Annotated in this window: 109 protein-coding genes, 2 tRNA genes and 2 pseudogenes (2 of these 113 cut by a window edge); 39 read left to right on the forward strand and 74 right to left on the reverse strand. The window is 58.9% G+C overall.

Translation table 11 applies throughout. The features are described from left to right. Positions 1-192, forward strand: partial view of a cysteine hydrolase family protein gene (locus HQ945_RS00800; protein ID WP_174207553.1) — the final stretch only. Its footprint begins 444 nt before the window's first position; the window shows 192 of its 636 coding nt (coding positions 445-636); the start codon falls outside the window, past its left edge; the stop codon is at positions 190-192. 209 nt (positions 193-401) lie between these two features. Then, positions 402-1,955, forward strand: a complete 1,554-nt coding sequence (locus tag HQ945_RS00805; RefSeq protein ID WP_174207858.1) for an aldehyde dehydrogenase (NADP(+)) — start codon at positions 402-404, stop codon at positions 1,953-1,955. Positions 1,956-1,999: 44 nt separating this feature from the next. Here HQ945_RS00805 and HQ945_RS00810 read toward each other — a convergent pair whose 3' ends face one another. Genes HQ945_RS00810 through HQ945_RS00825 form a run of 4 tightly spaced genes read right to left on the reverse strand, consistent with a single transcriptional unit; the run spans position 2,000 to position 5,841 of the window. Beyond that, positions 2,000-2,593, reverse strand: coding sequence for an NADPH-dependent FMN reductase (locus tag HQ945_RS00810; RefSeq protein ID WP_174207554.1), 594 nt, complete (start codon positions 2,591-2,593; stop codon positions 2,000-2,002). 53 nt (positions 2,594-2,646) lie between these two features. Next, the gene (locus HQ945_RS00815) at positions 2,647-3,675 is read right to left on the reverse strand and encodes a D-cysteine desulfhydrase family protein (protein WP_174207555.1); all 1,029 of its coding nucleotides are present in this window, start codon (positions 3,673-3,675) and stop codon (positions 2,647-2,649) included. A gap of 35 nt (positions 3,676-3,710) precedes the next feature. After that, positions 3,711-4,520, reverse strand: coding sequence for an SDR family NAD(P)-dependent oxidoreductase (locus tag HQ945_RS00820; protein ID WP_153667413.1), 810 nt, complete (start codon positions 4,518-4,520; stop codon positions 3,711-3,713). Between the two features lie 37 nt (positions 4,521-4,557). Continuing rightward, entirely contained in the window at positions 4,558-5,841 is a 1,284-nt protein-coding gene (locus tag HQ945_RS00825; RefSeq protein WP_174207556.1) for an epoxide hydrolase family protein, read from the reverse strand. A 213-nt stretch (positions 5,842-6,054) separates the two neighbouring features. Here HQ945_RS00825 and HQ945_RS00830 point away from each other — a divergent pair. Then, positions 6,055-6,722, forward strand: a pseudogene (locus HQ945_RS00830) (VOC family protein). A 271-nt stretch (positions 6,723-6,993) separates the two neighbouring features. Here the strand turns inward: HQ945_RS00830 and HQ945_RS00835 are convergent. Beyond that, positions 6,994-7,926 carry a LysR family transcriptional regulator gene (locus tag HQ945_RS00835; RefSeq protein WP_153667411.1) on the reverse strand — a complete coding sequence of 311 codons (933 nt, stop codon included), beginning with the start codon at positions 7,924-7,926 and terminating at the stop codon, positions 6,994-6,996. Between the two features lie 164 nt (positions 7,927-8,090). On the opposite strand from HQ945_RS00835, the gene HQ945_RS00840 reads away from it, so the two are divergent. The 5 genes and pseudogenes from HQ945_RS00840 (at position 8,091) to HQ945_RS00860 (ending at position 14,927) form a co-directional block, all read left to right on the forward strand. Next, a complete protein-coding gene (locus HQ945_RS00840) occupies positions 8,091-9,374 on the forward strand; it encodes an epoxide hydrolase family protein (RefSeq protein ID WP_174207557.1) in 1,284 nt (427 codons plus the stop codon). 257 nt (positions 9,375-9,631) lie between these two features. Continuing rightward, positions 9,632-10,027 (forward strand): response regulator transcription factor, encoded by a 396-nt coding sequence (locus HQ945_RS00845; RefSeq protein WP_153667409.1) that lies wholly within the window; start codon positions 9,632-9,634, stop codon positions 10,025-10,027. Between the two features lie 2 nt (positions 10,028-10,029). After that, positions 10,030-13,101, forward strand: coding sequence for a PAS domain-containing sensor histidine kinase (locus HQ945_RS00850; protein WP_246272443.1), 3,072 nt, complete (start codon positions 10,030-10,032; stop codon positions 13,099-13,101). A 494-nt stretch (positions 13,102-13,595) separates the two neighbouring features. Further along, positions 13,596-13,934: pseudogene (locus tag HQ945_RS22675) on the forward strand (cupin domain-containing protein); the annotation flags it as partial. A gap of 285 nt (positions 13,935-14,219) precedes the next feature. Then, the gene (locus HQ945_RS00860) at positions 14,220-14,927 is read left to right on the forward strand and encodes a haloacid dehalogenase type II (protein ID WP_174207558.1); all 708 of its coding nucleotides are present in this window, start codon (positions 14,220-14,222) and stop codon (positions 14,925-14,927) included. Between the two features lie 75 nt (positions 14,928-15,002). Here the strand turns inward: HQ945_RS00860 and HQ945_RS00865 are convergent, their stop codons facing one another. The 6 genes from HQ945_RS00865 to HQ945_RS00890 all read right to left on the reverse strand — a co-directional run bounded on the left by HQ945_RS00865 (position 15,003) and on the right by HQ945_RS00890 (position 21,605). Then, positions 15,003-15,395: an ester cyclase gene (locus HQ945_RS00865; RefSeq protein WP_174207559.1), complete on the reverse strand. Its 393-nt coding sequence runs from the start codon at positions 15,393-15,395 to the stop codon at positions 15,003-15,005. Between the two features lie 148 nt (positions 15,396-15,543). Then, positions 15,544-17,148, reverse strand: coding sequence for an MFS transporter (locus HQ945_RS00870; protein WP_174207560.1), 1,605 nt, complete (start codon positions 17,146-17,148; stop codon positions 15,544-15,546). Further along, positions 17,145-18,440 carry an HlyD family secretion protein gene (locus HQ945_RS00875; RefSeq protein WP_246272447.1) on the reverse strand — a complete coding sequence of 432 codons (1,296 nt, stop codon included), beginning with the start codon at positions 18,438-18,440 and terminating at the stop codon, positions 17,145-17,147. Before HQ945_RS00875 ends, HQ945_RS00870 begins: the two co-directional genes overlap by 4 nt. Before the next feature lie 101 nt (positions 18,441-18,541). Beyond that, entirely contained in the window at positions 18,542-19,429 is an 888-nt protein-coding gene (locus HQ945_RS00880; RefSeq protein WP_174207561.1) for an N-acyl homoserine lactonase family protein, read from the reverse strand. Positions 19,430-20,024: 595 nt separating this feature from the next. Beyond that, positions 20,025-20,339, reverse strand: coding sequence for a hypothetical protein (locus HQ945_RS00885; RefSeq protein WP_174207562.1), 315 nt, complete (start codon positions 20,337-20,339; stop codon positions 20,025-20,027). A 369-nt stretch (positions 20,340-20,708) separates the two neighbouring features. Beyond that, the gene (locus HQ945_RS00890) at positions 20,709-21,605 is read right to left on the reverse strand and encodes a LysR family transcriptional regulator (protein ID WP_174207563.1); all 897 of its coding nucleotides are present in this window, start codon (positions 21,603-21,605) and stop codon (positions 20,709-20,711) included. 225 nt (positions 21,606-21,830) lie between these two features. Here HQ945_RS00890 and HQ945_RS00895 point away from each other — a divergent pair, with 225 nt between their 5' ends. The 5 genes from HQ945_RS00895 (at position 21,831) to HQ945_RS00915 (ending at position 25,212) form a co-directional block, all read left to right on the forward strand. Then, positions 21,831-22,565 carry an SDR family NAD(P)-dependent oxidoreductase gene (locus HQ945_RS00895; RefSeq protein WP_174207564.1) on the forward strand — a complete coding sequence of 245 codons (735 nt, stop codon included), beginning with the start codon at positions 21,831-21,833 and terminating at the stop codon, positions 22,563-22,565. Between the two features lie 50 nt (positions 22,566-22,615). Beyond that, positions 22,616-23,368 carry an SDR family NAD(P)-dependent oxidoreductase gene (locus HQ945_RS00900; protein ID WP_174207565.1) on the forward strand — a complete coding sequence of 251 codons (753 nt, stop codon included), beginning with the start codon at positions 22,616-22,618 and terminating at the stop codon, positions 23,366-23,368. Between the two features lie 31 nt (positions 23,369-23,399). Next, on the forward strand, positions 23,400-24,002 hold the full coding sequence (locus tag HQ945_RS00905; protein ID WP_174207566.1) for an NADPH-dependent F420 reductase: 603 nt from the start codon (positions 23,400-23,402) through the stop codon (positions 24,000-24,002). A gap of 62 nt (positions 24,003-24,064) precedes the next feature. After that, complete coding sequence (locus tag HQ945_RS00910; RefSeq protein WP_174207567.1) at positions 24,065-24,478, forward strand: nuclear transport factor 2 family protein; 414 nt, start codon at positions 24,065-24,067, stop codon at positions 24,476-24,478. 101 nt (positions 24,479-24,579) lie between these two features. Continuing rightward, positions 24,580-25,212 carry a class I SAM-dependent methyltransferase gene (locus HQ945_RS00915; RefSeq protein WP_174207568.1) on the forward strand — a complete coding sequence of 211 codons (633 nt, stop codon included), beginning with the start codon at positions 24,580-24,582 and terminating at the stop codon, positions 25,210-25,212. Between the two features lie 207 nt (positions 25,213-25,419). On the opposite strand, the gene HQ945_RS00920 is transcribed toward HQ945_RS00915, so the two are convergent. Together HQ945_RS00920 and HQ945_RS00925 are read right to left on the reverse strand one after the other, a co-directional pair. Continuing rightward, on the reverse strand, positions 25,420-26,052 hold the full coding sequence (locus tag HQ945_RS00920; protein WP_174207569.1) for a tyrosine-type recombinase/integrase: 633 nt from the start codon (positions 26,050-26,052) through the stop codon (positions 25,420-25,422). 166 nt (positions 26,053-26,218) lie between these two features. Beyond that, positions 26,219-27,112: a LysR family transcriptional regulator gene (locus HQ945_RS00925; protein ID WP_174207570.1), complete on the reverse strand. Its 894-nt coding sequence runs from the start codon at positions 27,110-27,112 to the stop codon at positions 26,219-26,221. 163 nt (positions 27,113-27,275) lie between these two features. Here HQ945_RS00925 and HQ945_RS00930 point away from each other — a divergent pair, with 163 nt between their 5' ends. The 4 genes from HQ945_RS00930 to HQ945_RS00945 all read left to right on the forward strand — a co-directional run bounded on the left by HQ945_RS00930 (position 27,276) and on the right by HQ945_RS00945 (position 31,219). Further along, positions 27,276-28,331, forward strand: a complete 1,056-nt coding sequence (locus tag HQ945_RS00930; RefSeq protein WP_174207571.1) for an alpha/beta hydrolase — start codon at positions 27,276-27,278, stop codon at positions 28,329-28,331. 78 nt (positions 28,332-28,409) lie between these two features. Further along, positions 28,410-29,639: an MFS transporter gene (locus HQ945_RS00935; protein WP_174207572.1), complete on the forward strand. Its 1,230-nt coding sequence runs from the start codon at positions 28,410-28,412 to the stop codon at positions 29,637-29,639. Positions 29,640-29,674: 35 nt separating this feature from the next. Further along, the gene (locus tag HQ945_RS00940) at positions 29,675-30,175 is read left to right on the forward strand and encodes a cyclophilin-like fold protein (protein WP_174207861.1); all 501 of its coding nucleotides are present in this window, start codon (positions 29,675-29,677) and stop codon (positions 30,173-30,175) included. 504 nt (positions 30,176-30,679) lie between these two features. Continuing rightward, the gene (locus HQ945_RS00945; RefSeq protein ID WP_174207573.1) at positions 30,680-31,219 is read left to right on the forward strand and encodes a phage terminase small subunit P27 family; all 540 of its coding nucleotides are present in this window, start codon (positions 30,680-30,682) and stop codon (positions 31,217-31,219) included. A 156-nt stretch (positions 31,220-31,375) separates the two neighbouring features. Here HQ945_RS00945 and HQ945_RS00950 read toward each other — a convergent pair whose 3' ends face one another. From HQ945_RS00950 to HQ945_RS00985, 8 genes are all read right to left on the reverse strand, one after another. Continuing rightward, positions 31,376-31,867 (reverse strand): DNA N-6-adenine-methyltransferase, encoded by a 492-nt coding sequence (locus tag HQ945_RS00950; protein ID WP_174207574.1) that lies wholly within the window; start codon positions 31,865-31,867, stop codon positions 31,376-31,378. 247 nt (positions 31,868-32,114) lie between these two features. Then, entirely contained in the window at positions 32,115-32,312 is a 198-nt protein-coding gene (locus HQ945_RS00955) for a hypothetical protein (protein ID WP_174207575.1), read from the reverse strand. A gap of 61 nt (positions 32,313-32,373) precedes the next feature. Next, positions 32,374-33,039, reverse strand: coding sequence for a hypothetical protein (locus HQ945_RS00960; protein WP_174207576.1), 666 nt, complete (start codon positions 33,037-33,039; stop codon positions 32,374-32,376). Continuing rightward, positions 33,036-33,275, reverse strand: coding sequence for a hypothetical protein (locus HQ945_RS00965; protein WP_174207577.1), 240 nt, complete (start codon positions 33,273-33,275; stop codon positions 33,036-33,038). Before HQ945_RS00965 ends, HQ945_RS00960 begins: the two co-directional genes overlap by 4 nt. Continuing rightward, a complete protein-coding gene (locus tag HQ945_RS00970; protein ID WP_174207578.1) occupies positions 33,272-34,018 on the reverse strand; it encodes a hypothetical protein in 747 nt (248 codons plus the stop codon). The genes HQ945_RS00965 and HQ945_RS00970 overlap by 4 nt, the downstream gene beginning before the upstream one ends. Continuing rightward, positions 34,015-34,404 (reverse strand): hypothetical protein, encoded by a 390-nt coding sequence (locus tag HQ945_RS00975; protein ID WP_174207579.1) that lies wholly within the window; start codon positions 34,402-34,404, stop codon positions 34,015-34,017. Before HQ945_RS00975 ends, HQ945_RS00970 begins: the two co-directional genes overlap by 4 nt. Positions 34,405-34,567: 163 nt before the next feature. Next, the gene (locus HQ945_RS00980) at positions 34,568-34,798 is read right to left on the reverse strand and encodes a hypothetical protein (RefSeq protein WP_174207580.1); all 231 of its coding nucleotides are present in this window, start codon (positions 34,796-34,798) and stop codon (positions 34,568-34,570) included. A gap of 171 nt (positions 34,799-34,969) precedes the next feature. After that, the gene (locus HQ945_RS00985) at positions 34,970-36,130 is read right to left on the reverse strand and encodes a tyrosine-type recombinase/integrase (protein ID WP_174207581.1); all 1,161 of its coding nucleotides are present in this window, start codon (positions 36,128-36,130) and stop codon (positions 34,970-34,972) included. Positions 36,131-36,283: 153 nt separating this feature from the next. Between HQ945_RS00985 and HQ945_RS00990 the strand changes: the two genes are divergently transcribed. The 4 genes from HQ945_RS00990 to dprA are packed head-to-tail and all read left to right on the forward strand — an operon-like array spanning position 36,284 to position 40,298. After that, a complete protein-coding gene (locus HQ945_RS00990; protein ID WP_027232506.1) occupies positions 36,284-37,249 on the forward strand; it encodes an aspartate carbamoyltransferase catalytic subunit in 966 nt (321 codons plus the stop codon). Then, positions 37,246-38,532 (forward strand): dihydroorotase, encoded by a 1,287-nt coding sequence (locus HQ945_RS00995; RefSeq protein WP_113280085.1) that lies wholly within the window; start codon positions 37,246-37,248, stop codon positions 38,530-38,532. Before HQ945_RS00990 ends, HQ945_RS00995 begins: the two co-directional genes overlap by 4 nt. A gap of 21 nt (positions 38,533-38,553) precedes the next feature. Next, positions 38,554-39,168: a glycerol-3-phosphate 1-O-acyltransferase PlsY gene (gene plsY / locus HQ945_RS01000; RefSeq protein WP_174207582.1), complete on the forward strand. Its 615-nt coding sequence runs from the start codon at positions 38,554-38,556 to the stop codon at positions 39,166-39,168. Next, a complete protein-coding gene (dprA, locus tag HQ945_RS01005) occupies positions 39,165-40,298 on the forward strand; it encodes a DNA-processing protein DprA (RefSeq protein ID WP_113280087.1) in 1,134 nt (377 codons plus the stop codon). The genes plsY and dprA overlap by 4 nt, the downstream gene beginning before the upstream one ends. On the opposite strand, the gene HQ945_RS01010 is transcribed toward dprA, so the two are convergent. Further along, positions 40,266-40,466 carry a hypothetical protein gene (locus HQ945_RS01010; protein ID WP_081815942.1) on the reverse strand — a complete coding sequence of 67 codons (201 nt, stop codon included), beginning with the start codon at positions 40,464-40,466 and terminating at the stop codon, positions 40,266-40,268. The genes dprA and HQ945_RS01010 overlap by 33 nt on opposite strands. A 323-nt stretch (positions 40,467-40,789) precedes the next feature. Between HQ945_RS01010 and topA the strand changes: the two genes are divergently transcribed. Genes topA through HQ945_RS01035 form a run of 5 tightly spaced genes read left to right on the forward strand, consistent with a single transcriptional unit; the run spans position 40,790 to position 48,106 of the window. Continuing rightward, entirely contained in the window at positions 40,790-43,414 is a 2,625-nt protein-coding gene (gene topA / locus HQ945_RS01015; protein ID WP_113280088.1) for a type I DNA topoisomerase, read from the forward strand. A 9-nt stretch (positions 43,415-43,423) separates the two neighbouring features. Next, on the forward strand, positions 43,424-45,748 hold the full coding sequence (gene rnr / locus HQ945_RS01020; RefSeq protein WP_113280089.1) for a ribonuclease R: 2,325 nt from the start codon (positions 43,424-43,426) through the stop codon (positions 45,746-45,748). Further along, positions 45,745-46,179, forward strand: coding sequence for a DUF983 domain-containing protein (locus HQ945_RS01025; protein ID WP_113280090.1), 435 nt, complete (start codon positions 45,745-45,747; stop codon positions 46,177-46,179). The genes rnr and HQ945_RS01025 overlap by 4 nt, the downstream gene beginning before the upstream one ends. A 4-nt stretch (positions 46,180-46,183) precedes the next feature. Then, the gene (locus HQ945_RS01030) at positions 46,184-46,927 is read left to right on the forward strand and encodes an NUDIX hydrolase (protein WP_091949294.1); all 744 of its coding nucleotides are present in this window, start codon (positions 46,184-46,186) and stop codon (positions 46,925-46,927) included. Positions 46,928-46,930: 3 nt separating this feature from the next. Further along, a complete protein-coding gene (locus HQ945_RS01035) occupies positions 46,931-48,106 on the forward strand; it encodes an MFS transporter (protein WP_091949291.1) in 1,176 nt (391 codons plus the stop codon). Between the two features lie 30 nt (positions 48,107-48,136). Here the strand turns inward: HQ945_RS01035 and HQ945_RS01040 are convergent, their stop codons facing one another. Beyond that, positions 48,137-48,919 carry a DUF899 domain-containing protein gene (locus HQ945_RS01040; RefSeq protein WP_207719697.1) on the reverse strand — a complete coding sequence of 261 codons (783 nt, stop codon included), beginning with the start codon at positions 48,917-48,919 and terminating at the stop codon, positions 48,137-48,139. Between the two features lie 154 nt (positions 48,920-49,073). After that, positions 49,074-49,481, reverse strand: coding sequence for a lysozyme inhibitor LprI family protein (locus HQ945_RS01045; RefSeq protein WP_113280091.1), 408 nt, complete (start codon positions 49,479-49,481; stop codon positions 49,074-49,076). Between the two features lie 376 nt (positions 49,482-49,857). Between HQ945_RS01045 and rpmG the strand changes: the two genes are divergently transcribed. Continuing rightward, the gene (rpmG, locus tag HQ945_RS01050) at positions 49,858-50,025 is read left to right on the forward strand and encodes a 50S ribosomal protein L33 (RefSeq protein ID WP_008122896.1); all 168 of its coding nucleotides are present in this window, start codon (positions 49,858-49,860) and stop codon (positions 50,023-50,025) included. Between the two features lie 85 nt (positions 50,026-50,110). Here rpmG and HQ945_RS01055 read toward each other — a convergent pair whose 3' ends face one another. Both HQ945_RS01055 and HQ945_RS01060 read right to left on the reverse strand, forming a co-directional pair. Beyond that, the gene (locus HQ945_RS01055; RefSeq protein WP_027232494.1) at positions 50,111-51,487 is read right to left on the reverse strand and encodes a PleD family two-component system response regulator; all 1,377 of its coding nucleotides are present in this window, start codon (positions 51,485-51,487) and stop codon (positions 50,111-50,113) included. Between the two features lie 23 nt (positions 51,488-51,510). Beyond that, positions 51,511-51,882, reverse strand: a complete 372-nt coding sequence (locus HQ945_RS01060; RefSeq protein ID WP_008122893.1) for a response regulator — start codon at positions 51,880-51,882, stop codon at positions 51,511-51,513. Positions 51,883-52,152: 270 nt separating this feature from the next. Here HQ945_RS01060 and HQ945_RS01065 point away from each other — a divergent pair, with 270 nt between their 5' ends. Further along, positions 52,153-52,440, forward strand: a complete 288-nt coding sequence (locus tag HQ945_RS01065; RefSeq protein WP_113280202.1) for a DUF3572 domain-containing protein — start codon at positions 52,153-52,155, stop codon at positions 52,438-52,440. Positions 52,441-52,523: 83 nt separating this feature from the next. Continuing rightward, positions 52,524-53,840 (forward strand): DNA polymerase IV, encoded by a 1,317-nt coding sequence (locus HQ945_RS01070; RefSeq protein ID WP_113280093.1) that lies wholly within the window; start codon positions 52,524-52,526, stop codon positions 53,838-53,840. A 6-nt stretch (positions 53,841-53,846) separates the two neighbouring features. Here HQ945_RS01070 and dnaE read toward each other — a convergent pair whose 3' ends face one another. The 4 genes from dnaE to proS all read right to left on the reverse strand — a co-directional run bounded on the left by dnaE (position 53,847) and on the right by proS (position 61,085). After that, a complete protein-coding gene (gene dnaE, locus HQ945_RS01075) occupies positions 53,847-57,341 on the reverse strand; it encodes a DNA polymerase III subunit alpha (protein WP_113280094.1) in 3,495 nt (1,164 codons plus the stop codon). A 455-nt stretch (positions 57,342-57,796) separates the two neighbouring features. Next, a complete protein-coding gene (locus HQ945_RS01080) occupies positions 57,797-58,480 on the reverse strand; it encodes an ABC transporter ATP-binding protein (protein WP_027232490.1) in 684 nt (227 codons plus the stop codon). Continuing rightward, positions 58,481-59,761, reverse strand: a complete 1,281-nt coding sequence (locus tag HQ945_RS01085) for a lipoprotein-releasing ABC transporter permease subunit (RefSeq protein WP_091922558.1) — start codon at positions 59,759-59,761, stop codon at positions 58,481-58,483. It abuts the gene before it with no gap. Then, positions 59,754-61,085, reverse strand: a complete 1,332-nt coding sequence (gene proS, locus HQ945_RS01090; protein ID WP_174207583.1) for a proline--tRNA ligase — start codon at positions 61,083-61,085, stop codon at positions 59,754-59,756. Before proS ends, HQ945_RS01085 begins: the two co-directional genes overlap by 8 nt. An 821-nt stretch (positions 61,086-61,906) precedes the next feature. Here proS and HQ945_RS01095 point away from each other — a divergent pair. Both HQ945_RS01095 and HQ945_RS01100 read left to right on the forward strand, forming a co-directional pair. Continuing rightward, entirely contained in the window at positions 61,907-62,044 is a 138-nt protein-coding gene (locus tag HQ945_RS01095; RefSeq protein ID WP_172982594.1) for a hypothetical protein, read from the forward strand. Between the two features lie 59 nt (positions 62,045-62,103). Then, entirely contained in the window at positions 62,104-62,250 is a 147-nt protein-coding gene (locus HQ945_RS01100; RefSeq protein WP_027232486.1) for a hypothetical protein, read from the forward strand. Positions 62,251-62,268: 18 nt separating this feature from the next. Here the strand turns inward: HQ945_RS01100 and HQ945_RS01105 are convergent, their stop codons facing one another. The 21 genes from HQ945_RS01105 to HQ945_RS01205 form a co-directional block, all read right to left on the reverse strand. After that, positions 62,269-62,538: a DUF1467 family protein gene (locus HQ945_RS01105; protein WP_091922555.1), complete on the reverse strand. Its 270-nt coding sequence runs from the start codon at positions 62,536-62,538 to the stop codon at positions 62,269-62,271. Beyond that, positions 62,538-62,942: a methylmalonyl-CoA epimerase gene (gene mce, locus HQ945_RS01110; protein ID WP_174207584.1), complete on the reverse strand. Its 405-nt coding sequence runs from the start codon at positions 62,940-62,942 to the stop codon at positions 62,538-62,540. Before mce ends, HQ945_RS01105 begins: the two co-directional genes overlap by 1 nt. 10 nt (positions 62,943-62,952) lie before the next feature. Further along, positions 62,953-64,626, reverse strand: a complete 1,674-nt coding sequence (locus HQ945_RS01115) for a ribonuclease J (protein ID WP_113280097.1) — start codon at positions 64,624-64,626, stop codon at positions 62,953-62,955. Between the two features lie 22 nt (positions 64,627-64,648). After that, on the reverse strand, positions 64,649-65,488 hold the full coding sequence (locus tag HQ945_RS01120; RefSeq protein WP_027232482.1) for a biotin--[acetyl-CoA-carboxylase] ligase: 840 nt from the start codon (positions 65,486-65,488) through the stop codon (positions 64,649-64,651). A 5-nt stretch (positions 65,489-65,493) separates the two neighbouring features. Continuing rightward, complete coding sequence (gene nuoN / locus HQ945_RS01125) at positions 65,494-66,918, reverse strand: NADH-quinone oxidoreductase subunit NuoN (RefSeq protein WP_036814804.1); 1,425 nt, start codon at positions 66,916-66,918, stop codon at positions 65,494-65,496. A gap of 20 nt (positions 66,919-66,938) precedes the next feature. Further along, positions 66,939-68,444, reverse strand: a complete 1,506-nt coding sequence (locus HQ945_RS01130; RefSeq protein WP_027232480.1) for an NADH-quinone oxidoreductase subunit M — start codon at positions 68,442-68,444, stop codon at positions 66,939-66,941. Next, a complete protein-coding gene (gene nuoL / locus HQ945_RS01135; RefSeq protein WP_174207585.1) occupies positions 68,444-70,438 on the reverse strand; it encodes an NADH-quinone oxidoreductase subunit L in 1,995 nt (664 codons plus the stop codon). The genes HQ945_RS01130 and nuoL overlap by 1 nt, the downstream gene beginning before the upstream one ends. Before the next feature lie 7 nt (positions 70,439-70,445). Further along, positions 70,446-70,754, reverse strand: a complete 309-nt coding sequence (gene nuoK / locus HQ945_RS01140; protein ID WP_027232478.1) for an NADH-quinone oxidoreductase subunit NuoK — start codon at positions 70,752-70,754, stop codon at positions 70,446-70,448. Between the two features lie 13 nt (positions 70,755-70,767). After that, on the reverse strand, positions 70,768-71,388 hold the full coding sequence (locus HQ945_RS01145; protein ID WP_027232477.1) for an NADH-quinone oxidoreductase subunit J: 621 nt from the start codon (positions 71,386-71,388) through the stop codon (positions 70,768-70,770). A gap of 181 nt (positions 71,389-71,569) precedes the next feature. Then, positions 71,570-72,061: an NADH-quinone oxidoreductase subunit NuoI gene (nuoI, locus tag HQ945_RS01150; protein WP_027232476.1), complete on the reverse strand. Its 492-nt coding sequence runs from the start codon at positions 72,059-72,061 to the stop codon at positions 71,570-71,572. A gap of 11 nt (positions 72,062-72,072) precedes the next feature. Next, complete coding sequence (gene nuoH, locus HQ945_RS01155; RefSeq protein ID WP_027232475.1) at positions 72,073-73,119, reverse strand: NADH-quinone oxidoreductase subunit NuoH; 1,047 nt, start codon at positions 73,117-73,119, stop codon at positions 72,073-72,075. Between the two features lie 17 nt (positions 73,120-73,136). Beyond that, entirely contained in the window at positions 73,137-75,218 is a 2,082-nt protein-coding gene (nuoG, locus tag HQ945_RS01160; RefSeq protein WP_113280204.1) for an NADH-quinone oxidoreductase subunit NuoG, read from the reverse strand. 108 nt (positions 75,219-75,326) lie between these two features. After that, a complete protein-coding gene (locus HQ945_RS01165) occupies positions 75,327-75,896 on the reverse strand; it encodes a 5' DNA nuclease (protein ID WP_174207586.1) in 570 nt (189 codons plus the stop codon). 12 nt (positions 75,897-75,908) lie between these two features. Continuing rightward, on the reverse strand, positions 75,909-77,210 hold the full coding sequence (gene nuoF / locus HQ945_RS01170) for an NADH-quinone oxidoreductase subunit NuoF (protein WP_113280102.1): 1,302 nt from the start codon (positions 77,208-77,210) through the stop codon (positions 75,909-75,911). A gap of 63 nt (positions 77,211-77,273) precedes the next feature. Next, entirely contained in the window at positions 77,274-78,449 is a 1,176-nt protein-coding gene (gene nuoE, locus HQ945_RS01175; protein WP_174207587.1) for an NADH-quinone oxidoreductase subunit NuoE, read from the reverse strand. After that, positions 78,449-79,639: an NADH-quinone oxidoreductase subunit D gene (locus HQ945_RS01180; RefSeq protein WP_027232471.1), complete on the reverse strand. Its 1,191-nt coding sequence runs from the start codon at positions 79,637-79,639 to the stop codon at positions 78,449-78,451. Before HQ945_RS01180 ends, nuoE begins: the two co-directional genes overlap by 1 nt. Positions 79,640-79,681: 42 nt before the next feature. Next, complete coding sequence (locus tag HQ945_RS01185) at positions 79,682-80,290, reverse strand: NADH-quinone oxidoreductase subunit C (protein ID WP_091922539.1); 609 nt, start codon at positions 80,288-80,290, stop codon at positions 79,682-79,684. A 9-nt stretch (positions 80,291-80,299) separates the two neighbouring features. Continuing rightward, positions 80,300-80,881, reverse strand: coding sequence for a NuoB/complex I 20 kDa subunit family protein (locus HQ945_RS01190; protein WP_027232469.1), 582 nt, complete (start codon positions 80,879-80,881; stop codon positions 80,300-80,302). Next, positions 80,872-81,237, reverse strand: coding sequence for an NADH-quinone oxidoreductase subunit A (locus tag HQ945_RS01195; RefSeq protein WP_091922538.1), 366 nt, complete (start codon positions 81,235-81,237; stop codon positions 80,872-80,874). Before HQ945_RS01195 ends, HQ945_RS01190 begins: the two co-directional genes overlap by 10 nt. 442 nt (positions 81,238-81,679) lie before the next feature. Next, complete coding sequence (locus HQ945_RS01200; RefSeq protein ID WP_174207588.1) at positions 81,680-82,891, reverse strand: MFS transporter; 1,212 nt, start codon at positions 82,889-82,891, stop codon at positions 81,680-81,682. A gap of 161 nt (positions 82,892-83,052) precedes the next feature. Next, a complete protein-coding gene (locus HQ945_RS01205; protein ID WP_162737125.1) occupies positions 83,053-83,379 on the reverse strand; it encodes a DUF982 domain-containing protein in 327 nt (108 codons plus the stop codon). 778 nt (positions 83,380-84,157) lie between these two features. Here HQ945_RS01205 and HQ945_RS01210 point away from each other — a divergent pair. Further along, positions 84,158-84,487: a hypothetical protein gene (locus tag HQ945_RS01210; RefSeq protein ID WP_027232466.1), complete on the forward strand. Its 330-nt coding sequence runs from the start codon at positions 84,158-84,160 to the stop codon at positions 84,485-84,487. A gap of 17 nt (positions 84,488-84,504) precedes the next feature. On the opposite strand, the gene HQ945_RS01215 is transcribed toward HQ945_RS01210, so the two are convergent. The 5 genes from HQ945_RS01215 to HQ945_RS01235 all read right to left on the reverse strand — a co-directional run bounded on the left by HQ945_RS01215 (position 84,505) and on the right by HQ945_RS01235 (position 90,154). Further along, complete coding sequence (locus HQ945_RS01215; protein WP_091922532.1) at positions 84,505-85,491, reverse strand: ABC transporter permease; 987 nt, start codon at positions 85,489-85,491, stop codon at positions 84,505-84,507. Next, positions 85,488-86,468 (reverse strand): ABC transporter permease, encoded by a 981-nt coding sequence (locus HQ945_RS01220; RefSeq protein WP_113280106.1) that lies wholly within the window; start codon positions 86,466-86,468, stop codon positions 85,488-85,490. Before HQ945_RS01220 ends, HQ945_RS01215 begins: the two co-directional genes overlap by 4 nt. Further along, entirely contained in the window at positions 86,465-87,964 is a 1,500-nt protein-coding gene (locus tag HQ945_RS01225; RefSeq protein ID WP_174207863.1) for a sugar ABC transporter ATP-binding protein, read from the reverse strand. The genes HQ945_RS01220 and HQ945_RS01225 overlap by 4 nt, the downstream gene beginning before the upstream one ends. An 85-nt stretch (positions 87,965-88,049) precedes the next feature. Next, positions 88,050-89,174, reverse strand: a complete 1,125-nt coding sequence (locus HQ945_RS01230; protein WP_425500623.1) for a sugar ABC transporter substrate-binding protein — start codon at positions 89,172-89,174, stop codon at positions 88,050-88,052. Positions 89,175-89,221: 47 nt separating this feature from the next. Continuing rightward, positions 89,222-90,154, reverse strand: a complete 933-nt coding sequence (locus HQ945_RS01235) for an SMP-30/gluconolactonase/LRE family protein (RefSeq protein WP_113280107.1) — start codon at positions 90,152-90,154, stop codon at positions 89,222-89,224. A 380-nt stretch (positions 90,155-90,534) separates the two neighbouring features. Between HQ945_RS01235 and HQ945_RS01240 the strand changes: the two genes are divergently transcribed. Beyond that, a complete protein-coding gene (locus tag HQ945_RS01240; protein WP_162737126.1) occupies positions 90,535-90,738 on the forward strand; it encodes a hypothetical protein in 204 nt (67 codons plus the stop codon). Between the two features lie 146 nt (positions 90,739-90,884). Beyond that, positions 90,885-91,658, forward strand: a complete 774-nt coding sequence (locus HQ945_RS01245) for a LuxR C-terminal-related transcriptional regulator (RefSeq protein WP_175584941.1) — start codon at positions 90,885-90,887, stop codon at positions 91,656-91,658. A 20-nt stretch (positions 91,659-91,678) separates the two neighbouring features. Here HQ945_RS01245 and HQ945_RS01250 read toward each other — a convergent pair whose 3' ends face one another. The 6 genes from HQ945_RS01250 to HQ945_RS01275 all read right to left on the reverse strand — a co-directional run bounded on the left by HQ945_RS01250 (position 91,679) and on the right by HQ945_RS01275 (position 97,747). Continuing rightward, complete coding sequence (locus tag HQ945_RS01250) at positions 91,679-91,957, reverse strand: transposase (RefSeq protein WP_027232459.1); 279 nt, start codon at positions 91,955-91,957, stop codon at positions 91,679-91,681. A 95-nt stretch (positions 91,958-92,052) separates the two neighbouring features. Continuing rightward, positions 92,053-93,492, reverse strand: coding sequence for an HlyD family type I secretion periplasmic adaptor subunit (locus tag HQ945_RS01255; protein WP_174207590.1), 1,440 nt, complete (start codon positions 93,490-93,492; stop codon positions 92,053-92,055). A gap of 4 nt (positions 93,493-93,496) precedes the next feature. Further along, on the reverse strand, positions 93,497-95,218 hold the full coding sequence (locus HQ945_RS01260) for a type I secretion system permease/ATPase (RefSeq protein ID WP_091922524.1): 1,722 nt from the start codon (positions 95,216-95,218) through the stop codon (positions 93,497-93,499). A 103-nt stretch (positions 95,219-95,321) separates the two neighbouring features. Beyond that, the gene (locus HQ945_RS01265) at positions 95,322-95,903 is read right to left on the reverse strand and encodes a hypothetical protein (RefSeq protein ID WP_027232456.1); all 582 of its coding nucleotides are present in this window, start codon (positions 95,901-95,903) and stop codon (positions 95,322-95,324) included. Positions 95,904-96,192: 289 nt separating this feature from the next. Next, positions 96,193-97,227: a hypothetical protein gene (locus HQ945_RS01270; RefSeq protein WP_244532871.1), complete on the reverse strand. Its 1,035-nt coding sequence runs from the start codon at positions 97,225-97,227 to the stop codon at positions 96,193-96,195. 443 nt (positions 97,228-97,670) lie between these two features. Further along, positions 97,671-97,747, reverse strand: a tRNA-Asp gene (locus HQ945_RS01275). Positions 97,748-97,935: 188 nt separating this feature from the next. Between HQ945_RS01275 and HQ945_RS01280 the strand changes: the two genes are divergently transcribed. Then, positions 97,936-98,011 (forward strand) — tRNA-Val (locus HQ945_RS01280). Between the two features lie 157 nt (positions 98,012-98,168). Next, positions 98,169-98,771, forward strand: a complete 603-nt coding sequence (locus HQ945_RS01285) for a HupE/UreJ family protein (protein ID WP_174207591.1) — start codon at positions 98,169-98,171, stop codon at positions 98,769-98,771. 63 nt (positions 98,772-98,834) lie between these two features. On the opposite strand, the gene lon is transcribed toward HQ945_RS01285, so the two are convergent. The 4 genes from lon to HQ945_RS01305 all read right to left on the reverse strand — a co-directional run bounded on the left by lon (position 98,835) and on the right by HQ945_RS01305 (position 105,041). Beyond that, on the reverse strand, positions 98,835-101,255 hold the full coding sequence (lon, locus tag HQ945_RS01290; protein WP_027232450.1) for an endopeptidase La: 2,421 nt from the start codon (positions 101,253-101,255) through the stop codon (positions 98,835-98,837). A 439-nt stretch (positions 101,256-101,694) separates the two neighbouring features. Then, complete coding sequence (gene clpX / locus HQ945_RS01295) at positions 101,695-102,969, reverse strand: ATP-dependent Clp protease ATP-binding subunit ClpX (RefSeq protein ID WP_027232449.1); 1,275 nt, start codon at positions 102,967-102,969, stop codon at positions 101,695-101,697. A 208-nt stretch (positions 102,970-103,177) separates the two neighbouring features. Next, positions 103,178-103,807: an ATP-dependent Clp endopeptidase proteolytic subunit ClpP gene (gene clpP / locus HQ945_RS01300; protein WP_027232448.1), complete on the reverse strand. Its 630-nt coding sequence runs from the start codon at positions 103,805-103,807 to the stop codon at positions 103,178-103,180. A 130-nt stretch (positions 103,808-103,937) separates the two neighbouring features. Next, positions 103,938-105,041, reverse strand: coding sequence for an NAD(P)/FAD-dependent oxidoreductase (locus tag HQ945_RS01305; RefSeq protein ID WP_174207592.1), 1,104 nt, complete (start codon positions 105,039-105,041; stop codon positions 103,938-103,940). Between the two features lie 88 nt (positions 105,042-105,129). On the opposite strand from HQ945_RS01305, the gene HQ945_RS01310 reads away from it, so the two are divergent. Continuing rightward, complete coding sequence (locus tag HQ945_RS01310) at positions 105,130-106,374, forward strand: cytochrome P450 (protein ID WP_246272450.1); 1,245 nt, start codon at positions 105,130-105,132, stop codon at positions 106,372-106,374. Here the strand turns inward: HQ945_RS01310 and HQ945_RS01315 are convergent, their stop codons facing one another. The 5 genes from HQ945_RS01315 to HQ945_RS01335 form a co-directional block, all read right to left on the reverse strand. After that, positions 106,375-106,719, reverse strand: coding sequence for a cupin domain-containing protein (locus HQ945_RS01315; protein WP_174207593.1), 345 nt, complete (start codon positions 106,717-106,719; stop codon positions 106,375-106,377). Then, the gene (locus HQ945_RS01320) at positions 106,719-108,005 is read right to left on the reverse strand and encodes an O-acetylhomoserine aminocarboxypropyltransferase (RefSeq protein ID WP_174207594.1); all 1,287 of its coding nucleotides are present in this window, start codon (positions 108,003-108,005) and stop codon (positions 106,719-106,721) included. Before HQ945_RS01320 ends, HQ945_RS01315 begins: the two co-directional genes overlap by 1 nt. A 152-nt stretch (positions 108,006-108,157) precedes the next feature. Further along, positions 108,158-108,595 carry a CoA-binding protein gene (locus tag HQ945_RS01325; RefSeq protein ID WP_174207595.1) on the reverse strand — a complete coding sequence of 146 codons (438 nt, stop codon included), beginning with the start codon at positions 108,593-108,595 and terminating at the stop codon, positions 108,158-108,160. A 6-nt stretch (positions 108,596-108,601) separates the two neighbouring features. Further along, the gene (locus HQ945_RS01330; RefSeq protein WP_174207596.1) at positions 108,602-109,417 is read right to left on the reverse strand and encodes an enoyl-CoA hydratase; all 816 of its coding nucleotides are present in this window, start codon (positions 109,415-109,417) and stop codon (positions 108,602-108,604) included. A 15-nt stretch (positions 109,418-109,432) separates the two neighbouring features. Then, positions 109,433-109,981, reverse strand: coding sequence for a hypothetical protein (locus HQ945_RS01335; protein WP_174207597.1), 549 nt, complete (start codon positions 109,979-109,981; stop codon positions 109,433-109,435). Positions 109,982-110,034: 53 nt separating this feature from the next. Here HQ945_RS01335 and HQ945_RS01340 point away from each other — a divergent pair, with 53 nt between their 5' ends. Further along, positions 110,035-110,490 carry a PaaI family thioesterase gene (locus HQ945_RS01340; protein ID WP_113280178.1) on the forward strand — a complete coding sequence of 152 codons (456 nt, stop codon included), beginning with the start codon at positions 110,035-110,037 and terminating at the stop codon, positions 110,488-110,490. A gap of 15 nt (positions 110,491-110,505) precedes the next feature. Here the strand turns inward: HQ945_RS01340 and HQ945_RS01345 are convergent, their stop codons facing one another. From HQ945_RS01345 to HQ945_RS01355, 3 genes are read right to left on the reverse strand one after another with little or no spacing between them, the layout of a single operon-like run. Further along, on the reverse strand, positions 110,506-111,141 hold the full coding sequence (locus HQ945_RS01345) for an Isoquinoline 1-oxidoreductase subunit (protein WP_113280179.1): 636 nt from the start codon (positions 111,139-111,141) through the stop codon (positions 110,506-110,508). A gap of 11 nt (positions 111,142-111,152) precedes the next feature. Beyond that, positions 111,153-113,309 (reverse strand): xanthine dehydrogenase family protein molybdopterin-binding subunit, encoded by a 2,157-nt coding sequence (locus tag HQ945_RS01350; protein ID WP_113280180.1) that lies wholly within the window; start codon positions 113,307-113,309, stop codon positions 111,153-111,155. Between the two features lie 3 nt (positions 113,310-113,312). After that, entirely contained in the window at positions 113,313-113,771 is a 459-nt protein-coding gene (locus tag HQ945_RS01355) for a (2Fe-2S)-binding protein (RefSeq protein WP_027232437.1), read from the reverse strand. Positions 113,772-114,037: 266 nt separating this feature from the next. Between HQ945_RS01355 and HQ945_RS01360 the strand changes: the two genes are divergently transcribed. Then, positions 114,038-114,132 carry the 5' end (the start) of a DUF930 domain-containing protein gene (locus tag HQ945_RS01360; RefSeq protein WP_113280181.1) on the forward strand. It continues 841 nt past the right edge of the window, so only the first 95 of its 936 coding nucleotides appear in the window; it begins with the start codon at positions 114,038-114,040; its stop codon lies off the right edge, out of view.

Genomic DNA, 114,132 nt, shown 5'->3' on the forward strand with positions numbered 1-114,132 from the left:
ACATGCATCGAAGCCACCGTCCGGTACGCTGCCGAGCTCGGATACGACGTCACCGTTGTGAATGACGCGGTCGCCGACTACTCGTCGGAAATGATGCATGCGGCGCTGGAAGTCAATCTCCCCAGCTATGCCAGTGCCATCGTCGATACGAAGGAGACCGTGGCTGCGATCGCCCTCACACAGGCTGTGTGAATCTGCCATCTTATGGGTCACTTGCATCCGGCGGGCCCAAAGCTCGCCGGATGTAGCTCAATTTGAAAAGTAATACTATTTGCATGCCGAGGGTTGGCATGCCTCGCGTGGACGCCTATTTGAGGTCGAAAGCCAAGGCCAACGGTTCGCGTCGAGCCTCCCATATGAATGATGGACGGAACCGACTCCTAGTTTCGAAAGGATCCATGATGACACTCTCAGGCGACCTCCTTATCGGCGGCGCGAACGTCCGCGGGTCGGCCGCGACATTCGCCGCCGTCAATCCCGCCAACGGCAGCCCCATGCAACCGAGTTTCGCGGGCGCGACCAGGGAGCAGATTGACCAAGCCGCGTCTTTGGCTTGGGACGCCTTCCCGGTCTACAAGGAAACTTCGCTCGAGGATCGAGCCCGCTTTCTGGAAGCCATTGCGGAAGGAATTCTGGCCCTTGGCGACGAACTAGTCCTGCGAGCGATCGAGGAGACTGGGCTGCCGCGCGGCCGCATCGAAGGAGAGCGTGCCCGAACGGTAGGACAGCTCAGGCTCTTCGCTAAGGAAGTCCGCGACGGAGCTTTCCAGGAACTGCGTTTCGATCCCGCAGACGCCGACCGCAAGCCGGTGGCGAAGCCCGATCTTCGGCTCCGCAACATCGCTCTCGGACCAGTCGCGGTGTTTGGGGCATCGAACTTCCCCCTAGCGTTTTCTGTCGCTGGTGGCGACACTGCCTCGGCCCTCGCCGCCGGCTGTCCGGTGATCGTCAAGGCGCACTCCGCCCATCCAGGAACCTCCGCACTCGTTGGCAAGGCCGTCGTCGGGGCCGTCGCGATATCCGGCCTTCCAAGGGGCACTTTTGCGCTCTTGTTCGACGTAGGTTTCGAAGTCGGCCAGACGCTGGTCGCCGACCATCGTATCCGCGCCGTCGGCTTCACCGGCTCGCGCCGTGGCGGGACCGCGCTCATGAAGATCGCATCGGAGCGGAAGCAGCCAATACCCGTCTACGCTGAAATGAGCAGCATCAACCCCGTCATCCTCTATCCAAACGCACTGCTGGGGCGGGGCGCGGAGATCGGGAAATCGTTTGCGGCCTCGCTAACCCTCGGGGCCGGTCAATTCTGCACGAATCCTGGACTGATCATCGCCATCGAGGGTGCTGGCCTCGACGCCTTCATCGAGAGCGCGGCCGCAACGTTAGCGGAAGCGCCGGCTCAGAACATGCTGACGGGCGGCATCTGCGAGGCGTATCGAAAAGGCGTGGCAAGGCTGTTGGCCGCATCATCGGTCTCGCTGATCTCTTCGGGGAAGAATGGAACGGCACATCAGGCCTCTGCCGCGCTTTTCCAGACGACGGCTGCTGCCTTTCTCGCCAATCCAGAGCTCCAGGAAGAAGTCTTCGGCGCGGCGGGGCTGATCGTTCGCTGCCACGACGACAGCGAATTGCGTAGGGTCGTCGAATCTTTAGAAGGTCAGTTGACCATCGCGCTACACGTTGATGCCGAGGACGTCGCCGCCGCCTCGCAGATGATCCCGCAGTTGGAGCTTCTCGCCGGCCGGCTCCTCGTCAACGGCTTCGGCACGGGCGTCGAGGTCTCGCCGGCGATGGTCCATGGCGGACCTTATCCGGCGACGTCGGACGGAAGATCGACCTCGGTAGGCACATTGGCGATCTATCGTTTCCTGCGCCCGGTCTCCTACCAGGACTTTCCGGTCGGCCTGCTTCCAACCCCACTCAAGGATGTTCAGGCCGCCGCTCGCGTGCAGAAATAGAACTGCAGCGGGGGCCTCACGCCCCCGCTCCGCGTCTACAAGGGTTAGACCTCGGAAGCCTTCGCAGCCATCGTGGCCTTCGCCCACCAGACCAGCTCGTCAAGCGCAGTCTTCGCCGATGGCAGGAGGTTGGCTTCGATCTCTTCGATAGGCTTGTTGCCGCCCATCGAGAAGACGGTGAAGAAATCGCTGCCGCCGATATGAACGGCCGCATGCGTGGAAACCATCTGCAGCTCGACGCCAATTCCGCGCAGATGCTCAAGTGCGCGCGACCCACCCGCGCTGCCATAGGCGATCGCGGTGAATGGCTTGCGCGCCCATTCCACGTATGACTGGTCGAGAGCGTTCTTCAGTACGCCGGTGATCGAGCGATTGTATTCCGCGACGACGAAGATGTACCCGTCGTAGCGGGCGACGGTCTGCTGCCAACGAACGGCTTCAGCACTCTGGCTGGGTGCGTAGGCGTTCGACGCCACCTCGTCGAAGAACGGCAGGGGATGGTCACGCAGATCGACGATTTCGACGTCGATGTCTTCGCGGGCCTGAGCCTGCTTCAGCATCCACTGCGCGGGCTTGTCGGCGAATCGCGTCGGCCTTGTAGAGCCGATGATAATGGCGATTTTTGGTTTCGTAGGCATGGCATTCCTCATTTTATATCGGGTTGATGATGATGACCCTCGTGGAGAGAGGATCAGGTGCTGCTCAGGGCGTCTGCATAGGCATAAAGCCCAGGAGAACCTCCCGTCATGACGAACAGGACGTTCGCTCCTGGCGCGATGACTTCGTTTTCGATATCGGACAGCAGGCCGGCAAAGGCTTTCCCTCCATAGACGGGGTCCAGAAGCAGGCCTTCAGTGCGGCCGACGAGCCTAATCGCTTCAATCATTTCGGGCGTCGGCATGCCGTAGCCGCCGCCGAGCTGCGCTCCGTCTATCGCCAGCTTCTCCGCTCGAATTCGGTCTTTCTTCCCGAGGAGGTCGAAGACCGCGTTGACCTTCTCTAGCGTCGCGGCGACGCATTTCTCCGCTGGCAAGAGAACGGTGTATGCTCTGATCCTGGACGGATTTTTCCCGTCGAGGGCATCACCCACGGCCAGACCGGCGTGCATGCCGCCGCTACCGTTCGGGATGACGACGTGGTCGAACGCGATGCCCATCTCAGTCGATTGCGCTGCGATTTCGAATGCGCAGTCGACGTAGCCCAGAGCTCCGACCGGCGTCGAACCGCCAAGCGTGCCGACGAAAGCCTTCCCTCCGGCCGCGGCGATTTCCGACGCACGGCCCGCGGCGAACGCGCCCGCATCGTCGCCCGTGCCGAGGACGTGGACGCGGGCGCCTAAGACCCGGTCCAACAAGACGTTGCCGTTGGCCTGGTAGATCTCGGTCCCGCGGGGCACCATTTGAGCCAGGACGACCTCGCATGCAAGTCCGGTTCTAGCGCAGGCGGCCGCGGCCAAACGGGCGAAGTTCGACTGAACTCCCCCTGTTACGACGAGGGTATCGCAGCCTTCCGACCGTGCCTGGCCGATCAGGAATTCGAGCTTGCGGAGCTTGTTGCCCCCGCCCCCGAGTTCCATGAGATCGTCTCTCTTCACCCAGATCGAGACGCCTCGTCGGTTCTCGCCAAGCACTTGCTCCAGACGAGCCAGCCGCTGGATCGGCGTCGCTCCGTTCATCAGGCGCACGCGCGGAAACCGGTTCAAAAGATCCCTGTCGGACATCTCTGCCTCTCATCTTGAGTGTTGGAGCACGGGTGTCAGGACGCCAGCGCCGGCGTCCGGTAGCGAGGAGCGGGAACGTTGCGCGAAAGATTGGGCATCAGTTTCTGACGGGCCGCCTCATACGCGTTCCAGTCTTCTATGTTGGGTACCGAAGGAAGCGTGATCAGTTCGCCCATGTCGAGACCGGCGAGTGCAGCATCCACCGCATCTTCGGCCTTCATGACGATCTGGTCGGGCAGGCGGTCGAGCGAGCTGCCCGACGCCTCCCAGAAAGGCGTCTCCACCGCGCCGGGAAGTACGGCCTGGATTCGGATGTTCTTTTCTGCCAGCTCTTTTTGCAGAGAGAACGTCAGAGCGATGACGAACGCCTTCGTCGCGCCGTAGACGCCGTTGAGGATTTCAGGAGCGACGCCCAATGCCGAGGCCATGTTCACGATCGTGCCGTGCTCGCGTGCGACGAAGGACGGCGCGACGGCATAGACGAGACGAGTCAGAGCCGTCACGTTGATCGCGATCATTTTTTCCATCGCTTCGACGTCGGACATGAGCAACGGTTCGACCGCGCCGACCCCGGCATTGTTGATGAGCATGGTGATCGACGGGTCGCTCCGAAGGATCCCTTCGACCTTCAGAAGGTCGTCGCGCTGGCCGAGATCCGCCCGAACGATCTTTACGTTCCGACCGGTCGAACTTGCGATGTCCTTGCTGATCCGGGCGAGCGCATCCTGGCTGCGCGCCACCAGTATCAGGTCGTAGCCGCGGCGGGCGAGCCTGTCGGCGTAGAGCGCTCCGATACCCGACGATCCTCCGGTGATCAGCGCAGTGCCTTTTGGAAAGTTTGTCATTGTGGTTCTCCTTGGTTGAGGTGATTTCGGTATAGCGTCAGCGCAGCGTTCTGAACGCCGTACGCAGCTCCGATGAGAAAAGGTCTGGTTGCTCCCAGGCGGCGAAGTGACCGCCCTTGTCGACTTTGTTGTAGTAGATGAGGTTGTGGTACGCCTTCTCGGCCCAGCTCTTCGGCGCCTGGTAGATCTCGCCGGGGAACACGGTGATCGCGGCCGGAATCTTGATGTCGACGGCGTTGAAGTTGTTGGCGTTGTTTTCCCAGTAGAGCCGCGCGCTTGACGTGGCGGTCCCTGTGAACCAGTAGAGCGAGATGTCGTCGAGCATCTCGTCCTTGGTCAGCGAGTTCTCCGGATCGCCGCCGCTATAGGTCCAGTCGGCGAACTTGTCGTAGTACCAGGCGGCGAGACCGACCGGTGAGTCGGTCAACGCATAGCCCAGCGTCTGCGGCCGCGTGACCATCATGAAAGCGTAGCCGGCGCCCTTCGTGTACAGCGCGTTCATCTGCTCGTAGGCGGCCTTCTCGTCTTCGGAAAGCCCGGCCGGCGCGGGTTCGCCATCGGCAAGCGCCTTCGCAATGTCGGGCGGAACAGTCGCCGGCATGTTGGTGTGGATGCCGAGAAGTCCGTCCGGTGCCTGGGCCGCCATCTTGTCGGATACGACAGCGCCCCAGTCTCCGCCCTGCGACACATAACGGTCGTAGCCGAGCCGCTTCATCAGCACGTCCCAAGCACGCCCGATGCGGTCCGGCCCCCATCCGGTTTCGCTTGGGACCTCCGAGAAGCCGTAGCCCGGCATGGACGGTATGACGACGTGGAAGGCGTCCTCCGCGGCGCCGCCGTGCGCGGTCGGATCGGTGAGCGGCCCGATCGTCTTGACGAGTTCGAGCACCGATCCGGGCCAGCCGTGCGTCATGATCAGCGGCAGCGCGTCCGCGTGCTTGGACTTGACGTGAATGAAGTGAATGTCGAGGCCGTCGACTTTCGTCATGAACTGCGCGTGGGCGTTCAACTTCTTCTCGCCGCGTCTCCAGTCGTACTCCTTGCCCCAGTATTCCACGAGCGGCTTCAGTTTTTGAAGCTGGACGCCCTGAGAGCGGTCGGGAACCGTCTCCTTGCCGGGCCAACGTGTCGCACGGACACGGCGGCGCAGCTCATCGACCTCCCGCTGCGGGATTGCGCACTTGAAGGGGCGGATAGCATCGCCCTCCGCTGCTGCCCTGACAGCCTTGGGAAGAATGCTAAAGGCCGCGGTCGTGGCCGTGACGGCAAGCAGTTCGCGCCGTGTCGGCGACAGTGCGCTTGCCGTTTCTACTCCTAACATAACGTCCTCCGTTAAAACTGAGTTGTTGGATTGCGTCTTAGGGATCGTCCGGCAGGGCTGCCGAAGATATTGTTCGAAGGTATCGGCGATACCAAGGGATCGGTTAGCGACGTGTCCGACCCATCGACACCTTCGAACAATGGACATCGGGGACGGCGACGGCGCATCGTCCCGATCGCGGTGAAGGTGACCGCGATTAACAGGGAGATCGAGATGGCTATCCAGGCACCCACCCCAACCAATTCAGCGCGGACAGATCAGATCGACATGAAGCTCGAAGTCGTCGTCATTCCCGTGTCCGACGTCGATCGCGCCAAGTCCTTCTACACCGGCCTTGGTTGGAGGCTCGACGCCGACGTGTCGGCAAGGACGGCTTTCGTGTTGTGCAGGTGACCCCACCGGGCTCGCCTTGCTCCGTGATCTTCGGATCGAATGTGACGGCCGCCTCACCCGGTTCCACTCAAGGCCTCCACTTGGTCGTCAGCGACATCGAGATGGCACACGCCGCTCTCGCCTCCCGCGGCGCCGAGATAAGCGGCGTCTTTCACGACCCCGGCGGCGTCTTCCATCACAAGGGCGCCGACCAACGGCTGCCCGGACCACATCCCTCCCGGTCGAGCTACGCTTCTTTCGCTTCCTTCTCCGACCTGGACGGAAACGGCTGGCTGCTGCAGGAGGTCACCGCGAGACTTCCCGGTCGCGTCGATGCCAAGGGCGCTGCGTTCACATCCGCAGGCGACCTCGCAGAGGCGCTGCGAAGGGTTGCTTCCGCCCATGGCGAGCATCAGAAGCGCGACGGCGGCAAACACGACGATACTTGGCCGGACTGGTACGCCGACTATCTGGTCAAGGAGCAGGCTGGCCAAACCCTACCGACGTGACCGCTTCAATCTTTCACTTCACGGCTTTCCGACCGCCCTCCGGGTCTGAAAGCCTGCGCCCCAGGCGATCCTCCCCGCCTGAGCGTCGCGCAAGAACGCCGGTCCTTTTCGGGCCGGCGTTCCCGCTGCTGCCGGCGACACTCGTCCGTCCGCCTCGGATAACGAGCACCAAGCCGATACCGAGCTCATCACCGTGACTGAAAGTTAGCCGGGGACGACGCCAAGGAGAACTGTCGTTTACCTGCAGACAGCCAACCGCGTTTCGGCACAATTATTCGAGGCTGCCGGATTCCGTGGCGATGCGTCCAAGTTCTGAACGTAGACGCGGGACTGCGAAGTCGATGAACGCTCGAACTTTCGGAACCGCTGCGCGCCCTTGAGGGGTCAGGATGTGGACAGGCAGCGCAGGTGGCTCCGCCTGAGGAAGAACGACTCTGAGGCGACCGTCTCGGACATATTCCGCGACATGATAGGAATAGAGCCGGGTCACGCCCATTCCTTCGGCGGCGGACGCTGCGGCTGCTCGGACGCTGTTGACGAGATAGCGCGGGGTGAAGTGGACGGTTCTTGGGACGGAAGTGTCTTTGGCCGGCGCAAAGCTCCAGGATTCGAGGCCGAAGTTCGAGAAGGCTATCAGGTCGTGGCGGGAGAGATCCGACGGCTCGTTGATTGCGGCTCGGCTGTCGAGATATCGCGGCGCCGCGACCACGACGCGGCGGACATCTCCGCCGATGCGTGTGGACATGTGGGTCGAGTCGGCGAGATTGCCGATCCTTAGGGCGACGTCCACTCCCTCGTCGACCAGGTTCACGAAGCGGTCCAGCATCAAAAACCGAACAGAGACGTTGGCGTTCTCACGAAGGAAGCTGTCGAGAATCGGCCGGAGCACCTCTTCGCCCAGGATGGGCGGCGCCGAAATTGTCAGCGTTCCTCTGGGAGAGGATCGCTCCGAGCCGGCGATCATGTCCGCCTCCTCGAGATCGACAAGCACCCTGCGGCACGCTTCGACATATCTCCGGCCTGCTTCACTGAGCTTGAGGCTCCGGGTCGTGCGATGGAGCAATTCGACGCCCACGTGCTGCTCCAGTAAAGAGAGAGCCCGGCTGATTGCTGTCGGGGACCGCTTCAGCTTGCGCGCAGCGCCGGCGAGGCTCCCCTCCTCCACGGCCGTCACGAAGACTTTCATTGCGTCGATGCGATCCATGATTCCTCACCTAACTGCTGGCCGTAGGATACCGTCACAGCATTCGCCGGCAGGCAATATCCCTGATATGATTCCAAGGTATTGGCGATACCTTGGTGCAATAGATGGCGCGCTTCGGGAATGACAGGTTCGGCCCATCAGTTTTCCAATCAGAGGATCGCGCAATGCATACCCAGTCAGTTACTCGTAGAACGCTTCTCGCGACTGCAGCCGTCGCCGGAGCAATGACCCTGCTTCCCGTTGCGGCTGCTATCGCCGGCAGCGACGAGAAGCAGATACGTCGATTCAAGTACAAGGCAAAGCAAGCCGATCTCGACGATCTTCGCCGTCGGATTAAGGCGACGCGCTTCCCCGAGCGGGAGGTCGTCGACGACAACTCGCAGGGCGTCCAGTCGGCCACGATCGAGAAGTTGGCATCCTACTGGGCGACGGACTACGACTGGAGGAAGGTAGAGGCGAAGCTGAACGCCCTTCCCCAATTCACGACCGAAATCGACGGGGTCGAGATTCATTTCATCCATGTGAAGTCTAAGCACGAAGGCGCCTTGCCGATCATCGTGACGCATGGGTGGCCTGGCTCGATCATCGAACAGATGAAGATCATCGAGCCGTTGACCAATCCCGCTGCAGCAGGCGGCTCGGCGTCCGACGCGTTCGACGTGGTCGTCCCCTCCATTCCCGGCTATGGTTTCTCCGGAAAACCGACCGAGAAGGGCTGGGACCCAATCCGCGTCGCCCGCGCGTGGATCGAACTGATGGAGCGTCTTGGCTATAGCAAGTACGTCGCGCAAGGCGGCGACTGGGGCGACGCCGTCACCGAGCAGATGGCGCTGATTGCGCCGCCCGGACTTCTTGGCATCCACGTCAACATGCCCGCGACCATCCCTGAAAACATAGCGACAGCGTTGCAGCCGGGCGGTAAGAAGCCGGATGGCTTGTCCGCCGACGAATCCAACGCTTTCGACCAGCTCGCGGACTTCTACGCGCATGGTCTTGGCTACGCGATCGAGATGGCGAACCGCCCGCAGACGCTCGTGGGGATCGCGGATTCTCCCGTGGGTCTGGCGGCCTGGATGATCGACCACGACATCCGGAGCTACGACCTCATCGCGCGCGTATTCGACGGCGAGACCGAAGGATTGAGCCGCGAGGACATCCTCGACAACGTGACCCTCTACTGGCTGACGAACACCGCCATCTCGTCGGCTCGTCTGTATTGGGAAAACAAGCTGGCCTTCTTCCAGCCGAAGAACGTCAAGATTCCTGTTGCCGTCAGCGTCTTTCCCGACGAAATCTACGCGGCCCCACGAAGCTGGACAGAGAAGGCCTATCCCAATCTCATACACTTCAACAAGCTGGCCAAAGGCGGCCACTTCGCGGCGTGGGAGCAGACAAAGGTATTCTGCGAGGAACTGCGCGCCGGGTTTCGGACGCTCCGGACGTCGTGAGCGTTGATGAAAGCTAGATTCAATGCTTGAATGATTTCGGCCTTCGGGTCGCGATCAGGAACTTTCCACGGCGCCACGCCTTATCGTTCAACGGTGGCGTTTCATGGATTCGAGCGGAGAATGTCTTCAATGGGCCTTGCCCTTACCCGGGAGTTCGGTGTGCCGAAGAATTTGGCGACGGAGTCTCGCCTCCTCTTTCGGATGGTCTGGCTAGACTCCCGGTCCGAGGATGCATCGACCTTGCAAGCAGTATCTCGATGATGCCTGGAGAGTCTCTGGTGTCGGTCGTTGACGACGATGAATCTGTCCGGGAAGCTCTCCCGGACCTGATAAAGCTATTCGGGTTCGACGTTCGGGCGTTCTCCTCAGCGACGGAATTTCTCGAATCGAAAACAGTGGCTGATACAGGTTGCCTGGTGCTCGACGTCGCAATGCCGGGAATGTCGGGGCCCGATCTGCAGGAGGAACTCGTCAGGACCGGGGTATCAATTCCGATCATCTTCATCACAGCGCATAAGGACGAGAACGAGCGCCTCACACTTATCAAAAGCGGCGCCGTCGCGTGCCTGTTCAAACCCTTCAGTGCGGCGGTCCTCAGGGAGACGCTCGATCAGGTGTTTAAGAGCGGAAAGTCACCAGACGCTACCTCTTAGACATGGTGGAACTTGGTCCACCCGACACTTTAGGATACTGTTCCGCCAGTTTTTTAGTCCCTAAAATCAGCAGTCAGGCAAATCGCACGAGGAAGCGGATGCAACCAGATCTCGGTCGGATTCTCGATTCGTTACCGGGAATGGTATTTACCGCCGTGCCCGACGGATGCATCGATTACATGAACGAGAGCCTGGCCGCGCTAACGGGAATATCAACGCCCTGCACTTGGCCTGTAGCGGAAGCCGGCAACGAAAGCCGCAGTCAGATCGAGAATTGGCGTCAAGGTCTGGCGATGGGCAGTCCCTTTGAGATCGTTATCTCGGTTCTGGATGCCGCCGCAGTCCCTCGCGATCTAGTCGTCCGGTGTAATCCGATAATCGACGACGGACGGGTTGCGAAATGGTGCGGGATCGCGGTCGAGGCCCCCCCACCGCGCGAAACAGAATTCCAGCGGATTGTCGACAGCATCCCTGTCCCAGTCGCTGTCACTACGCCGTCTGGCGACGTCAGGTCTCTCAATCAGCCGGCCCTCGACTATTTCGGTATGTCCCTGGAAGCCCTCAAGGAATGGAAGGCGACCGAGGTCGTGCATCCTGATGACCTGAATCGCACGATCGACGATCAGATCGCCGCGCACGTCAACGGCACTTTCTACAATGTCGAAAGCCGCCACCTTCGGGCAGACGGCATCTATCGTTGGCACAACGTCCTAGGGATGCCCCTGCGCGACGCGGACGGAGAAATCCTCTGCTGGTTCCACCTGCTGGTCGACATCGATGACCGCAAGAGGGCCGAGATCGAACTGGCTGCTCAGCAACGCGAGGCCCGGCTGATCCCCGAAAGCATTCCGGCCGGCGTATCAGTCCTTTCGCCGGACGGCGGGATCGAAGCGGCGAACGGCCATCTTCTTCGATACTACGGGCGCACGCTTGACGAGATACGAATGTGGCCATGCCCTGACCTGGTCCATCCGGGCGACGTGCATCGCGTAGCCGACGTTCTAGGCAGCGCGATCGCTAACGGGTTGCCCTTCGACATCGAGCTTCGCCTCCGCGGCGCGGAGGGCAGATATCGGTGGTTTCAGGTAAACGGCCATCCGCTTAAGGACGATGACGGCGCCGTAATTCGATGGTATGTGCTGCATGTCGACGTGGACGATCGAAAGCGTGCCGAACAGGCGTTGAAAGACACCGAATATGATCTTCGCAAGATCATCAACGCATTGCCAGCCGCAGTGTGGACGACGCTTCCGGACGGCTACTGCGACTTTCTTAACGATCGATGGCTCGACTATGCAGGCTACACTGCGGAGGAGGCAGAGGGGTGGGGATGGGGCTCGGTGCTTCATCCCGACGATAAGGACGAGCTGGTGCGCGGCTGGAGCACATGCCTAAGCACCGGGCTCCCGATCGATCTCGAAGCGCGCATGCAAAGGTTTGACGGCGAATACCGGTGGTTCCTGTTTCGCGCCAACATCCTCCGTGACAGCGATGGAAGGATCGTTAAATGGCTTGGAACAAACGTCGATATCGAGGATCGCAAGCGCGCCGAACAGGCGCTTGCCGAAAGGGAGCGTGAGTCTCGTCTGATCGTCGACGGCATAGCAGGCATGATCGCGATATTCTCGCCTGCGGGCGAGTTGATGGGAGGCAATCAGCAGCTCCTCGACTATTTCCAGCTCCCGTTAGAAGAGGTGAAGCATTGGGACACCAACGGCATCACGCACCCTGAAGACCTTCAGCTCTGCATCGACACGTTCATGGGGTCGATCGTGTCGGGGGAGCCTTACGACTACGAGACCAGGTTTCGCCGGCATGACGGTGTATGGCGCTGGTTCCAACTTCGCGGTCTCCCACTCCGAGACGAAGAAGGTAGGATCCAGCGGTGGTACGGGCTGCTGACCGACGTCGACGACCGCAAGCGGGCCGAAGAAAAACTGCGTCAGAGCGAGGCGTTCCTTGCGGACGCCCAGCGTCTCAGTCGCACCGGAAGCTTCTCGATGATACTCGGCACCGAACGGATTACTTGGTCCGCCGAAACCTACCGTATCTTCGACGTCGATCCCGCGGCCCCGGAAGTGACATTCTCCACAGTGCTGTCTCGTGTTCATCCCGATAGCGTCCAGATGGTAAAGCATGTGATCGAGCAGGCCCGCAACGGCTGGGGCGACTTCGACTATGAGATTGTTCTGTCGATGCCGGACCAGTCTTCGAAAAATGTGCGTGTCCTTGCACACAGCGAGCGGAACAAGGATGGGGAGCAGGAGCTGACAGGCGCAATTCAAGACATCACGGATAGTCGAAAAGCGGAAGAGGCGCTCAACGAAGCGCGGTCGGAGCTTTCGTACGTGACGCGGGCGACCAGTCTTGGTGTCCTGACAGCGTCAATTGCACACGAACTCAACCAGCCGTTAGCCGGAATTGTGACGAACGCCAGCACTTGCCTCCTCGCGCTGGGTGCGGAACCGCCGAATATCGACGTTGCGAACGACACGGCACGTCGGATGATCCGCGATGCCAACCGTTCGGCCGACGTCATCGTTCGGCTGCGCGCGCTGTTCAGTAGGAAACCTCCCGTTATTGAACCGGTTGATATGAATGAGGTCGCGATGGAAGCCATCGCTCTGGCCACGAGCGACCTGCAACGGGCGCGCCTCGCGGTTACGACGCATCTGAACGGAGAGTTACCGCCCGTTGCCGGCGCGCGCGTTCAGCTCCAGCAGGTCATCATGAACCTCCTCCGAAATGCGATTGATGCGATGTCCGAGGCGGGCGGACGTACTCGGCGCATCCTTATCCGGACAGAGCTTAGCGCAGGCGGCGACGTTCAGCTCTCCGTTGAGGACGCGGGCGTTGGGCTGCCGGCCGACGATATGGACCGGATATTCGACTCCTTCTATACTACAAAGCAGGATGGTATGGGGATCGGACTTTCCGTAAGCCGATCGATCGTCGAGAACCACAATGGACGGCTGTGGGCCCGCGCAAACGAGGAACAAGGAGTAACAGTATCCTTCACGCTGCCGCCATATGTGTCGGCGGCCACGGCGCAGAATGAGACGTTACACCTTTAGGCGTTGCCGCCATCCAATCGCTTTTTTGACCACAGCCGCTGCACGTTCCTAATGGTCGACCCACCTCGCCCAGTTTATCAGCCGGTCCTTCGGGAAGGTGCCGCTCTAGCAGATGCGTCCGCTGCCTACTTCGCGGCGCTCCTTCGGATGTTCGCCAAAGCAGGTACGTGACTGACATCCATCGCATCAACGCGAGGGACTACGGCCTTGCGCAGGACTGGTCTTGCAACACGATCGTCGGTTTTTGCAAGGACATGGGGGCGCCTTCTGGTGCCGCCGAAGTTTCCTGGCCTGGCGACGAGCATGGGCGACGTCCTGCAGGAGTTGATGCCTAAGAACGGCTGGAGCAGGGCGAAAGATCGGGTAAGCAAGATGCGCGAACGCTCGAAGTTCGACCGGTTCGGGAAACCTATCGGCGTCGGGGCGCTTTCGGACACGTTCCGCGGTTATCAAAGCAGCCCCAAGAAGGGCGAAGCTCGCCGCGCAATCAGCCGCCAGACAACGCCAAAGTTACGGTTGTCTTCGATCAAAAGCTTCCGAATGTGCCCGGCAATAGCATACGCGGCGTATTGGTTGAATATGGTCCAGGTGGCTCCAACCCGTCGCACACTCATACCAAGAGCGCCTTTATCTATGCTACGGTCATCGAGGGGCGCATCAAAACCCAGATCAACGACGGCAAGGTAAAGGTCTACAATACCGGTGAAAACTGATTGAAGTCCCGCGCGATCACCACCGCGTCAGCGCTAACGCGGGCGAGAAGGAATCAGCGAAGATTCTCGCGGTTTTGTGTCGACACCGATGAAACCCAGTTGACAAAACCTGACAAATAACGCGGTTGCCGCCGGTATCATATGAATTGCCCTTACGAAGCTTTCGCGGTGACCGCGAAAGCTGACAGCTAGATCAGGGGAAATTACCCTTCCCCCAACCGGCTTTCTGGCGTCGCCCCCGATTTCTGGCTCGACTGACGGAACGTTTTGATGTTGCAAAACCGGGACCGCATTCCGTGATCCAGTCCGCATTGCCGCTGCGCCGAATGACGCGATAGGTTGGCTATGACTTAAGTCTCGTGTCTTAATGCCTTCTTGTCTTTTAGTTCACAACGGGTTTGCTCGATGTCCAAGCTACGTTCTTTCTTAAAGCCCAAAGCGGAAGTCGTTACCTTCGATTGTTATGGCACGCTCGTGCAATGGTTTGAGGTCCTCCAGCAAGAGATTGAAGTGGCGCTTGCGAAGCAGCGCGCCAGTAAGGCAAGCGCGTCGTCGATCCTCGACAGCTTCTCTGCCCAGGGACGGCGTCTGACGGCGGAGCGGCCGTACCGGCTCTATAAGGACATCCTCCGCATCGGCTTCGCGGCCGCCTTTGCCGAGCATGGTCTAACGCCCAGCGAGGACGAGATCGAACGCATCGCGTCTTCGCCAATGAGTATGGGACCGCACCCGGAAGTGCCGGACGTCCTGCGGCGGCTGCGCGAGCGCTACAAGCTGGCGATCTTCACGAACTCCGACGACGATCTCATCGCTCCCACCGTTGCGCGCATCGGAGTGCCCTTCGACTACGTCATCACCGCCGAACAGGCGCAGGCCTACAAGCCATCGCGACAACTCTTCGAGTATGCCTATCATAGGATGGACGTCACACCCGACCAAACCGTGCACGTCGCGATGGGTATGTATTGGGACATGAAAGCGCGTCACGAACTGGGCTTACGGGGTATCTGGGTGAATCGCCGGGGAGAAACCGGCAATCCAGACTGGCTGCCTTATGCGGAAGTGTCGGACTTAAACGGAGCCGCCGATTTGCTCCTGGCCCATCAAGACTGATTTGCAGGTGTCTTCTCCGCGCGACGGCGGACCATCGTCCTAACGGGTCCGGCGCTCGTTCGCTGATACCTCGCACTAGGATCGGGAGAGCTGGGCCTCGACCGCGGCTTTGTCGAGCACTGACCATACTCTGGCAATCTTACCGCCTTCATACTCATAGAAGACGTTTTCGCAAAACTTCACGCGTTTCCCGTTGACGAGAAGGCCAAGGAACTCGCCGCTTGGGCTGATGTCAAATTCGAGACGGCTCGCCACCGTTTTCCGATCGGACACCAGAATGCTTACCTTGAAATGCAGGTCGGGGATTTCACGGAATTCCCGTTCCCGGGCCTGGCGATATGCCACAAAACCGACCCTCTCTCCATTATAGGAAACCTCGGTGCCGACATATTTTCCAAGATTGTCCCAGTCCTGGGAGTTGAGACAGTCGATGTAACCTTGGTACAAATCGGCCAGAGCGGTCGCCATTTGTATTCTCCTTTCTCTCAAGTCATTTGCTTGTGCAAGTTGATGACAGCGTCAGCGAAAGCGCTTGGCCGTTCCTGCGGCACGTTGTGACCCGCGTCGACGACGCGGTGTTCGTGAAAGCCCGCGAAGGAAACTGCTCCGTTAATTATCAAAACGGCGCAGGTTTCCCCTTTTGCATCATTGCCACAAGGAAAACGCAGGCGAGCGCGCCCAAGGCCGCAACAGAGAAGCCGTCAATAAATGACAGCACGGCGGCTTGACGCGCCACAGCGGTCGCGAGCAAGCTCGTGGCCTGTGCAGTCGCAGCTGCTGGATCGCTTGTGTGCAGTCCTGACGCACTCCGAAAAGCCGCTATCCTGTCGAGTGTCAATCCGGCGATCCCGTCGATGTGCAGGCCTATGAGGTTCGAATGAAGTTGTTCGCGTAGGCGAACATAGGTCTGCATGAATGCAGTGCCAATTTCTCCGCCAAACAAGCGGCTGATCTGGATGAGGGCGCCGATCGTGAGCGCCTCGGCAGGGTTGATCGATCTCACGATCAATACCACCAAGGCCGTCAGTGCAAAGGATTGACCTAAGGCCTGTAGAATCTGCGAGGGAAGGAAATCGCTTGTTGCCCATTGACTTGTCAGGTTCGTAGCCATCATACAGGCTACGCCAACCACCGCGGCCCCAATCGCAAGGACCCATCTCCCATCGACACGTCTGAGCAGCGCGCCTAAGGGAATCACAATGAGAAGTTGCGGAAGCGCAATCCAGAGTAGCACTGAGCCCACCTGAAGCTCGCGAAAATTCTGTACTGTCTGAAGGTAGGTGGGAATAATGTACGCTGTCGATAGAATAATGAACCGAAAGCCCGCGAGCAGGAGCAGCAGCAAGACCAGATTCTCGCGGAAAATCAGTCGGATGTTTATGAAAGGGTGGTCCGTAACAAGTTCGCGAACAATGAACGCGACAGTGAGCAAGGAACCGGACGCCAGCAAGGCGCTGATCATTCCGTTGTTGATCCAATCCAGTCGATTGCCCTGATCCAGACCCGCGTACAACAAACTGAACCCGATGGCGGCATAGGCCACACCTGGCCAGTCGAACCGGCGCAGAAGGTCAGTTTTGATTTCCTCCCGAGGGACGCCATGCCAAACACACACCGCCATAACCGGCAGCATCACGCAGTACTGCCAGGATATCCATGCCCACGACCAATTGTCGGAATACCAGCCCTCCAGAGATGCTGCTACATTAAGGGATAACTCGATATTCATCGCATAGATGGCGATCCCGTAGATGACCATGGTTACGGGCAGGCTCCGCACTATGAAACTGATCGTGAGCGGAATGAACGTTCCTGATCCTACGCCTGCCAGAAACTGCATGGTCAGGAATGCGGCAAGGTTGGGAGAGAATGGAGCCAGAAGGCTCGCGACGAAAAACAGGATGATCCCGAGAAGCAGAATTCGGCGAACACCGAATACCGCGCCGAGATATGGCGATGTGACACCGATCAGCATCTGGCCGACTGCGAAACTGGTGGTGATCCAAGCCCCTTCGTCATAGCCTGCGCCAAGCGCCCCGCGCAGATCCGCAAGGCCAAAACTTGTCACACGGCTGCCCAACGTGGCCATGACCGCACCCAACATTACGCCGACGAGACCGATATACGGGCGGTACGAAACGATCGAAAGTCGGGGATGCTGTTCCGAAACCGGATGGAGGGCAATTCCCGCCGAGCTGAAGGGCCCCGCTTGGAGACTCATGGCTGTGGCGAGGCTTTGGCTGAACTGAGGCGTGGCTCAGTAGCGGACCTCGTGTCGATTGTCGCTTGTACCGACATTCCCGGCCGTACAAGCTCGCCAAGGGCCGGGTTGGCATCGAGCACAATCTTTACCGGCACCCGCTGCACAACTTTCGTAAAGTTGCCCGTCGCGTTGTCAGGCGGCAGAAGTGCGAAGATCGAACCTGTACCTGGTGACCAACTGTCCACATGGCCGGTCAGCACGACACCGGGAAAGGCATCGACCGTTACTTTGGCGAGTTGACCCATCCTGATATTCGTCAGTTGGGTCTCTTTGTAGTTCGCGGTGACCCATAAATTCGGCATGGGAACAATGGCGATGACCTGTGTCCCGACATTGACAAATTGACCGGGCCTAACCTGACGTTGACCGACAAGGCCTTCGGCCGGCGCAAGAACGCGTGTGTAACGAAGATTGTTCTCGGCGAGACCGACCTGCGCCTCCGAAGCCTTCACCTGAGCGGCAAGCAATCGCTCCTGTCCGTCGAGTCCGGCGAGCAATGCGTTCTGCTGATCGAGCTCTGCCTTACTCAATTCGAGCTGTGCATTGGCGCGCTTTTCGGTTGCGTCCGCTTGTTCAACCAATTGTTCGGTGCTTGCAATCCGCGTATCGAGAAGCCTGCGCTGGCGAGTCAGCTCGAGCGACGACCGTATAAGGTCTGCGTTCGCAGCCGCGATCGTCGCCTCGGCCTGTCTCACGAGGGCGCGTTGCACATCGCGCTGATGGGCCAGATTGGCAAGTGAAGCGCGCGCCGAAGCGAGGTTCGCTTCAGCAAAGGCAAGCTGTGCGCGATAATCGGAAGGTTCAATTTCGACGATGAGGTCGCCCTTGTGAACGGCTTGATAATCTCCCACCGCGACAGTAGCCACATAGCCGGAGACCTTTGCAGAAAGCGGCGTGACGTCTCCTGCAACGAAGGCGTCCTGTGTTACCTGGAAACGGGCGTTGCCAATCCATTTATTCCAATTGGCGGCAACGAGCCATGCCAGCAAGGCGACCACGAATACGAAAAGAACACGTAGCAAGGGAAAAAGCCATCGTGTGCGCTTGGTGCTCGCGGTGTCTCCCGTCGCTGTTGACGATCCACTCTCCAATTTGATTCCCCAATGAGTTCGTTTGATCGCCGCGATAGACTGGGAACGAGTGCGTGCATTGACGGTTATATCGTGGCTTTGATCTGCTTGCCAACTAACGGTTCTGCTGTCTTTCCAAGACGCTGTGGGCGGATGCGAACGGCGCATATGGCGCGACATTCGCCTTCTCGATCCCGGTAAGCGAAGTGACAAGAGACGCCATCAACCGAGACAGTTCCCAGTAAAACGCCCTATTGCGGTGGCTAACACGAAACTCCAGTTCAGTCATAATAGTCAGGCAGCAGCTTCAAGCTATCCGCCTGCTGCTTGTCGTGGTTTATGAACATGGTCGCGTCATACTGTTTTATCAGCGCCCGCACACGGTCCATTGATGCAATCGACTGTGCTTTGTCGACGTTCAACGCGGGAACGATGTCATGCTCGAAGTTGCTCTCGAGATGCACGACGTCTCCCGACAGGATGACATATCCGGTTTGGGCCAGATGAACCATGAGCGACTGGCTCCCCGGCGTGTGCCCAGGTGTCGATAGCAATCTGACGCTTCCATCGTGAAAAAAGTCAACATCCCCGCTCACGAGTTCCAGGCGGCCGGGGTCCCCGAGTAATTTCTTAGCAAGTTTCACAAGCGTGTTCAGGTTTGGATCTGACGGCGGAGGCGAGTTGATCCAATCGTATTCGGCTTTCTGCATCACAACTGTCGCATCCGGAAATAACCCGACGTTTCCGATGTGATCGCCATGCGTATGGGAAACGAGGACGTAGTTGATATCAGCAGGTTTCAGACCGATTTGCGCGAGCTGAGAGGAGATCGTTCTGTCGAGATGATAGACGATGAGGCTAGGAAGCGTAGACCAGCCCTTCGGATCGCCAATTGTCCCTTCCGGAACACCGGTGTCCCACATCAGATATTCCGTTCCATGCTGTATGAGGTAACACGTCGATGAGAATTCGATCGATTTTCCTTTGTTCTCGCCCGGCGTCCAGACGGACTCGTCATTTGCTAAGGAGTGGCCGCAATCCACCCTGTATAGCCGATCGATTGTCTTAGAAAACGCGCCAGCCGCGGACGCAACTTCTCCATCGAAGGTGAGCGAGGCGAGCGCTAGGCCGACCATGGTCGAGGACAGCGAATAAGTTTTCGTTTTCATTTTAATTGCTCCTATCAAGAAATTCCTGTTCGGGACGCGACCACGGAAAATATAGCTGTGTACTGTGTCCTGCCGAGATTGCACTTAGGTATCGCCGTTGGACGACCGCGAATGACCGGTCGCGTATGCCTTGTAGCTACAGAGGCTGCGTTGGTGCCAGGGAGCCCGATCGGGCGCTTCGCCTGAGGGATCGTCAAGGAGTGGGGTCCGACACTTCCCCGGAGAGGGATGCCGGCACGGGACCCCTGCCGAAGAGCGCCACGCTCCCCGACGCGATATGAATCACTCTGGATGTCAGAGGTCCCCACTAGCTAGTGAGTAGGGGCTCCCACCCGATTCACGAGTATTGGCAGTAGACAATGAACCGCATGAGGAATGGCGTGCCAACTGCCTGACCTGCCGAAATACACACAGTACGAAGGCAGATCGGGTGCAGACCCAGCGGCACTATGGTTAGCAGTCAATCCCAAACTCCACGCTCGTGCACAATTGGGCGTTTGCATCGTTTGCCTTTGCGAAATCGCTTGGTGCTCTGGAGGAACTGAAACAGGCGATGGCGCGCGCGGGGGCGCAGCTCCTCCTACGGGACCCTATTTCAGTCGCCCGCGCAGTCGGGCGCTGCCCCGGTGAACTCGATGAACCCAGCGGCAGCGATCCGATCGCCGACGAAACCAAGTGCGCTTTCTACGGCGCATTTGGTCAACGCCTTGTATTGTTTGGGCAGATGCCGGACACGAAAAGATAAAGTTTGCTGGCACGATTGCTCGCAGGATGCCTGCGCCATGGCCCCCAGGGCGTCGATGCCGCGATCTTTGCCCTCGCAATGAATTCGCCGGAAGAAGCGATCTTTAATCTCGCTGACGCGAAGGCCTATCGAGTGCGTTTGCGCCAAGATCGAAAGCTCAGGCAAAGCCTTTTCCCCGCGTTTGTGGCGGCGACGAGGAATAAAATCGGCGACGATCTCTAGTTGTGGGCGCACCGGTCCGACCAATTTTGAACGCAGACGCCCATCCGCTTTCGGCCTTGGACGGACATCATCGACCGTTTAGCGGACTGGAAGCTTCAGGAATTCGCCAAGGCGGTTCGAACGACCGAAATGGAGGCGCGAAGCGGTCAGTCGCACCAGAATTGTCAAACGCCAGCTTCGAAGCCGGGAGCGGACCGTCCACTATGCGTTTCGATTTCACGGAGAGCGGCCACTCCGCGGCCTGTCCCCCTTGGGAATGCCAATCTCCAACAGCAATTTCCCTAGCCCATTTTTGGCGTTTGGCATGGGACGTTAGCCACGCGATATGGACCGCCCGGCGAGGAGCGGAGCGTACGCGGCGAGTCGGTGGGATATGAACTCTGTGAAAAGCCGCACGCGCTTCGTCTTGCGTGTCTCCCCCTGCGTGAGAAGCCAGATCGTCGCAGGTGATTTCAGATCGATGCCCGGAACTCTCGCCAGCAAGTGATCGGCATCTCCGACGAAACAGGGCAGTTTGGTCATGCCGATCCCTTGCCTTGCCGCAGCGATCTGCGCGTCGGCGTCCGGCGTCCTGAACGGAACCCCTGTGGCGCGAAACTCCCCTTGGTCGACCCAGTTCGGAACAGCCTGACCGCCGATGACGATGGGCCGGATTGGATCCGGCGCACCCGCACGCCAAGCGGCCAGTCTATCGCGGGACATATAAACACCCGCGAGCAGATCCGGACCTTTCAGGCCATGAAGATTGAGCGGCAGGGTCTTGCGATCGGAGACCATCCGGATTGCCACATCCGCCTCCCGATTGGTCAGATTCGCGACCTCGCCGGTCGATACGATCTCCATCTCGATGTCCGGATGCAGACGCGCAAAATCTGCGATATCCGGCATGAGCAGGTGTGTCGCAAGGAACGGGGGCAGCGTCACCCGTAGAAGCCCGCGTACGCTCTGATCGCGTCCGAAGACGCGCGTCTCCAGTTGGTGCGACGAGGCTTCCATCTGGTTCGCGAACTCGAGAACCTCCTCGCCCGCGGCCGTCAGGCGGTAGCCCGAAGGCAGCTTTTCGAACATCTGCGCCCCGAGGTGCTCCTCGAGCTGCGCAATGCGTCGCAGCACGGTCGAGTGGTTGACTCCCAGGCTCTTGGCGGCAGCCCGCACTGAGCCGCCACGTGCGGCGGCAAGAAAGTAGCGAACGTCATCCCAGTCGATCATGGTCCATTCCCGCGCCGCATGGGGCGGCTTCCAAAGACCAGTCTACCCTACTGGGCCGGATTGCGCATGACCGTCGCTGCGTTCGATCACGTAAGTGGATCGTTTTCGCACCACGGATGCGCGCGATTGCGCACTCACCGCCTGGCGCCGCCGACCCCATATCGAGGCTGTCGGAGGATGTCTCCGCAATCGATGACCCGAGACGCGACACAAGGAATGCATGACATGACCAGATTGAATGGAAAGACAGCCGTGATCACGGGCGGCGCCACCGGTATCGGCCTCGCCGCTGCAAGGCGCTTCATCGAGGAGGGTGCCTTCGTCTTCATCTACGGCCGTCGGCAGCAAGCACTCGATGCGGCTGTGGCCGAGCTTGGACCTAACGCCCGCGCGGTGAAGGGCTCGGTCTCGGATGAGGCCGATCTTGATCGGCTCTACGCGGCGGTGAAAGCAGAGCGCGGAAGCCTCGACATCGTTTTCGCCAATGCCGGGGCCGGAAGTCCGCTTCCTCTCGGCCAGATCACCGCCAAGCACATCGACGACACTTTCGACACCAACGTGAAGGGCACGATCTTCACGGTCCAGAAGGCGCTACCACTGATGGGCCCGGGCGGTTCGATCATCCTGACGGGATCAAGCGCCGGGACCACCGGTGCCCCGGCATTCACTGCCTACAGCGCCAGCAAGGCAGCCGTGCGCAATCTCGCACGGACCTGGGCGGAGGATCTGAAGGGTACCGGTATCCGGGTCAACGTGTTGTCGCCCGGCGCGACGGCGACCGAACTCGCGAAGGAAGCGCTCGGAGAGGAGGGCCAAAAGGCCTACGGCGCGATGACCCCGCTCCGGCGCATGGCCGCTCCGGCGGAGATCGCGGCCGCCGCCGCCTTCCTCGCGTCGGACGACAGCAGCTTCATGACCGCCAGCGAAGTCGCCGTCGACGGCGGCCTGGCTCAACTCTGACCCCGGCGCGGCTCCGTGCCTAACTCACACACAACGTAGGACAAAAAATTATGAAAGCACTCGAAGGTAAAATCGCAGTCATCACGGGCGGAAGCAGCGGGATCGGCTTGGCCACAGCCAAGCGTTTCGTGGAAGAAGGTGCGCAGGTCGTGATCATTGGGCGACGCGAGAAAGCCTTACAAGAGGCCGCGGCGCTTATCGGGAAAAACGTGACAACAGTCGTGGGTGACGTCTCGCGCTTGGAAGATCTGGACCGGCTCTACGCCACCGTGAAGGAGAAACATGGTCACATCGACATTCTCTTCGCAAACGCGGGCGCAGGTACAGTCGCGCCGCTCGCGGCAGCTACTGAGGCCCATTTTGACCAAACCTTCGATGTGAACGTGAAGGGCCTGTTCTTTACGGTGCAGAAGGCCCTTCCCATCTTCAAAGACGGCGGATCGATCATTCTGAACTCTTCGGTCTCGAACGTGATGGGGCTGCCAGCGTTTAGCGCCTACGCAGCAAGCAAGGCGGCTGTTCGCAGCTTCTCGCGGTCTTGGACCCAAGAGCTGAAGGACCGCGATATCCGCGTCAATACGATGAGCCCCGGCGCGATCGAGACTCCCGCCTTGGCGACAACGACCGGCCTCACCGCTGAGCAAGCCGAGGAGGCGGTCGCCCAGTTTGCTGCACAGATCCCAATGGGTCGCAGGGGCAAGCCAGAGGAAATCGCGGCTGCGCTCATGTTCCTCGCTTCCGATGAAAGCTCCTACATCACCGGTATAGATCTCGCCGTCGATGGTGGTTGGGCGCAGGTCTGACCCAACCTTAACACAGGATCGGAGAAGCATTATGAGCTACTCAATCATCGGCTTCGGCAATATCGGCCAAGCTCTGGCCAAGGCCTTTTCCCGCAAGGGCATCGAAGTATCTGTTGCAACCACGCGGGATCCGGAAAGCTTTGCGGCTGAAGCGGCCGCGATCGGGCCGAAGGTCATTGCTAAAACCCTAGCGGAAGCCGTCAAGGCGGACATCATCTTCTTGGCGGTCCGTTTCGAGTCGCATCCAGATGTCGCAAAGGCGCTCGCCACCTGGCAGGGGAAGACCATCGTCGATGTGACCAATGCCTACGGTGTGCCCCCTGAGCAACTGGGAGGACAGCCGTCTTCCCAGGCCGTCGCGCAGGCTTTTTCTGGCGCAAGGCTGGTCAAGGGCTTCAACCATCTGCTCGCTGCCACCCTTGGCCAAGATCCGGCCGTGCAGGGCAGCAGGAGAGTCGTGTTCCTGGCGAGCGACGATGACGACGCTGCGGCGGAGATTGGTACGCTCGCGGAAAATCTGGGCTTCGCGCCGATCAAGCTTGGCGGGCTGTCGGAAGGCGGGCTGCTGGTCCAGGCCCGCGGAAAGAGCTGGGGTCATCTGATCTTCAAGGATCTGGTCAAGTTCGACGGATAAAACGAGGCCATGTACGGATCGGATCGAGCGCGATCCGATCACAGCGAAATGGAGATATTCCCATGAGTATTGAAAAAAACATCCAGACCGTGAAGGACTTCTTCGCCGCGATAGGCCGCGGCGACAGAGAGGCTCTGTTGGCGCTGGTTGCCGAAGACATCAAGTGGATCATTCCGGGCGAGGACTGGCCGCTGGCCGGCACCTACCGGGGGCACGCGGGACTAGCAGATTTGCTGGATACGGCATCCAGGTCGATGGAAACCTCCACGGAACCCCGGGAGTTTGTCGCACAAGGAGACCGGGTTCTCGTCGTGGGCTTCGCCAGCGGGAAGGTCAAAGCCACGAACAAGCCGTTCGAGGACGACTGGATCTTCGCCATCACGGTCCGGGACGGCAGACTGACCAGCATCCAGGAATACATCGACACGCAAGCGTTAGCACGCGCCGCGCAGATGGACGCGTCCGGGCCCGTATAGCGCAGGCCTTCTGCAACCATCGGCTTTCGCCGAAGGTGAATGAGCGGATCGCCGTCTCGCGTGCCGCGCTCGTCGAATACCCAACCGTAAAGGAGATTCCGATGTACGACCAATCCAAACTATCCGAGTTGATCCGGTTTGCACGCATTGATGCGGGTGCCACCGTCATCGACGTTTATCCAGGCGACGGCGACTGGACGCGCCTGTTCTCCGACATCGTTGGACCCGAAGGTCGAGTCACCAGCTTCGTGCCGGCCGAAGTCGCGCACTTCAAGAACGATCCGGTCGGCCTCATGCGAACGCTCGCGCAAGAGCCAGGCCGGGAAAACGTCGAAGCCGTCTCAGCGGACCTCGTGGCAATGCCGGAGATCACGCAGCCAGCGGATGTCCTGTGGCTGCACCTGTTCTACCACGATCTCCACACCGCGCTGATGCAGGCCAGGGGCGCGACGGCGGCCAACTTCAATCGAGCTGTCTACGAGCGGCTGAAGCCCGGTGGGTTCTACGTCATCGTCGATCACGCCGCCGCCGCCGGAGCCGGCACAGGTGATGCCCAGTCATTGCATCGCATCGACCCTGCCTCCGTGCGCGAGGAGGTGGAGGCTGCCGGCTTCGTACTGGATGCGGAAAGCACCCTGCTCGAGAACAGGAACGATCCACACGCGATCAAGGTCTTCGATCCCTTGATCAAGGGCGAGACCGATCGCTTCGCATATCGGTTCGTGAAGCCCTGACAGAGGCCGGCGCCAACCTCAAGTCGACCTCCCAAGGATGCCAGGATACTGCTCAACTGCGCCAGTCTGCAGCAACGTCAGCTTTCGGAACTCGCTGGGGAGCCTGCAAAGGTCAAACTTGAGGGCGCAAAGCCGCTTGATCGCAATCTTTGGAATTGAGAAATTTTCGTCAACACGTGCAGCCCCACTTTGCGAGGCTGCACGCGCTCAGATTTCAGTGTGCTCAGCTAGTTCCAGCGCATCCTCAATGTCCACGCCAAGATACTTGACCGTATTTTCGATCTTGGTGTGCCCCAACAGGATTTGGATCGCGCGAAGATTGCCTGTCGCCTTGTAAATCATTGCGGCCTTCGTGCGCCGAAGCGAGTGCGTGCCGTAATCTTCGCGCCGCAGCCCAATTGCGGTCACCCATTCATCGACCAATCGGGCATACTGGCGAGTACTCAGATGATCGGTGTGGTCGACTCGACTGGGAAAAGCGTAGTCGTCGATTGTTCCACCTCGCCGTTCAAGCCATGCAAGCAAACTTGCCCTCACCTCCGCCGTGATTTCGAACTGAACCGGACGGCCGGTCTTTTGCTGGACGACGATGGCTCGAGTTCGAATTTGCGTTCCTGTCACGAGACTCCCGATTTTCATTTTCACGAGATCGCAGCCCCGCAGTTTGCTGTCGATTGCGAGGTCAAACAACGCACGATCTCTCGTGCGCCCCTCCCTATCAAGGAAGAAGCGGATCGTCCAAATCTGGCGCTGTTTCAGCGGCTTCTTGACACCGACCTTTCGGCCGACGTTCCACGCCGGACGGCCCAGGGCGGTAGGATCGTATTGTGCAATACCCATTTCAATTCTCCTTCGGCCAACATTGGCCGTTAGGAGAACGCATGGGCGCAAGTATTGAAGGGGCCGATAGCGGACAAGCAGCTTCGGGACCGGTATCCTCAAAGGCGGTCCGTCAGGTCAGTGCAAGCATCGTCGTGAGTTGGCCCCACGCGGGTACTCGCAATTTTCAGCCGCGGAAGCGAAGTGCCTCAAGCACGACTACGAAGGCGGGAGCGTGCTGCCTGCTGCTCGGATAGTACAGGTGATAGCCTGGGAACGGTTCGCACCAATCCTCCAGCACTCGCACCAGCCGTTTCTTTGTCAGGTCATCCTGCACCATATCATCGGGCAGATATGCCACGCCCAAACCATCCAGAGCAGCGCGCCTTGCAAGCTCAAGACTGCTCACCGCCAGTTGGCCCTCGACACGGACGTTGATTTCGCGTCCGCGCTTTTCGAACTCCCATGGGAAATATCCACCGCGCGTTACACGGCGCAAGTTGATGCAGCGGTGGCCGGTTAGCTCTTCAGGATGCTTGGGCGCCGGCCGCTCTTTGAAATAACCCGGAGATGCAACAATGGCCTGGCGCATCGCGGGACCGATCCGAACGGCAATCATGTCCTTCTCGACGTACTCGCCGACGCGAACACCGGCATCGAAACGCTCGCTCACAATGTTTGCTAAGCCCTCGTCAGAGACCAACTCGACCGTGATGTCGGGATAGTTAAGCATGACCTTGGACAAGCGCGGCCACATCACCGTATCCGCCGCATGTTGCGTTGCCGTGATCCGAACGATGCCGGACGGCTTGTCCCTTAGCTCGGTCAGCGCGGACAGGCTGCCTTCGATACCCGCGAAATGCGGCTCGATGCTCCGAAGCAGACGCTCTCCAGCTTCTGTGGGCGCCACACTTCGGGTGGTGCGACTGAGCAGACGCAAGCCAAGCCGCTCTTCCAGCGTCCTGATTGTCTTGCTGAGGGCCGGTTGGGAGACGCCCAGCCGGACTGCCGCCCGTGTGAAACTGCCTTCCTGTGCGACAGCGATGAAGGCCATCAGATCGCTGACGTTCTCTCGCATCATTCATAACTCCTGATTATAAGCTTATGATCTATATAGCGCCTTATCGCATGAGTTTGCATCCCTTAAGTTTTGAGGTGTGAAGAGCGCTGGTCCCGACTGAGACTTACTCCAAGGCGGCCATCAGCCTCTCCAATGACTTGTTCGAATAAGGAAAGGAACGAACATGAAGGAATTGGCTTTGGGGCTCGCACTTATGCTCGGATCGGTATCCGGCTTAGCGATCGGCACTTCCCCCGCGCTCGCCCAGGACCTGTCCAACGGCGCTGACAACTTTTACAGGAGCGACCGCGTGGTCGTCGAAAAGATCACCTTCGAGAATAAGTTCGGCATGAAGGTCGTCGGCAATCTGTTCACGCCCCAGGGCCTCGACAGGAGCGCCCAGACTCCGGGGATCGTCGTAGGCCACCCGATGGGCGCCACGAAGGAGCAGAGCGCCAACCTCTATGCGACCAAGCTGGCAGAGCAGGGCTTTGTTACGCTGTCGTTCGATCTGTCCTTCTGGGGCGAGAGCGAGGGCCAACCGCGCAATACCGTCGCTCCCGAAATCTATGCGGATGATTTCAGCGCAGCCGTCGACTTCCTGAGCACGCAGCCCTTCGTCAACAAGGACAATATCGGCGTGCTCGGCATTTGCGGGAGCGGCAGCTTCGCCCTCAGCGCAGCGCAGATCGATCCGCGCATGAAAGCGATCGCCACCGTCAGCATGTATGACATGGGTGCCGCCAATCGCGACGGCCTTCGGAAAGGCGTGTCGGTCGAACAGCGAAAGGAAATGCTGAAGGTCGCCGCACAGCAGCGCCTCGCAGAGTACCAGGGCGCCGAAATCAAACTGACCGGCGGCACGGTTGATGAACTGAAGGCAGACTCCAATGCGATCGAGCGTGAGTTCTACGATTTTTATCGCACGCCGCGCGGGGAGTTCACGCCGAAAGGACAGACGCCGCTCCAGACCACGCATCCGACCCTGAGCAGCAACGCCGCTTTCATGAACTTCTATCCGTTCGCCCAGATCGAGACGATCTCGCCGCGTCCGTTGCTGTTCATCGCCGGCGAGCAGGCTCACTCGATCGAGTTCAGCGAAAACGCCTACGAGCGTGCTTCTGAACCGAAGGAGCTCGTGATCATCCCGGGTGCCGGTCACGTCGATCTCTATGACCGTGTCAACCTGATCCCGTTCGACAAGCTGACCGCCTTCTTCCGGGGAAACCTGAGCTCTTAACGAACATACAACCGGACGATACGCCTCGCGGGCCCTCCGCTTGCCTGGCGTGTTGTTCGACCAATACAGAGGCATGAAATGACCCACGCAACCGCGGTAGCGACTACCGAAAGCGCCCCAGACTCGGCGTCATGGAGCGCTGTCCTCGCCCTTAGCTTGTGCGTTGCGACGCTCATCGCTTCGGAATTCATGCCCGTCAGCTTGCTGACGCCAATCGCCTCCGACCTGTATCTGACCGAAGGTCAGGCGGGGCAGGCCATCGCGATCTCCGGTATATTCGCTGTCGCCACCAGCCTCTTCGTCGCTGCATTCACGTCGAAGCTTGACCGGCGACAATTGTTGTTGTGGCTCACAGCTTTGATGCTCATTTCGGGCGTTGTGACCGCGTTCGCGCCCAACTATGCGGTCCTGATGGCGGGGCGTGCTTTTGTCGGCGTCGTAATCGGCGGCTTCTGGTCGATGTCAGCGGCGACAGTCATGCGCCTCGTGCCGGCTGCAGACGTGCCCCGTGGCCTCGCGATCCTCAACGGCGGCAATGCACTAGCAGCAACGATTGCTGCGCCGCTCGGCAGTTTCCTTGGACAGTATATCGGTTGGCGCGGCGCCTTCTTCAGCGTAGTGCCGCTCGCTGCAATCACCTTTGTGTGGCTCCTTGCAACGTTGCCGCCCATGCCCAGCCGGACGCGTGCGAACCCGCTGGCGGCGTTTCAAGTCCTACGCCGACCAGGCGTGCCGATCGGCATGGCGGCCGTCGCACTTTTCTTCATGGGCCAATTCGCGCTCTTCACCTACCTGCGGCCATTCCTGGAAACCGTGACACTCGTCAACGTTTCCGGCTTATCGCTCCTGTTGTTGGCAATGGGCGTCTCCGGTTTGCTCGGAACCTTCCTTATCGGCTCTCTCCTGCATACGCGCCTCTACCAAGCGTTGATCGCCATGCCTGTGATGATGTCGGCGCTCGCGATTGGCCTGGTCGTATACGGATCGTCGTTAGGTACCACTGCCGGGTTGCTGGCACTTTGGGGCCTGATCGGCACCGCCGCGCCAGTCGGCTGGTGGAGCTGGTTGAGCGAAGCGCTGCCGGACGATGCAGAAGCGGGAGGAGGCCTGATGGTTGCTGTCGTGCAACTCGCCATCACAGCCGGCGCAGCCTCCGGCGGTCTGCTGTTTGACAATGGCGGTTATCAGATCGCATTCGGATTCGGCGCGATCGTGCTTTTCACCTGCGCCATCGCGGCTGTGGTGCTGGCGCGTCACGACAGATCACGCACGGCCACGCCAACGTCTTCAAGGAAGCATCTATCATGAGCAAAAGACAAAGCCAGTTTGGCGATGCAGCCACAATGTCCGTAAGCGAAACCTTGTCTGCGCCCGGTGCGCACGGTTTTTCTCCGCTCCGCCGCTCTATCCTTGGAGCGATACTGGTCACCGCCACCATGCCCTGGCTGGCGTTCGCCCAACAAAAAAACGATCCGGCAAGTCAGGAGCCAACCGACATGAAAATTCGAATGATGTTCAACGGTCATAGCCTGACGGCAACGCTTTACGACAACCCGTCGTCGCGCGATTTCGCATCCATGCTACCCCTAGAACTGACCATCGAAAATTATGCCGGCAACGAGAAGATCGCTTATCTCCCCCGTAAGCTGACGGAGGACGCGAGTGGTCCATTCGGCAACGAGGCGCCAGGCGACCTCTGCTACTTCTCGCCGTGGGGCAATCTCGCGATGTTCTACGCCGGCTACAGCTATTCCGGTGGGCTGATCCGGCTCGGCCGCTTCGACGATTTCGAGCCGTTGCTTGTGCGCGGGACGTTTCCCCTGACCATCGAACGGATCGTCTGAACGCATTGCTGGGCGAGAAGGAATGTACCAAATAGCGAAGATTCGAAACTGAGCTTCCTCCAAGTCGAGGCCGCGCGATGACCACGACGCAGGTTGATGAGCATAAAACTTATAACAGAAGGTGGCGCACGATGAGCTGCGGTGTCCGCTTATAGGGACGGACGGAGCCCCCATAAATGACCGATTTGAAGGCGCAAAGCGGACATTGATGAATGTCCCCAAGTGGTGCAACAGCGACTTCCTTACTTTCCGTTCAGGACTTATCCTGCCATTCGCTTCTGCTTTTTGAGTTCAATCCCGTGCAGTAACAATGCTTTCGCTGCCTCCGCAATGGCGGCGCGCGAATTCGCGGTCATCTACACCGCTTATGACATAGGAGGCCTTAATCACGTTTCTCGAAGATCCAGCCGAGCCTGCGGCGTCCAGCCTATGTCAATCAAAATTTAAGTGTCCCTAAATTGCCTGGCCGCGGTATTATGAAGTGGAAATGGAGACTGCACGCCCATGGCTCGCCCACGCAAACCATCGGAATTGAAGAGAGCCGAGGGCAACCGCGCAAAAATCGCGACAGCAAACATTAAAATCGACGTCAAAGGTCGGGGCAGACCGACGGCACCACATAGTTTGACATCCAACGAACGTGAGTTGTGGGACACAGTCGTGGCAAGTCTCCCGAACGGAATCCTGTGTGCTGCCGATTCGTCACTTCTTGAGCGCCACGCCTGCGCTTGGCAAAGATACCGGGAGGCAAAGGCCGCGTTGCGAAACGAAGGCATGGTCATCGTTTCGCTTCAGGGTCGAGTGAAAAGTCCATGGTTGAGTGTGCTCCGGGATGCTGAGCGGGAGATGGAAGTGTCCGGCTCGCAAATCGGGTTAAGTCCCGTCGCCCGCACCAAACTCGTCGCCGCCGACGAGGCCGACGATTCTGACATAATGGATTTTCTCCTTAATGGAGCGGCGCAACTTGATGAAATCTGGCCTAATGAAGCGTCGGAGCACTCTTTGCCGAATGCCATCCCAAGACTGGTTCATCCGAGGAAATGACCATGTTTTTAGAGGTTGTGCTAGTTAATCGACGTCCGTAAGGGGTGTTTTTGGGTTTTACGGAATGTAGAAAAGCGGCTCCCGCGCGCTCCCTCCAGCACCCCCGTAGGTCTCCGTTAACTCCCCCCCGGGTGCCTCCCCGCGGCTATCCGACATTCAGCTTGGCGTGACGAGCATTCCCAAACCACAGTCTCGGGCGTGAACCAGTGCCCTGACACCTCGTTCTCCTTTGGCCCACAAGCATGTTCCACAGTTGGGCTGTTTACCAACTGTACCGTCAGGGCGTGTGAACTGTATTTTCTTGCGCACAAAAAGCAGCAGATCCGCATGCGGCGCGTGACGTTGGAACCACGGCGCGGAGGTACGGTCCGGCGTTAGCGCAATTCCGTTACCGTGGTCGATGAAACGCGTTAGCCAAGGGTCAAGCCCGTTGCGTTGTCCAAACGGCGGATTGCACCAGATAAAGCCTCGCCACGGCTTCAGCAGCGACAACTCGGAAATCCAGTTCTTGCAAGGCACGCTTGTAGGGCGATTGGCGGGATGAGCAACGTCCATATCGAAGGTATCGCCGAAAGCCTGAATTACATAGCTCGGCGTGTCCCACTCGTCACATTTACCAATAGCCTCCCAATGCGGTCGCGCTACCATTTTGCTCTTCCACCCTCACCAGTGACCGCTCTTGAATGCGATCAATGAACGCGACTGCGGCCATGTCGTATGAAGTGGCGTTCTTGCTCTCAGATTCTCAAAACGGGAAACGGAGCTGGTGACCAGGCTATCTGTGTCAACTGAAGCATCTCTCGTTCGGCGGGAGCAAGGCTTCCTTTATGCCGGCTCATAATCCTTGTAGTTTCGCATCGAAAAGGTTGCTGGCGCGCCATCGGCTTGACGGTATTCAAACCGGCCCATCATCCAGAAAGACGAATTCGACCCTGCGCCCGACCAGCACGTTGAATAGTTCGTCCGCAGTATAGGCAGGAAACTCTGCCTGCATTTTCCTCCAGACCAAGCCGAAGCTCTCGCTTCCCCGCCTTGCTACTGGCCGGTACTTGTTCACGAAGGCAATCATCAGCTCTCGTTCGGACTCATCCATTTCACCTCTCCTTTTCGATTGAAGGGCTGACCGAGCGACTGCGGCCAGCCTCGCTGGTTTTTCAGCTAGCATCCTCTTTCAAGTCAGCGATTGCAGGCGTTACATTGGCATCACGTAACGCTTGTTGCCGTTCTCGGTAACGGCGCTGCCGCAAGGCGTTTGGCGTCAGCAACTGTTCGACAATGGGGGGATTGGTTTCGCCCGCAAGCTCGTTGTAGGAAAGCGCCGGCATGAGACTGTCGATGGTGGGCAGACTGGTAATGAAAGCCTTAGCCGCATCCGACGTAAGACCGGCAATGGCAATTGCGGTTTGCGCTTCGACCGACGCCTGCTCGATCTTGGTGATGGCTTGCTGTTCGAGGGATCCGATCTGCGCCTGCGCAACGCGGCGCAGTTCGTTGCGGCGCTTTTCAAGCGCATTGTCATAGCCGCGATGCGACCAAAGCAACGAGAGACTTGGCGCAAACTGTTTAGGGATACCCAGTTCCCTGCAACGATCCTCGACACGTAGCTGCGCCTTTTGAACTTCTATAGCAGCGGCTTTCTTCGCAGCAGCCCAAACACCGTCGTCATCAAACCCATACTCGGCTGCCATCTGGTTTTCGAAATCAGAGAGAAGTTCGGTTGATCGCGTCTTCGCGGCAGACTTTTGCACTTTCTCCCGCTGGCGGACCAGCCGTTGCATGTCCTCGCGCTCGCCTTTTGTCATCCTGTCGGTTTCCGTCATGGCTGTTTCCTCCCATTTGCCGAGTTGGCGGCCTCGGCGTGCCGGTTCTTAAACTTTTCACCGCTCTTCCGGCGGTAATGCCAGTTCGAACGGCCGATCGAATAGGCGACCTGATCCTTGCGCAGCCTGCCGGTGAGTTCGAAACCTTCGCGATAATGCTGGACCATGCGGCTCTGCACTGCCGACAGCGTCTTGCAGTTTTGCAGCTTGATGATTTTTGCTAGCGTGTCGGTCATGGCTGACCCCGCAGCTTGCGCTTTTTGGCTAAATTTTTTCGAAGGCAGGGAAATGGTGTATGAACGCCCTGCAAGAGACCGTTGCTGCCAACTGCGGATGTCCCAACCATATTATTAATAGTACTCACGACGGTGTGACTGTGGATTTTGCTGAAATGGCCTGATTTCTGGGCTTTTTGGATTTGGCCATTTTTTTCCACACTCACACCGTCGTGACTGTGCTCAGATTTCACACTCACACCGTCGTGACTGTGGATTTTTCTGGATTTGGCATTTTTGCGCCGCTGCGAAACCAGCGTTTGCCAAGCCAATACCCGTTCAACATCGCATTTCTGGTAATCGTTGGTGGCGGAAAGGCCGTCTTCCGTTGGGAAAAATGTGATGGTGAAAATATTAGGCAGTTTGACGCCATGGCCATTGCCCTTGCTGACGCGTAACAGACCCTTGAACGCCAGTTCCTCAATGGCTTCGGCGATCTTGTTCGGATTGATCCACTCATCGCGGAAGTCTCGGTGAGTGACTAGCAGCGAGCCGTTTTTCTTGCGGAAGCAATAGGTATGCTCAAGCACGACGCGCATCAGAACTTTTGTGGCGTGTCCCGACAACGAGCGGAAAGCGTGGCTTTGCGAGACGTGATTGGGAAACTGATAGAAGCCGCCATTGATCCGCTCGTTTTTCTCGCGCATTCGCTCGACCTTGGTGCCAGGGCGCTTAAGCGCCTTCTCGCGCTCGTAGATGCTCATCGGGCGAAACTCCGCACTCTGGCGACGAGATCGTGAAGCCACTGCTTCTGCTTTTCCGAAGGCTCGCGCTGATACCGCATTACGTTGCGCAGGAAGGCGCGCTCTCCGCGCGTGAGCAAGCTTGGCTTGGCTTCGGCAAGGCACCTCCATGCGGCCTGTTGCCATTTGCATTGCTCCTCCTCGCCATGCTCGGGCTGCGCCGACTCCACTGCAGACGGCGGGCCAAGCAGCGGTGCTGCGAAGGTGTGGATGTCGATGCGGTGCTTTTGCATGATCCGCCGCATGGCCGATATGGCTGCGGCGATTTCGCCATCACTGTCGGACGACAGCACCACAAGCAACAGCCTGTGCAGTTTTACGTCGATCCCGTCCATGTGAACGGTCATTGTTGCCGAACCTTTCCACTGAAGGCCTCGGCGGGTTTTGACGGGGAACGGAGAAAGCGCTAGAGTGGGATGGTCCTATATATCCGCATCTACTTCTTCCTCCGGTCCCGCGCTGTCCCGCGCGGGCCGTTTCATTTTGTGGTCCCTTGTGTCGTCATACGCATTACTCGGCAGCTTCGTTGGCTCCGATGCGGCCTTCTATCCACGCAACGACATCGACCGCGCGAAAGACTGCGCGGCTTGTGCGCCCTTGATTGAGATGGATGCTGCGAGGAAATCCGAGCTCTTTTTGCTTGTGGCACAAATCGTAACGGCTGCCGACAATGCCGCGCTTCTTGAGGTCGTCGAAGCCCCAGAATACAAACTCGTCTAGGCCTGACTGGCTTTTCTTCATGATGCGCAGTCCCTCTCAAAATTAATTACACCAATACAAAACGCCTTCCCTGCGTTTCCTGCAAGGAAAATTGTTCATGATATGAACCCCTTATGTTCAGGTGCACAAATATGTGCAGCGAGTACTTGGTTTGTTCTTCAAATGTGCTGCTGTTTTGCTTGAATCTACTGGTTATAAAATGTTACTGGCCTTATTGCTTTGAACGATGCGGTCCACTTCATCCGCCCACTTTTGCAGTGCTTCGCCTTTCTTGGCCACGTACTCAGCCTTGAGATAAACGCCGCTAACGCCGCTGATGGCGTGGTTCAAAATGGCCCTGACAATCGTTTCGTCCACGCCGAGTTCCTGCAGGTGCGTCGCAGCCGACCGCCTCAGATCATGCACACGCCAGTCGTCAACCTTTGCAAGTTTGCAAATGTTGGCGGCGCGCTTCTCGAAGCGGTGTTTGGTGCCGAAGACAAAGTCGCGCGGATCGCCCTGCCCGACCAGTTCCATGGCCTGCCGCGACAGTTTGATTTTATGCGGCCTGTCCGCCTTGTTCTTTTGCTGAAACCAGACATGGTCGAGGATATCGCCGTATCTCAACGAAGCGACTTCGCCCCGCCGCTGCGCCGTCAGCAGCAGGAACTGGATCATGCGGCCGTAATCGCTGCGCGACTTAAGATTGTCGTGCTTCATCGTCTCTGCGGCCATCCAGACAGCGGCAATTTCATCGGCGGATAACACTCGCTCGCGCGGCTCTTCGCCAGCGAGGCGGCGGACGTCGCGGAAGATGTTGGTTTCAACCTTGTCTTCCTGAGCGGCAAAGGACCAGCACATCGAGCCGTAGGCCAAGAACCGGTTGGCCTGCGGCGGCGTCTTCACATCGAGTTTGTCGCGGATATCACGGGCGTGCTGCTTGGTGAACTCGCGCGCGGGCATTTCCAGATAATTGCCAAAACGCCTCATACATGAGCGAAGGTCCTTCATGGTCTTCTTGAGCGTTTTGGTGCCTTTTGGATTCTTGGCCCGCATTTCTTCATACCAGTCGATGAGCCAGCCGACGGTTTCGGTATTGACGGATCGTGGATGCGGCGCGCTTTCGGCGGCGACCGGCAGGCCAGCTTCAAGATTCTTGTGGAATGCCTGACAGGCATCGCGTGCTTCCTTCAACGACATCGAGGGAAAAAATCCGAAGGTATGGCGTTGATGGCGGGTGCCGTCGTAGTATCGGGTTTGCCAAGGCTTGCGGCGCTTCTGGACGCGAAATATAAGGCCGTCACAGTGGCTGTCATAATACTCGTCCGGCGCGAGGGTATCGAGCATGATGGCGGTGAGTTTCTTGCGTGGCATGGCGGGTTGTTCCGTCGAAAAGTTGGGTAACAGTTGGGTACAGAGTTAGCTAATATCAGAAAATACCTCAAAACAACACAAAACAGATATGCTAACGAAAACAGATAGATAGGACGACTTAAGTGACTGATATTGTTGGGTACATTTTTTGATATGACATTGGAAACGCTCCCACCTCCTTTTGCCCATCGCCATTTGCTTGGCATCAAGGGTCTTTCACCCCAGGACATAACGCAGCTTCTCGATCTCGCCGAAAGTGAGATTGCCGTTTCACGGCAGTCCGAGAAAAAGAAGAGCGTTCTGCGCGGCCGGACCCAGATCAACCTCTTCTTCGAAGCCTCGACACGAACGCAATCGTCGTTCGAGCTTGCGGGCAAGCGTCTCGGGGCCGACGTCATGAACATGTCGGTCGGCAACTCATCAGTCAAAAAGGGCGAGACGCTGATCGACACGGCGATGACGCTCAATGCGATGCGGCCCGATATCCTGATCATCCGCCACTCTTCCGCCGGCGCCGCTGCCCTTCTGGCGCAGAAGGTTGGTTGCTCGGTGGTCAATGCCGGCGATGGGGCGCATGAACATCCGACCCAAGCGCTGCTCGATGCGCTGACCATCCGCCGAGCCAAGGGGAAAGTCGAGCGGCTGACAGTCGCGATCTGCGGCGATGTCCTGCATTCGCGCGTCGCCCGCTCGAATATCATTCTACTCAATGCCTTGGGCGCCCGCGTTCGCGTGGTTGCACCGTCCACCTTGCTTCCTTCCGGCATTGCCCACATGGGCGCGGAGGTGTTCCACAACATGCAAGACGGCCTGAAAGATGCCGACGTGGTCATGATGCTGCGGCTCCAGCGCGAGCGCATGGCCGGATCCTTCGTTCCGTCGGTACGCGAATATTTCCGCTATCACGGGCTCGACCGCGAGAAACTCAAATATGCCAAGCCCGACGCGCTGGTCATGCACCCCGGTCCGATGAATCGCGGTGTCGAGATTGCTTCGGACGTTGCCGACGGCTCACAAAGCGTCATTCAGGAACAGGTGGAAATGGGCGTCGCCGTGCGCATGGCCGTGATGGAAGCGCTGCTCGACCCGCGCCGCAATGCGGAGGGAGTTGCAGGATGAGCACCACAGTTCTGCAGAACGCCCGCATTGTCGACCCGTCGCGCGGCCTCGACGAAATCGGGACCCTGATCATCGACGGCGACAGGATTGTCGCGAGCGGAGCGGATGCTCGTAACCAGGGCACGCCCGAAGGCGCAACGATAATCGACTGCAAGGGCAAATCTGTCCTCCCCGGCCTTGTCGATGCCCGCGTCTTCATTGGGGAACCGGGAGCGGAACATCGCGAAACGATCGCGTCCGCCAGTCATGCGGCCGCCGCCGGCGGCGTCACCTCCATGATCATGATGCCAGATACCGACCCGGTCATAGACAATGTCGCCCTCGTCGAATTCGTGCTGCGTACCGCGCGCGACACAGCGGTCGTCAACGTCTATCCGGCCGCCGCAATCACCAAAGGTCTCAACGGCGAGGAGATGACCGAGATCGGATTGCTACGCGAAGCCGGAGCCGTCGCGATCAGCGAGGGCCGCCACTCCATTGCCAACACGCAGTTGATGCGACGGGCACTGACCTATGCGCGCGATTTCGGTGTCGTGCTCGCGCACGAAGCCCAGGATCCCTACCTCGGCGTCAACGGGGTTATGAACGAGGGCCTATTCGCCAGCTGGCTCGGCCTTTCCGGCACGCCGCGCGAAGCGGAGGTTATCCCGCTCGAGCGTGACATGCGGCTCGCCGCCCTTACCCAAGGCGCTTATCATGCGGCGCAGATCTCGACTGCCATGTCGGCGGAGGTCATCGCCAAGGCCAAGCAGGACGGTCTCAACGTGACCTCCGGTGTTTCGATCAACCACCTGTCGCTGAACGAGAACGATGTCGGCGAGTTCCGCACATTCTTCCGCCTGCAACCGCCGCTGCGGCTCGAGGAGGACCGGCTTGCCATGGTGGAGGCGCTGCGCGAAGGCGTGATCGACATTATCGTGTCGGCCCATGATCCGCAGGATGTCGATACCAAGCGCCTGCCCTTTGCCGATGCCGCAGCCGGTGCGATCGGACTTGAAACGCTGCTCGGTGCGGCGCTGCGACTGCACCACAACGGCGATGTACCGCTTCTGCGCATCGTCGAAGCGCTGTCGAGCGCGCCAGCCCGGATATTCGGCATCGAGGCCGGCTCGTTGCGGCCCGGTGCCAAAGCAGATGTGACCATAGTCGATCTTGACGAGCCGTGGGTTGTGAAGGAAGAAGATCTGCGGTCGCGCTCTAAGAACAGTTGCTTCGAAGGAGCACGGTTCCAGGGGCGCGTCATTCAGACATTCGTTGCAGGCAAATCAGTCTTCTCCATCTAGAAGCCGCCAGGGGGGCGTTGCATGTCGGATTTTTCAGGCGGACCAGCAGGCGTTCCGCTTCTTCTCTTTGCACTGGCCTTCGGCTATCTACTGGGTTCCATCCCGTTTGGCCTGATTTTGACGCGCATGGCAGGTCTCGGAGATGTCCGCAGCATTGGTTCGGGTAATATCGGCGCCACGAATGTGCTGCGCACGGGCAACAAGAAGCTGGCAGCGGCCACTCTGCTCCTCGACATGTTGAAGGGAACAGCCGCCGTGCTGATCGCCGGGATCGCCAGTCCGGAAGCGGCAATCGCGGCGGGCCTCGGTGCGTTCCTCGGCCATATTTTTCCAGTCTGGCTGAAGTTCAAGGGCGGCAAGGGCGTCGCCACATATCTGGGCGTTCTGCTCGGATTGTTCTGGCAGGGTGCATTGATCTTTGCCGCAGTCTGGCTTGGCGTGGCCTATGCCACACGCTACTCGTCACTCGCCGCTCTTGTCGCGGCCGCGATTGTCCCGATCGCACTTTATATTATAGGCTTGCACCAGATAGCCGTGCTGTTCCTGATCCTTACCGTCATCGTCTTCATCAAGCACCGCGCCAATATCCGGCGTCTCGTCGCCGGCAATGAGGGCAAGATCGGATCCAAAGGGTGAACGACGCCGCGAAAGGCATTCGCCTTTCTGACAGCCAGCGGCTGGCCTGGCTTCGTTTGCTCCGAAGCGACAATGTCGGCCCCGCGACCTTTCGCGATCTCATAGCCCATTGCGGATCAGCCGCTGCCGCATTGGAAATGCTTCCGGAACTCGTTCGGCGCGGTGGAGGGCACCGCCCGATTCGCATCGCTCCGGTCGAGGATGCCATGCGCGAAATGGAAGCCGCGGTTAAAACCGGCGCGCGCTTCGTCGGGATCGGCGAACCCGACTATCCGCGCTACCTGCGGCAATGTGATAATCCGCCTCCCCTCGTGGCAATCAAGGGCAATCCGGACGTTTTCCGGCTTCCGCCGGTTGCTATTGTCGGCGCCCGCAACGCCTCGCTGGTGGGTCTCAAATTTGCCCGCATGCTTGCGCGAGACCTCGGACAAGCGGGTTTCGCCGTGATCTCCGGCCTGGCGCGCGGCATCGATACCGCCGCCCATGAGGCAAGCCTCGACCATGGAACCGTCGCGGTCATGGCAGGCGGACTGGACATGCCCTACCCGCCGGAAAATCTTGACCTTTACGCAGCGATATCCAGTCGACACGGCGCTGCCATCAGCGAGATGCCCTTCGGCTGGGAGCCGCGTGCGCGGGATTTTCCACGGCGCAACAGAATCATCGCCGCGCTATCGCTGGGGCTTGTCGTGGTGGAAGCCGCAGAACGATCCGGTTCGCTCATCAGCGCCCGCCTTGCCGGCGAACTGGGACGCCACGTTTTCGCCGTTCCGGGCTCACCTTTCGATCCCCGGGCCAAGGGCACCAACGATCTTTTGAAGAATGGCGCGACGGTGACAACCTGCACGCAAGATGTGATCGACGGGCTCACACCGCTTGTCGATCGACCGATCGCCGAACCGCCCGCCTTCCTCGCGCCGGAAATCGATTTCCCTTCGCTCAACCCACCTGATGAAAGCGACCGTGACCGGGTGGTCAACCTCCTTGGGCCTGTTCCGACCGAAATCGATGAGCTGATCCGTGCGAGTGGACTGCATCCTTCCCTGATCATGCTGATTCTGCTTGAGCTCGATCTTGCCGGACGTTTGCAACGCCACTCAGGCGGATATGTTTCGCTGGTTTATTCCTGAGTCCGAGCCCGTGTGGCGACGCAACTGGTCGCTGCCCTCGATGTAAGCGATCTCGATGAGGTAGGCCAACATGTCCAACCGGGTGTTTTGGGCCATCGTGCGGAGCTCACCGAGCATCTGCTGAATAAATCTGACGTTCTCGACTGGATTGATTTTGCTTTCGCTCATAATTACATCCTTGAAAAAGCCCATGCTGAAATGGCGCTATATTTGACCAGAAATCGCTTAATGTATAGCTACTTAAGTCCTTGTTTTTTATACTTTGCACACGTACACATCAAATAACCGGCCAAAAATCTCCGGGGCTCTTGCACCGCAAACGACAATACCATTAATTGTATTAGCTCGTTGAGCAACCCGTGGTTGCAATTGTCGATTTTTGAAGCCCAGACCTTGACGTTGCGCAGAAGCCTGTTCATTTCACAGACTTCTGTACCGGTGCGAAACCGGCACTTCTTTAATCAGACAAGGGCAGAAAGCTCGAATCCGTAATGAATCTCGTCGTCGTCGAATCGCCTACCAAGGCCAAATCAATCACCAAATATCTTGGCCCGGGCTACAAGGTCCTGGCCTCGTTCGGCCACGTGCGCGATCTGCCTGCCAAGGACGGCTCGGTCCTCCCCGACAACGATTTCTCGATGTCCTGGGAAGTAAGCTCCGAATCGTCAAAGCGGCTGAGCGATATCATCAAGGCATTGAAGGAGAGCGACACCCTCTTTCTTGCGACCGACCCTGATCGCGAGGGTGAGGCGATCTCCTGGCATGTGCTCGAGGTGCTGCAGCAAAAGAAGGCAATTGGTACAAAGGCGGTAAAACGTGTTGCGTTCAACGCGGTTACCAAGGATTCGGTGCTCGAGGCCATTGCGAACCCGCGCGATATCGATATGCCGCTGGTCGATGCCTATCTCGCCCGCCGTGCGCTCGACTATCTATTTGGCTTTACCCTCTCTCCCGTGCTTTGGCGCAAGCTGCCCGGCGCCCGTTCGGCGGGACGTGTCCAGTCCGTCACCCTGCGGCTCGTCGCGGATCGCGAAGCTGAGATCGAACGGTTTGTGCGCGAAGAATACTGGACGATCGCAGCGCACTTGAAGACGCCGCGCAATGACCTCTTCGAAGCGCGCCTTGTAGCAATCGACGACAAGAAGCTCGGCAAGCTCGACATCAAGAACGGCGAACAGGCCGGCGAGATTCGCGCCATGCTCGAAGGCGCTTCGTTTAAGGCGACCGCCGTTGAAGCAAAGCCGATAAAGCGCAGTCCCGGACCGCCCTTCACCACCTCCACTTTGCAGCAGGCAGCATCCGGACAATTGGGCTTTTCCTCCTCACGGACGATGCAGATCGCCCAGCGTCTTTACGAAGGCATGGACCTTGGCGGGGAAACTGCCGGTCTCATTACTTATATGCGTACTGACGGCGTTCAGATGGATCCGGAAGCGGTGCAGGCAGCACGCAAGACCATCGGGCGCGTCTTCGGCGACAAATATGTGCCGGAGAAGCCGCGTTACTATTCGACCAAGGCGAAGAATGCGCAGGAGGCTCATGAAGCCATCCGCCCGACAGACTTCAATCGTCACCCCAAGGACATGCGCAAGTTCCTCGATGATGATCAGGCGCGGCTTTATGAATTGATCTGGAAGCGCGCTATCGCGAGCCAGATGCAATCGGCCGACATCGAGCGTACGACCGTCGACATCGAGGCGCGGAACGGTTCCCGCCTGGCGCAATTGCGTGCGACAGGTTCGGTCGTCCGTTTTGACGGTTTCCTCGGAGCGTATGTCGATCACCGCGAGGAAGAGGATGTCGACGAAGACAGCGCCCGCCTGCCCGAGATCAGGGCTGGTGAGGCCCTCGCCCGCGAGAAGATCGAAGCCAGCCAACACTCGACCGAACCACCGCCGCGCTATTCGGAAGCAACGCTCATCAAGAAGATGACCGAGCTCGGCATAGGCCGCCCGTCCACTTATGCGGCAACGATAACGACACTGCGCGACCGCGAATATATTGCGGTCGAGAAGCGCAAGCTTATCCCGGAGGCCAAGGGCCGGCTGGTGATCGCCTTCCTCGAAAGCTTCTTCAAGCGCTATGTCGAATATGATTTCACGGCGGACCTTGAGGAAAAGCTCGATGAAATCTCCGACGGCAAGCTCAAGTGGAAGGATGTCCTGCGCGATTTCTGGACCGATTTTTTCGGGTCCGTCGATGGTATCAAGGAACTGCGGGTCACCAACGTTCTCGACGCGCTTAATGAGGAACTCGGCCCGCTCGTCTTCCCGCCGCGTGAAGACGGCAGCGATCCCCGCATCTGCCAGGTGTGCGGAACGGGCAATCTTTCGCTGAAGCTTGGCAAATACGGCGCATTCGTCGGTTGCTCGAACTATCCCGAGTGCAAGTTCACGCGCCAGCTCGGCGGCAGTGAGGCGGCAAACGAGAACGGCAATAGCGCCGACGAGCCCAAGCTTCTCGGCAAGGATCCCTATACCGGCGAGGACATCACTGCACGCAGGGGCCGCTTTGGACCCTACATTCAGCGCGGCGACGGCAAGGAGGCCAAGCGGGCAAGCCTGCCCAAGGGCTGGACGCTCGAAACGATCGACCACGAAAAAGCGCTGGCCCTATTGTCGCTGCCGCGTGATGTCGGGCAGCACCCCGAAACCGCCAAGATGATTTCCGCCGGGATCGGGCGGTACGGCCCGTATATCGCCCATGACGGCACCTATGCCAATCTCGAGAGCGCCGAGGACGTATTCTCTATCGGGCTCAACCGCGCCGTGACTGTTCTTGCTGAAAAGCAGGCGAAGGGTCCCGGTCGCGGCAGGGGAACGCCCGCAGCGCTCAAGCAGCTCGGCGATCATCCTGATGGCGGTCCGATCACGGTGCGCGACGGGAAGTATGGCCCTTACGTCAATTGGGGCAAGGTCAATGCGACATTGCCTAAGGGCAAGGATCCGGCTGTCGTTACGGTCGAAGAAGCGCTTGCCATGATTGCGGAAAAAGCGGGCTCCAAGGGCGGCAAGAAGGCGCCGGCGCGCAAGGCTGCCGCCAAGAAGGAACCCACCGCGAAGAAGACTGCCAAGAAGCCGGCAGCCAAGAAGGTTGCCGCGAAAAAGGCAAGTTAGGAAGCTGAATTGGCACGCCGTATCTCTCCACCCAGCGGAAAAAAGCGGCCTGCCAGTTCCGCAGAAGGCAAGCGCGAATCCTTCTTGCCGAGCCGGGATGAGATTCTTGCCTTTATCAAAGAAAATCCGGACCTTGCCGGCAAGCGCGATATTGCCAAGGCATTCAACCTCAAGGGCGAGGCGCGGATTGTCCTGAAGGACATTCTCCGCGATCTTGCTGACGACGGCCTCGTCGAAAAGCGTGCCAAGCGTCTCGCTCTCCCCGGCAGCCTTCCCAACGTGGCCGTTCTGGATATCACCGGGCGGGAAAGCGACGGCGGACTCATTGCCAGGCCCGCGGAATGGGACCCCAATCATAATGATCGTCCGCCGGTTGTCTTCATTCGCGCCTCGCGGAACCAGAAAGGTCCTGTCCCTGGCGTCGGTGATCGGGTACTTGCGCGTATCTTTCATGGCGCCGATGCGTCGGGCCATGCCTATACGGCGCGCGTCATCAAGCGGATCGAACATCGCAAGGATGCAGTGCTCGGCGTCCTGCGCAAGCTCGACAATGGCGAATGGCGGCTCGAGCCCGTCGAGCGTCGCCAGGTAGAGCTGTCCATCGATCCCGCGCAGCTCAACAATGCCAAGCCGAACGATCTTGTTGAAGTCGAGGTCTTGAAGGTCAGTCGGTATGGGCTCGCATTGGGCCGGATCACGCAAGTCATCGGGTCAGTGGCCAGTGAAAAAGCGCTGTCGATGATAGCGATCCACGAGCACGAGATACCGCACGTATTTCCAGACAGCGTCATCGCCGAAGCAGAGAAGTCAAAGCCCGCGACTATGGAGCATCGCGAGGACTGGCGCGCGGTTCCACTGGTGACGATCGACCCGGCCGACGCCAAGGACCACGACGATGCGGTCTATGCCGAGCCTGACACCGACGAGAAGAACCCCGGTGGCTATATCGTTACCGTCGCGATAGCCGACGTCGCCGCCTATGTGACGCCGGACTCTGCACTCGACCGCGAAGCGCTGAAGCGCGGCAACTCAGTCTATTTCCCCGACCGGGTCGTGCCCATGCTGCCCGAGCGCATCTCAAATGATCTTTGCTCGCTCAAGGAACTGGTCGATCGCCCTGGCCTCGCCGCCCGTATGATTTTCAGCGCGCAAGGCAAGAAGGTATCGCACAGTTTCCACCGCATCATGATGCGCTCGCATGCGCGGCTTGCCTATCCGCAGGCCCAGGCCGCGATAGACGGTTCACCGGATGAAAAGACGCAGCCCATCCTCGACACCATCCTGCGACCACTTTGGGACGCTTACGGCGTCCTGAAGCGCGGCCGGGATGCACGCGAGCCGCTCGAACTCGACCTTCCGGAAAAGAAGATTCTGCTGACGCCGGAGGGGAAGGTCGACAAGGTCGTCGTGCCCCCGCGGCTCGACGCGCACAAGCTCATTGAAGAATTCATGATCCAGGCCAACGTGGCCGCCGCGGAAACACTCGAGCGCAAGAAGCAGCCGCTAATTTTCCGCATCCATGATGCGCCGTCGCTGGCAAAGCAGGAGACGCTGCGGGAATTTCTGCGCACGCTCGATATTTCTCTGGCGCGCGGTGCGGAGCTGCGCCCGAACCAGTTCAACAACATATTGAAACGGGTGGAAGGCAGCGAAAGCCAGGAACTGGTCAATCAGGTAGTGCTCAGATCCCAGTCGCAGGCCGAATACAATCCTGAGAACATTGGGCATTTCGGTCTCAATCTGCATCGTTATGCCCACTTCACCTCCCCGATCCGCCGCTATGCCGATTTGATCGTGCACCGGGCGCTGATCGCGGCGCTCGGTCTTGGTTCGGACGGCATCACGCCGAAGGAAGAAGCCGATCTTGCGGAAATTGCCGCGCTTATATCGACGGCGGAGCGGCGCGCCATGGCCGCCGAGCGCGACACGGTGGATCGCCTCATCGCGCACTATCTTGCCGACAAGGTCGGCGCGAGTTTCGAGGGCCGCGTGCAGGGCGTAACCAAGTCGGGGCTCTTCGTTTCGCTTGCGACATATGGCGCCGACGGCTTTATTCCCATTTCAACTTTGGGTGATGATTACTATCTTTATGACGAAACCAACCATGCCCTCTCTGGCGAGCGAAGCGGAAAAGGCTTCAGACTTGGCGATGTCGTCGAAGTCCGGCTGGTAGAAGCATTGCCCGTAGCGGGCGCATTGCGGTTCGAAATGCTCTCCGAGCCTCACCCCGTACCAAGCGGGGTACGCTCGCATCACAAGGCAAAGCGCTTCGTGCGCGGAAACCAGAAGCGCCCATCCACCGTCTCGCGCGGAGGGCGAAGAGGCAGAGGATGACGACAATACAGACGTTTGGCGCAGGCACTGGCGAGACGCGGCCCGCTCGTCCCGTGGGACAGGCAATGTGGCGGGGCTTTCGTTGCCGCTGCCCCAATTGCGGCGAAGGCAAGCTCTTCCGTGCGTTCGTCAAGTCCGTCGACAATTGCTCGGTGTGCGGCGAAGACTTTACCCACCAACGCGCCGACGACTTTCCCGCCTACATCACCATCACGATTGTCGGACACGTCGTCCTCGGCGGATTCCTCGCAGTCGAAACCCTCTTTATCCTGTCCAACTGGGTGCACCTCGCGATCTGGGTGCCCTTAACCATCATCATGTCGATTGCCCTGCTTCAGCCGATCAAGGGTGCGATCATCGGCCTTCAGTGGGCAAATTACATGCATGGCTTCGGCGGCGAGACCGACGATCTGGAACCATCGGACCAGTGAGCTCATGGCGGTGAACGGCCAGAACCACGAAGCCGCGGTCGCCGACAAGCGGCGAGCGGCGCGCATAAGGCCCCGCGATGCTGCCTCGCTATTGCTCGTCGACCGTTCCGGTCCAGAGCTGCGGATACTCATGGGCAAGCGCCACATGCGCCACGTCTTCATGCCAGGAAAATTCGTGTTTCCCGGCGGCCGCACCGAAGTGTTCGATGGGCGGGTATCTGCGTTTTCGGAACTTGCGGAGGCCGATCAGGCGAAGCTTCTCGGCGGCATGGGCAGCAGGCCCAGCCTCCAGCGCTGCAGGGCTCTGGCCCTTGCAGCGATCCGCGAGACCTATGAAGAGGCCGGTCTTCTCCTCGGGCGCCGGCATGACGATCGTTCTTTGATCAAGCATCCGGACTGGGCGGCCTTCTCGGAGCGCCGGATCATACCGGACCTGTCCCTCCTTCGATATTTTGCGAGGGCAACCACGCCCCCCGGCGGCTCGCGCCGGTTCGATACGCGATTCTTCCTTGCTTTTCGCGACGCCGTCGCCGATACGCTCCCCGAGCCGACCGGTCCGTCTCAGGAACTCGAGGAGCTTTGCTGGCTTCCCTTCGCGCAGGCAAGGCAACTCGACATTCCCGAAATTACCCGGTTGATCATCAAGGAGGCGGAGACTCTCCTCGGCGAGAATCCGTCACTGACGCCCGGCAATGCCCTTATTCAATACCGCATGAAATATGGACGATTCGTCCGAGAGGTCTTTTGATTCATGGATTCAATGCAGACGGCTGAACAGGTGAAGGTTCAGACCCACTGGCGCGCACTCGTCGCCGCGATAGCTACCATCAGCGCCGTTGGCGTTGCCATTGGTCTCGGTATTCCGCTCCTCAGCGTCATTCTGGAAAGTCGCGGTCATTCGGCAACCATGATCGGCCTGAATGCGGCCGTCGCCGGCATTGCGTCCATCGTCGCCGCGCCTTTCGCAGCTCCGATTGCAGCCCGACTCGGTGTCGTACCAACCCTGATCGGAATGCTTCTTATCGGCGCCTTCTCCTTTGTCGGATTTCATTTCTTCACCGACTTCTGGATGTGGATGGTGCTGCGTGTCTTCCTGCACTTCGCCTTGACGATGCTGTTCATCCTGTCCGAATACTGGATCAATGCGGCAGCCCCGCCCGAGAAGCGCGGTCTGGTACTCGGCATCTATGCCACCGTACTTTCGATGGGATTTGCGCTTGGCCCCTGGCTGTTTTCGCGCATCGGGAGCACGGGAATCATGCCTTTCGCGGTCGGCTTCGGCATCATTCTGTTCGCGATACTGCCCGTGCTTCTCGCATGGAACGACAGCCCGGACTTCAAGGAAGAAGAACATGTGCCCTTTGCGCCATTCATCTGGGCGGTCCCGACTGCAACGGCAGCGGTCTTCGTGTTCGGCGCGGTCGAAACGGGCGGCTTCGCCCTCTTCCCTGTGTTTGGCTCGCGCATAGGCTATAGCGAAGCCAATGCTGCCCTGCTGCTTACGACGATCGGGCTCGGCAACGTTCTTTTGCAAATTCCCATCGGCCTTCTCAGCGATCACGTCAACGATCGCCGCAAGATCCTGCTTGGTTGCGCCCTGATCGGGCTTGCCGGCATGTGCATTCTGCCGTTCATTTCGAGCAACTGGTATATCGTCGCCGCCCTGCTTTTCGTCTGGGGCGGCGTGGTTGCCGGCCTCTACACGGTCGGGCTCGCGCATCTCGGATCGCAACTGACCGGCCGTGAACTCGCCTCCGCCAATGCAGCGTTCGTTTTCTGCTATGCGGTCGGCATGCTGGTCGGACCGCAGGCGGTTGGCGCCGGCATGGATGTCCTCGGGCCCAAAGGCTTTTCGATCACCCTCGCCGTGTTCTTTGCCTTCTACGCGCTTCTCGTCGGATCGAGGCTTCTGGCTCGCCGGGACTGAAACCCGGCGACCAGTTATGTATCTACCGCTTCATTCCTTGTTGCGGAACGCCGCCTCGCCTGCATCCGAGACTTCGACCCATTTCTTGTCGGGCGCGGCATTCGGCACATAGGCGTCGTGCCAGTTCCACCATTTGTAGGTGGGTGTCTGCGGATAGCCTTTGGGCGAATCCTCCCAGACTTCCTGCCGGCCAAGCGGCGTGATGTCGAGGTAGTTCCAGGTACCCCCCATCTGCTCGTCGCCGCGATTGTTGATGAAATATGTACGGAAGATACGATCGCCGTCACGGTAAAAGACGTTCGTCCCGTGCCATTCGTCGACGCCGAAATCCGCATCGAACCCGTCGGTGACCGTGACCCAGGGTATCATCTCCCAGCCCATCCGCGCCTTCAGGCGTGCGATATCCGCCTGGGGCGCGCGCGAGACGAAAACAAGCGTCGTGTCGCGAGCATTGAGGTGGGCAACGTGCGCCACCTGGTCGGCCACCATCGAGCAGCCTCGGCAGGCATGTTCCGGCCAGCCAAAGACGCCGGGTTCGAAAAAGGCGCGATAGACGATCAGCTGCCGGCGGCCATCGAACAGGTCGCGCAGGCTGACCTTGCCCTCAGGTCCTTCGAAAGCATATTCCTTGTCGACTGACATCCACGGCATGCGTCGGCGCTCGGCAGCAAGGGCGTCGCGTGCTCTTGTGTGATCCTTCTCCTTGACGAGCAGCTTTTCACGCGCCGTTTCCCACTCCTGGGGCGATACGACTGACGGCGTATGCATTCCGGTCGTGCCGCTGGCGCTGCCGCCTTTGATAAATGAAGCCATGATGTTAATTCCTCCTGATCCTGGCAATGCCGCGCCTATTTCGCGCGGCAATCGATGCGGTCATGAGCCAGTCTGGCACCGGAGACTAGTAGTGCGCGAGTAACAAAGGTGACGGCATTGCGTTTCAGCCACGTTTACCCCGCCCCCAACCCCGTCAGTTTGCCGCCGGCACCGGACAATCCAGATCGCCGTCCGTACATTTGAGATAGCCCTTCAGGTTCTCGATGCGCATTTGTGTCATGCCGTCGAGGCAGGAGCTGGAGACAAAGGGATACACGGTACCGGCAGATACGCGTGAACTCGAGAAATTGCATTCGGCATCGCGGAAGGCCACCCATGCCTTCTGCGCTGAAACGAGAAGCTTTGTCGTATCCGTGTCGTCTTTGAGCCGCGCCTCGATCTCCTTGTAGAGCTTGTTCAATTCGGCGTCGGATTTTGCATAAGCTTTCCCGGCGCACACGTTCATTTCCGTCTGATTGGTCAGATCGCCGCAATTGCTCTGTGCCGAGCCGAGACCGGGTATCGCAAAAATCATGGCGACAGTCAGAGGTGAAACTTTCATTGGTGAAATTCTCCGCTAAACGATAGTCAGATGGGAGGATTAGAACCCGCGAATCGCGCCCGAGCCAGATGCAATTGCCAGTTTCAACGTCAGCGTGTGTCCGGCAGCTAGCTTTAATAGAATTTCGCCATTTCGTCATTTGAAAAGCTGCCACGCGGCACACCTATGCGTTCGAGCACATACTCGAACAGCGGGAGCTTACCGATGATGACGACAACCGCGCGTGTCGGGTCGATTTGGAGGAAGTATGCCGTGAGCCTATCGAGTGGGCTTGACTTTCGGCGCCATTCGGTTAAGTGTCCGGCCGAATTTCCGCTTATAGCCACGCTGCTGGATTTGAATAGCGGTCCTCAACAATCAGAACAGGTAAACTGAAATGGCTAAGGCTGCGAATATCAAGATCAAGCTTCTGTCGACCGCTGACACCGGTTTCTTCTACGTCACGAGCAAGAACAGCCGTACGAAGACGGAGAAGATGTCCTTCCGCAAGTACGACCCGGTTGCGCGCAAGCACGTTGAATTCAAGGAAACCAAGATCAAGTAATCTTGGGTCATCCAGATCATCAAAATGCCGCCCCAGGGCGGCATTTTTGTTTGCAACTGGGTGTTCTTGTTCGGATAGAGGCGTACTAGGCGGCGGCTGAGACAACACGGTTGCGGCCGGCGGCCTTGGCATCGTAAAGCGCGTCGTCGGCGCGCTTGAGGAGCGCTGACACGCTGTCACCGGTCGGCAGCACGCTGGCGATGCCGACACTGATCGTCACGGGCACGCTGATCGCATTCTTGTTGACTGGAAACGGTGTGGAGGCGACTTCGCGCCGGATACGCTCGGCGACAACAGCGGCAATTGACGTATCCGTGTCCGGCATGACGATAAAGAACTCCTCGCCGCCGTAACGGCTGGCAAGATCGCTGCCGCGAACATTGCGGCGCAGGCGCTTGGCGAACTCGCGCAACACCTCATCGCCGCCATCATGGCCGTGCGTGTCGTTGATCAGCTTGAAGCGGTCGATATCGGTCATGAGCACCGACAGCGGCCGACGCCGCTCCACCGCGCGCTTGAACAGCGTTGCCAGATGCGTTTCAAGATAAAGCCTGTTGTGCAAGCCAGTCAGGCTATCGGTCACCGCCATTTCGTAGGTCTTGACGACGCTCGCGCGAAGACCGTCATGATAGGCCTTGCGCCGCAACTGCGTCCGCAGCCGCGCCAAAAGTTCGTTGGGATGCAGCGGACGCATTACATAGTCATTGACGCCAAGCTCCAGGGCGCGGCGGATCAAGGTCTCCTCCCCCGGTCTGGCGATAAGGATAATCGGCAGCGAGCGCGTATTGTCGAGCGAACGCAGCTGGGCACAAATGCGCAGCGGATCGAAATCGGACAGATTGGACGATATGACCAAGCAATCATAGTTGCCCTGTATCGCATCGAAGAAGCCGGTCTGCGGGTCAATCTGGACATCAACGACCGCGGTTACCCCAAGGATCGACTGGATGCGCTCGGCGCTTTCCAGCCGCTCGTCGATGAGCAGTACGCGCGCTTTCTTATTGCCACCGTCCTTGCCCGGGAAGCGCAGAATCGATTCTAGCCCGACATCGCGCGTCGTCGCCACCCGAAGCCGCAGTTCGTCAGTCAGGTTCTTCAGCCTTACCAGGCTTTTCACCCGCGCGAGGAGTTGCAGGTCGTTCACCGGTTTCGTCAGAAAATCATCCGCGCCGAGGTCGAGGCCGGTGATACGATCCTTCTCGCCGTCGAGCGCGGTGACCAGCACGATCGGAATGTGGGCAGTCGCTGGACTCGATTTCAGCCTGCGGCAAACTTCGAAGCCGTCCATGCCGGGCATCATGATATCGAGCAGGATGACGTCGACGTTGCTGGTCTCGCAAATATCGATCGCCGCATAGCCGTCGGTAGCGGTCACGACTTCGTAGTATTCCGCCGTCAGCCGCGCTTCCAGCAGCTTCACATTTGCGGGTACATCGTCAACAACAAGAATGCGGGCCGTCATATTTCACTACTCCGAACTGACGGTTACGCGTCGCCAAGATAAGATTTTATGGTTTCGATGAACTTCGGCACCGAGATCGGTTTTGAGATATATGCTTCGCAACCGCCCTGCCGGATGCGCTCTTCATCCCCCTTCATGGCGAAGGCGGTGACAGCGATAATTGGGATGACGTGGAGATCGTCGTCGGCCTTGAGCCATTTGGTGACTTCTAACCCGGAAACTTCCGGCAGCTGTATGTCCATGAGGATGAGATCGGGCCGATGCTCGCGCGCAAGATCGAGCGCTTCCAGACCGTTGCGCGTACGGATGGTTTCATAGCCGCTGGCTTCGATGAGATCGCGAAAGAGCTTCATGTTCAGCTCATTATCCTCGACGATCATGACTTTCTTGACCATTGGCAAATTCCTGTTGACCATGCTCGAAGGCGCATGCCACCTGCCGAATTCCATGAGACAAAGATCAGCAGCAACTCCGCTCCAAGGATACATTTGATATCGGCGGATGATTGATGAAAAGGTAACTCCGCACACCAATTCAGATATGCTGTCGATCATGTTTAACCAAGGATTTATTCAACAACTTCTTTTGCTCATATTCAACCGCATGTGGTTGCGGGTGCAGCAGAAAAATCGACCGCGATGTGCGACATTGAGGAACGTACCCAGATGAAAAATCAGCTCTCTCTTGACGACGCGCAGCAATTCGCGATCGACGCCCTGGTGTTTCTGGCGCAAGACAGCGAGCTGCTTTCCCGCTTCCTCGCGCTGACCGGGATCAACGCCGACCAAATCCGCACCGCGGCAGACGAGCCGGGCTTTCTCGCCGGCGTTTTGCAATTCTATCTTGGTCACGAGCCCACCCTGATGAAATTCTGCGAGACGAACGGAACCGACCCGGCGACCTTTCAGGCGGCGCTGCGTCTGCTTCCCGGTGGACGGACCCAGGAGATGTAAGCGGTTCATAATCGCCAGCGCGATATTGCGCGGACTCAGCCGCTTCGGTAAGCTGGCGATGTTCCTTTTATGTTCCGAGCATCATGGCCTCCCTCAACGATCCGCGATATGGCTTTTGCCGTGACTGTATGGCCGCCCAACGCGCGGAAGGCCGCCGCTGCCACGTTTGCGGCAGCCCGCGCCTGCTGCGTCATCCAGAGCTGTGCAGGCTGAGCATCGCCCATGTTGATTGCGATGCTTTTTATGCCGCGGTTGAAAAGCGCGACAATCCTGAGCTTCGCGACAAGCCCGTCATTATCGGCGGAGGCAAACGTGGCGTCGTTTCAACAGCTTGCTATGTTGCGCGCATCCATGGCGTGAAGTCGGCAATGCCAATGTTCAAGGCACTGGAGGCCTGCCCGAACGCGGTCGTTATTCCACCCGATATGGAGAAATACGTCCGCGTCGGCCGAGAGATACGCCAGATGATGCGCGATCTGACACCGATGGTGGAGCCGCTGTCGATCGACGAAGCGTTTCTCGATCTGGCGGGCACAGAACGGCTGCATCACGATCCGCCGGCGCGGGTGATGGCGAAGTTTTCAAACCGCGTGGAGCGGGAAATCGGGCTCTCTGTCTCCGTCGGCCTCTCCTACTGCAAGTTCCTCGCAAAGATCGCTTCCGACTTCGACAAGCCGCGCGGGTTCTCGATCATCGGCGAGGCCGAAGCGAAGGACTTTCTTGCCGACAAGCCGGTGACGATGATCTGGGGCGTCGGCAAGGCCTTCGCCGCGACACTGGAGAAGGATGGCATCCGCATGATCGGCCAGTTGCAGACCATGGAGCTCGGCCCGCTCATGGCGGCATACGGCACGATGGGCCAACGGCTCTTCCGGCTCTCGCGCGGCCTCGACACTCGGCGCGTCGAGCCGAATGGTGAGAGCAAAAGCGTGTCGGCGGAAACGACCTTCAACGAAGACATTGGAACCAGGGACGAACTTGTAGCGATCCTGCGCTCGCTATCTGAAAAAGTCTCGCGCCGTTTGAAAGCGGCCGACATTGCGGGTCGCACGGTCGTGCTCAAGCTCAAGACACGCGACTTCAAGTTGCGCACCCGCAATCGCCAGCTCGCTGATCCGACGCAGCTTGCCGATCGCATCTTTCGCACCGGCTGCTCGCTCCTTGAAAAAGAAATCGATGGTACGAGATTTCGCCTAATCGGCATAGGCGTGAGCGATCTCAGCGATGACGGACGAGCCGACCCGAAGGATCTGGTCGACGTGCAAGCTACGAAGCGCGCCGTGGCCGAGGGCGCCATCGACAAACTACGGGGCAAGTTCGGCAACAATGCCGTCGAAACCGGCTATACGTTCGGCAAGATCAGGACACCGCCCAAGGCTTCGCCCGAGGAACTGGAGTGAGCGACCCTACCCCATCTCGACTTCGACGATGCCCGGAATGGCCTTCATGGCGCTCGCAACCTGCGGTCCGACCCGGTAGCGATTGGGAAGCTCGATCTCGACTTCAGTCGCGCCGTTTTCCTTGATCAGTACGAGACTGACGACCTGGCCGTCATTCTGCGGCGCAAGATAAGGCGCAATCGAGGTCAGCGGCGCGCTGGAGCGCATGTAAAGCCGCAACGCCTTCTGCATGCGCGTTGCCTCATCTTCCAGCGACTGCGCGGTCTGGATGCGCAGGCTGATCCCTTCCGGACGGTCCTCCGCACCGACAGTCACCACGACCGACTTGCCGGGCTCGAGCAAATCTCGATATTGCGACAGCGCTTCGGAAAAGAGTACGGCTTCAAACTGGCCGGAGGAATCCGAGAACTGGATGATTCCCATCTTGTTGCCGGTCTTCGTCTTGCGCTCCTGCTTGGCAGTGATCGTGCCCGCCAGCCGCCCCGCATTGGCGCCGCGCTTGACCGCCGCCTGAAACTCGAGCCAGGTCTGCACGCGCAGCTTTTCGAGGATAGGCCTGTATTCGTCGAGGGGGTGGGCAGAAAGGTAGAACCCTGCCGCCTCGTATTCGCGCCGCAGTTTTTCCGCCGAAAGCCAGGGCGCTGCCGCAGGCAGTTGCAGCGTTTGCGCGCCCGAGGCCATGCCGCCGAAAATATCCGCCTGTCCGCTCAGGCTGTCTTCCTGGGTGCGCTGCGCATGGCCGATGATGCGGTCGAGGCCGGCGATCATCGCGGGGCGCTCGCGGCCGAAACAATCGAAGGCGCCGGCATTGATCAGACTTTCGAAAACGCGTCGGTTGACGACGCGCGGGTCGATGCGCTCGCAGAAATCCTCGAGGCTGGCATAGGGTGTGGCGCCACGCTTTTCGACGATATGATCGACGGCCGCCTCGCCGACGCCCTTGATGGCCGCGAGCGAATAATAGATCCGGTTCTCGCCGACTTCGAACAGGCGATAGGATGTGTTGACCGAGGGCGTCACCACTTCGATACCCAGCCGAACAGCTTCTCGCCGGAAGTCGTTGAGCTTGTCGGTATTCGACATATCGTAGGTCATCGACGCGGCGAGGAATTCGACCGGATAATGCGCCTTCATATAGGCGGTCTGGAACGACACGATCGCATAGGCCGCCGCATGCGACTTGTTGAAGCCGTAATCGGCAAATTTCGCGAGAAGATCGAAGATGAAATTGGCCTGCGGCTTGGTCACGCCGCGCTCGACGGCGCCATCGACGAAGCGCACGCGCTGCATGTCCATTTCAGCGCGAATCTTCTTGCCCATGGCGCGGCGCAAAAGATCGGCTTCGCCCAGCGTATAGCCGGACATCTCCTGCGCAATCTGCATCACCTGTTCCTGGTAGATGATGACGCCCTGCGTTTCCTTGACGAGATGGTCGATCTTCGGATGGATCGACGCCATCTCTTCGTCGCCGTTCTTGCGGGCGTTATAGGTCGGGATATTCTCCATCGGACCCGGGCGATAGAGCGCGACAAGCGCGATGATATCTTCGATCCGGTCCGGCCGCATACCGATCAGCGCCTTGCGCATGCCGGTACTTTCCACCTGGAACACGCCGATCGTCTCGCCGCGCGAGAGCATCTCGTAGGTCAGTTTGTCTTCAAGCGGCAGATTGGAAAGGTCGACCGCGATTCCGCGCCGCTTGACGAGGTTGACCGCGGTTTGCAGCACGGTCAGGGTCTTAAGGCCGAGGAAGTCGAATTTCACGAGCCCCGCTTCTTCCACCATCTTCATGTTGAACTGGGTGACCGGCATGTCCGAACGCGGATCGCGGTACATCGGCACGAGTTCCGACAGCGGCCGGTCGCCGATGACGATGCCGGCTGCGTGAGTAGAGGCGTGGCGATAAAGGCCTTCGAGCTTTAGCGAAATATCGAGCAGACGCTCGACCACCGGCTCCTTGTCGCGCTCCTCGCGAAGACGCGGCTCATCCTCGATGGCTTTCGACAGCGTAACCGGATTGGCGGGATTGGCCGGAACCATCTTGGTCAAGCGGTCGACCTGGCCATAGGGCATTTCTAGAACGCGCCCGACATCGCGCAGCACGGCCCGGGCCTGCAGGGTTCCGAACGTGATGATCTGCGCCACCTGATCGCGGCCATACTTGCCCTGGACATAGCGGATGACTTCATCGCGCCTCTCCTGGCAGAAATCGATGTCAAAGTCCGGCATCGACACGCGATCGGGATTGAGAAAGCGCTCGAACAGAAGCGAAAAGCGCAACGGATCGACGTCGGTGATCGTCAGCGCATAGGCGACGAGCGAACCCGCACCCGAGCCGCGACCCGGCCCGACCGGAATGTCATGGGCCTTTGCCCATTTGATGAAGTCAGAAACGATGAGAAAGTAGCCCGGATATTTCATCCGGGTGATGATCGAGATCTCGTACTCGAGCCGTTCTGCATATTGCTCGGGCGTATGGCCCTCAGCCAGGCCCTGTTGTTGGATACGCTGGGCAAGCCCTTCCCGCGCCTGCCGGGCGAGCTCATCGGCCTCCGCCTGGAGGGCCGCATCGGGATCATCGCTTTCGCCGGTAAAGCGCGGCAGGATCGGAGCGCGATTCTTGGGATAATAGGAACAACGCAGCGCTATCTCGACACTGTTTTCGATTGCCTCCGGCAGATCGGCGAAGAGCGCCACCATCTCCGCTTCGCTTTTCAGATAGTGGTCCGACGTGAGTCGGCGCCGGTCGTCGATGGAAAGGAGCGAACCCGAGGCAATGGCAAGCAGCGCATCGTGCGCCTCGTAGTCTTCGCTATTTGAAAAGAACACATCGTTCGTCGCTACAAGCGGCAACTCCATCTCGTAGGCCAGTTCGACCTGCGCTGCCTCCAGAGCACGATCGTACCCCGCATGTCGCTGTAATTCGACGTAGAGCCTATCCCCGAACTGCGACCGCAACAGGCTCAGGCGCTGGCGGGCCCGGTCACTGCGGTCGTCCTTGATCGCTTTGGCGATCGGCCCCTCCGGTCCACCCGTCAAGGCAATGATGCCGTCGGTTCTGCCGGGAAGCCAGTCCGCCGCGATGTGAATTGGATCGCCAGCAGGTGAATCAAGGTAGGCACGGCTCACGAGGCGAACGAGATTGGCATAGCCCGCCTCGGTGGCAGCGATCAGTACGAACGGGGCAAGACCAAGCGCCTCGCGCCGATTGGCGCTGCGGCTTTCTTCGGCCTGGTCGTGGAAAGCAATGTCGAGCTGGCAACCGATGATAGGCTGCAATCCTGCTTTCGAACCCTTCTGCGCAAACTCGAGTGCGCCGAAGAGGTTGTTCGTATCGGTGATTGCCAGCGCCGGAAACTTGCTGGCAACCGCAAGATCGATGACCTTGGGAACCTGCAATGCGCCTTCGAGCAGCGAATAGGCGGAGTGTACCCTCAGGTGGACGAATCGCAGCGCCTGCGCGTTTGCCTTGCCGCCGCTATTGCCCTGCCCGTCTGCCAATTGTCGTCTCCGGATATTGAACGGAGAACTGATTCACCGCTGAGGCATAGTCGAACAAGCGCCACACGGTGTCCACCCGTATTGGGGTTCTTGCCCGACCGCAACAGTGGATAGAGCAAGATCGCGCGGGCTGAAGCTCTGCCGCGCGATCTCAGATTTTCAGATAACGCTGACCCACATGGCGAAAGTAGCAATGAACAGGCTGACAGTAACGAATGACATGACGTCCTGGAAAAGTTCGCTCATCGGTAAAACCCTTCTTCGTTGTCTCTATGTATATGTTTTGTTCTATTTTTGTTCCAAAGTCAAGCGAACCAAAGCGCGGTTTGGCGCTATGGTTTGCAAAATCTTAAGAGAAGGTGAACGATGTCCGCAGCGAAGCGTATTTGAACAGAATTATCTGACCGCACGCTTCATTTCGGACGTGACGGTCAGGCTCCAAAATCCCCGGGGGATCAAAGATCGGTGATCTTGCCGTCCTTCAGGGTCACGCGCCGGTCCATGCGGCGGGCGAGATCGAAATTGTGTGTCGCGATCATCGCCGAAAGCCCGGATTGGCGAACGAGCGCCTCCAGAGCTTCAAACACATAGGACGAGGTAACAGGATCGAGATTGCCGGTAGGCTCGTCAGCCAGGAGCACCAGCGGCGCGTTAGCGACCGCACGTGCGATCGCCACACGCTGCTGCTCGCCGCCCGAAAGTTCGCTCGGCCGGTGCGAAGCCCTCGCCCCGACCTTCATGTAATCGAGGAGCTGCTGCGCCCGCTCAGCCGCTATCCCTGGCTTCATACCGCGAATCATCTGCGGCATCATCACGTTTTCAAGTGCGGAAAACTCCGGCAGGAGATGATGAAACTGGTAGACGAAGCCAATGTCGTTGCGGCGGATTGCGGTACGTTCTTCATCAGAAAGCGTGCCGCACGACCTTCCGGAAAGAATCACATCGCCGCTGTCGGGCCGCTCCAGAAGTCCGGCCGTATGAAGCAGGGTCGACTTGCCGGCGCCCGACGGTGCGACAAGGGCCACCATCTCGCCCTTGCCCAGCGCGAAATTTGCGTCGTTGAGGATCACCAATTCGCGGTCGATCTCATTGTACCGACGGCCGACGCCCGTCAGTTGAAGAATGGGACCGGCTGCCATCTATTCGTACCTCAGGGCTTCAACTGGATCGAGCTTGGCTGCGCGCCAGGCGGGAAAAAGGGTTGCAAGGAATGATAGAACCAGCGCCATGAGGATGACCGAAAACGTCTCGTTGAAGTCCATCTTGGCCGGAAGCGTGCTGAGAAAATAGAGTTCCGGATTGAACAGGGTTGTTCCGGACAGCCAGGAGAAGAATTCCCGAATCCGCTCCACGTTAAGGCAAACGACCACGCCAAGCACGACGCCTGCGAGCGTGCCGGTCACACCGATGGCGGCGCCGGTCATCAGGAAGATGCGCAGGATCGAATTACGCGTCGCTCCCATCGTTCTGAGAATGGCGATGTCATGCCCCTTGTCCTTCACCAGCATGATCAGGCCGGAGATGATGTTGAGTGCTGCGACGAGCACGATCAGCGTCAGGATCATGAACATTACGTTGCGCTCGACTTGAAGCGCGGAGAAGAAGGTCTGGTTGCGTTGACGCCAGTCGGTGAGCATCAGCGCCCGCTGCGCAGCATCCTCGACCGGCTTCTTCAGCGCATCGATATTGTCGGGATTGTCAGCGAAGATTTCGAGCGACTGAACCTTGCCTTCCTGGTTGAAATAGAGCTGCGCTTCCTCGAGCGGCATAATGACGATCGAAGCATCATATTCCGACATGCCGATCTCGAAGATGGCGGTGACCGGATAGGATTTGACGCGCGGTGCCATGCCGAGCGGGGTCACATCGCCATCGGGAGAAATCAATGTGAGGCGGTCACCGAGGCCGAGGCCGAGATTCTCGGCCATGCGCGTGCCAATCGCGACGCCGCCTGCCGTGTTGAACCCTTCGAAGGTCCCCTGCCGCACATTCGTCGCAACGAGCTTGAGCTTGGCAATGTCTTCCTCGCGCAAGCCGCGCACCAGAGCGCCTGTGCCTGCGCCGACAGTGCCCTTTGCAAGCACCTGGCCCTCGACAACGGGTATGGCGAAGGATACGCCGGAGACGCCGTCAACACGCTTGATTACCGCATCGTAATCATCGAGCGGCCGGTCGATCGGCTGCATGATCAGATGGCCGTTGATACCAAGGATGCGGGTCAGCAGTTCGCTGCGAAAACCGTTCATCACGGCCATGACAATGATGAGCGTCGCAACGCCCAGCATTATCCCGGTGAACGAAAACCCGGCAATCACCGAAATGAAGGTTTCCTTGCGCCGCGCCCGAAGATAACGCCAGGCGATCATCCGCTCATAGGCGGAGAACGGCTTGGAACCGGTCATCGCAGTCTGTTCAGTCATGGGGTCCTGCAAGCTTGTTGATCGCCGATTCGACGCTGAGCGTCTCGCGGGCGCCCGTTGCGCGATCCTTGAGTTCGACTTCGCCAGCAGCGACGCCGCGCGGGCCGACGATAATCTGCGTCGGCAGACCGATCAGGTCCATGGTCGCAAACTTGGCGCCAGGACGGTCGTCCGTATCGTCAAGCAGCGGATCGAGCCCGGCATTGGTCAGAGCTTCGTAAATCTTGGCAGAAACCGCGTCGCAAGCTGCGTCGCCCGGCTTCATGTTGACGATGCCGGCGCCAAACGGCGCTACGGATTTCGGCCAGATGATGCCGTTCTCGTCGTGCGAGGCTTCAATGATGGCAGCGACGACGCGCGAAGGGCCGATCCCATAGGAACCCATCGATACGAGATGATCCTTTCCATCGGGGCCGCTGACCTTGGCTCCCATCGGTTCGGAGTATTTCGTGCCGAAGTGGAAGATGTGACCGACCTCGATGCCGCGAGCGGCCAACTGGTCGGAGGCTCCGACCTTGGCCCAGGCGGCCTCATCATGCATCTCGTCGGTCGCCGCATAGGGCGTCGTCCAGCGCTTTACGATATCGGCGATTTCATCGTCATTGTCGAAATTCGTATCGGAACCCGGTACAGGCAGGTCGAGATAAGCCCGGTCACAAAAGACCTGACTTTCGCCGGTATCGGCAAGGATAATGAATTCGTGGCTGAGTTCACCGCCGATGGGACCCGTATCGGCACGCATGGGTATGACCTGGATACCGAGGCGCGAGAACGTGCGCAAATAGGCGACGAACATGCGGTTATACGCGGCCTTCGCTGCCTCGAAGTTAAGGTCGAACGAATAGGCGTCTTTCATCAGAAACTCGCGCGAGCGCATGACGCCGAAACGCGGACGGCGCTCGTCGCGGAATTTCCACTGGATGTGATAAAGATTGAGCGGCAAGTCCTTGTAAGACTTCACATAGGCGCGGAAGATCTCTGTGATCATTTCCTCATTTGTCGGCCCGTACAGCATATCGCGTTCGCCGCGATCCTTGATCCGCAGCATCTCGTCGCCATAGGCGTCATAGCGACCGCTTTCACGCCACAGATCGGCCGATTGAAGGGTCGGCATCAGGAGCTCGATAGCTCCGGACCTGTTCTGCTCCTCGCGGATGATATTGCTCACCTTGTTGAGAATTCTCAAACCCGCCGGCAGCCATGCGTAGATGCCGGCCGACTCCTGGCGAATCAGCCCGGCGCGCAACATGAGCCGGTGGGAGACGATTTCCGCCTCCTTGGGGTTTTCTTTGAGGATGGGCAAAAAGTACCGGGAAAGCCGCATTGAAGATCACCAAATTGAATACAGCCTGAGTGCTTTAAGAATCAGGCAAAACCAAGTGCAAGGTAGCGCATAACACCATAAATCGTGTTCGATTTCTGGGAGGGAATATGCACCCGTCAAAATCACGCTGCGTTTCTCGTAGTTCGAAAGAAGACAAGCCAGCAGCAAAGTTTACTTAACTGCTTCGCATCTGATTGGAAACCCGTAAGCAGGAGCGAAGAAGCTACTGATTTATCGAAGATTCATGATCCTGCTGGAAATGTAAGCAAAATGTGATGGCAACGAATATTTTTCGTGACATTTCGCAGGCAGTCCGCTATTTTTTTCGGCATAAGGAGAAAGTAAGAAAAATTCTGCTTTCCTACGCGGTCAAAGTCTTGGGAGGATGTGACCTGTGGCGCGATAACACGCAGCCGCCACGCAAGTGGATCAGGTCGGACGCGATCTTAAAATGCAAGGTGAAAGCCTTGCATTTTTTTTGTCCTTAAGCGCAAATTCAAGTACTTGCTTGCTGTTCTGAAATCGAATTCTAAGCAGCCGCTTTTTGTTGCTGCATTTCGGCTCTGTTAGCCTACCTCTTCGGCCGATTCAATTTCGAGATGCAGCTGTTTGCCAGATCGCGCGACGCCCAATCAAAGTTCTTAGCCAGTTTACGTTTATCGACCGTTCCCGGAGATCGGTGCGAGACAGGATTTTCAGGCGACAGGGCCGGCGAATCAATATTCTTTTCCTCGGGAACAATCCTGAAGAAGCGCAAAAGGCGGGCTCATCGCGGAACTTTTCGCCGTCGCGCTGGTTGATAGGTCAAACTGGAGACCGTTATGAACTTGCAGACCCTGTTCATTGCAGCGCTTCTGACATTACTCATTCTTGCCGGCCTGCTGGCAGTCTTTCCCCTAAGAGGAAGCAATGAACCCGGAACACCGGCGCCGCACGCGCTGGATCAGACCAACGGCTAATATTCAAAGCCCTCTCACTTCTCTAGTTAGTCTCTCCATCACAATTAAAGGAAATGATCTTGAATAATCGCAATGGCCTTTACCTGATCGTCGGAGCACTTCTCGTTGCCGTAATCGGATTGGGAATCTACATTTATCGCGAAGAGACCAAGCCTGCCGTCGAGCTCAAAATCGGCGAAAGTGGCGTTTCTATCCAGCAAAACTGAAGTTGATAGAGTGAATTTCTATTTTGCCTGCGGGAACCAGACCGGGAAACTATCGACGCCAAAGCCGTATTCCTGGTTCACGACGTAGAAGGTTGCGAATAGAACCGCCGAAATGATCGTCGTCAGAAGAAAGACCCTGCCCATGCGATGCTTGTGCGGGGCGCTGGCTGGCGTACCCAGCGTTACGTCATCCTCGTCGCCTTGCGTGCGCAGGCCGATCGGGAGCATGGTGAACAATGTCAGCCACCAGAGGATGAAATAGACTGCCATGGCCGTCGCGATGGGCATTATTCTTGCTCCAGTTCGATCAATGTCCCGTTGAAATCCTTCGGGTGGAGGAAGAGAACAGGTTTGCCATGCGCGCCGATCTTCGGCTCTCCATCGCCAAGTATACGGGCGCCCTCACTTTTTAAATGATCGCGGGCGGCAATGATATTGGCCACTTCGTAGCAGACGTGATGCATGCCTCCGGAGGGATTTTTGGCCAGGAAGGCAGCGATCGGCGAATCAGCCCCGAGTGGCTCCAGCAGTTCAATCTTCGTGTTGCCGACATCGATGAAGACCACCGTCACGCCGTGTTCGGGGAGCACCTGCGGCGCGGTTGGCCTGGTGCCCAGCGTGTTGCGATAGGTCGCCGACGCTGCTGCCAGATCAGGCACCGCAATAGCGATATGGTTGAGACGGCCCAGCATAAGGATTGTCCTATGGGCGGGTCACGAAGACGGTAACCACCGGCTTCTTGCCCCAGACCTCGTTTGTTGCTGCCCGCACGGCGCGGCGCACTGCTTCGCGAACCATCGCCAGATCCCTGCGCTTTTCACGGGGAATGCTTTGTACGGCGCTTACTGCCGCATCGTACAGCAAGTCCTCGAGCAGTTCGCCCTCATCGTCGCTTTCCGGCAGCCCCACGGGCACGATCTCCGGATCTTCAATGATGTTGTAGTTGTCGTCGAGCAGCATAGACACCGCAACATGCCCGACATAGGCGAGCTTACGGCGTTCGACGATACCCACCTCTTCTTCGTCGCCAATGAGCTTGCCATCTTTGACCAGTCGGCCGAACGGCGCCTTGTCGATGATCTCGGCCCTGCCCGGCGCGAGCCTCAAGATGTCGCCATTGCGCACCTGGGGAACTTCCGGGATGCCGGCCATGGCAGCGAGTGAACCTTGGGCGACGAGATGCGCCGCCTCGCCATGCACCGGCACGAGGATGCGCGGACGCACCCACTCATACATCCGCCGCAACTCGTTGCGACGAGGATGCCCAGACACATGCACAAGCTGGTCGTCATCCGAAATGATCTGGATGCCCTGTTCTATCAAAAGGTTCTTGGTCTCGATGATCGGCTTTTCATTGCCGGGGATCGTGCGGGACGAATAGATCACCAGATCGCCGGCCGAAAGCGCGACGCTGCGCATTTCATCACGGGCGAGCTTGGCGAGCGCGGCGCGCGGTTCGCCTTGGCTGCCGGTAAGGATAATCACCATGTTCTCGCGCGGAATGAAGCCGTAATCGTCTTCCGACAGGAATTCGGGGACATCGTCGAGATATCCGAGCTCACTGGCGACATCGATCATGCGCTTCATCGAACGGCCGAGCACCAGAACCTGCCTTCCCGCGTCGCGTGCGGCCAAGGCGATCGAGCGGATACGGCCGACATTCGACGAAAAGGTCGTGATGGCGACGCGGCCGCGCGCGTTCTCGATAATATTGCGCAGGCTCTCACCCACCTCGCGCTCGGAAGGCGATTCGCCTTCGCGCAGCGCATTCGTCGAATCGCACATCATTGCGAGAACGCCTTCATCGCCGATGGCGCGGAAGCGCGCTTCATTGATCAGCGGCCCCATTGATGGCTCCGGGTCCATCTTCCAGTCGCCAGTGTGGATGATCGTGCCAAGCGGCGTCCTGATCGCGAGCGATACCGGCTCGGGGATCGAATGGGTGACCGCCAGCGCCTCGAACTCGAATGGGCCGACATTGAATGTCTCGCCGGCGCGATAGATCGTTACCGGAATGTCGGGCGCGCCGGGCTCCGCATGACGCTTGGCCTCGAGCAGTCCGGCCGTGAAGGGAGTACCGTAAACCGGAACATTGAGCAGCGGCCACAGATCGAGCAACGCCCCGTAGTGATCTTCATGGGCGTGGGTGATGACGATGCCCTTGAGGTTCTGGCGTTCAGCCTGCAGGAACCGGATGTCGGGCAGAATGAGATCGGCGCCGGGAAGTTCGGGGCCGGCAAAGCTGACGCCCATATCCACCACCACCCATTCGCGCTTATGCGCCGGGCCGTAGCCGTACATGGCCAAGTTCATTCCGATCTCACCGACACCGCCGAGTGGAAGGAAAACAAGCTCAGCTTGATCGGAATTCGCCATCTACACTCCTAATAGCCGAATTCTATTCAGCCCTTGCGGACGCCACCGCACCAAAATGCACATCACCAGCGGCGATCTTTATGCGCTCGCCCTCGCTGTCGCGAATGACGAAACGGCAATCTTCGTCAATGGTTTCGAATATACCACGCAGGACCGCTCCGTCGACTCGCACAGCGACCTCGCTGCCGAGGCCGGCCGCGCGTGCCAGCCAGCGCTTGCGAATTTCGGCAAGTCCCCGTCCCTCGTTCCAAACCCAGCTGTTTTCCTGCCAGGCGTCGGACAGCGCCAGAAACAGTGTTTCGGCATTACAATCCGCCCCAAGGCGGGCAAGCGACGTTGCCGGATAAGGCACGTCGTCAGGGTATGCCACGACGTTGACACCGATACCAATGACAATCGCGAAACGATTGGCCTCAAGCTGGGTGGACTCGAGCAGGATACCGGCGAGTTTTGCCCCGCCTGCAAGCAGATCGTTCGGCCATTTCAACTCGACACGCAGCGGTGCGCTGGTCGGACCGTGATTGCCGGCACCGTCGAGGCCAACCGAGAAGACAGTCGATGGGCAGACCGCGTCGAGTGCGTCGGCCAGTGCAAGGCCCGCGACAAAGCCGAGCGTCGCCGCGGCCTTCAGGTCGAATGCACCGGTGAGCAGCAGCGAGGCCGCGAGGTTGCCGTGCGATGTCGCCCAGGCGCGCCCACGCCGTCCGCGCCCGCTTTCCTGCTGCTTGGAAACAATCCAGAGCTTTCCGGGGTCACCCGCAAGTGCCCGCTCCAACGCCACGGCATTGGTTGAACCTATCGTCTCGAAGGCTTCAAGGCGATAGAAGTTTTGCTGGGCCAGGGGCGATAGGGAAAAGCCCATAGTCGTCAGAAGAAGGTTTTCGCTGCGGCTTCCGCATAGGTGCTGACCGGTCCGCCAACGAAGACATAGAACAGGACCAGCAGGCCGGAAACGCCAAGAACGAGGCGCAACTCGCCGGCCATGGGCACGAAAGCACCCGCCGGTTCATCGAACCACATGATCTTGATGATGCGCAGATAATAGTATGCGCCCACGACCGAGGCGACGATGCCGATGATCGCCAGCGCGTAGAGGTTCGCCTGCATCGCGGCAAGGAAGGTGTACCACTTGCCCCAGAAGCCGGCGAGCGGCGGAATGCCTGCGAGCGAGAACATCAGGATCGTCAGGATCGTCGCCATGATCGGATTGGTGCGCGAGAGCCCGGACAAATCGCTGATTTGCTCGACATTGCCGTCCTTGCGTCGCATTGCGAGGATGAAGGCGAAGGTGCCGAGCGTGGTGACGAGATAGATGAGCATGTAGATGGCAACGCCGCGTACGCCGACAACCGTCCCGGCGGCGAGACCAACGAGCGCGTAACCCATGTGACTGATCGACGAATAGGCCATCAGCCGCTTGATGTTACGTTGGCCGATGGCCGCAAACGCACCAAGCACCATTGAAGCGATGGCAATGAAAACGACGACCTGCTGCCAATCGTGGGTGATCGGCTGGAAGGTCTCGCTGACGACGCGGGTCAGAAGTGCCATCGCCGCCATCTTTGGCGCCGAGGCGAAGAAAGCCGTAACCGGTGTCGGTGCACCCTCGTAAACGTCAGGGGTCCACATATGGAACGGGACGGCCGAGATCTTGAAGGCAAGGCCAGCCAGGATGAAAACGAGGCCAAAGACGACGCCGAGCTGACGTTCGCCGCCGCTGAGCGCCTGCGCGATCGCTCCAAAGCCGGTGTGTCCGGTAAAGCCATAGACCAGGGAAATGCCGTAGAGAAGCATGCCGGACGACAAAGCGCCAAGCACGAAATATTTGAGACCAGCTTCGGTCGAACGGACGTTGTCGCGATTGATGGCAGCAACGACGTAGAGCGCGAGCGACTGCAGTTCGAGGCCGAGATAGAGCGAGAGCGTATCATTGGCCGAAATCATCAGCAGCATGCCGAGCGTCGCCAAAAGGACGAGGATCGGGAACTCGAACTTGTCGAACTTCTGCTCCTTGGCAAAGCCCGCCGACATCACCAGCGTCACCACTGAACCGACAAGCGTCAACACCTTCATGAAGCGTGAGAAAGGATCGCTAACAAAGGCGCGTCCGAAAACATGGCCGTCCTGCGGGAATATGACGACAAGCGCGAGTGCGGCGAGAAGCAGTGCAACGGCAAGGCCGCCAACCAGCCCGTTTGCCCGCTCGCCGGAAAACGCGCCGATCATCAACAGCACGAGCGCGCCGCCCGCGATGAGCAGTTCAGGAGCCATAAGCGTCAAGTTGGCAATCATGTCGGTTAGGCCTCTTCCTGCTATTTCAGCGCCAGTGTGGCGGCCGAGGACAGCGCATTATTGTATTGATTGATGATGGCGTGCACGGAGCTTGCCGTCGCATCGAAGATCGGCATGGGGTAGACGCCATAGAAGATCGTCAGAATGACCAGCGGATAGACCACGGCTTTCTCACGCGTCGTCATGTCGAGCAGCGATTTCAGGCTGTCCTTGTCGAGCACGCCGAAGATGACGCGGCGATAAAGCCAGAGCGCATAGGCCGCAGAGAAAATAACACCGCTTGCCGCGAACATCGCCACCCACGTGTTGACGCGGAAGACACCGAGAAGCGTCAGAAACTCTCCAACGAACCCGGACGTACCCGGCAGGCCGACATTCGCCATGGTGAAGATCATGAAGACGACGGCATATTTCGGCATGTTGTTGACGAGGCCGCCATAGGCCGCAATCTCGCGGGTATGGGTGCGGTCATAGATGATGCCGACGCAAAGGAACAGCGCGCTCGACACGAGGCCGTGCGACAGCATCTGGAACAATGCTCCCTGGATGCCCTGCTCGTTGGCGGCAAAAATGCCCATGGTCACATAGCCCATATGCGCGACCGAGGAATAGGCAATGAGCTTCTTCACGTCTTCCTGCATCAGGGCGACGAGCGACGTGTAGATAATGGCGACCACCGAGAGCGTATAGATCAGCGGCGCGAAATCGGCGGAGGCGAGCGGAAACATCGGCAGCGAGAAGCGGATGAAACCGTAGCCGCCGAGCTTCAACAGAATGCCGGCAAGTATCGCGGAAGCCGCGGTCGGCGCTTCGACGTGCGCATCGGGAAGCCAGGTATGGACCGGCCACATCGGCATCTTGACGGCGAAGGAGGCAAAGAATGCCAGCCACAGCCAGGTCTGCATGGAGGCCGGGAACTTGTAGGCGAGCAGGGTCGGAATATCCGTCGTGCCGGCCTGCCAGTACATCGCCATGATGGCAAGCAGCATCAGCACCGAGCCGAGCAGCGTATAAAGGAAGAACTTGAAGCTTGCATAAACGCGACGCTTGCCACCCCAAACGCCGATGATGATGAACATTGGCACGAGAACGGCTTCGAAGAACACGTAGAAAAGCACGATATCAAGCGCACAGAAGACGCCGATCATCAGCGTTTCCAGCACGAGGAATGCGATCATGTATTCCTTGACGCGGTTCTGGATGGCGTCCCAGCTTGCAAGGATGCATAGCGGCATCAGGAACGTCGTCAGGATGACGAACAGCATGGAAATGCCGTCGACGCCCATATGGTACGAGATACCCGAGTCGAGCCACGCAGTCTTTTCGACGAACTGGAAGCCCGACTGGCTGTTATCGAAATAGTACCAGATCGGCAGCGACAGCAGGAACGTGATGATCGTCGTCCACAGCGTCACATTGCGGATGTTCGTCCGCGCTGAGTCGCTGTCATCACGGATGAACAGGATGAGCAGAACACCGACCAACGGCAGAAAGGTAACGGTCGAGAGAATTGGCCAGTCGGTCATTAGAAGTTGCTCCCGAGCATCATCCAGGTGACGAGTGCGGCGACCCCAATGAGCATCGCGAACGCATAGTGATAAAGGTAACCCGTCTGCAGCCGCACGACGCGATTGGTCACGTCAACGACGCGTGCCGAAATTCCATCGGGTCCATGGCCGTCGATCAGCCAGCCATCGCCCTGCTTCCACAGGAACCGTCCGAGGGCTTTCGCCGGGCGCACGAAGAGGAAGTCGTAGAGCTCGTCGAAATACCACTTGTTGAGCAGGAACTGATAAAGGCCAGGATGCTGGGCAGCGAGGCGCTTGGGTGTTTCCGGCGAGCGGATATAGAACTGCCACGAGATCAGGAACCCAACGACCATCGCGATGAATGGCGACAGCTGCACGATGAACGGCACGTGGTGGTGTTCCTCGAGAATCTCGTTGCCCGGAGCCGTGTACAGCGCGCCTTTCCAGAACTCGGCATATTCGTGGCCGAAGAAGTGCTCGTGGAACATCACGCCGGCAAAGAGTGCGCCTGCCGCGAGAATGAAGAGCGGCACCAGCATCACATAGGGCGATTCATGCACGTGATGCATGACATCGTGGCTGGCGCGCGGCTTGCCATGGAACGTCATGAAAATCAGGCGCCAGGAATAGAAGCTGGTGAAGACAGCGGCGATGACTAGAAGAATGTAAGCGTAGTTCGCCACCGGATTGTGCGAGGCGAAGGCCGACTCGATGATCATGTCCTTCGAGAAGAAGCCGGCGGTGCCGATCAGCGTGCCCGGAATGCCGAGCCCGGTCAGGGCAACAGTGCCGATGATCATCATCCAGTAGGTTGTCGGGATGAGCTTGCGGAGTCCGCCCATGTGGCGCATGTCCTGCTCGTTCGAAACGGCATGGATGACCGAGCCCGCGCCGAGGAACAGCAGCGCCTTGAAGAAGGCGTGCGTGAAGAGGTGGAATATGCCTGCGCCATAGGCGCCGACGCCGAGCGCCACGAACATGTAGCCGAGCTGCGAACAGGTCGAATAGGCAATCACACGCTTGATGTCGTTCTGAACGAGGCCAACTGTGGCCGCAAAGAAGGCGGTCGTTGCGCCAATGAAAGTGACGAACATCAGCGCCGTGTGCGAAAGTTCAAAGATTGGCGACAGGCGCGCGACCATAAAAACGCCGGCGGTGACCATCGTTGCGGCATGGATGAGCGCTGAAACCGGGGTCGGGCCTTCCATGGCGTCCGGCAACCAGGTGTGCAACAGGAACTGCGCCGACTTGCCCATTGCACCCATGAAAAGCAGGAGCGCGGCAATCGTGATTGCGCCTTGCTTATCAAGCGTATAGCCGAGGAAGTTGAGAACGATCTGGCTACCGTCAGTTGCGGCGCCTTCTGCCGGCAGATATTGCGCGGCAGATGCGAACAGCGTGTCGAACTGGACGGTATCGAACAGAACGAACAACGAGAAGATACCGAGAAGGAAACCGAAGTCGCCGACGCGGTTGACGATGAAGGCCTTCATGGCCGCAGCGTTGGCGGATGGCTTCTTATACCAGAACCCGATCAGCAGGTACGAGGCAAGACCGACGCCTTCCCAACCGAAGAACATCTGAACGAGATTGTCGCCTGTCACCAACATCAGCATGGCAAAGGTGAAGAGCGAGAGATAGGCGAAGAAGCGCGGGCGATCGGGGTCATGATGCATGTAGCCGATCGAATAGGTATGAACCAGCGCCGAGACCGTATTCACGACGACGAGCATGACCGCCGTCAGCGTGTCGATGCGCAGCGACCAGTCGAAGCTCAGCGAGCCGGACTCGACCCAATGCGCCACAGGAATCTTGAACGCCTCGGTATGCCCAAGGGCGACCGAGCCGAATGCGATCCACGAAAGGATGGCGCAGACGATCAGAAAGCCGGTCGTGACATACTCACTCGCCTTCGCGCCGATAGCGGAGCCGAAAAGCCCGGCGATCAGGAAGCCGAGCAGCGGAAGGAAGACAATCGCCAGATACAGCATGCCCCCGTCAACCTTTCATCATGTTGACGTCTTCTACGTCAATCGATCCACGATTGCGGTAGAACACGACGAGAATAGCAAGACCGATGGCTGCCTCGGCGGCGGCGACGGTCAGGACAAACAGCGCAAAGACCTGGCCGACCAGATCGTGCAGAGCGGCGGAAAACGCCACGAAATTCAGATTGACCGCAAGCAGGATCAATTCGACCGACATCAGGATGACGATAATGTTCTTCTTGTTGAGGAAGATGCCGAAGATCCCGAGCGTGAACAGCAGGGCAGAGACAGTCAGATAATGTGCGATACCAATTTCCATCATGACGCTCCTGTCAGATACCCTTGCCGGTTTCGACCTGCTTGACCTCGATGGCCGTTGCAGGCGTGCGAGCCACCTGCTGCGCGATGTTCTGGCGCTTGATGTTCGGCTTGTGCCGCAGCGTCAGAACAATGGCGCCGATCATCGCAACCAGAAGCACCAGCCCGGCAATCTGGAAGAAATAGATGTAGTCCGTATAAAGAATGTCGCCGAGCGCTGCAGTGTTGGTGCGGGTCGCAAGATCGGGCGTCGGCTGGACCGGCGATGCGGTCAGCGTCGGCGCGAAAATCGAACCGCCAAGAACGATGATCAGCTCAGCGGCCAGGATGAGCCCGACCAGTGCGCCGATCGGCGCATATTGCAGCGCTCCGCTCTTCAGTTCGGCAAAGTCCACATCCAGCATCATGACGACGAAAAGGAACAGCACCGCCACAGCGCCGACATAAACGACGAGAAGGATCATCGCCAGGAATTCGGCGCCGGTCAGCAGGAATAGACCGGCCGCATTGAAGAAGGCGAGGATCAGGAACAGCACGGAATGCACGGGATTGCGTGCAGCAATAACCATGAAACCACTGGCTACAGTGATGAAGGCGAAGAGATAGAAAAACGCCGCCGCGATACCTGTCAGCATGGGTTCCCCCGATTTCCATTCCGGCAGGTCGTCCTGCCATTAAACCCGGCAGATAAGACTGCCAATTCAAACGGATCGTTTGCCGTTGCGGCCAAATGATCTTTCAATTTTTCAAGCCTCTTAGCGCATGTTCCCTGCCGGTTGAAGATCAACGGCCAAGACACATGCGCGCAGTTCATATTCAGCGATAGGGCGCATCCATCGCGATGTTGCGCGCCAGTTCCCGCTCCCAACGATCGCCGTTGGCAAGCAGACGTTCCTTGTCGTAGTAGAGTTCTTCGCGTGTTTCCGTGGCGAACTCGAAATTCGGCCCCTCGACGATCGCGTCGACAGGACATGCTTCCTGGCAGAAGCCGCAATAGATGCACTTCACCATGTCGATATCATAACGAACCGTGCGGCGCGTGCCGTCATTGCGGCGCGGACCAGCCTCGATTGTGATCGCCTGGGCCGGGCAGATCGCCTCGCACAGCTTGCAGGCAATGCAGCGTTCTTCGCCGTTTGGATAACGGCGCAGCGCGTGTTCACCGCGAAAGCGCGGGCTGACCGGCCCCTTTTCGTACGGATAATTTAGGGTCGCCTTGGGCGCAAAGAACTGCCGCATCGACAGGAAGAATGCCCCGACGAATTCCAGAAGCAGGAGCGATTTAGCAGCTTGTGCCAGTTGTGCCATGCTCGTTCTCCTTAAGGCGTCAGGCCGGTGATTTTGAGGAAGGCCGCGGTGGCGACGACCATGAAGATCGAGATCGGCAGGAATACCTTCCAGCCAAGGCGCATCAACTGGTCATAGCGGTAGCGCGGAACGAAAGCCTTCACCATGGCGAACATGAAAAAGCAAAGGAACAGCTTGAGCAGGAACCAGATGACGCCGGGCACCCAGTTCAGGAACCACACATCGACGGGTGGCAGCCAGCCGCCGAGGAAGAGGATCGTCGTCAGCGCGCACATCAGGGTGATGGCGACATATTCGCCGAGGAAGAACAGCAGGAACGCCGTGGACGAATATTCGATCATGTGGCCGGCGACGAGTTCCGATTCAGCTTCGACCAGATCGAACGGCGGACGGTTGGTCTCCGCTAGGGCCGATATGAAGAAGATGATGAACATCGGGAACAGGCCGAGCCAATGCCAGTCGAGGAACGTATTCGGCAGACCGATCATCGTGCCGAGGCCGGTCGTCTGCGACATGACAATGTCGGTCAGATTGAGCGAACCCACGCAAAGGAGGACGGTGACGATCACGAAGCCGATCGACACTTCGTAGGACACCATCTGCGCGGCCGAGCGCAGTGCGCCGAGAAACGGATATTTCGAATTGGACGCCCAGCCCGCCATGATGACGCCGTAGACTTCGAGCGACGAAATGGCGAGGACGTAAAGGATGCCGACATTGACGTTGGCGACCGCCCAGCCCTCATTGACCGGAATGACAGCCCAGGCCGCCATGGCAAGGACGGACGATACGAGCGGCGCCAGCAGGAAAATGCCCTTGTTGGCGCCGGAGGGGATGATCGGTTCCTTGACGACGAACTTCAAAAGGTCGGCGAAGGACTGCAGCAAACCAAACGGTCCGACGACGTTGGGGCCGCGCCGCAACTGCACGGCCGCCCAGACCTTGCGATCCGCCAGAAGCAGGTAGGCGATAATCAGCAGCATCACGACCAGCAAAAGCAGTGATTTGCCGAGGATGATCAGCAGCGGCAGGATGTAGGTTGCGAAAATCTCTTCCATATCAGTCTCTTTCCCGCCTACTCGGCCGCCTGCTTGAAGCCGCCCTTGGCGAGCGCCGAGCACTCGGCCATGACGGCAGAGGCGCGTGCGATCGGGTTGGTCAAGTAGAAATCCTTGACCGGCGAGATGAAGGCCGTCTTCTCGACTGCGCCGATTGTACTCGCCAGCTTCTCGACATCGGCAGGATTGCCGGCTTCGATCGAGTCGACCGAAGCGAGATGCGGATACTCCGCATAGAGGCCGGAGCGCAAGGCCGCGAGCGAGTCGAACGGCAATTTCTTGCCGAGTGTGTCGGATAGAGCGCGCAGGATTGCCCAGTCTTCCTTGGCGTTGCCTGGCGCAAAGCCGGCGCGGTTCGTCATTTGCACGCGGCCCTCGGTGTTCACATAGGTGCCCGACTTTTCCGTATAGGTCGCGCCGGGCAGGATCACATCGGCATTGTGCGCGCCCTGATCACCATGCGTGCCGATGTACACCGTGAATGCCTTGTCCTTGCCGGACCAGTCGAGTTCGTCGGCGCCGAGCAGGAACAGAACATCCATAGTGCCCTGCATCTCGGCTACCGTCTTGCCGCCCTCACCCGGCACGAAGCCGATGTCGAGCGCGCCGACACGGCTCGCAGCGGTATGCACCACGCCAAATCCGTTCCAGTCGTCCCGTAGGGCTCCGGCTTCCGCGGCGATCTTTGCCGCAAGTCCCAATACCGACTGGCCGTCCGCGCGCGACAGAGCGCCCTGCCCGACGATGATCATCGGGTTCTTGGCTGTCTTCAGAACCGACAGGAAATTCATCGATCCAGCCGCAAGATCGGCCAGCGTCTCGGCACCGGCGCCAAGGTATTCGTACTTGTAGCGCAGGTCGGCCTGTTCACCGATCAGGCCGATCGGCGTCCCAGCGGCACGCCAACGCTTGCGGATACGAGCGTTGAGCAGCGATGCCTCGAAACGCGGATTTGATCCGATGATGAGGATCGCATCAGCCTGCTCGATCCCATCGATCGTCGGATTGAAAATGTATGAAGCGCGGCCGCCCGCCGTAGCAAGCGCCGAGCCGTCCTGACGTGCGTCGATATTGGCCGAACCAAGCGACGCCATCAGCGCCTTCAACGCGTACATCTCCTCGACACTGGCGAGATCGCCGGCAATCGCGCCGATCTTGCTACCGTCAGTCTTGGCAACGGCGGCCCTGATCGCGTCGAAGGCCTCCGGCCAGGTGGCGGCAATGAGACGCCCGTCCTTGCGGATATAGGGACGGTCGAGGCGCTGCGTGCGCAGGCCGTCCCAGATGAAGCGCGTCTTGTCGGAAATCCATTCCTCGTTCACCTGCTCGTTGACGCGCGGCAGGATACGCATCACTTCGCGGCCACGGGTATCGACGCGGATCGCCGAGCCGACTGCATCCATAACATCGATGGATTCCGTCTTGTTCAACTCCCAGGGACGCGCCTGGAAAGCATAGGGCTTCGAGGTCAGCGCACCGACCGGGCAAAGGTCGATGACGTTGCCCTGGAGTTCGGAGGTCATTGCCCGTTCGAGATAGGTGGTGATCTCGGCATCTTCGCCGCGGCCGATCAGGCCGAGTTCGGAAATGCCGGCAACTTCCGTCGTAAAGCGGACGCAGCGGGTGCAATGGATGCAGCGCGTCATGATCGTCTTGACGAGAGGACCGATATACTTGTCCTCAACGGCGCGCTTATTCTCGCGATAACGCGAGGAATCGACGCCGAAGGCCATAGCCTGGTCCTGCAGATCGCATTCGCCGCCCTGATCGCAGATCGGGCAATCGAGCGGATGATTGATGAGCAGGAATTCCATCACGCCTTCGCGGGCCTTCTTGACCATCGGCGTATTTGTGAAGATTTCCGGGGTCTCGCCATTCGGACCGGGGCGCAGATCGCGCACGCCCATGGCGCAGGATGCTGCCGGCTTCGGCGGTCCGCCCTTCACTTCGATCAGGCACATGCGGCAATTGCCGGCAATCGACAAACGCTCGTGGAAGCAGAAGCGCGGAACCTCGGCACCCGCCGTTTCCGCAGCCTGCAGAAGCGTATAGTGATCCGGTACCTCTATTTCCTTACCGTCGACTTTGATCTTTGCCATCGTCCGTCCAACCTCGCGGAACATACCGCATTCCAGTCCGGCATTTCCGCAGTTGCCGAAATGCCCTTAATTCTCAACGTGCCGGGTAACAACCGGCGCGCACCTTGTTCAGGGTTTCCCCATCAATCGATTTGCCTGGCCAACCCAATCGTCGCGCACAATGCGCCCCCCGAACTTGAGTTCGTCATCGACCTTCGCGATCTCGTCCGCCGTCCATCCGGCGATCTGCGCATAGGTGCTTATTCCCATGCCGTTCAAGACCTGCTCAAGCTTCGGCCCTATGCCCGCGATCAGCTTCAGATCGTCGGCCCCAGTCGTCACGGCCGGAGCCAATTTCGCGGCAATTGCAGTTTCAACTGAAACAACCTGCGGCTCTACGGGTACCTGAAGCCGCTTAGCGGGTGCCGCGGCGGTCTTGCCGCGAATGATCGTCTTGAGATCATCGACGTCCGCTGCAACGCGCGGAGCACCGGCTTCCGCCGTCTTCGAGTTCAGATCAAACGCCCCGGCAAAAGCACCGGCCCAGAAACCCCACATCTGGCTGGCAATGCCAAGACCGATTGCGGATGCGGCGGCGGCCGCGCCCAGCGACGGCGTCAACAGGTTGACTGCCGCAACCGTGTGGTTCGGCATCAAGGCTGTCCATGTGTCGATGCGATGTTTTGCGTTGTCTGCCATCGGCTTTTCCACCTATTCCGCCGCTTCGAGCACAGGGCTCGGCGAGGCATTGCGGGAAAACTCGTCGATGCGGCGCTCAATTTCAGGGCGGAAACTGCGGATGAGGCCCTGAACCGGCCATGCCGCGGCATCGCCAAGCGCACAGATCGTATGACCCTCGATCTGCTTGGTGACGTCGAGCAGCATCTCGATCTCGCGCTTCTGCGCGTTGCCGGTAACCATGCGCTCCATCACCCGCCACATCCAGCCTGTGCCTTCGCGGCAAGGCGTGCACTGGCCGCAGCTTTCGTGCTTGAAGAAGTAGGAAATACGGGCGATGGCGCGAACAATGTCGGTGGACTTGTCCATGACGATCGCGGCTGCGGTGCCAAATGACGACTTGACCGCACGCAGCCCGTCGAAATCCATCGGGCAATCGATAATGTCCGCTGCCGGAACCACCGGGCAGGAAGCACCGCCGGGAATGACTGCCAGAAGATTGTCCCAGCCGCCACGGATACCACCGCCATGCTTGTCGACGAGCTCGCGGAAGGTAATGCCCATGGCTTCTTCGACGGTGCATGGCTTGTTCACATGACCGGAAAGCATAAAGAGCTTGGTGCCGACATTGTTCGGGCGGCCGATACCGGAGAACCACGCCGCGCCGCGACGCAGGATCGTCGGCGCAACAGCGATCGATTCGACATTGTTGACGGTGGTCGGGCAGCCATAAAGGCCCATATTCGCCGGGAACGGCGGTTTCAGGCGCGGCTGGCCCTTTTTGCCTTCGAGGCTCTCGAGAAGCGCTGTTTCCTCGCCGCAAATATAGGCGCCAGCGCCATGATGGACGAAGATATCGTAGTCCCAGCCATTCTTGTTGTTCTTGCCAAGAAGACCGGCGTCGTAGCATTCATCGATTGCCGCCTGCAGCGCCTCGCGCTCGCGGATATATTCGCCGCGCACATAGATGTAGCAGGTGTTGGCACCCATGGCGAAACCGGCAATCAGGCAGCCTTCGATCAGCGTATGCGGATCGTGCCGCATGATATCGCGGTCCTTGCAGGTACCGGGCTCGGACTCGTCGGCATTAACGACGAGGTAATGCGGCCGTCCGTCGCTTTCCTTGGGCATGAACGACCATTTCAACCCGGTCGGAAAGCCCGCGCCACCACGGCCACGAAGGCCCGATGCCTTCATCTCGTTGATGATCCAGTCGCGACCCTTTTCGAGGATCTGCTTGGTGCCGTCCCAATTGCCACGGCTCATCGCACCCTTCAAGGACTTGTCCTTGTGGCCGTAAATATTGGTGAAGATGCGGTCTTTGTCAGCGAGCATTTCGCACCTGTCCTACTCTCTTCGTCCATTCCAGGCGGGCGCTCAAGGCAGCCGCCAAATTGATCATCTCGGCTTCTTGCCGAAAACCTTGATGTATTCCGCTTCGCCGCCCTTGGCCAAAGCCTTGGCTTGCTTGACCCATTCGTCGCGCTCTATGCGGCCCTTGAAGTTCAGGTAGTTGTCGACCCACTCCCGCTCGGCCTTCTTCCAGGCAGCGACCTGGGCGAAGGTGAAAATGCCAAGCTCATGCAAAATATCTTCAATCTTCGGGCCAACGCCTGCAATCAGCTTCAGATCGTCTATGACGGCCGGTCTTTCGATTGCGGCCGGGCGGCTCTTGTCTTCCAGCGAAACAGGCTTTGCGGCGATATCTACGCCCTGGACGTCAGGCTTCTCACCGAGCGAACCTTCCGCGATCGGAGGGTTCTTGATGGTACGTGCAGCAACAGGCTTTGCTGCCGGCTTCGACGTCGCATCCTCGGCCGCCTTCGTAGCCTTCACCCTTGATGGCGACTTGATCGCCGCATTGGTCGTTTCGTCGTGCGTAACGGGCTTTGCCGCGTTCGACGGCGGTATGGATGCGCTATCCGGGGCAGCCTGTCCTGCGCTCTTCGGCGTGGCGGCACCATTTCCATCGGTCAGCGATGTGAGGCCGCCCTCGGGTGCCGAGAAGATGCGGTCAATCTGCGGTCCTACCGGGACCGAGGCTCCGTTGCCAGCCTCGAAGGCATCGATGATTTCCTCGAGGCGGTCCGGCGTTAGATCCTCATAGGTGTCCTTGAACACCATGACCATCGGAGCATTGACGCACGCGCCAAGGCACTCGACCTCTTCCCACGACAGCGTGCCGGCTTCGTTGGTGTGGAACTGCTCGTGGTGAATCTTGTGCTGGCAGACGCGCTTGAGCTCGTCCGCTCCCCGCAGCATGCATGGCGTGGTGCCGCATACCTGAATGTGCGCCCGCGTTCCGACCGGCTTCAACTGGAACTGCGTATAGAAGGTGGCGACTTCGAGCACGCGGATCAGCGGCATGTCGAGCATGCCGGCGACATGTTCGATCGCTGCCTTCGTGACCCAGCCATCCTGCTCCTGCGCGCGCATCAGCAAGGGGATAACAGCCGACTGCTCACGCCCCTTCGGATATTTGGCAATCGCTTTCTCGGCCCAGGCACTGTTTTCGCGATTGAACGCGAATGCCGCTGGCTGGATATTATCTTCTGCAAGACGACGGACGGACATTAACGATCAACCTCACCAAATACGATATCGAGCGAGCCGAGCACCGCCGATACGTCGGCGAGCATGTGGCCACGACACATGAAGTCCATGGCCTGGAGATGGGCAAAGCCTGGTGCGCGCAATTTCACGCGGTACGGCTTGTTGGACCCGTCCGAGACGAGGAAAACGCCGAACTCGCCCTTGGGCGCTTCCACGGCTGCATAAACCTCCCCGGCGGGGACGTGATAGCCTTCCGTGTAGAGCTTGAAGTGATGGATCAGCGCTTCCATCGAACGCTTCATCTCGCCGCGCTTCGGCGGTACGATCTTAGCCGAGGTGTTCGATACCGGACCAACACGCTCCTTGCCAAGCAAAAGGTCGACGCACTGGCGCATGATCCGCACAGACTGGCGCATCTCCTCCATGCGGATTAGATAACGATCATAGCAATCGCCATTCTTGCCGATGGGAATATCGAACTCCATCTCGGCGTAACATTCATAGGGCTGCGACTTTCGCAGATCCCATGCGGCGCCCGAACCGCGCACCATGACACCGGAGAAACCCCATGCCCACGCATCCTCAAGCGTAACGACGCCGATATCGACATTGCGCTGCTTGAAAATGCGGTTTGGCGTGATCAGATCGTCGAGGTTCTTTACTGTCTGAAGGAACGGATCGCACCATTTGCCGATGTCTTCGACGAGTTTATCCGGGATGTCCTGATGAACACCACCTGGCCGGAAATAGGCGGCGTGCATGCGCGCGCCGCACGCCCGCTCGTAGAACACCATCAGCTTTTCGCGCTCTTCAAAACCCCAGAGCGGCGGCGTCAGCGCGCCAACGTCCATGGCCTGCGTCGTCACGTTCAAAAGGTGTGATAGAATGCGCCCTATCTCGGAAAAAAGCACACGGATAAGCTGACCGCGCCTCGGCACCTCGATCTCAAGCAGGCGCTCGACGGCAAGCGCATAGGCATGCTCCTGATTCATCGGAGCCACGTAGTCGAGCCGATCGAGATAGGGCACGGCCTGCAGGTAAGTCTTGGCTTCCATTAACTTTTCGGTGCCGCGATGCAGGAGACCGATGTGCGGATCGACGCGCTCGACCACCTCACCGTCAAGCTCGAGCACGAGGCGCAAAACGCCATGCGCCGCAGGATGTTGCGGGCCGAAGTTGATGTTAAAGTTACGGACGCTATGTTCAGTCATGGCTTGCTCCGCGAGATGGGAGACACAGTCTCATCAACACGCTCAATTTGTCTTCGCCTTCTCATCGCCCGGCAGCACGTAATCCGTGCCTTCCCATGGCGACTGGAAGTCGAAATTGCGAAATTCCTGGCGAAGTTCGACAGGCTCGTAAACGACCCGCTTGATCTCGTCGTCGTAGCGCACTTCGACAAACCCGGTCAGCGGGAAATCCTTCCGCAGCGGATGCCCCTCGAAGCCGTAGTCGGTGAGGATGCGGCGAAGATCCGGATGACCCGAAAAGAGCACGCCGTAAAGATCGTAGGTTTCGCGCTCGTACCAATCGGCACCGGGATAGACCGCTGTCGCTGAGGGAACCGGGGTATCCTCGTCGGTTGCGACCTTGACGCGGATGCGCAGGTTCTGGCGCGGGGACAAGAGGTGATAGACGACGTCGAAGCGATGCTCGCGTGACGGATAATCCACACCGCTGATGTCGATCAGCGAAATGAACTGGCATTGTACGTCGTCACGCAGGAACGTCAGTGTATCGATCAGCTTGTCGCCGCCAACCTCGATCGTCAGCTCGCCATAGACGAGTTCGGCGGACTTTATTCCCAGTGACGGCTGTTCGCCGAGATGGCGGGAGAGTTCACCCAAGGCTTCTTCGAACATCGCCCTCTCCTATCGCTCGATCGTGCCGGTGCGGCGGATCTTCTTTTGCAGGAGCAAAACGCCGTAAAGAAGCGCTTCCGCGGTGGGCGGACAGCCGGGCACATAGATATCGACAGGAACGACACGGTCGCAGCCGCGCACCACGGAATAAGAGTAGTGATAATAGCCGCCGCCATTGGCGCAGGAGCCCATCGAGATGACATAGCGCGGCTCAGGCATCTGGTCGTAGACCTTGCGCAGCGCCGGCGCCATCTTGTTGGTAAGCGTGCCCGCAACGATCATGACATCCGACTGGCGCGGGGAAGCGCGCGGCGCAAAGCCGAAACGCTCGCCGTCGTACCGCGGCATCGACGTGTGCATCATCTCGACGGCGCAGCACGCCAGGCCGAACGTCATCCACATCAACGATCCGGTGCGCGCCCAGGTTACCAGCGCGTCAGCCGAAGTGACGAGGAAGCCCTTGTCGGCAAGTTCATTGTTGATTTCGCCGAAGAATGCATCATCCGAACCTATCGGCTTGCCGGTGTTGGGATCGAGGATGCCCTTGGGTTTTGGTGCAACGAGGGTGGTGGTGCCGTCGGTCAATCCCATTCCAGCGCTCCCTTCTTCCACTCATAGATAAAGCCGATCGTCAGAACGGCTAGAAACACCATCATGGACCAGAAGCCGAACCAGCCAATCTTGCCGAAGGATATCGCCCACGGGAACAGGAAGGCCACTTCCAGATCGAAGATGATGAACAGGATCGAAACGAGATAGAACCGCACATCGAACTTCATGCGGGCGTCGTCGAACGCGTTGAAACCGCACTCGTAGGCCGACAGTTTTTCCGGATCCGGCGCACTGTATGCGACCAGAAAAGGCGCAACCAACAGTGCCAGACCGATTACCAGCGCTACCCCGATAAAGATAACGATGGGCAGGTAGGAACTTAATAGCTCGTTCATGATCCGTCTTTTTCCGCCTTGTGAACTCAGGCTGACAAGAATGCCATGTTATGCACATGACTGCCACTTATACGCGACAGATCACACTATCCCGGAAGATGGTGCGATGCGGCGAGGGTTAGCGCGTTAGCGCCATGGGCGCAAGTGCGACGATGGCCGCAAATCTGTTCGCAAGTTCCAGCTTCCGCAGTGTCCACTTGCTCCAAAATCGTCAATTTCTGCATGTTTTGCCTTGTTTTCGCGCCAAATAGGCCGCGAATGCCTCTTTAGAATGATGTTAATGTGTCCCGCGCTTTCGGGCCTGCGGGACGAGAGATATCTGACTGCGACATTCGGTCCTATAAACGATTTAACCCCTTAAACGCCGCGATCCCTGAAGCGCGCGCCAACAGGGCGCAAGCGCCTGTGCCTCAGTACCAAACAGGGTACAGTAGTGTTGGTTTCAAACACCTGCCAATGGCTCGAGACCGAGGCCCTGCCCTTCTTCGCTGAGGGCCTTTTGGCGGTGCTGCTTCCTGTCGAGCAGCATCGACCAGGTTGCCACCGCAAGTCCGGTCGCGGCCAACAGCGAAGCCACATAGGGCAGATTCTGATAGGAGACCCCGATTGTCAGCGCGACGCCGCCAATCCACGCTCCCGCCGCGTTGCCCACATTGAACGCGCTCTGGTTGAGCGTCGCCGCAAGATTAGGCGCGTCCGCAGCCGTTTCCACCACGCGCATCTGCAGCGGCGGAATGGCGATGAAAAAGATCAGGCCCCAGAGGAAGACGCCGGAGATCGCGGCAAACTGGTATGTGCTGACCCCGGCAAAGACGATATAGACGAAGACAAGTGCAAGCAGGGAGCCAATCACCGTCGGCATCAGCTTCCAGTCGGCGAGCCTGCCGCCCAGGATATTGCCGAGCGTAATTCCCGCACCGAAGAGCAGCAGCACCCAGGTGACCGACGGGGCCGGGAGGCCAGAGACGTCGGTCAGAATTGGCTTGATATAAGTGAAGACCGCAAACAGGCTGCCCGAGGCAAGCGCCGATATCAGCATGGCAAGCCATACCTGCAACTTGCCAAGCACCCTGATTTCGCTGAGGATGCCCGCGCCCTTGTCCGTATCCTTCGCTGCGGGGACGAGGAAGGCGATGGCAATGACGGCAGCGATGCCGATCGCCACAACTGCAAAGAAGGTGGAACGCCAGCCATAGGCTTCGCCAAGTGCAGTCCCCAACGGTACACCGAGAATGTTGGCAAGCGTCAGGCCGGCAAAGAGCAGCGCAATCGCGCTCGCGCGCTTGTGCCGGGGAACGAGATTTGCCGCAACGACCGAACCGATACCAAAAAATGCGCCATGACCGAAGGCGGTAAAGACGCGCGCGACCATCAGCATCCAGTAGTTCGGTGCGATGGCACAAAGGAAATTGCCAATGACGAACAGCATGGCAAGTCCGACGAGTACGGGCTTGCGCGGCAGCGATGCCGTGGCGATGGCAATGATGGGTGCACCGACGACGACGCCGAGAGCATAGCCTGTCACCAGCAGGCCTGCATGCGGAATGGAAACGCCGAGATCAGCAGCAACCTCAGGCAACAGGCCCATGATCACGAATTCGGTCGTTCCAATACAGAACGAGGCGATAGCTAAGGCGAGAATCGGCAAAGGCATGGGAAGGACCGCGAGTCTTGAGAAAGTACCGATCCTGCATAGCGTAGCACGTTAAACAAATGACGATTGTGCAATGCAGCGATGCATTTCCGCTGGAACTGCGAGTTAAGCGTGCGAAAGCCGGCGAAGAGGGTGTCCGCCTCGCCGTCCGGTTGAATCAATCACCTTGCCCGATCGTGATGGTGAGGCTGGGCCGCCTCGTCCTCAACCGAAAAGGCTGCGGCGTTCACCTTGTCGTTGGCTGGACGGTGGGCGGCTGACGCTTCGGTCTTTTCCTCGACGAACGCATCGACTTCCTTGGCTGCTTCAACGAATGCGAAACGAGCCGCTCTGGCGGTTGCTTCACCATCCAAAGCCTTGGCACATACGGCTTTTGCTTCTTCGTAGAGAGGGCCGCATTGTTTCGTCCAGCAATGCTTCAACAGGTCCGCAGCCTGCTTAACCGAAGACACGTTCATAATCGTGCCGGAGCGCGGTGATTTGATCATTACATGTTCAAAGGATTGATCACGCATAACACAAGAATGCGGGGCAATAGGAATGGTTCCGGAGGCTCCCCGGGACCATTTAAGATCTACTTACAGTAGAATTCGGTTCGTATTGAACCAAAGCAGTTGAAATGCGTTTGATTAGTGGATTGCATGGCATGACAATTTTGTGAGTCGGAAAGACCGCGTTCACAAAGGGGTTGGCTCCAGGAACGTTTGCTGATATTCGGCCGGCTCCATTGAAGAAGGACTTATGCAGCAATGAACAGTCACTTTGCTCTCATCCTGGCGATGCTTACGGCAGTAGCCTGGACCGGAACACTGGTTTATCTGGTCAAGCGGTGGAGCCACGGTCACGGTCGGAAGTGACAATTTCCGGTGATTTGTACCGGAATGTGATTTGACAGCCTAAATCGAAAGTATCAGGGTGGGTGTAAGCCCTCCCCCGGCCCATGGAGGCTCGACGATTGCCATCGACGTGAGTGGCGCATCGTCGAGCCTCATTTTTCTCAAAATAGCTCTAAGTGCGCAACCAATGTCTGGTTTCCGCGTTATTGTAGTGTCGGGAGCGTTATTTGAACCCGTTTCAGATATCCCGATCGAGGCCCAGTATCGTCCATGGCACCAAACGCTGTGTGGCAATCTGGGCCTCACTCATGAGCACACATCCCCATCTAGTCCTTTGGATGTAGTTGCGCATCACCCATCCGATTAGGTTGTTCGGCTTTTACCCCTAGGTTAGCGTTTTGTGAAAACGCGTGACTCGGGGGACTTGCGCATGCTGATAACGATACTGCTGGGCTTGGCCCTCACTGCTGGAAAGGTAGACAAGGGTGATGCCGTCATGCAGGCCCAGTTCGACCTGCTCAGATTGTCCTATGCATGTGGCGATCCGCTGTACAGATCGAAGCGCGACTCGACCCGGCGCTGGATCGAACGGCTGGAATCAAACACAACCTACAGTATGCAGGACGTTGCAGATCTCGATAGCGGTCTGAAGAACGGCACCATCAAACCCGCGACCCGGGTAGAGCGCGGTGACTGCATCAAGCTTCTCGCCGATGGGGAGGCGAAGGTCGAAAGCCTCGTCGAGGAATACAACCGCTAGTAATATTATTTCATTGACTATTTCCGGTCGATCTCGCCGCGTCCGTAACCGAGCAACATGACAAGAATGACGACGCCGTAGATGATCTGGCGCCCTGCCTCCGGCATTTGCATCACAGCCAGGATCGATTGCAGCAGCGTTATCAGGATAACGCCGGCGATCGTGCCGAGATAATTGCCCTTGCCGCCAAGGATATTTGTTCCGCCAAGCACAACGGCCGCAATGGCCGGCAGAAGATAGGGATCTCCCATCGCCTGATAGGCCTTGGTCGAATAGCCGGCCAATAAAACACCTGCAAAAGCCGCCGCGGCACCGGAGAGCACGAAACACCAGATGATGACGCCATTGGTGTTCACGCCTGAAAGATATGCCGCCGATTCGCGATTGCCGACCGCATAGACCCGACGCCCGAAGGCGGTTCGGGTTAAAAGATAGGTGGTGAACCCGCCGACGATGATCCAGATGAAAAGCGCGTTGGGAAAGCCGAAGAACAAGCGCCCGACTGCCATGAAGTGCATCGCGTCGGTTGCATGATCCTGCGGTGCGAAGCCGCCGGTGTGCAGCACCATGAGACCTTGGACGACCGCATTCATGCCCAACGTGAAGATCATCGACGGCAATCGCAAATAGGCGACGCCGAGTCCGTTGAGCAGGCCGACAAGCGCGCCGCAAAGCACGCCGACCGGAATCGCGACGACATTGCCGATGTCGCCGAACCAGCCGGCGACAGCCGTCGCCATCATGGCTCCTAGCGTGACGGTCCAGGGTATCGACAAATCGATGTGACCGATGAGAATAACCATCATTGCGCCCGAGGCGATAATGCCAAGAAACGCGCTGATCTGCAGTTGCTGCAGGAGATATTCCGGAGAAAGAAACTCGCGCGAATAGAGTGCGCCGCCAAGCAGCATCAAGACGATGCAGCCGAACGCAATGATGACGGAGCGGTCGAGTGTAAACCGGAGGATCGGGACAGTGCCGGCCTGAAGCTTCTGATCGTTCATGCGAAAAGCTCCAGCCGGTTGCGAATGCGCAGCACGCGGATGGCGCCGAGGCTGACGGCAGCAAGAAGCACGACGCCCTGAAACAATGGCTGCCAGAGCGGATCGAGATTGAAGACGAAAAGCAGGTCCTCGATTGTGCGCAGCACGAATGCCCCGAAAATGGAGCCGATGGCGGATCCCCATCCGCCAAAGAGCGACGTTCCGCCGATCACAACAGAAGCGATCGAGTTCAGCGTATAGGAGCCGGCTATCGGCGCGGATGCCTCTCCCGAATAGGTGTTGAAGGTCAGCATCAGGCCGCCAAGTGCGGCGAGAAAACCCGCGAGCGTATAGGCGAGCAGTTTGGCGCGTTGGACCGGCACGCCCGACATATACGCCGCTTGCTCATTTGAACCTACGGCATAGGCCGCGCGGCCGAGAACCGAGCTGCGATAGGGCAACCAGACCAGCACGACAACGGCCAGGAGAACAACCAATGCGGTCGGAATCACTCCGAAAAGCTGGCCGGTCGCAAAATCCGCGAGGTCGGACTGCACATCTCCGCCGGGGCCCGGCCTGATGTAAAGCGCGATGCCGTAGAAAATCGCCCCCGTGGCGAGTGTGGTGATGATAGGCTGAAGCCTGCCCCAGACGACGATGGCACCATTGAGGAAGCCAGCGGCGGCGCCGACGGCAAGGACGGCCACAGCACCGAGCAGCCCCTCGCCCAATGTGCCGACCACGATCGCCGAGGCCAGGCAATTGGCAAGGATGAATATCATCCCGACAGAAAGATCGAGCCCGCGCGTCAACACTGGCAGGGTCTGGGCCATGGCCACAAGTGCGAGCAGCACCGCCTTGTTCGCCGCCGTTGCGGCAACAGCGGCGTTCAGACCCACCGGATGATTCGAGGTGTATATGGTGAACATCAAAATGAAGAGGGCAATCGCGCCCAGGAGACCGGCATTGTGCGAGATATGATGGCGAAGATTGCTCATGCGGCCTGCTCCTTGCCATTCACGTTCAGCGCTGTCTCGATGATATTTCGCTCGTTGAGGTCGCGACCGAAAAGTTCGCGCGCTATCCTGCCGCCATACATCACCAGCACCCGGTCGCAGCAGCCGATGAGCTCGGCGTAATCGGTCGAGTAGTAGAGGATCGCGACGCCACTATCGGCAAGATCGCGCAGCAGCTTGTAGATTTCCTGCTTCGTGCCAACGTCAATGCCACGGGTCGGATCGTTCAAGAGAATGATCCCGGGCCCGGTCATGAGCCATTTCGCCAGCACGACCTTTTGCTGGTTGCCGCCGGAAAGCGTGCTGACGGCGGCCGCAAGATCGCTGACCTTGATCTTCAGGCTCCTGATCATCTGCTCGACCGCCGCATGTTCTGCGCTGCGGTCAAAGCGAAGCCCTTTTTGGAACCGCGACAGCGAAGCAAGGCTTATGTTGTCGCGAATGTTCATCGGCAGCATCAACCCTTCGGTTTTCCTGTCTTCCGGAATGAGGGCAAGCGGCAGCCCCGCCCTTAGGGCCGCGCGCGGGCTGGACAGCCGTTGCTGCTTGCCCAGAACCTCAACTGTTCCCGATACGCCCTTCAAAACGCCAAACAATGCAAAAAGCAGCGAGCGCTGGCCCTGGCCATCGAGCCCTCCCAGCCCGACGATCTCGCCCTTTCGAACGTCGAGAGAGATGTCCCTTAATTGCTCCGCCCAGGAAAGGTTGCGAACCGACAGAGCCACGGGCGCCGAAAGATCGGCGGCGGGCTTTTCGGGATAGTGGTGGGTGAGTTCGCGGCCGATCATCATCTGAACGATGGCATCCATCGAGCGCTCGCCGATGCCAAACGTCTCGATCTTGCGTCCATTGCGGAAAACCGTCGCGCAATCGGCAAGCGCAGTAATTTCATGCATCCGGTGCGACACGTAGAGTATTCCAACACCTTCGGAACGCAGTTTACGGATGATCGCATAGACACGTTCCACGTCGGCGGCGGTAAGCGCCGAGGTCGCTTCGTCAAGGATCAAAAGCTTTGGCCGTTTTGCCAAAGCCTTGGCAATCTCGACCATCTGGCGGCGCGACAAGGGAAGGTTGCGCACGAGTTCGAGCGGATGGATGTCGTCGCAGCCGATCATCGCCAAAAGTTCACGCGCCCGTTCGCGCTGTGCGCGCGCATCGATCAAACCCGCCCGCATCGGCGGTGAAACGATTGAAAGATTGTCGGCGACAGTCATATCTGGAAGCAGCGACAATTCCTGAAAGACGCAAACCACGCCCGCCGCCATTGCCTCGGTCGGGTTGCGGAAATCGACTCGCTTTCCTTCTACATAGAGTTCGCCTTCACTCGGGTCTGTCACCCCGGCGGCAATCTTGATCAGCGTCGATTTCCCTGCGCCGTTCTCACCAAGAATGGCGTGAATCTCGCCGGGATAGGCAACGAAATCCACCTCGCTCAAGGCCGCTATGCCACCATAGCTTTTCGAGACATGCTTCATTTCCAGAATGGGCGCGGGTTGCGACACGTCATCCTCCTCCAAGACGCGGGTAGCCGGGGCGCGAATGCGCCCCGGTTGGTGCCGCTTACTGGTCAGCCTTCGTCTGGCCCATGATCTCCTGCGCCGAGAAGTTGATCCCGCAGGTCGGGAAGGAATTGCCGACGAAGAAGTTGTCGCTCTCCTTCGCATAGTAGCTGTCGCCGTCCTTGAAGTTCGGGTCCTCGACAATCGACAGTGGCAGCGAGATCGACTGCGGCACGACCTCGCCCTCGAGCGCGGCTATCGCCGTCTTGATGGCAACCGCGACCTGGGCTGGCCCGGTCCCGGCGGAGGTGCATTTCAGCCCATCCTTCGAACGTTCGGCGCATAGTTTGCGGAAACCATTCTCGGTTTCGCCGCCGACGGGCACGAACGGATGCTTCGCGTCAATCATAGCGCGGACCGTCCCTGTCGAGCCGCCCTGTACCGATACACCATCGAAATGCTTGTGGACGGCGATGGCATCGGCAACAACCTTCTGGGCGGTGCCGTCATCCCAGCGGCCGACCACTTCCACAGTTTCCCATTGACCGCCGGACTTCTTCAGGACTTCCTGAATGCCCTCATGGCGGTCGCGGTCGACCGATGTACCGGTGACCCCGCGCACTTCCAGGAGCTTGCCCTTGTTGCCGGGCACGTTCTTGACCAGCCAATTGCCCCACAGTTCACCGAGGCCCTTCTGATCGACATTCACATTGACGGCTTCATCCGTGTCGAGCGTGTTGTCGAATGCGACGAGCACGACGCCGGCGGCATTGGCGCGCTTGATTACCGGTTTGAAGGCGGTTGGATTCTGCGCGTTGACAACAATTGCATCGTAGCCGGAATTGATGAAATTATCGACGGCAGCGATCTGTGCGGCGACATCATCCCCGGTCGAGACGACCTTGAATTCCTTCAACTTGGCTTTGACTTCGGGCAAGGCGGCATAGGCTTTGGCGGTCTGGATCATCTGGATGCGCCAGGTATTGCCGATAAATCCATTGGCAAGGGCTATGCGATAGGGACCTTCTTTCTTGGGCCACTGGAAAAACTTGGTCTCGGACGTTTGCGGCTTGAAGCATTCGGCATCCTTGCTTGGGCCTTTTACGACCTCGGGGCCCGCAGCATAGGCGGATACACTCATCATCAGACTGACCGCTGTCGAAATCATCATGCTCTTTAGAATCATGCTCATTTCTGCTCCTCCTCCGTTGATTTATTGTCGTTGCCTGCCGATTACGGTGCCTGTACTCCCTGTCTCCTGGTCTCCACCGCGTAGACCGAACTCGTCGCCGTTATAAAAAGGCGTGATTTGGACGGTCCGCCAAACGTCAGGTTGGCGACAACCTCCGGGACCAGAACGCGGCCGAGCCTTTCGCCCGCCGGCGTATAGCAATGGACGCCGTCCGCGGCGGATATCCACAGAAGGCCCTCCGTATCGACACGCAATCCATCCGGCACTATGTCGATAACCGCGACAACCCGGCTTTTTCCAAGCTTGCGACCGTCGACGACATCCAATGCGCGTACATGATGTGGGCGCGTATCATCGAAGCCGAAACCAAATCCGCCGGCCCGGCCTGAATCCGCGATGTAAAGGACGCTCTCGTCGGGCGAAAAGGCAAGTCCGTTGGGCCTGTCGAAATCATCGGCCACCAATTCCACGGCGCGGGCATCAGGATCGATGCGATAGACATTGTTGCCGTCGATCTCGCGGTCGGCCCGTATGCCCTCGTAATCCGAAATGATCCCATAGGGCGGGTCGGTGAACCATATTGAGCCGTCGGACTTGACCACAACGTCGTTCGGCGAATTCAGCCGCTTGCCCTGCCAGTGAGTTGCAAGAACCTCATACGCGCCATCCGTGCCGGTTCGGCTGACGCAACGCCCGCCGTGCTCGCAGGATACCATTGCGCCGTCGCCATCGAGCGTGTGGCCATTGGCACGTTGCGAAGGTTGCCTGAAAACCCGCGCGCCCTTTGTTTCTGACCATGTCATCATCCGGTTGTTGGGGATATCTGAGAAGCGCAGTTCCTGGATATCATTCAGCCACACAGGCCCCTCGGCCCAGACAAGACCGGTTGCGATCTGCTCGAGCTTGGCATGCTCGGGAAAGAATCCCGCAAAGCCGCGTTCATCTTCCGAAAGAAAATGTTGTTCCACTCCCATGCGCCGGCCCTCCCGTGCCGGTTAGTCTCGCTGGACGCGAGACGCCTTAACGTTTCCCTCTCATGCCGCCATGAGGCATCTCACGACATGGCGCTCGCCAGCGCGTCGCCCGGACAGCGAAATTCCGTCGCGCGCAACACGCTCGCAGTTGCAAGCGGTAACGGGTCCTATCAGCATTGTTTTCGGGTAACGGCCGGCGACACGTCCCACCCCTGAATAGAGATTTTATATCTAAGATAACATATGCGTCATCGAGAGCCCAAGACTTTGTTAGCCGGAACGCCTGTCTTTACGATTATAAGTTGCATAGGCTGTATGCAGCGCGTTACCACGTTCCGTGCCACCCGAGACAAGCTCATTCCAAGGGCAAGGAGAAATGCATGACAGTCGCAAGAGCCATCGCCGCACTCATTACAGCTTGCCTGCTTATGGGCTGCAGCAGTGCCAAAGGCGACTGGCGCGCGCGTTATAACGCTGTGTGGCGGACGGAACGCTCATGTGCTTCGGGCTATTACGATTGCGGCCTGCGAACCAGCAATCAGGCGAGCCTTCACGGCGCGCGCAATAACAGAAACTGGCACTGACGCAACAACCGGGAAAGCGCCACGCACCATTGTATATCAGCCAAAGGATATAGCCCTATGGAGGCATACCTATGTCCAGATTGGAGTTAATCCCCTTTTTATCATGACATGACGCACGAACGGGAATAATATGTGTTGCAAATGGATTGCAAAAAATCCAAGGGGGGCTGCACGTGTCCATTAACTCTGACACAAAACGCCGTAAGGCGCGTAATGCGCCGACTGTAATCGTCATAGAGCAACATACACTGGCAAGGACGACAATAGTCAGACTTCTCGAACATGAGCTCGCTGGCTGGGACTTTATCGATATGGTCTCAATAGAGACTCTCGATAGTGCTCTTGGAATGGACGTGCGGCTTATCGCACTCGACCTTGCCGGCCGGACACTGGACAGTACCAGCCTCAACGACGATCTCGACGCAATCAGGGAACGTTTCCCCGAAGCCTCGATCGCACTTCTATCAAATACTGACGATACGTTCGTGGCTTCGCAGGCGCTCGAAATGGGCATTCGTGGTTATTTCACGACATCCATTCCACTCGATGTTGCGCTCGCGGGCATGCGCCTTGTATTGGCGGGCGGCGTGTTTTACCCGCATCCGCTGGTCGCCTCACCTTCGCGCAGTCGCGCAATCATTGCGCCCAGCGGGCCTGCAGACGAGCCGCGCAAGGTGATCAGCGTTAATACCGATTATTTGACGATAGCCGATTTCACGCCGCGCGAGGCGGACGTGCTCGCAGAATTGCAGTGTGGACACCCCAACAAGGTGATCGCTGGCAAACTCAACCTGTCGGGCCACACGGTGAAAATGCATCTGCAGCACATCATGCGCAAGTTGCAGGTCCAGAACCGTACAGAAGTCGTTGCCCGCCTTGGCCAAAGGGCGATGGCAGACCAGGACGTCAGGGCCAACTGAGGCTTTGGGTAGAATCGCTTCTAGGCATTTCCGCGTGAGGTCTTCTCCAGCATTTCACTCAGCGTCGCCGCGGCCAGCATGGTCTCGGCGAGCAGTTTCTTGAGCTTCTGATTTTCTTCTTCCAATGCTTTCAGTCTTCTGGCGTCGAACCCGACATTCTTGAACTGCAGTGATTGCCAGCGATAGAATGTCGGCTCACTGATACCGTGCCGGTGGCAAACCTCGGCCACCGTCGTTCCGGCCTGGTGTTCTTTCAGAATGCCTGTGATTTGATCGTCGTCGAACTTTCTCTTACCCATCGATACGATCCTTCGATGGCCGCTGCCGGCGAAGCGGATGCGGCGGAACAACCCGGCATGGTGTTCCGCCCGAATTGATCCGTCCCACGCCCATATCAGTCTTCGCGGAACGCGCGGTGGAAGCTGTCGATGAGGGGACGCAGCGCGTAGAATGCAACGCTGTTTTCGCCGGTCTCGATCAGAGCCTGGGCAGGCATGCCCGGAACGAGCTCCACATCGCGCATCTTCGCCAGCCGTTCGTCGGTCACGCGGATGGTCGCGGCGTAATAGGGTTGGCTCGTCTGCTTGTCGACAAGACGGTCGGCCGAAACGTATTCGACGATACCCTTGAGTAGCGGAACGCGACGTTGATTGTAGGGAAGCAGGTGGACTTGCGCCTGCAGGCCGCGATGAACGACATTGATGTCTTCCGGCCGCACCCGCGCCGAGACGACAAGCTTGTCTTCACGCGGCACGAGATCGACCAAGGGTTGCCCCTCACCGATGACGCCGCCCGTCGTATGGACACGCAAATCCATTATCGTGCCGTCTTCCGGCGCGCGGATCGAGGTCCGCGTCAATTGATCGTCGATGGCACGCAGGCGTTCACTCAGCTGCAGGATCTGCGTTTCGGTGTCGCGCATGCCTTGCGAAACCTCGTTGAGGCGATCGCTTTCGAGCTTGACCAGATATGCCTGGCTTTCGCTGATGACCTGGTAGGCGCGGGAAATCTGCGCGGTGACCTCACCGAACTGACCATCGAGATCGGCTTTCTCCCGGCCAAGAACGAGTAGCCGGCTCTTGCGCTCGAGGCCCTTTATCGCGAGCGGCGTTACGGTCTCGAGTTCCTGTCGGGCGATCTCGACCCGTTCCGTCAGCGCAGCCTTTTGCGCCGTAAGCCCGGTGATTTCCTCCTGCACCTGCTCCATCTTCTTTTGCGTGATCGCAATTTCGGATTGGAGGACCTGTTTGCGAGTCTCGAAGATCCGCTGTTGACCGCTGAGGATGCCGTCAACCGATGGGTTGTTGTGGCGAACCTCTTCAAGATCGATGGGGTACACGACACGGTCGAGGTTCTTTTGCTCCGCGAGCAGGCGAGCGTGACTCGCCTTGGCATCCCAAAGCTGGCCCTGGAGGCTGTCGCGCTCTGAACGCGATTTCGTGTCGTCAAGCTGGAAGAGTACCTGCCCGGCCTTTACTGCATCGCCGTTCTTGACGAGGATCTGGCGTACGATGCCGCCCTCCAGATGCTGGATGGTCTTGCGGCTCGACTCCGGCTCGACCAGCCCGGATGCGATCGCTGCGCTTTTGAGCGGTGCGAAAATCGACCATGTGCCGAAGCCGATGATGAAGACCCCGATCAGGAGGTTGCCGACCAGGGCGACCCTGCGGAGCCGTGACATGGGTGACGGCGCTGCCAACAGGGTGTTGACCTGCGTGCCTTGCGGCGAATAGCTGAGCAGCCTTTTGAGACTCGTGCCGGCTAGAGCGGTCCGGCGCATCACGCTCAGTGCTCCGGTCATACGTGACGGAATCTCGGATTGAACGAGGGCCATGGCTCTATCCTTGTGTCCCTGCCGGTGACGGCGGCTGGAGATAGGTGTCGTAGATGTGATCGCTGTCGCCGAAGGCGTCGACCGTACCGTTACGCATGATCGCAATCTTGTTGGTCACGGGCAGAAGCCCCATGCGGTGGGTGATGATGACGACAGTCATCCGGCGCGCCTTCATCCGCTCGATGGCGTTGAACAATACGCGCTCACCGTCAAAATCGAGGCTAGAGTTCGGATCGTCGAGCACGACCAATGAGGGATTGCCATAGGCAGCGCGCGCCAATCCAAGTTGCTGGCGCTGCGCACGCAAAAGCAAGGCACCGCCGTCGCCGATGTCGGTATCGTAGCCCTGCGGCAGCCGCATGATGGTGTCATGCAACCCGACAAGTTTTGCCGCTTCGATGGCCTTGCTGGCGTCGCCACCGTCAAGGCGCCCGATCACGTCTCTGATGGCACCGCCAAAGAGTTCGATATCCTGCGGAAGATAGCCGATATGCCCGGCGCCACCGCAAAGCCGCAGCGCCGATATATCGACGCCTCCGAGAAGCGCGCAACCGTTTGTCGGCTGCAGGACGCCTGCCATGATACGGCCAAGGGTGGATTTGCCGGAACCCGACGCACCGATCAAGGCGACACAATCGCCAGGCGCTAGGCGAAGATTCACGCCCTCCAGCAGGTTCTTTTCCTTGAACGGCAGCTTGTAGCCAACATTGTCGAGTACGAGGCCGCTCGATTCCGGCACCGGCACGATGCGGGCATCAGTGCCGGACTGGACGGCGATGAGCATTCGGTTCAACCGGTTGAAGGCATTGCGGGCAAAGGCAAATGACCGCCATGCACCGATTGCCCCTTCGACCGGCGCGAGCCCGCGGCCAAGCAGAAGGCTTGCGACGAAGATGATGCCGGGGCTGCTATTGGCTTCAAGAACAAGCCAGGTAGCAGCTCCCATGACCAGGATCTGCGTGAGCGTCCGGATCGATTTCGAAAATGCCAGGATGATTTCGGTCCGGTGCATGGCGCTGTCCTGCGCCTTACGGGCAAGTTCGGCGTCGCGATAGACGATTTGCGCTGCGCCGTCTTGCATGCCCATCGAGCGAATGACCTGTATGTATTTGAGGGCGGTTGCGAACTTGGAATAGCTGCGTGCCAGCGCAAAATTCGCATGAGCCAGAGGTTCGCGTGTTGCAAATTCCGTCAGCAGCGCAAGCAGCAGCAGCGATACGGCGCTGACGAGGCCGATGGCGCCAAGCAAAGGGTGCACCATGAAGAGCAGAAGCAGGAACACCGGCGCCCAGGGCACATCGAAGAGCAGAGCGCTTGCGGGGGAATCGAGAAACTGGCGCAGCGACGCAAGATCGCGATAGCAATCGGTGGCTGTTCCGGTATCGGCGCGCGCGGCGTATTCGAATGACGCGGTCAGTACCATGGGACGAAGCCGATGATCGAGCCAGCTGCCGATCCGCGACAGGGCGGCGCGGCGCACGATATCGAGCGCTGAACCCACAACCACGGCTGCCGCAATGATCAACGTCAGCATCACCAGCGTGTCGGCACTACGGCTCGACAGCACGCGATCGTAGATTTGCAGGAGGTAGACCGAGGGGGCCAGCAGGAAAAGGTTGTAGCCGCAACTATAGACGAAGACGAGCCCGAAGGCTCCGGCGCAGGCGCGGAGCGCGAGGACCAGATGCGTCGGTTGGCGCTGGGATTGTGTGAGGTTCGTTGTCATTATCGGGGTCTCAATACGCAGGGTACTGACAAGGCAGACGGTTGGTCACACCATTCGGAGAGGCAGGATCGCCGGATATACCGGCGATCCTCCTGGGGTCTGCTTATGATCCCAGATCGTGCAGGTCGATCGAGCCGAGCACGTTGACGAAATGATCAAGCGCATTATTGACCGTCGTCGTTGTGGTTTCAGGATCCGTGTGAACAACGGCTGCGGAAATATCGCCGCCGAGTGCATTGTTGCCGTTACCGCCATTGCCGCCCACGCCAGCAAGGATCGTGCCGTGCTGATCAGCAGCAAGTTCGTTCAGCTGGTTGCCGGTCGTGGCAGCAGAAACCGCTGCAACGTTGCCGCCGCTAGTGTTGGACTGGCTGCCGTTCGATGTTGCGTCGCCGCCTGCACCGCCAGCACCGAGATTGGTGATCGCTGCCAGGAAGCCATCATGGGCCGAAGCGTTACCGCCCTGCCCGCCGCCACCAGCTTCCCAATCCGCCTTCTGCCAGACATCATCGCCGTTGTACAATTTGGTATGTGCGCCTTCGACAGTCTGTGAGGCTTCAAAATAGGCTGTAGGGCTGAAGTTGATCGTGCCCTCATTGTATCCATCGCCGCCATTGCCGGCATTGGCGTCGCCTGCATCGGAATGATTGAGCTGGATGGTGTCAGACAATTGTGGAATAGGCATAATTTTACTCCTCTACTTTAGTTTTTGTCCGTGTTTCTCCCACGGCCCGGTACCCAGCAGTCTCCGCCAGGCAAGATAACCGCCCCATAAGAGTGCTCGCGTTCGGGCCGGCGAACTAGCTAGATATTCGGGGATGTTCCTTTGGGCGGGGTGGCTTCGAAGAGTGGTATGTAGTCCGGGAACGGACAAATGGATGTATCCTGCCGTTCAGCCAAAACGACCTGCAGACGGCGGGCGCAATGCCCGCCGTCTGCAGAAAAACCCTGTTTGCTTTGTGGGCTAGAGCACTTTAAGCGTGCATGAACGACATGATGTCGTCCACGAGTGAGGCGTGATCGACCGTCAGGTTACCCTCGCCGCCATGCCCGCCGATGCCCGCCATCTGCAGCGCATGCTGGTCATAGAGCACGTGGTCGATCTGTTGGGCGTCCGCGGTGCCGCCCGCCGGAACGGCAATATTGACAGGATGAAAATAGCCGACATTGACATCGACGATGCTGCCGTTCGAATACCCGGAGCCGCCGCCGCCTCCCGAGCCCATGCCGGAACCGGTGAAGATCGTATCTGAACTTAAATTGAAGCCGCCACCATCTCCGCCGATGCCGGCAATTTGCACGGCGCCCTGATCAAAAACGACATTGTTGGTCTGGTGAGCTTCGGCCGATCCGCCAGCTGCGCCAACGGCGATGTTGATTGGCGAGAAGATGGCTACGTTCACATCGATCATGCTGCCGATGAAATAACCGTTGCCACCGTGTCCGGCATAAAGATCGCCGCTATAGGTAAGCGCCGTTCCGGCACCGCCAGGCGAGTTGGTGATGGCACCATTGTGGTCGCCGCCATCACCGCCGATGCCACCGATCTGGGTCGCGCCCTGCAAGAACAGGGCATTGTTGTCCTGATGGGCCGTCGCATGCGAGCCTGAACCCCAGGATACGGCCGTATTGACGGGAGCAAAGACCCCGACGTCAGAGCTGACCATGCCGCCGTAGAAAATACCGTTACCGCCGGTCCCGGCGTGGTTCACGGTATCGCCGCCCCCGCCATTCAAAACGACATTGCCGCTGCCACCGTCTCCGCCCATGCCAGCCATTTCGGTAACATGCTGATTCATCAGCGCATTGTTACCCTGATTGGCGTCGGCCGAGGAATGAGGGCCAGCGATGGCAGCATTGGAAGGCGTAAAGATCGCGAGCGGATCGGCCGATATAAGCCCGATGGCGATCCCATCGCCACCGCTGCCGGCGGAACTGCTCGGAAGAACTTCAAGCGGAAGCCATGTCGGCACGAGCGCCAGATGCCCCGAAGCGGAACCCGGGATCATGCTTTGATTGACGCTCGGGTTGAGCGCTTCTTCCGCTACGGGCCGATTATCCGCCATGACGTCTCTCCACTCCGCTTATACGCACGGTCCCGACAAAACACGCGGGCGCATGGTTCTTATTGTCCGCTATTGTGAAGGCGAACGGCGAAAAAGAAGAGCCTGCAATTCGTCTACAGCCGTTTGGGCGTAGGAATAGCCATTTGGCTATATCCCTAATGGTTCGCATGCTGCTGCGAAACCTAGAAAGGAATGCCAAACCCTAAATGGCTGCTGCGTTACAACTGGAATGAGAACATGCTGAGGAGTAGCCTACCGATCGGCAACTAATAGATACCCAGACGGTAATTGAGTGACTTGGCGCCACTAATTTGGGACAAGGTGGAAATCGTGCTGGGCGCCATTTTTCGCGCAACAAATCAAGCTGTTGATTTTATTGAGAAAAGTGGCGCGAGTGACGGGGCTCGAACCCGCGACCTCCGGCGTGACAGGCCGGCACTCTAACCAACTGAGCTACACCCGCGCACTTTCGTGCCGAACATTTCGTCCGGCGTGAGCGGTCGTTTAAGGGGTTCGCGGGGGTGTGTCAAGCACAACCGAACAGGAAAAATGCGAATGTGAAAAACTCTTCGCGGAAATCATAAAAGTGTCGCAACCCTCTTGCCAATATCGCGCTAAACGCATAAACGCTCCGTCCATACCCTTTGCGTAGGGCGATTAGCTCAGTTGGTAGAGCGCTTCGTTTACACCGAAGATGTCGGGAGTTCGAGTCTCTCATCGCCCACCATTCCATCTCCCGAACCGTATCTGAGAGACCGGCGATCACGACAGCGATGACCGCTGATTTTATGCCGCTGTCAGCATTTCCTCTTTCTCTCGCGGCCCATCTGCGGCAACAATGGCTTCAGCCTCCTTCCAAGAACGCTGAAACACGGGAACAGAACATGCCAGCCCTCCGCACCTTCAAAATCGCCGTTGCCCTTGCCGGCAGCCTATTACCGTCCCTTGCCCATGCCCATGTGGGCCTCGGAGATACAGGCGGATTTGTGCATGGATTTGCCCATCCTTTAACCGGGCTCGACCATATCCTTGCCATGGTGCTTGTTGGGATCCTCGCCGTACAGATGGGCGGGCGTGCCTTATGGCTCCTCCCCCTTGCCTTTATCGGCATGATGAGCGCCGGCGCTGCGCTGGGCTTTGCCGGCCTTGGCCTGCCGTTCGTCGAGGTCGGCATCGCAGCATCGGTAATCGTGCTCGGCGCCGCTGTTGCGTTTGAGGTAAGGCCGCCAGTCGCCGTTGCCGTTGCCCTCGCAGGTCTGTTTGCCACCTTCCACGGTCATGCGCATGGCGCGGAGATGCCGATGAATGTTGCCGGGTACGCCTACGGCGCCGGATTCATCGCCGCCACCGCAATTCTTCACCTTGCAGGCATCACCCTGGGTCTCGGGGTCGCCAAATTTGGCGAGCGCTTCGGTCCCAATCTGGTGCGCATCGTCGGAGCGATCGCCGCTGCCGCTGGCCTCGGTATTCTCGGCGGCGCTATCTGAATTCAAGCGCCGAATCAAAAAGGCCGGGCAATTGCTTGCCCGGCCTTTTGTTTATGCGTTCGCTTAGTGAGCGACCTGCGCTGCCGTTTCATCCTCGACAGGCGCAGCCGGCACATGTGCTGGCTCGGTCCACTCGATCCGCTCCGGCTGACGGATCAGCGCGTGCTTGATCACCTCGTTGGCATGCGAGACCGGAATGATCTCGAGGCCGTTCTTCACATTATCAGGTATCTCCACCAGGTCCTTGGCGTTATCCTGAGGGATTAGAACAGTCTTTATGCCACCGCGCAGCGCGGCAAGCAGCTTCTCCTTGAGGCCGCCGATCGGAAGGACCCTGCCACGCAGCGTGATCTCGCCGGTCATGGCGATATCCTTGCGAACCGGAATGCCCGTCAGTATCGATACGATGGCCGTAACCATCGCGATACCGGCCGAGGGTCCGTCTTTCGGCGTTGCGCCTTCCGGCACGTGCACGTGGATGTCGCGGCGATCGAAGAGTGGCGGCTCGACGCCGAAATCAATCGCGCGCGAGCGGACATAGGAAGCCGCTGCTGAAATCGATTCCTTCATCACATCGCGCAGGTTGCCCGTCACTGTCATGCGGCCCTTGCCGGGCATCATGACACCTTCGATGGTCAGCAATTCGCCGCCCACCTCGGTCCAGGCAAGACCTGTTACGACACCGACCTGGTCTTCGCCGTCGATCTGGCCGAAACGGAACTTCTCGACACCGAGATAGTCGTCGATGTTGCTTTCCGTAACCTTCACCGCCTTCTTCTTGGTCTTCAGAATTTCGGTGACGGCCTTGCGGGCGAGCTTCATCAGTTCACGTTCGAGACTGCGCACACCGGCTTCCCGCGTATAGTTGCGGATGATAGCGCGGATCGCACCCTCTGAAACCGAGAACTCCTTCGGCTGCAATGCATGATCGCGAATAGCCTTGGGCAACAGGTGCCGCTTGGCGATTTCCAGCTTCTCATCTTCCGTGTAACCGGCAATACGGATGATCTCCATGCGGTCCATCAAGGGGCCTGGAATATTCAGCGTATTGGCCGTCGTCACGAACATCACATTCGACAGGTCGTACTCGACCTCGAGATAGTGATCCATGAATGTGGAGTTCTGTTCCGGATCGAGCACCTCGAGCAGCGCAGAGGACGGATCGCCGCGGAAGTCCTGGCCCATCTTGTCGATCTCATCGAGCAGGAAGAGCGGATTGGACTTCTTGGCCTTCTTCATCGACTGGATGACCTTGCCGGGCATCGAACCGATATAGGTACGGCGGTGACCGCGGATCTCGGCCTCATCCCTCACGCCGCCGAGCGACATGCGGATATATTCACGCCCCGTCGCCTTGGCGATCGAGCGGGCAAGCGAGGTCTTGCCGACGCCGGGAGGACCGACGAGGCAGAGGATCGGACCTTTGATCTTGGTCGAGCGCGCCTGCACGGCGAGGTACTCAACGATACGGTCCTTGACCTTGTCCAGCCCGTAATGCTCGGCATCGAGGATCTCGTCGGCGAGGTTGAGATCGTTCTTGATCTTCGACTTCTTGCCCCACGGAATGGACAGCAGCCAGTCAAGATAGTTGCGAACGACGGTCGCCTCGGCGGACATCGGGCTCATCTGCCGCAGCTTCTTAAGCTCGGCATTGGCCTTCTCGCGCGCTTCCTTCGAGAGCTTGGTCTTCTTGATCCGGTCTTCCAGCTCGGCTGCCTCGTCGCGGCCGTCTTCGCCATCGCCGAGTTCCTTCTGAATCGCCTTCATCTGTTCATTCAGGTAGTACTCGCGCTGGGTCTTCTCCATCTGGCGCTTGACGCGCGAGCGGATGCGCTTTTCCACCTGCAGGACGGAGATTTCCGATTCCATGAACGACATGGCTTTCTCAAGCCGTGCGCGCACCGAAAGAATCGAAAGCATGTCCTGCTTTTCGGGAATCTTGATCGCTAGATGCGAGGCGACCGTATCGGCAAGCTTCGAGTAATCCTCGATCTGTCCGGCGGCGCCGACGACTTCCGGCGAAATCTTCTTGTTGAGCTTGACGTAATTCTCGAAATCCGAGACGACCGAACGCGCAAGCGCTTCGATCTCGACAGGATCTTCCTCGGGTTCTGCGAGCGTTACGGCAGTGGCTTCGTGATATTCCTCGCGATCGCTGAAACCGGTGATTTCGGCGCGGGCGATGCCCTCGACGAGCACCTTGACCGTACCATCCGGCAGTTTCAGAAGCTGCAGCACGTTGGCAATCGTGCCAACCGTGTAGATCGCGTCGGCCTGCGGATCATCATCCGCAGCGTTCTTCTGTGTGGCAAGCAGGATTTGCTTGTCGACGCCCATGACTTCCTCAAGCGCACGAATGGACTTTTCGCGGCCGACGAAGAGTGGAACGATCATGTGGGGGAAGACAACGATATCGCGCAACGGCAGAACGGCATAAAGCCCGCTCTGGCCACCCGCTGGTGTCTTCTTGCTTGCAACCGTCATTTCATGTCCTTTCTCAGGCCATCTGGCCAGATCGCCACGCCCGGGTACCCATGGGTTGCATGATCATTCCAAAAAGCGTCCACTTTCGGGGATCAGCATGAGCGGCGTACTACCGGTTGTGCGGCTTACCTCATTACTTGGAGTGGCGGCCCGCCTGTTTCAAGCATCCCGGCCCCAAGCACAGTCACAGAATCGTAATCTATCCTGCTCCTGCAAATTTCGGAGCGCAATCTTCCGCAAGGCAACAATTAGGGTGCGACGGTGTGATTATCGTGGAAATCATCCACATACGCCGTCTGCTCTTCATTGCCTTTCGAACAGCGCTCGATGGTGTCAACCAACCTCATGCAACCTTTAGCGCAATTCAGCCGACATATAAAACAGAAAAGCTCCGCAGGTGTGCGGAGCCTTTCGCATTTAGCGGCCAATCTCTCCGCGATCAGGCGGAAACATTGCCTTTCTCTTCCTTGCGTTCGGCATAGATGTAGAGCGGGCGTGAATTGCCCTCCACCACATCGCCGGAGATGACGACTTCCTGGACACCGTCGAGCGTCGGCAATTCGTACATCGTGTCGAGCAGGATCTTCTCCATGATCGAACGCAGGCCGCGTGCGCCGGTCTTGCGGGCAATTGCCTTCTTGGCAATCGCCTTCAACGCGTCCTCGTGGAACGTCAATTCGACGTTTTCCATGTCGAACAGGCGCTGGTACTGCTTGACCAGGGCGTTCTTCGGTTCAGACAAAATCTGCACCAGAGCGACTTCATCGAGGTCCTCAAGGGTCGCGATGACCGGCAAGCGGCCCACGAATTCAGGAATGAGGCCAAACTTCAACAGATCCTCCGGCTCGAGTTCGCGGAAGATCGCGCCGACGCGACGATCGTCCGGAGCCTTGACCGAGGCACTGAAGCCGATGGAGGTCTTTTCGCCGCGAGCCGAGATGATCTTGTCGAGACCAGCAAAGGCGCCGCCGCAGATGAACAGGATGTTCGTCGTGTCGACCTGCAGGAATTCCTGCTGCGGATGCTTGCGACCGCCCTGCGGCGGGACGGAAGCAACCGTACCTTCCATGATCTTCAGCAAGGCTTGCTGCACGCCCTCGCCCGACACGTCGCGGGTGATCGACGGATTGTCGGACTTGCGGCTGATCTTGTCGACCTCGTCGATATAGACGATGCCGCGCTGCGCCCGCTCGACATTGTAGTCGGCAGATTGCAGCAGCTTGAGGATGATGTTTTCGACGTCCTCGCCGACATAACCAGCTTCCGTCAGCGTCGTCGCGTCCGCCATGGTGAATGGCACGTCGATGATGCGTGCAAGCGATTGAGCCAGATAGGTCTTGCCGCAACCGGTCGGGCCAACCAGGAGGATGTTGGACTTCGCCAGTTCGACTTCATTGTTTTTCGATGCGTGCGCCAACCGCTTGTAGTGGTTGTGCACAGCGACAGAGAGAACACGCTTGGCATGGCTCTGACCGATGACATAATCATCGAGAACAGCCATGATTTCCTGCGGCGTCGGGACGCCTTCGCGGGATTTCACCATCGAGGATTTGTTTTCCTCGCGGATGATGTCCATGCACAATTCGACGCATTCATCGCAGATGAATACAGTCGGGCCCGCAATCAGCTTGCGAACTTCGTGCTGGCTCTTTCCGCAAAACGAGCAATAAAGCGTATTCTTGGAATCGCCGCCGCCGTTGCTGACTTTGCTCATTGCAGTTTCCTTTCAGTATCGGCCCCGCTCTCTCAGGACCGTCACTTCCAACCGATGGAAGTGAATAGACGTATGCAGATCGGGCTTCCTAACTCACAATGGCTTAACGTAACGTCTGTTGGCCTCTATGCAAGCCGGTTGTGTGGCAGAAAGTCCGCATCGGTGTCAAAAAATGTTCATTTCAGACCCCGATGCGGGAATTAGCCGGTTACTTTATCTCGCCTTCCAGAAGTTCGCGGGACTCAAGCACCTTGTCGATCAAGCCGAATTCAAGTGATTCCTGAGCCGTCATGAAATGGTCGCGGTCGAGCGTGCGCTCGATCGTCTCATAATCACGCCCCGTGTGCTTAACGTAGATTTCGTTGAGGCGGCGCTTCAGCTTGATGATGTCCTGGGCATGGCGCTCGATGTCGGAGGCTTGCCCCTGGAAACCGCCCGAAGGCTGGTGCAGCATGATGCGCGCATTCGGCAGGGCAAAGCGCATGTCCTTTGCGCCGGCCGTCAGCAGGAGCGAGCCCATCGACGCGGCCTGACCGAAGCAGAGCGTTGCCACGGCGGGGCGAATGAACTGCATCGTGTCATAGATCGCCATGCCGGAGGTGACGACGCCGCCCGGGGAGTTGATGTACATGTTGATTTCTTTTTTCGGATTTTCCGATTCAAGGAATAGCAACTGCGCGCAGATCAGCGTCGCCATGCCGTCCTCGATGGGTCCGGTAATGAAAATAATGCGTTCTTTCAGCAGGCGCGAGAAAATATCATAGGCCCGCTCGCCCCGATTGGTCTGCTCGACGACCATAGGCACGAGGTTCATAGCTGTTTCGATTGGATCTCTCATCGGTGGGCCTCAGCGTTTTGAGAATAATGGGGCATGCCCCAGATTCGTGGATGACACTTTCGATACATAGGGCTTCGTAACCCGTTTCCGCAAGATCCTCGCATGACCATGCCGGGTGGGTTGCGGACGATCAAGCCGCTTCCGCGCGCAGCCAGCGCTGCAGCAAGGGCAGGCTGCCATCGTCAAGGGAGCGGGCAACGCGCCTGCCGACAGCCGCACCAAACTTGTAGCCATGGCCGGAACAGGCTGAAACGATAAGGCATTTTCCGATTTCCGAAGCGAAGAAGCGCTCATCGGCGGTAAACGTGTAAGCGCAGGTGACCACGTCCACCACTCTGTACTCCGAAAGCCGCTTCATCGGCGGTGCGAAATGAGCGCGTATGGCCTCGCCCTCGCCCTCAGCCGCCACGCGGTCGAGATCGGCGTCGCTGCTCTGGCGCTTGTGAAGCCCGGTTCCGAATTTGAGACCACCACCGCCGCTTGCCGGTATGATGTAACCGTCAGTACCCCCGCCGACGTCGAGGACCACGGGCGAATTCTCCCATGCTGACCGCAAGTCCGCAGGCGGGTCGAGATAGACAACGGCGGTGCGATAGGTTGTCAGGTTTGTTGCAAGCTCCGGGAAGAGTTTGGTGACCCAGGCGCCTGCGGTGACGATCACGCGATCCGCTTCGATGACTGTGCCATCGGCGAGGCGGACTGTGGCCAAATCCGTGTCGACCGAAACGACCCGGGCGTTTTCCATGACCCTCGCTCCCTTTTCGCGCAGCCAATGCGCCAAGTCCGTTGCGATTTTTCGGCAATGAAGCGCGCCGCCCTCCGGCGAGAAGAACGCGTAGCGGAACGTGCCTTCCTGAAGATAGGCGTAGCGCTCAACGGCATCCCTGGGCTCATAGATTTCGAGCGGATAGCCTCCATGCTCGAGCCCTTCACGATATTCATCCGTGTCGTCGCCTGCCTCCCGCGATACGCAAATGAAACCGCGCGGATCAAGGTGGCTCGTTCCAATGTCGTGCCAAAGCTCATCCCAGGCCTCGTAGGCTTCGGAGATGGCGTCGGCATATCCGCCGGCCTTGCCATAGGCCCGCCGTATGATGCGGTGGTGATCGCCCGAGGCGGCGAGCGGATTGGGGATCGGGCCCTGTTCAAGGAGCGTGACCAGATGGCCGGCCTTGGTCAGGGACCAAGCCGTCGACAATCCGGCGATACCAGCGCCGACAATGGTGATTTTCATGATGGGATTCCTGTATCAGTCTTGGGGGCCGAAATATGAAACGATATGTAGTGAATGCTCAACCCCTGATCACGCATGGAAAATGCCAATGTCCCTCCCCGCATCGTTTCGCCACGATCCTAAACACCGCCATCTGCAGCTCGATCCGCTGGACCCGAGCTTCTTTCAGGACCCCTACCCGGCCTATGCGCTCCTCCATGCGACAGGTTCCAGTTTCTTCTGGGAGAACTACGGATTCTGGTGCTTCATCGGCTACGACGCCGTCAACCGGCTATTGCGTGATCGGCGTTTCGGCCGGGAAAAGCGGCACAGCGATGCCGATTCGCAAGGCAGAGCCGGCGACCGTTCGCATCTGACGGATTTCGACCACATCGAGAAGTTCTCGATGCTTGAACTCGAGCCGCCTGTCCACACGCGGTTGCGCACCCTGGTCAATCGCGCTTTCGTTTCGCGTCAGGTCGAGCGGCTGCGCCCGCGCATCGAAGCGCTGGCAAACGATCTGATCGACAAGTTCGAGCCAAGAGGCCAAGCCGACCTGATCGCAGAATTTGCCACGCCTATTCCCGTAACCATTATCGCTGAAATGCTTGGCGTGCCGACGCAAGCCGCGCCGCAACTTCTGGATTGGTCACACCGCATCGTTGCGATGTATATGCATGGCCGCACCCGTCAGTCGGAAGAAAGCGCGAACGCCGCCGCGGCCGAGTTCTCGCAATTTCTGCGCGATTATGCCGCCAAGCGCCGGTTAGAACCCGCCGACGACCTCTTGAGCCTCTTGCTTGCCGCGGAGGCGGACGGGGCAAAGCTGACGGAAGACGAACTCATCACAACGGCCATCCTGCTTCTCAACGCCGGCCATGAGGCAACGGTGCACCAGACCGGCAATGCGGTTAAGACCATCCTTGAAAGCGGCACAAATCCCGCAAGCCTTCTGGCCGATGCGGAAACCACGGCCAAAACCGTGGAGGAATGCATCAGGTACGACGCACCGCTCCACATGTTTACCCGCTATGCCTATGAGTCGATCGATCTCGGGGATGGCATCAAGCTCGAGCCCGGCGACCAGATCGGATTGATGCTCGGCGCTGCCAATCGCGACCCGCTGGTCTTTCAATCGCCCGAGATTTTCCAGCCCGACCGCACGGACCAGAAAAATCTCTCATTTGGCGCAGGCATCCACTTTTGCATCGGCGCGCCGCTGGCGCGGCGTGAACTGCAGGTGGCGCTCAAGCTGCTCTTCGACCGGTTACCCAATCTGGGGTTTCGCGACGTGCCGCGCTATCGCAACACCTACCATTTCCACGGGCTCGAACGGCTCGAAGTCACCTGGTGATCAAAGCCTGATCACATATTCCTTGCGCGTCGTCTCCAGGACTTCCCACGTTCCGCGAAATCCCGGGCGCAGCACGAAGCTATCGCCGGCACCGAGGTGATGCGGGTCGCCACCTTCCTCGGTGACAATGGAGCGGCCTGAAAGGATGTGGCAAAACTCCCACTCGTCATAGACGATCTGCCATTTGCCCGGCGTCGCCTCCCAGATGCCGGCATAGAGGCCGCCATCCGCCTCCTCGGCGTTCCAGGTGCGGAATTGCGGGTTACCCGAAACGAGCCGGTCCGCCGCAGGGGCGCCGGGTTCCGGCTCGATTCCGTCAATGCCGATTTTAACGAGATGCCCCATTAGCCTGCCTTGCTCAATGCCTGTTCGAGATCGGTGATGATATCTTCCACGCTTTCAATGCCGATGGAAAGCCGTACAACGTCAGGCCCGGCTCCCGCCGCGGCCTTCTGTTCGTCGCTTAGCTGGCGGTGGGTGGTGGACGCTGGATGGATGACCAGCGATCGCGTATCGCCAATATTGGCAAGGTGCGAGAAGAGTTGCAGCGCCTCGACGAATTTGACGCCGGCATCGTAACCGCCGCGCAGGCCGAAGGTGAAAACGGAACCAGCGCCCTTAGGCGCATATTTCTGCTGCAATGCGTGATAGGCGTCCTCGGGCAGGCCGGCATAGCTGACCCACGCAACCCCCTCCTGCCTTTGCAACCATGTGGCGACCGTCAGGGCGTTTTCGGCATGGCGCTGCATGCGCAGCGGCAAGGTCTCAATACCCGTGAGGATCTGGAACGCATTGAACGGCGAAAGCGCCGGACCGAGGTCGCGCAGGCCAAGAACGCGGCAGGCGATGGCAAAGGCAAAATTGCCGAAGGTTTCGTGGAGTACGGCGCCGTTATATTCCGGTCGCGGCTCCGACAGCAGGGGATAATTGCCGGATTTCGACCAGTCGAAGGTGCCGCAATCGACGATGATCCCACCCATGGAATTGCCATGGCCGCCGAGAAACTTGGTGGCGGAATGCACAATGATATCGGCGCCATGCTCGATCGGCCGGATGAGATAGGGCGACGCGAGCGTGTTGTCGACGATGAGTGGGATGCCGCGGCGATGGGCTATCCCGGCGATGGCCGCAATATCCGTAATGATCCCGCCCGGATTGGCGATGCTTTCGATGAACACCGCCCGCGTACGATCATCGATCTGCGCTTCGAACGAGGCGGGATCGTCGCCCTCCGCCCAGCGCACCTGCCAGCCAAATGATTTGAAAGACTGGCCGAACTGGTTGATCGAGCCGCCATAAAGCTTGTTCGACGCAACGAAATTGTCGCCCGGCTGCAGAAGGGTGTGGAAGACCAGAAGCTGCGCCGCATGACCGGAAGCGACACTCAGCGCGGCAGTGCCCCCCTCCAGCGCTGCGACCCGTTCCTCCAGCACCGCATTGGTCGGGTTGGTGATGCGCGAATAAATATTGCCGAAAGCCTTCAGCCCGAACAGCGAGGCAGCATGGTCGGCATCGTCGAATACGAACGCGGTCGTCTGATAGATCGGCGTCGCGCGTGCGCCTGTCGCAGGATCGGGTTTGGCGCCCGCATGAACCGCAAGTGTTTCTATTCCGGGTGCGCGATGCGCCATGGTATTCCTCCTGTCGGGATAATCGGGCAAACTATGGAATGACGACGCTGGAGCCAACAGCGCATCTTTGCAAAGCAACGTCGACCAATTTCAGCCCAAGCTTGAGATTCCAATGCCTTGGACAATGGTTTCGGTGAAATCGAACCGGCGGCTCACGCCTGATCGAGGCCGAGCAATGCATACTCTATGGCCGGGCAGCGATCCATTACCACAGTCAGACCAGCCGTTTCGGCTTTGCGCGCCGCACCCTCGTCGCGCACCCCAACCTGCGCCCAGAAGATTCTCGGGCGCTGCTTCAGCGCCAGGACCTCATCGACGAGTGCGGGGAGAGCCGCCGAATTGCGGAACACATCGACCATGTCGAACGGCTCGGGAATATCGGCAAGGCGGGCGTAGACGGTTTGGCCATGAATCTGCTTGCCCTTGTGCCCGGGATTGACCGGAAAGACCTTGTAACCCTTGGCAAGGAGGAACTGCATCACCGTGTTGCTGGGGCGCGACTCATTTGGAGACGCACCGACAAGGGCTATGGTCTTGACCGAAGTCAGGATGCGGCGAATGAAACTGTCGGAATAGTGGTTGTGGTCCATGAGGGGTTACTCACCTTTCCACTCGGGCGAACGCTTCTCGATAAAAGCATTGATACCCTCTTCTGCGTCTCGCGCCAGCATATTCTCGACCATGATTCCTGCCGCATAGTCATAGGCTGCGGTCAGCCCCATTTCGAGCTGACGGTAAAATGCCTCCTTGCCGATCTTCACGGTCAAAGGCGATTTTGCTGCAATGCTTTGCGCATATTTCCTGACAATCTGATTGAGATACTCCTGCGGCACGACGCGATTGACGAGGCCGAATTCGCGCGCCGTCGACGCATCGATGGTTTCACCCGTGAGCAACATTTCCATCGCCTGCTTGCGTGATACATTGCGTGAAAGGGCGACCATGGGCGTTGAACAGAAGAGCCCGATATTGACGCCCGGAGTGCAGAATGTCGATTTGTCGGAACAGATCGCCAGATCGCACGATGCGACGAGTTGGCACCCCGCCGCGGTCGCAAGCCCATCGACAGACGCGATGACCGGGCGCGGATGGCGGACGATTTCCTGCATCAGTTCTGCACAGAGGCGCATCGTGGCTTCAAAGAAGGCGCGGCCGCGATCTTCGTCACTCCGATGCGCGGTCATTTCCTTAAGATCGTGCCCGGCGGAAAAAAGCTTGAGGCCGGACCGGAGGATGATCACATGCACGCGATCGTCCTCGCGCGCGGATAGCAACAGGTCCAGCAGCATCTGCATCATGGCAAGCGAAAGCGCGTTTGCCGGAGGATTTTGCAAAGTCAGCAGCAGAATGCCGTCCGACAGTTCCGACGCGATCATCGGCTCTTCCTTGCGGATGGCGTGAATTTCTCCCATCGAACTCCTCTTGGATTATTGGCCGGGCGGTGCCCAAAGATCATAAAACGGCTTCAGCGTTCGCAGATGGCGCTGGACGATTGCGAGGTTCTCTGGCGTGGGCCTCGCGCTTTCCACCCGCGCAAGACCCGCCTTCAAGCCGTTGATCATATCAGCCTTTTCCTGATCGTTAAGATTGGTCATGGCTGGAATGGCGTCAATCGCCTTTTGTACTTCAAGGCGCGGATCGGGATTGGTCGCCCAATGATAGGTCACCATGATCGTGTTGGTGGTGTTTACCCAGTCGGTAAAGTTGGCAAAGCCGAATTCGGCCGCTGTCTCATCAAGCGCCGCCTGGCGCTGGGCCGCCTCACCCTGCCCGTTTACCTCCCTCGCCCGGGCCGCAACCGGTGCGAAGCCATAAAGAAAGCGCGTGATCATGTCTTCCGTCAGCGCAACGGGACGTTCCGGCAGGCTGAACGGCTCGATCGCCTGCATGGGCGGCGGCGGGGTTTGAGTAGCGAGCACCCCGACATAGACGAGTGCGGCGATGCACGATGCAACAACTAATCCCGGCGGTTTCATGCGCTCATCCTTGTCAAGACGATGCAGTTGCTTAGTTTGAAAATAGCAGCGAAATGCTAAAGAAAACAATCGGGAGGGCTATTGTGGCACCGTTGATGGACGTCGAAGCGCTGACATCGTTTCTGGAACGTGAATTTCCGCAGGTAAATGCCGACGGTATGACGTTCATCGTTACCGACGCAGGTGAGGGCTTCGCCTCGATGCGTCTCGATCCGAAGGATCGTCATCTGCGGCCCGGCGGAACGGTTTCGGGGCCGACACTTTTCGCCCTCGCCGATCTTACAGCCTATGTAGCGATCCTCGCGCAGATCGGTCCGGTAGCGCTCGCAGCCACGATCAATCTCAGCATCAATTTCCTGCGCAAGCCGGAACTTGGCGCAATCGACGCCACGGCACGCGTGCTGAAGCTTGGCAAGCGTCTCGCTGTCGTCGATATCTCCATGATAAGCGCCGTAAGCGGCGAACTCGTCGCCCACGCCACATCGACCTATTCTATTCCACCTAAATAACGGATTGGCGCATGCCTACGACGGGCAAGCGGCGCCCGTCTCGACCCAGGCGCGGATCAACTCGCCGAATTCGGCTTGCGTGCCCGGCACGGGCTCACGCCCCTCGCCTGGTTGCCAGCCCCACCCGACAAGATCGTCATGGGCCATATGCTCGACGATCTGGTCGAGCGTCTTGCCGCCATTGCGCTGGGGATCCTTGATCTGGCTGCAAATTTGACCGAGCGACTTGCCCTCCCAGGCCATTTCGATGGGCGCCAGGTGCCAGTTGCCATTACCGGGGATGCTCTTGATCGTTTCGGCCTGCCCTACAACCTTGACGTTTTCCGGGCCATGGCAGGTGCTGCACATCATGCCGGGTACGCCCATGCCCGCCTCGCCGCGCGTGACCGGCGGCTGGTGCACATGCATCGACATCGACTGCAGCGGCCTGTCGGTCGCCGGATGGCAGTTCACGCAGCGCGGATGCTGGATCACCTTGCCGGCCTCTTCGAAGAGCGCCACCGAGCGCTGATTTTCATCAGCAATAGCCTGAAAGGCAGATGCCGGTTTCAGGGCGTTCACCGGATTGTCCTGCGCCATCGAGATATTCGAGACGGCAAGGGCGGCGTTGATGGCAACCGCCATGGAGACGTAAGCGAGGTTCCTGTTCATGGCGCGCCCCCTCAAACCGAGCCGATACTGACGATCGGCAGCCGCCGCACGGCGCCATGGCCGAGGCGGCGCCAGGCGTTGGCAATGGCCGGCCCAACAGGCGGAACCCCGGGTTCACCGACGCCTGTCGGTTTTTCGCTTGAAGGGATGATCGCGACCTCCACCGCGGGCATCTCGTTGATGCGCAATGAACGGTAATCGTGGAAGTTGGACTGCACGATCTTGCCGCCTTGGCCTAATGTGACAGCGTCGAAAAGAACCGCGCCGACGCCATAGCCGATGCCGCCCTCCATCTGCGCCTTGATGACGTTGGGGTTGATCGCCACACCGCAATCGACGGCGCACCAGACCTTGTGAACCCGCGGCGCGCCATCATCGCCGGTCGATACTTCGACGATCTGCGCGACATAGGTGCCGAAGCTCTTGACCACCGCAACACCGCGCTGGCGTCCTTCAGGCACGGCGGAACCCCAGTCGGCCATTTCGGCAACCTTCTTCAAGGTTTCCATATGGCGCGGCTCCTTGCTCAGGAGCGCAAGCCGTCCCTCGACCGGATCCTTGCCCACCTTCTGCAGTAGCTCGTCCATGAAGGTTTCGACCGCAAAGCCCGTGTGCGTATGACCGACCGACCGCCACCAAAGCGGCGGCACGGCAAGGGAAACATTGTGCGAGATGACGCGCAGGTTCGGTATGACATAGGGCAGGTTCGCCGCTCCTTCGACGGAGGTTTCGTCGAGGTCCGCCTTGGCCATTATGGATTGGCCGACGATTGTCTGATCCCACCCGACGACATTGCCGTTCGCGTCGATCGCTCCGCGCATCCTGTGCATGTACATCGGCCGATAGAAGCCGCCACGAATGTCGTCTTCGCGCGTCCACATATGTTTCATCGGCCGCTTGCCGTCGGTCGCCGCGAAAACTGCCGCCGCTTCGGCGATATAGGGCGAGCCAAATTGCGCCTTGCGACCGAAGCTACCGCCGGCGAGCTGCGTGTTGACCCGCACCTTCTCAGGATCGAGGCCGAGCACCTGCGCGGTGACCTTCTTGTCCATCGTGGGGAACTGCGCGCCGTTAAAGACATCGACCGATCCATCGGCCGCCTTGATAAACACCGCATCGAGCGGTTCCATGGGCGCGTGTGCGAGGAATGGAAAGACGATGTCAGCTTCGAGGGTCTGCACGCCGTTGCCGCCGAACGACTTTTCAACGTCACCGGTGTTGGCGGCTTCATGTCCATCCGTGCCGAAAAGCTTGGCGAAATCGGCGGTGAGTTGGTCGCTTGAACGTGTTTCGGCCTTCGACAGGTCCCACTCGACCGTGAGCGCGTCGCGGCCCTTCAGGGCGGAAAATGTATTCTCGGCATAGACCGCCACGCCCTGCGGGATTGTCTTGACGTCAAGGACGCCGGGGATCTTGCGCGCTGCCGCGTCATCCACCGACTTGACGGTCGCACCGAAATGGTCCGGATGGGCGACGACAGCATAGAGCATGTTGTCGGCGGTAATATCTAGGGTGAACACAGCCGTGCCATTGGTTTTGCTTACCGTGTCGAGCTTCGGCAATTCCTGCCCGATAAGTACGAAGTCCTTGGGGTCCTTCAATTTCGGCTCAGCGGGAGGGGTCTGCGTGGCAGCCTTGTCGGCAAATGCGCCAAAGCCGCTTTCCTTTCCGGACCCCGCATGTTTGATGCGGCCCTTTTCAACCGTGATCTCGGCTGCGGGAACACCCCATTCGGCAGCCGCCGCGGCAACCAGCAAGGCGCGCGCCGTTGCGCCCGCCTTGCGCAATTGGTCATAGGAATTGGCGATCGACGTGGAGCCGCCCGTGCCCTGCAGGCCAAATGCCAGATTGCCGTAGATCTTGTCGTCGGCAGGTGAATGAACCGCGCGCATCTGGCTCCAGTCCGCATCGAGTTCCTCGGCGACGATGGTCGAAAGCCCCGTAAACGGTCCCTGGCCGAACTCGATGTGCTTGGAGAGCACGGTAACGGTGTCGTCAGTGCCGATCTTTATGAAGGCGTTGATCTGGGAAAGGCTCTTGTCGCCTCCCGCCTGGACGCCCTCTAGCGCAGACGCGCTGAAAACTTTCGGCGCGAGTGTGAATCCGATGACGAGGCCTGCGCCGGCGAGAAAGGAACGCCGAGTCGTTGTGAGAGCATTAAAGGTCATGGCTCAACCCTCCATCGTGTCGGCGGCGTTGTGGATGGCCTGCCTGATGCGGTGATAGGTGGCACAGCGACAGATGTTGCCGGCCATCGCACCGTCGATATCCTCGTCAGTGGGCTTCGGCGTCAACTGCAAGAGCGACACGGCGGACATGATCTGGCCTGACTGGCAATATCCGCATTGGGGAACGTCTATCGCGATCCATGCCTTGCGAACCGCCTCCGCTTCCTTGCCCTCGATGCCTTCGATGGTGATGACCTCCGATCCATCGACCGTCGAGATCGGCGTAATGCAGCTGCGCCGGGTCGATCCGTCGAGATGGACGGTGCAAGCGCCGCACTGGGCGATGCCACAACCGTACTTTGTGCCTGTCAGTTTTTCGAAATCGCGCAGGACCCAGAGCAGGGGGGTATCGGGATCCCCGTCGAAAGTCCGTTCCTGTCCATTTAGCTTGAAGGTAATCATGGCGAACTCCGCATCTGGCTTGCAACGCTTGTGCTTGCTTGAGTTGGTGTCTTCGTGGAGCTAAAGGCATAACATGATTTTTTTCGCCTGCGCCACGCGATGTCATCACCTCACGCCATCGTGAGAGCGCTGCATCCAGGGCGGGATCATCCTGCCTACAGCCTTGCTCGTTTGTCCGGCCTGATCGGGGGCTAAACGTTCGTAGCGCGTGGAAGTTGCGCCGCTCATGCTGAACTTTTAGGATCCGATTGATCGGGAAACAGTCGATGCATGAGTTCGCGGAAAAATCGTCAAGAAGATTGGGATGGGGCGCGCCCCTTTCCGCGATCGTGCATATAGGCGTGATCCTGTTGCTGGTGCT

Origin of the sequence: Phyllobacterium pellucidum (assembly GCF_013327855.1) — a bacterium.
Classification (GTDB): Bacteria; Pseudomonadota; Alphaproteobacteria; order Rhizobiales; family Rhizobiaceae; genus Phyllobacterium; species Phyllobacterium pellucidum.

Bases quoted from the DNA above. Each gene is read 5' to 3' on its own strand.
- HQ945_RS00805 (WP_174207858.1), top strand. From the start codon at position 402: ATGACACTCTCAGGCGACCTCCTTATCGGCGGCGCGAACGTCCGCGGG.
- HQ945_RS00810 (WP_174207554.1), bottom strand. From the start codon at position 2,593: ATGCCTACGAAACCAAAAATCGCCATTATCATCGGCTCTACAAGGCCG.
- HQ945_RS00815 (WP_174207555.1), bottom strand. From the start codon at position 3,675: ATGTCCGACAGGGATCTTTTGAACCGGTTTCCGCGCGTGCGCCTGATG.
- HQ945_RS00820 (WP_153667413.1), bottom strand. From the start codon at position 4,520: ATGACAAACTTTCCAAAAGGCACTGCGCTGATCACCGGAGGATCGTCG.
- HQ945_RS00825 (WP_174207556.1), bottom strand. From the start codon at position 5,841: ATGTTAGGAGTAGAAACGGCAAGCGCACTGTCGCCGACACGGCGCGAA.
- HQ945_RS00835 (WP_153667411.1), bottom strand. From the start codon at position 7,926: ATGGATCGCATCGACGCAATGAAAGTCTTCGTGACGGCCGTGGAGGAG.
- HQ945_RS00840 (WP_174207557.1), top strand. From the start codon at position 8,091: ATGCATACCCAGTCAGTTACTCGTAGAACGCTTCTCGCGACTGCAGCC.
- HQ945_RS00845 (WP_153667409.1), top strand. From the start codon at position 9,632: ATGATGCCTGGAGAGTCTCTGGTGTCGGTCGTTGACGACGATGAATCT.
- HQ945_RS00850 (WP_246272443.1), top strand. From the start codon at position 10,030: ATGGTGGAACTTGGTCCACCCGACACTTTAGGATACTGTTCCGCCAGT.
- HQ945_RS00860 (WP_174207558.1), top strand. From the start codon at position 14,220: ATGTCCAAGCTACGTTCTTTCTTAAAGCCCAAAGCGGAAGTCGTTACC.
- HQ945_RS00865 (WP_174207559.1), bottom strand. From the start codon at position 15,395: ATGGCGACCGCTCTGGCCGATTTGTACCAAGGTTACATCGACTGTCTC.
- HQ945_RS00870 (WP_174207560.1), bottom strand. From the start codon at position 17,148: ATGAGTCTCCAAGCGGGGCCCTTCAGCTCGGCGGGAATTGCCCTCCAT.
- HQ945_RS00875 (WP_246272447.1), bottom strand. From the start codon at position 18,440: ATGTCGCGCCATATGCGCCGTTCGCATCCGCCCACAGCGTCTTGGAAA.
- HQ945_RS00880 (WP_174207561.1), bottom strand. From the start codon at position 19,429: ATGAAAACGAAAACTTATTCGCTGTCCTCGACCATGGTCGGCCTAGCG.
- HQ945_RS00890 (WP_174207563.1), bottom strand. From the start codon at position 21,605: ATGATCGACTGGGATGACGTTCGCTACTTTCTTGCCGCCGCACGTGGC.
- HQ945_RS00895 (WP_174207564.1), top strand. From the start codon at position 21,831: ATGACCAGATTGAATGGAAAGACAGCCGTGATCACGGGCGGCGCCACC.
- HQ945_RS00900 (WP_174207565.1), top strand. From the start codon at position 22,616: ATGAAAGCACTCGAAGGTAAAATCGCAGTCATCACGGGCGGAAGCAGC.
- HQ945_RS00905 (WP_174207566.1), top strand. From the start codon at position 23,400: ATGAGCTACTCAATCATCGGCTTCGGCAATATCGGCCAAGCTCTGGCC.
- HQ945_RS00910 (WP_174207567.1), top strand. From the start codon at position 24,065: ATGAGTATTGAAAAAAACATCCAGACCGTGAAGGACTTCTTCGCCGCG.
- HQ945_RS00915 (WP_174207568.1), top strand. From the start codon at position 24,580: ATGTACGACCAATCCAAACTATCCGAGTTGATCCGGTTTGCACGCATT.
- HQ945_RS00920 (WP_174207569.1), bottom strand. From the start codon at position 26,052: ATGGGTATTGCACAATACGATCCTACCGCCCTGGGCCGTCCGGCGTGG.
- HQ945_RS00925 (WP_174207570.1), bottom strand. From the start codon at position 27,112: ATGATGCGAGAGAACGTCAGCGATCTGATGGCCTTCATCGCTGTCGCA.
- HQ945_RS00930 (WP_174207571.1), top strand. From the start codon at position 27,276: ATGAAGGAATTGGCTTTGGGGCTCGCACTTATGCTCGGATCGGTATCC.
- HQ945_RS00935 (WP_174207572.1), top strand. From the start codon at position 28,410: ATGACCCACGCAACCGCGGTAGCGACTACCGAAAGCGCCCCAGACTCG.
- HQ945_RS00940 (WP_174207861.1), top strand. From the start codon at position 29,675: ATGTCCGTAAGCGAAACCTTGTCTGCGCCCGGTGCGCACGGTTTTTCT.
- HQ945_RS00945 (WP_174207573.1), top strand. From the start codon at position 30,680: ATGGCTCGCCCACGCAAACCATCGGAATTGAAGAGAGCCGAGGGCAAC.
- HQ945_RS00950 (WP_174207574.1), bottom strand. From the start codon at position 31,867: ATGGTAGCGCGACCGCATTGGGAGGCTATTGGTAAATGTGACGAGTGG.
- HQ945_RS00955 (WP_174207575.1), bottom strand. From the start codon at position 32,312: ATGGATGAGTCCGAACGAGAGCTGATGATTGCCTTCGTGAACAAGTAC.
- HQ945_RS00960 (WP_174207576.1), bottom strand. From the start codon at position 33,039: ATGACGGAAACCGACAGGATGACAAAAGGCGAGCGCGAGGACATGCAA.
- HQ945_RS00965 (WP_174207577.1), bottom strand. From the start codon at position 33,275: ATGACCGACACGCTAGCAAAAATCATCAAGCTGCAAAACTGCAAGACG.
- HQ945_RS00970 (WP_174207578.1), bottom strand. From the start codon at position 34,018: ATGAGCATCTACGAGCGCGAGAAGGCGCTTAAGCGCCCTGGCACCAAG.
- HQ945_RS00975 (WP_174207579.1), bottom strand. From the start codon at position 34,404: ATGACCGTTCACATGGACGGGATCGACGTAAAACTGCACAGGCTGTTG.
- HQ945_RS00980 (WP_174207580.1), bottom strand. From the start codon at position 34,798: ATGAAGAAAAGCCAGTCAGGCCTAGACGAGTTTGTATTCTGGGGCTTC.
- HQ945_RS00985 (WP_174207581.1), bottom strand. From the start codon at position 36,130: ATGCCACGCAAGAAACTCACCGCCATCATGCTCGATACCCTCGCGCCG.
- HQ945_RS00990 (WP_027232506.1), top strand. From the start codon at position 36,284: ATGACATTGGAAACGCTCCCACCTCCTTTTGCCCATCGCCATTTGCTT.
- HQ945_RS00995 (WP_113280085.1), top strand. From the start codon at position 37,246: ATGAGCACCACAGTTCTGCAGAACGCCCGCATTGTCGACCCGTCGCGC.
- plsY (WP_174207582.1), top strand. From the start codon at position 38,554: ATGTCGGATTTTTCAGGCGGACCAGCAGGCGTTCCGCTTCTTCTCTTT.
- HQ945_RS01010 (WP_081815942.1), bottom strand. From the start codon at position 40,466: ATGAGCGAAAGCAAAATCAATCCAGTCGAGAACGTCAGATTTATTCAG.
- topA (WP_113280088.1), top strand. From the start codon at position 40,790: ATGAATCTCGTCGTCGTCGAATCGCCTACCAAGGCCAAATCAATCACC.
- HQ945_RS01025 (WP_113280090.1), top strand. From the start codon at position 45,745: ATGACGACAATACAGACGTTTGGCGCAGGCACTGGCGAGACGCGGCCC.
- HQ945_RS01030 (WP_091949294.1), top strand. From the start codon at position 46,184: ATGGCGGTGAACGGCCAGAACCACGAAGCCGCGGTCGCCGACAAGCGG.
- HQ945_RS01035 (WP_091949291.1), top strand. From the start codon at position 46,931: ATGGATTCAATGCAGACGGCTGAACAGGTGAAGGTTCAGACCCACTGG.
- HQ945_RS01040 (WP_207719697.1), bottom strand. From the start codon at position 48,919: ATGGCTTCATTTATCAAAGGCGGCAGCGCCAGCGGCACGACCGGAATG.
- HQ945_RS01045 (WP_113280091.1), bottom strand. From the start codon at position 49,481: ATGAAAGTTTCACCTCTGACTGTCGCCATGATTTTTGCGATACCCGGT.
- rpmG (WP_008122896.1), top strand. From the start codon at position 49,858: ATGGCTAAGGCTGCGAATATCAAGATCAAGCTTCTGTCGACCGCTGAC.
- HQ945_RS01055 (WP_027232494.1), bottom strand. From the start codon at position 51,487: ATGACGGCCCGCATTCTTGTTGTTGACGATGTACCCGCAAATGTGAAG.
- HQ945_RS01060 (WP_008122893.1), bottom strand. From the start codon at position 51,882: ATGGTCAAGAAAGTCATGATCGTCGAGGATAATGAGCTGAACATGAAG.
- HQ945_RS01065 (WP_113280202.1), top strand. From the start codon at position 52,153: ATGAAAAATCAGCTCTCTCTTGACGACGCGCAGCAATTCGCGATCGAC.
- HQ945_RS01070 (WP_113280093.1), top strand. From the start codon at position 52,524: ATGGCCTCCCTCAACGATCCGCGATATGGCTTTTGCCGTGACTGTATG.
- HQ945_RS01080 (WP_027232490.1), bottom strand. From the start codon at position 58,480: ATGGCAGCCGGTCCCATTCTTCAACTGACGGGCGTCGGCCGTCGGTAC.
- HQ945_RS01085 (WP_091922558.1), bottom strand. From the start codon at position 59,761: ATGACTGAACAGACTGCGATGACCGGTTCCAAGCCGTTCTCCGCCTAT.
- proS (WP_174207583.1), bottom strand. From the start codon at position 61,085: ATGCGGCTTTCCCGGTACTTTTTGCCCATCCTCAAAGAAAACCCCAAG.
- HQ945_RS01095 (WP_172982594.1), top strand. From the start codon at position 61,907: ATGAACTTGCAGACCCTGTTCATTGCAGCGCTTCTGACATTACTCATT.
- HQ945_RS01105 (WP_091922555.1), bottom strand. From the start codon at position 62,538: ATGCCCATCGCGACGGCCATGGCAGTCTATTTCATCCTCTGGTGGCTG.
- mce (WP_174207584.1), bottom strand. From the start codon at position 62,942: ATGCTGGGCCGTCTCAACCATATCGCTATTGCGGTGCCTGATCTGGCA.
- HQ945_RS01115 (WP_113280097.1), bottom strand. From the start codon at position 64,626: ATGGCGAATTCCGATCAAGCTGAGCTTGTTTTCCTTCCACTCGGCGGT.
- HQ945_RS01120 (WP_027232482.1), bottom strand. From the start codon at position 65,488: ATGGGCTTTTCCCTATCGCCCCTGGCCCAGCAAAACTTCTATCGCCTT.
- nuoN (WP_036814804.1), bottom strand. From the start codon at position 66,918: ATGATTGCCAACTTGACGCTTATGGCTCCTGAACTGCTCATCGCGGGC.
- HQ945_RS01130 (WP_027232480.1), bottom strand. From the start codon at position 68,444: ATGACCGACTGGCCAATTCTCTCGACCGTTACCTTTCTGCCGTTGGTC.
- nuoL (WP_174207585.1), bottom strand. From the start codon at position 70,438: ATGCTGTATCTGGCGATTGTCTTCCTTCCGCTGCTCGGCTTCCTGATC.
- nuoK (WP_027232478.1), bottom strand. From the start codon at position 70,754: ATGGAAATTGGTATCGCACATTATCTGACTGTCTCTGCCCTGCTGTTC.
- HQ945_RS01145 (WP_027232477.1), bottom strand. From the start codon at position 71,388: ATGCTGACAGGTATCGCGGCGGCGTTTTTCTATCTCTTCGCCTTCATC.
- nuoI (WP_027232476.1), bottom strand. From the start codon at position 72,061: ATGGCACAACTGGCACAAGCTGCTAAATCGCTCCTGCTTCTGGAATTC.
- nuoH (WP_027232475.1), bottom strand. From the start codon at position 73,119: ATGGAAGAGATTTTCGCAACCTACATCCTGCCGCTGCTGATCATCCTC.
- nuoG (WP_113280204.1), bottom strand. From the start codon at position 75,218: ATGGCAAAGATCAAAGTCGACGGTAAGGAAATAGAGGTACCGGATCAC.
- HQ945_RS01165 (WP_174207586.1), bottom strand. From the start codon at position 75,896: ATGGCAGACAACGCAAAACATCGCATCGACACATGGACAGCCTTGATG.
- nuoF (WP_113280102.1), bottom strand. From the start codon at position 77,210: ATGCTCGCTGACAAAGACCGCATCTTCACCAATATTTACGGCCACAAG.
- nuoE (WP_174207587.1), bottom strand. From the start codon at position 78,449: ATGTCCGTCCGTCGTCTTGCAGAAGATAATATCCAGCCAGCGGCATTC.
- HQ945_RS01180 (WP_027232471.1), bottom strand. From the start codon at position 79,639: ATGACTGAACATAGCGTCCGTAACTTTAACATCAACTTCGGCCCGCAA.
- HQ945_RS01185 (WP_091922539.1), bottom strand. From the start codon at position 80,290: ATGTTCGAAGAAGCCTTGGGTGAACTCTCCCGCCATCTCGGCGAACAG.
- HQ945_RS01190 (WP_027232469.1), bottom strand. From the start codon at position 80,881: ATGGGATTGACCGACGGCACCACCACCCTCGTTGCACCAAAACCCAAG.
- HQ945_RS01195 (WP_091922538.1), bottom strand. From the start codon at position 81,237: ATGAACGAGCTATTAAGTTCCTACCTGCCCATCGTTATCTTTATCGGG.
- HQ945_RS01200 (WP_174207588.1), bottom strand. From the start codon at position 82,891: ATGCCTTTGCCGATTCTCGCCTTAGCTATCGCCTCGTTCTGTATTGGA.
- HQ945_RS01205 (WP_162737125.1), bottom strand. From the start codon at position 83,379: ATGATCAAATCACCGCGCTCCGGCACGATTATGAACGTGTCTTCGGTT.
- HQ945_RS01210 (WP_027232466.1), top strand. From the start codon at position 84,158: ATGCTGATAACGATACTGCTGGGCTTGGCCCTCACTGCTGGAAAGGTA.
- HQ945_RS01215 (WP_091922532.1), bottom strand. From the start codon at position 85,491: ATGAACGATCAGAAGCTTCAGGCCGGCACTGTCCCGATCCTCCGGTTT.
- HQ945_RS01220 (WP_113280106.1), bottom strand. From the start codon at position 86,468: ATGAGCAATCTTCGCCATCATATCTCGCACAATGCCGGTCTCCTGGGC.
- HQ945_RS01225 (WP_174207863.1), bottom strand. From the start codon at position 87,964: ATGAAGCATGTCTCGAAAAGCTATGGTGGCATAGCGGCCTTGAGCGAG.
- HQ945_RS01230 (WP_425500623.1), bottom strand. From the start codon at position 89,174: ATGATTCTAAAGAGCATGATGATTTCGACAGCGGTCAGTCTGATGATG.
- HQ945_RS01235 (WP_113280107.1), bottom strand. From the start codon at position 90,154: ATGGGAGTGGAACAACATTTTCTTTCGGAAGATGAACGCGGCTTTGCG.
- HQ945_RS01240 (WP_162737126.1), top strand. From the start codon at position 90,535: ATGACAGTCGCAAGAGCCATCGCCGCACTCATTACAGCTTGCCTGCTT.
- HQ945_RS01250 (WP_027232459.1), bottom strand. From the start codon at position 91,957: ATGGGTAAGAGAAAGTTCGACGACGATCAAATCACAGGCATTCTGAAA.
- HQ945_RS01255 (WP_174207590.1), bottom strand. From the start codon at position 93,492: ATGGCCCTCGTTCAATCCGAGATTCCGTCACGTATGACCGGAGCACTG.
- HQ945_RS01260 (WP_091922524.1), bottom strand. From the start codon at position 95,218: ATGACAACGAACCTCACACAATCCCAGCGCCAACCGACGCATCTGGTC.
- HQ945_RS01265 (WP_027232456.1), bottom strand. From the start codon at position 95,903: ATGCCTATTCCACAATTGTCTGACACCATCCAGCTCAATCATTCCGAT.
- HQ945_RS01270 (WP_244532871.1), bottom strand. From the start codon at position 97,227: ATGATCCCGGGTTCCGCTTCGGGGCATCTGGCGCTCGTGCCGACATGG.
- HQ945_RS01285 (WP_174207591.1), top strand. From the start codon at position 98,169: ATGCCAGCCCTCCGCACCTTCAAAATCGCCGTTGCCCTTGCCGGCAGC.
- lon (WP_027232450.1), bottom strand. From the start codon at position 101,255: ATGACGGTTGCAAGCAAGAAGACACCAGCGGGTGGCCAGAGCGGGCTT.
- clpX (WP_027232449.1), bottom strand. From the start codon at position 102,969: ATGAGCAAAGTCAGCAACGGCGGCGGCGATTCCAAGAATACGCTTTAT.
- clpP (WP_027232448.1), bottom strand. From the start codon at position 103,807: ATGAGAGATCCAATCGAAACAGCTATGAACCTCGTGCCTATGGTCGTC.
- HQ945_RS01305 (WP_174207592.1), bottom strand. From the start codon at position 105,041: ATGAAAATCACCATTGTCGGCGCTGGTATCGCCGGATTGTCGACGGCT.
- HQ945_RS01310 (WP_246272450.1), top strand. From the start codon at position 105,130: ATGTCCCTCCCCGCATCGTTTCGCCACGATCCTAAACACCGCCATCTG.
- HQ945_RS01315 (WP_174207593.1), bottom strand. From the start codon at position 106,719: ATGGGGCATCTCGTTAAAATCGGCATTGACGGAATCGAGCCGGAACCC.
- HQ945_RS01320 (WP_174207594.1), bottom strand. From the start codon at position 108,005: ATGGCGCATCGCGCACCCGGAATAGAAACACTTGCGGTTCATGCGGGC.
- HQ945_RS01325 (WP_174207595.1), bottom strand. From the start codon at position 108,595: ATGGACCACAACCACTATTCCGACAGTTTCATTCGCCGCATCCTGACT.
- HQ945_RS01330 (WP_174207596.1), bottom strand. From the start codon at position 109,417: ATGGGAGAAATTCACGCCATCCGCAAGGAAGAGCCGATGATCGCGTCG.
- HQ945_RS01335 (WP_174207597.1), bottom strand. From the start codon at position 109,981: ATGAAACCGCCGGGATTAGTTGTTGCATCGTGCATCGCCGCACTCGTC.
- HQ945_RS01340 (WP_113280178.1), top strand. From the start codon at position 110,035: ATGCTAAAGAAAACAATCGGGAGGGCTATTGTGGCACCGTTGATGGAC.
- HQ945_RS01345 (WP_113280179.1), bottom strand. From the start codon at position 111,141: ATGAACAGGAACCTCGCTTACGTCTCCATGGCGGTTGCCATCAACGCC.
- HQ945_RS01350 (WP_113280180.1), bottom strand. From the start codon at position 113,309: ATGACCTTTAATGCTCTCACAACGACTCGGCGTTCCTTTCTCGCCGGC.
- HQ945_RS01355 (WP_027232437.1), bottom strand. From the start codon at position 113,771: ATGATTACCTTCAAGCTAAATGGACAGGAACGGACTTTCGACGGGGAT.